This window comes from Acinetobacter higginsii (assembly GCF_000369525.1).
GTDB classification, from domain to species: domain Bacteria; phylum Pseudomonadota; class Gammaproteobacteria; order Pseudomonadales; family Moraxellaceae; genus Acinetobacter; species Acinetobacter higginsii.
In genome coordinates this window covers 960,459-1,075,801 of record NZ_KB850072.1, presented here as the reverse complement: position 1 = coordinate 1,075,801, position 115,343 = coordinate 960,459, and the positions used below count along the sequence as shown (strand labels likewise).

General features: G+C 41.5%; 106 protein-coding genes, 1 pseudogene and 1 riboswitch (2 of these 108 cut by a window edge). Of the genes and pseudogenes, 38 read left to right on the top strand and 69 right to left on the bottom strand.

The genetic code is table 11. The features are described 5' to 3' along the window. The 9 genes in view from pcaF to paaA are tightly spaced (at most 33 nt apart) and all read right to left on the bottom strand, a layout consistent with a single transcriptional unit that may run on beyond the window. Nucleotides 1–451 carry the start of a 3-oxoadipyl-CoA thiolase gene (gene pcaF, locus F902_RS11025; protein ID WP_005203442.1) on the bottom strand. It extends 761 nt beyond the left edge of the window, so 451 of the gene's 1,212 nt are visible here — the first part of the coding sequence; the start codon lies at nt 449–451; the stop codon falls past the left edge of the window. A gap of 12 nt (nt 452–463) precedes the next feature. Further along, entirely contained in the window at nt 464–2,002 is a 1,539-nt protein-coding gene (locus F902_RS11020) for a 3-hydroxyacyl-CoA dehydrogenase (protein ID WP_005203440.1), read from the bottom strand. A 2-nt stretch (nt 2,003–2,004) separates the two neighbouring features. Continuing rightward, the gene (paaG, locus tag F902_RS11015; protein ID WP_005203438.1) at nt 2,005–2,796 is read right to left on the bottom strand and encodes a 2-(1,2-epoxy-1,2-dihydrophenyl)acetyl-CoA isomerase PaaG; all 792 of its coding nucleotides are present in this window, start codon (nt 2,794–2,796) and stop codon (nt 2,005–2,007) included. Then, on the bottom strand, nt 2,796–3,569 hold the full coding sequence (locus F902_RS11010; RefSeq protein WP_005203436.1) for an enoyl-CoA hydratase-related protein: 774 nt from the start codon (nt 3,567–3,569) through the stop codon (nt 2,796–2,798). Before F902_RS11010 ends, paaG begins: the two co-directional genes overlap by 1 nt. 13 nt (nt 3,570–3,582) lie before the next feature. Next, nucleotides 3,583–4,644: a 1,2-phenylacetyl-CoA epoxidase subunit PaaE gene (paaE, locus tag F902_RS11005; RefSeq protein ID WP_005203434.1), complete on the bottom strand. Its 1,062-nt coding sequence runs from the start codon at nt 4,642–4,644 to the stop codon at nt 3,583–3,585. Between the two features lie 23 nt (nt 4,645–4,667). Continuing rightward, nucleotides 4,668–5,168 (bottom strand): 1,2-phenylacetyl-CoA epoxidase subunit PaaD, encoded by a 501-nt coding sequence (gene paaD / locus F902_RS11000; RefSeq protein WP_005203432.1) that lies wholly within the window; start codon nt 5,166–5,168, stop codon nt 4,668–4,670. Nucleotides 5,169–5,184: 16 nt separating this feature from the next. Next, the gene (gene paaC / locus F902_RS10995; RefSeq protein WP_005203431.1) at nt 5,185–5,940 is read right to left on the bottom strand and encodes a 1,2-phenylacetyl-CoA epoxidase subunit PaaC; all 756 of its coding nucleotides are present in this window, start codon (nt 5,938–5,940) and stop codon (nt 5,185–5,187) included. 12 nt (nt 5,941–5,952) lie between these two features. Then, the gene (gene paaB / locus F902_RS10990) at nt 5,953–6,243 is read right to left on the bottom strand and encodes a 1,2-phenylacetyl-CoA epoxidase subunit PaaB (protein ID WP_005203429.1); all 291 of its coding nucleotides are present in this window, start codon (nt 6,241–6,243) and stop codon (nt 5,953–5,955) included. 33 nt (nt 6,244–6,276) lie between these two features. Next, the gene (gene paaA, locus F902_RS10985; protein ID WP_005203427.1) at nt 6,277–7,215 is read right to left on the bottom strand and encodes a 1,2-phenylacetyl-CoA epoxidase subunit PaaA; all 939 of its coding nucleotides are present in this window, start codon (nt 7,213–7,215) and stop codon (nt 6,277–6,279) included. A gap of 266 nt (nt 7,216–7,481) precedes the next feature. On the opposite strand from paaA, the gene paaZ reads away from it, so the two are divergent. The 4 genes from paaZ to F902_RS10965 all read left to right on the top strand — a co-directional run bounded on the left by paaZ (nt 7,482) and on the right by F902_RS10965 (nt 12,722). Beyond that, a complete protein-coding gene (gene paaZ, locus F902_RS10980; RefSeq protein ID WP_005203426.1) occupies nt 7,482–9,584 on the top strand; it encodes a phenylacetic acid degradation bifunctional protein PaaZ in 2,103 nt (700 codons plus the stop codon). A gap of 75 nt (nt 9,585–9,659) precedes the next feature. Further along, nucleotides 9,660–9,950, top strand: coding sequence for a DUF1330 domain-containing protein (locus tag F902_RS10975; protein WP_005203424.1), 291 nt, complete (start codon nt 9,660–9,662; stop codon nt 9,948–9,950). A 270-nt stretch (nt 9,951–10,220) separates the two neighbouring features. Then, nucleotides 10,221–11,507 carry an acyl-CoA dehydrogenase family protein gene (locus F902_RS10970; RefSeq protein WP_171061128.1) on the top strand — a complete coding sequence of 429 codons (1,287 nt, stop codon included), beginning with the start codon at nt 10,221–10,223 and terminating at the stop codon, nt 11,505–11,507. A 15-nt stretch (nt 11,508–11,522) separates the two neighbouring features. Next, nucleotides 11,523–12,722, top strand: a complete 1,200-nt coding sequence (locus F902_RS10965) for an acyl-CoA dehydrogenase family protein (RefSeq protein ID WP_005203420.1) — start codon at nt 11,523–11,525, stop codon at nt 12,720–12,722. 94 nt (nt 12,723–12,816) lie between these two features. Here F902_RS10965 and dsbG read toward each other — a convergent pair whose 3' ends face one another. The 3 genes from dsbG to dsbD are packed head-to-tail and all read right to left on the bottom strand — an operon-like array spanning nt 12,817 to nt 16,345. Beyond that, entirely contained in the window at nt 12,817–13,563 is a 747-nt protein-coding gene (gene dsbG, locus F902_RS10960; protein ID WP_005203418.1) for a thiol:disulfide interchange protein DsbG, read from the bottom strand. Beyond that, on the bottom strand, nt 13,560–14,408 hold the full coding sequence (locus F902_RS10955) for a TlpA disulfide reductase family protein (protein WP_005203416.1): 849 nt from the start codon (nt 14,406–14,408) through the stop codon (nt 13,560–13,562). The genes dsbG and F902_RS10955 overlap by 4 nt, the downstream gene beginning before the upstream one ends. Continuing rightward, on the bottom strand, nt 14,408–16,345 hold the full coding sequence (dsbD, locus tag F902_RS10950) for a protein-disulfide reductase DsbD (protein WP_005203408.1): 1,938 nt from the start codon (nt 16,343–16,345) through the stop codon (nt 14,408–14,410). Before dsbD ends, F902_RS10955 begins: the two co-directional genes overlap by 1 nt. Nucleotides 16,346–16,454: 109 nt before the next feature. On the opposite strand from dsbD, the gene F902_RS10945 reads away from it, so the two are divergent. Continuing rightward, complete coding sequence (locus F902_RS10945; protein ID WP_005203406.1) at nt 16,455–17,117, top strand: response regulator transcription factor; 663 nt, start codon at nt 16,455–16,457, stop codon at nt 17,115–17,117. A gap of 5 nt (nt 17,118–17,122) precedes the next feature. Further along, the gene (locus F902_RS10940; RefSeq protein WP_005203403.1) at nt 17,123–18,478 is read left to right on the top strand and encodes a sensor histidine kinase; all 1,356 of its coding nucleotides are present in this window, start codon (nt 17,123–17,125) and stop codon (nt 18,476–18,478) included. Nucleotides 18,479–18,502: 24 nt separating this feature from the next. Here F902_RS10940 and gorA read toward each other — a convergent pair whose 3' ends face one another. Then, nucleotides 18,503–19,855, bottom strand: a complete 1,353-nt coding sequence (gene gorA, locus F902_RS10935) for a glutathione-disulfide reductase (protein WP_005203400.1) — start codon at nt 19,853–19,855, stop codon at nt 18,503–18,505. A 158-nt stretch (nt 19,856–20,013) separates the two neighbouring features. After that, nucleotides 20,014–21,258, bottom strand: a complete 1,245-nt coding sequence (locus F902_RS10930; RefSeq protein WP_005203398.1) for an alkane 1-monooxygenase — start codon at nt 21,256–21,258, stop codon at nt 20,014–20,016. Nucleotides 21,259–21,447: 189 nt separating this feature from the next. On the opposite strand from F902_RS10930, the gene F902_RS10925 reads away from it, so the two are divergent. Beyond that, nucleotides 21,448–22,380 (top strand): AraC family transcriptional regulator, encoded by a 933-nt coding sequence (locus F902_RS10925; RefSeq protein WP_005203396.1) that lies wholly within the window; start codon nt 21,448–21,450, stop codon nt 22,378–22,380. 49 nt (nt 22,381–22,429) lie between these two features. On the opposite strand, the gene lpxA is transcribed toward F902_RS10925, so the two are convergent. The 12 genes from lpxA to rimO form a co-directional block, all read right to left on the bottom strand. After that, nucleotides 22,430–23,218, bottom strand: a complete 789-nt coding sequence (lpxA, locus tag F902_RS10920; RefSeq protein WP_004807397.1) for an acyl-ACP--UDP-N-acetylglucosamine O-acyltransferase — start codon at nt 23,216–23,218, stop codon at nt 22,430–22,432. Continuing rightward, a complete protein-coding gene (gene fabZ, locus F902_RS10915; protein ID WP_005203394.1) occupies nt 23,215–23,700 on the bottom strand; it encodes a 3-hydroxyacyl-ACP dehydratase FabZ in 486 nt (161 codons plus the stop codon). Before fabZ ends, lpxA begins: the two co-directional genes overlap by 4 nt. Nucleotides 23,701–23,706: 6 nt before the next feature. Next, nucleotides 23,707–24,777, bottom strand: a complete 1,071-nt coding sequence (gene lpxD / locus F902_RS10910) for a UDP-3-O-(3-hydroxymyristoyl)glucosamine N-acyltransferase (RefSeq protein ID WP_005203392.1) — start codon at nt 24,775–24,777, stop codon at nt 23,707–23,709. Nucleotides 24,778–24,780: 3 nt separating this feature from the next. Then, on the bottom strand, nt 24,781–25,281 hold the full coding sequence (locus F902_RS10905) for an OmpH/Skp family outer membrane protein (protein WP_004807405.1): 501 nt from the start codon (nt 25,279–25,281) through the stop codon (nt 24,781–24,783). 44 nt (nt 25,282–25,325) lie between these two features. Continuing rightward, on the bottom strand, nt 25,326–27,869 hold the full coding sequence (gene bamA / locus F902_RS10900) for an outer membrane protein assembly factor BamA (protein WP_005203391.1): 2,544 nt from the start codon (nt 27,867–27,869) through the stop codon (nt 25,326–25,328). Between the two features lie 34 nt (nt 27,870–27,903). Next, nucleotides 27,904–29,259 carry an RIP metalloprotease RseP gene (gene rseP / locus F902_RS10895; protein WP_005203389.1) on the bottom strand — a complete coding sequence of 452 codons (1,356 nt, stop codon included), beginning with the start codon at nt 29,257–29,259 and terminating at the stop codon, nt 27,904–27,906. A gap of 5 nt (nt 29,260–29,264) precedes the next feature. Then, nucleotides 29,265–30,461, bottom strand: coding sequence for a 1-deoxy-D-xylulose-5-phosphate reductoisomerase (ispC, locus tag F902_RS10890; protein WP_005203388.1), 1,197 nt, complete (start codon nt 30,459–30,461; stop codon nt 29,265–29,267). Then, entirely contained in the window at nt 30,462–31,286 is an 825-nt protein-coding gene (locus F902_RS10885; RefSeq protein WP_004807412.1) for a phosphatidate cytidylyltransferase, read from the bottom strand. Nucleotides 31,287–31,288: 2 nt separating this feature from the next. Then, a complete protein-coding gene (uppS, locus tag F902_RS10880; protein WP_004807414.1) occupies nt 31,289–32,038 on the bottom strand; it encodes a polyprenyl diphosphate synthase in 750 nt (249 codons plus the stop codon). 7 nt (nt 32,039–32,045) lie between these two features. After that, nucleotides 32,046–32,600 carry a ribosome recycling factor gene (gene frr / locus F902_RS10875; RefSeq protein ID WP_004807417.1) on the bottom strand — a complete coding sequence of 185 codons (555 nt, stop codon included), beginning with the start codon at nt 32,598–32,600 and terminating at the stop codon, nt 32,046–32,048. 76 nt (nt 32,601–32,676) lie between these two features. Next, on the bottom strand, nt 32,677–33,405 hold the full coding sequence (gene pyrH, locus F902_RS10870) for a UMP kinase (protein ID WP_004807419.1): 729 nt from the start codon (nt 33,403–33,405) through the stop codon (nt 32,677–32,679). Nucleotides 33,406–33,457: 52 nt separating this feature from the next. Continuing rightward, complete coding sequence (gene rimO, locus F902_RS10865; RefSeq protein ID WP_004807421.1) at nt 33,458–34,801, bottom strand: 30S ribosomal protein S12 methylthiotransferase RimO; 1,344 nt, start codon at nt 34,799–34,801, stop codon at nt 33,458–33,460. A gap of 328 nt (nt 34,802–35,129) precedes the next feature. Here rimO and glnL point away from each other — a divergent pair, with 328 nt between their 5' ends. From glnL to F902_RS10840, 5 genes are all read left to right on the top strand, one after another. Beyond that, entirely contained in the window at nt 35,130–36,239 is a 1,110-nt protein-coding gene (gene glnL / locus F902_RS10860; RefSeq protein ID WP_004807423.1) for a nitrogen regulation protein NR(II), read from the top strand. Beyond that, nucleotides 36,226–37,719, top strand: coding sequence for a nitrogen regulation protein NR(I) (glnG, locus tag F902_RS10855; RefSeq protein WP_005203385.1), 1,494 nt, complete (start codon nt 36,226–36,228; stop codon nt 37,717–37,719). Before glnL ends, glnG begins: the two co-directional genes overlap by 14 nt. A 144-nt stretch (nt 37,720–37,863) precedes the next feature. Next, the gene (locus F902_RS10850; protein ID WP_005203383.1) at nt 37,864–38,505 is read left to right on the top strand and encodes a TetR/AcrR family transcriptional regulator; all 642 of its coding nucleotides are present in this window, start codon (nt 37,864–37,866) and stop codon (nt 38,503–38,505) included. A 111-nt stretch (nt 38,506–38,616) separates the two neighbouring features. Further along, entirely contained in the window at nt 38,617–39,537 is a 921-nt protein-coding gene (gene argF / locus F902_RS10845) for an ornithine carbamoyltransferase (protein WP_004807430.1), read from the top strand. Between the two features lie 143 nt (nt 39,538–39,680). Further along, nucleotides 39,681–40,205, top strand: a complete 525-nt coding sequence (locus tag F902_RS10840) for a protein tyrosine phosphatase family protein (RefSeq protein ID WP_005188959.1) — start codon at nt 39,681–39,683, stop codon at nt 40,203–40,205. On the opposite strand, the gene ispF is transcribed toward F902_RS10840, so the two are convergent. Continuing rightward, a complete protein-coding gene (ispF, locus tag F902_RS10835; RefSeq protein WP_004807433.1) occupies nt 40,193–40,684 on the bottom strand; it encodes a 2-C-methyl-D-erythritol 2,4-cyclodiphosphate synthase in 492 nt (163 codons plus the stop codon). The genes F902_RS10840 and ispF overlap by 13 nt on opposite strands. A gap of 98 nt (nt 40,685–40,782) precedes the next feature. Between ispF and F902_RS10830 the strand changes: the two genes are divergently transcribed. Beyond that, nucleotides 40,783–41,430 (top strand): A1S_1983 family putative colistin resistance protein, encoded by a 648-nt coding sequence (locus F902_RS10830; RefSeq protein WP_005203379.1) that lies wholly within the window; start codon nt 40,783–40,785, stop codon nt 41,428–41,430. A 47-nt stretch (nt 41,431–41,477) separates the two neighbouring features. Here F902_RS10830 and F902_RS10825 read toward each other — a convergent pair whose 3' ends face one another. Both F902_RS10825 and F902_RS10820 read right to left on the bottom strand, forming a co-directional pair. Further along, nucleotides 41,478–42,722 carry a D-amino acid dehydrogenase gene (locus F902_RS10825; protein ID WP_005203377.1) on the bottom strand — a complete coding sequence of 415 codons (1,245 nt, stop codon included), beginning with the start codon at nt 42,720–42,722 and terminating at the stop codon, nt 41,478–41,480. Between the two features lie 179 nt (nt 42,723–42,901). Next, nucleotides 42,902–42,991, bottom strand: a riboswitch (glycine riboswitch). A 136-nt stretch (nt 42,992–43,127) separates the two neighbouring features. Continuing rightward, nucleotides 43,128–43,619 (bottom strand): hypothetical protein, encoded by a 492-nt coding sequence (locus F902_RS10820; RefSeq protein ID WP_004807438.1) that lies wholly within the window; start codon nt 43,617–43,619, stop codon nt 43,128–43,130. 515 nt (nt 43,620–44,134) lie between these two features. Here F902_RS10820 and F902_RS10815 point away from each other — a divergent pair. Further along, nucleotides 44,135–44,788, top strand: a complete 654-nt coding sequence (locus tag F902_RS10815) for a hypothetical protein (RefSeq protein WP_017402319.1) — start codon at nt 44,135–44,137, stop codon at nt 44,786–44,788. A 78-nt stretch (nt 44,789–44,866) separates the two neighbouring features. On the opposite strand, the gene fumC is transcribed toward F902_RS10815, so the two are convergent. Together fumC and F902_RS10805 are read right to left on the bottom strand one after the other, a co-directional pair. Next, entirely contained in the window at nt 44,867–46,261 is a 1,395-nt protein-coding gene (fumC, locus tag F902_RS10810) for a class II fumarate hydratase (protein WP_005203374.1), read from the bottom strand. A 115-nt stretch (nt 46,262–46,376) separates the two neighbouring features. Then, on the bottom strand, nt 46,377–47,384 hold the full coding sequence (locus F902_RS10805; protein ID WP_005203372.1) for an NAD-dependent epimerase/dehydratase family protein: 1,008 nt from the start codon (nt 47,382–47,384) through the stop codon (nt 46,377–46,379). A 67-nt stretch (nt 47,385–47,451) separates the two neighbouring features. Between F902_RS10805 and tusD the strand changes: the two genes are divergently transcribed. Genes tusD through F902_RS10785 form a run of 4 tightly spaced genes read left to right on the top strand, consistent with a single transcriptional unit; the run spans nt 47,452 to nt 48,849 of the window. Next, nucleotides 47,452–47,820, top strand: coding sequence for a sulfurtransferase complex subunit TusD (gene tusD, locus F902_RS10800; RefSeq protein ID WP_005203370.1), 369 nt, complete (start codon nt 47,452–47,454; stop codon nt 47,818–47,820). A gap of 43 nt (nt 47,821–47,863) precedes the next feature. After that, nucleotides 47,864–48,214, top strand: coding sequence for a hypothetical protein (locus F902_RS10795; RefSeq protein WP_004807449.1), 351 nt, complete (start codon nt 47,864–47,866; stop codon nt 48,212–48,214). A gap of 9 nt (nt 48,215–48,223) precedes the next feature. Continuing rightward, nucleotides 48,224–48,499 (top strand): hypothetical protein, encoded by a 276-nt coding sequence (locus F902_RS10790; protein ID WP_004807451.1) that lies wholly within the window; start codon nt 48,224–48,226, stop codon nt 48,497–48,499. Nucleotides 48,500–48,537: 38 nt separating this feature from the next. Further along, nucleotides 48,538–48,849, top strand: a complete 312-nt coding sequence (locus F902_RS10785; RefSeq protein ID WP_005203367.1) for a TusE/DsrC/DsvC family sulfur relay protein — start codon at nt 48,538–48,540, stop codon at nt 48,847–48,849. Between the two features lie 8 nt (nt 48,850–48,857). Here F902_RS10785 and F902_RS10780 read toward each other — a convergent pair whose 3' ends face one another. Beyond that, a complete protein-coding gene (locus tag F902_RS10780) occupies nt 48,858–49,721 on the bottom strand; it encodes a DMT family transporter (RefSeq protein ID WP_004807456.1) in 864 nt (287 codons plus the stop codon). Between the two features lie 125 nt (nt 49,722–49,846). Between F902_RS10780 and F902_RS10775 the strand changes: the two genes are divergently transcribed. Next, nucleotides 49,847–51,244 carry an aminotransferase-like domain-containing protein gene (locus F902_RS10775; RefSeq protein WP_005203365.1) on the top strand — a complete coding sequence of 466 codons (1,398 nt, stop codon included), beginning with the start codon at nt 49,847–49,849 and terminating at the stop codon, nt 51,242–51,244. 1 nt (nt 51,245) lies between these two features. Here the strand turns inward: F902_RS10775 and F902_RS10770 are convergent, their stop codons facing one another. The 9 genes from F902_RS10770 to F902_RS10730 all read right to left on the bottom strand — a co-directional run bounded on the left by F902_RS10770 (nt 51,246) and on the right by F902_RS10730 (nt 60,044). Continuing rightward, complete coding sequence (locus F902_RS10770) at nt 51,246–51,728, bottom strand: winged helix-turn-helix transcriptional regulator (protein WP_005203362.1); 483 nt, start codon at nt 51,726–51,728, stop codon at nt 51,246–51,248. Nucleotides 51,729–51,910: 182 nt separating this feature from the next. Further along, a complete protein-coding gene (locus F902_RS10765) occupies nt 51,911–53,140 on the bottom strand; it encodes a molybdopterin molybdotransferase MoeA (protein WP_005203360.1) in 1,230 nt (409 codons plus the stop codon). After that, complete coding sequence (gene moaCB / locus F902_RS10760) at nt 53,140–54,063, bottom strand: bifunctional molybdenum cofactor biosynthesis protein MoaC/MoaB (RefSeq protein WP_005203359.1); 924 nt, start codon at nt 54,061–54,063, stop codon at nt 53,140–53,142. Before moaCB ends, F902_RS10765 begins: the two co-directional genes overlap by 1 nt. Nucleotides 54,064–54,080: 17 nt before the next feature. Beyond that, nucleotides 54,081–54,620: a molybdenum cofactor biosynthesis protein MoaE gene (locus F902_RS10755; RefSeq protein ID WP_005203357.1), complete on the bottom strand. Its 540-nt coding sequence runs from the start codon at nt 54,618–54,620 to the stop codon at nt 54,081–54,083. Nucleotides 54,621–54,622: 2 nt separating this feature from the next. Next, on the bottom strand, nt 54,623–54,874 hold the full coding sequence (locus F902_RS10750) for a MoaD/ThiS family protein (RefSeq protein ID WP_005203355.1): 252 nt from the start codon (nt 54,872–54,874) through the stop codon (nt 54,623–54,625). A 24-nt stretch (nt 54,875–54,898) separates the two neighbouring features. Then, nucleotides 54,899–55,930: a GTP 3',8-cyclase MoaA gene (gene moaA, locus F902_RS10745; protein ID WP_005203354.1), complete on the bottom strand. Its 1,032-nt coding sequence runs from the start codon at nt 55,928–55,930 to the stop codon at nt 54,899–54,901. A 292-nt stretch (nt 55,931–56,222) separates the two neighbouring features. Next, nucleotides 56,223–58,502, bottom strand: coding sequence for a molybdopterin-dependent oxidoreductase (locus tag F902_RS10740; protein ID WP_005203353.1), 2,280 nt, complete (start codon nt 58,500–58,502; stop codon nt 56,223–56,225). 18 nt (nt 58,503–58,520) lie between these two features. Continuing rightward, complete coding sequence (locus F902_RS10735) at nt 58,521–59,399, bottom strand: MaoC family dehydratase (protein ID WP_005203352.1); 879 nt, start codon at nt 59,397–59,399, stop codon at nt 58,521–58,523. A 189-nt stretch (nt 59,400–59,588) separates the two neighbouring features. After that, complete coding sequence (locus tag F902_RS10730) at nt 59,589–60,044, bottom strand: GNAT family N-acetyltransferase (RefSeq protein WP_005203350.1); 456 nt, start codon at nt 60,042–60,044, stop codon at nt 59,589–59,591. 132 nt (nt 60,045–60,176) lie between these two features. Here F902_RS10730 and dsdA point away from each other — a divergent pair, with 132 nt between their 5' ends. Further along, nucleotides 60,177–61,502 (top strand): D-serine ammonia-lyase, encoded by a 1,326-nt coding sequence (gene dsdA, locus F902_RS10725; RefSeq protein WP_005203348.1) that lies wholly within the window; start codon nt 60,177–60,179, stop codon nt 61,500–61,502. Between the two features lie 74 nt (nt 61,503–61,576). Here the strand turns inward: dsdA and F902_RS10720 are convergent, their stop codons facing one another. Continuing rightward, complete coding sequence (locus F902_RS10720; protein ID WP_005203346.1) at nt 61,577–63,409, bottom strand: DUF1302 domain-containing protein; 1,833 nt, start codon at nt 63,407–63,409, stop codon at nt 61,577–61,579. Between the two features lie 231 nt (nt 63,410–63,640). Further along, the gene (locus F902_RS10715) at nt 63,641–64,234 is read right to left on the bottom strand and encodes an RBBP9/YdeN family alpha/beta hydrolase (protein WP_005203344.1); all 594 of its coding nucleotides are present in this window, start codon (nt 64,232–64,234) and stop codon (nt 63,641–63,643) included. 299 nt (nt 64,235–64,533) lie between these two features. Between F902_RS10715 and F902_RS10710 the strand changes: the two genes are divergently transcribed. Continuing rightward, complete coding sequence (locus tag F902_RS10710; RefSeq protein WP_005203342.1) at nt 64,534–65,550, top strand: AraC family transcriptional regulator; 1,017 nt, start codon at nt 64,534–64,536, stop codon at nt 65,548–65,550. A 73-nt stretch (nt 65,551–65,623) separates the two neighbouring features. Here F902_RS10710 and F902_RS10705 read toward each other — a convergent pair whose 3' ends face one another. The 8 genes from F902_RS10705 to F902_RS10670 form a co-directional block, all read right to left on the bottom strand. Next, the gene (locus tag F902_RS10705) at nt 65,624–66,628 is read right to left on the bottom strand and encodes a YeiH family protein (RefSeq protein WP_005203340.1); all 1,005 of its coding nucleotides are present in this window, start codon (nt 66,626–66,628) and stop codon (nt 65,624–65,626) included. Beyond that, entirely contained in the window at nt 66,621–66,947 is a 327-nt protein-coding gene (locus tag F902_RS10700) for a Rieske (2Fe-2S) protein (protein ID WP_005203339.1), read from the bottom strand. Before F902_RS10700 ends, F902_RS10705 begins: the two co-directional genes overlap by 8 nt. Before the next feature lie 5 nt (nt 66,948–66,952). Further along, nucleotides 66,953–67,600 (bottom strand): DsbA family oxidoreductase, encoded by a 648-nt coding sequence (locus F902_RS10695; RefSeq protein ID WP_005203336.1) that lies wholly within the window; start codon nt 67,598–67,600, stop codon nt 66,953–66,955. After that, nucleotides 67,597–68,937 carry an MFS transporter gene (locus F902_RS10690; RefSeq protein WP_005203334.1) on the bottom strand — a complete coding sequence of 447 codons (1,341 nt, stop codon included), beginning with the start codon at nt 68,935–68,937 and terminating at the stop codon, nt 67,597–67,599. Before F902_RS10690 ends, F902_RS10695 begins: the two co-directional genes overlap by 4 nt. 122 nt (nt 68,938–69,059) lie before the next feature. Beyond that, the gene (locus F902_RS10685; RefSeq protein WP_005203332.1) at nt 69,060–70,112 is read right to left on the bottom strand and encodes a beta-keto acid cleavage family enzyme; all 1,053 of its coding nucleotides are present in this window, start codon (nt 70,110–70,112) and stop codon (nt 69,060–69,062) included. A gap of 60 nt (nt 70,113–70,172) precedes the next feature. Continuing rightward, complete coding sequence (locus tag F902_RS10680; protein ID WP_005203331.1) at nt 70,173–71,021, bottom strand: TauD/TfdA dioxygenase family protein; 849 nt, start codon at nt 71,019–71,021, stop codon at nt 70,173–70,175. 11 nt (nt 71,022–71,032) lie between these two features. Then, entirely contained in the window at nt 71,033–72,019 is a 987-nt protein-coding gene (locus F902_RS10675) for a quinone oxidoreductase family protein (RefSeq protein WP_026057552.1), read from the bottom strand. Nucleotides 72,020–72,182: 163 nt separating this feature from the next. Further along, nucleotides 72,183–73,073 carry a LysR family transcriptional regulator gene (locus tag F902_RS10670; RefSeq protein WP_005203329.1) on the bottom strand — a complete coding sequence of 297 codons (891 nt, stop codon included), beginning with the start codon at nt 73,071–73,073 and terminating at the stop codon, nt 72,183–72,185. 102 nt (nt 73,074–73,175) lie between these two features. Between F902_RS10670 and F902_RS22975 the strand changes: the two genes are divergently transcribed. Then, nucleotides 73,176–73,301, top strand: a complete 126-nt coding sequence (locus tag F902_RS22975) for a hypothetical protein (RefSeq protein WP_017402313.1) — start codon at nt 73,176–73,178, stop codon at nt 73,299–73,301. 19 nt (nt 73,302–73,320) lie between these two features. Continuing rightward, on the top strand, nt 73,321–74,478 hold the full coding sequence (locus F902_RS10665; RefSeq protein ID WP_005203328.1) for a YbfB/YjiJ family MFS transporter: 1,158 nt from the start codon (nt 73,321–73,323) through the stop codon (nt 74,476–74,478). Here the strand turns inward: F902_RS10665 and mobA are convergent. The 5 genes from mobA to F902_RS10640 form a co-directional block, all read right to left on the bottom strand. Further along, nucleotides 74,475–75,101: a molybdenum cofactor guanylyltransferase gene (gene mobA / locus F902_RS10660; RefSeq protein ID WP_005203327.1), complete on the bottom strand. Its 627-nt coding sequence runs from the start codon at nt 75,099–75,101 to the stop codon at nt 74,475–74,477. The two genes, F902_RS10665 and mobA, sit on opposite strands and share 4 nt — an antisense overlap. Further along, nucleotides 75,098–77,878, bottom strand: a complete 2,781-nt coding sequence (locus tag F902_RS10655; RefSeq protein ID WP_005203319.1) for a nitrate reductase — start codon at nt 77,876–77,878, stop codon at nt 75,098–75,100. The genes mobA and F902_RS10655 overlap by 4 nt, the downstream gene beginning before the upstream one ends. 318 nt (nt 77,879–78,196) lie before the next feature. Then, a complete protein-coding gene (gene nirD / locus F902_RS10650) occupies nt 78,197–79,816 on the bottom strand; it encodes a nitrite reductase small subunit NirD (protein WP_005203317.1) in 1,620 nt (539 codons plus the stop codon). A gap of 11 nt (nt 79,817–79,827) precedes the next feature. Further along, complete coding sequence (gene nirB / locus F902_RS10645) at nt 79,828–82,374, bottom strand: nitrite reductase large subunit NirB (protein WP_005203315.1); 2,547 nt, start codon at nt 82,372–82,374, stop codon at nt 79,828–79,830. A gap of 28 nt (nt 82,375–82,402) precedes the next feature. After that, the gene (locus F902_RS10640; protein ID WP_005203313.1) at nt 82,403–83,755 is read right to left on the bottom strand and encodes an MFS transporter; all 1,353 of its coding nucleotides are present in this window, start codon (nt 83,753–83,755) and stop codon (nt 82,403–82,405) included. A gap of 531 nt (nt 83,756–84,286) precedes the next feature. On the opposite strand from F902_RS10640, the gene F902_RS10635 reads away from it, so the two are divergent. From F902_RS10635 to accC, 5 genes are all read left to right on the top strand, one after another. Further along, on the top strand, nt 84,287–84,877 hold the full coding sequence (locus F902_RS10635; protein ID WP_005203312.1) for an ANTAR domain-containing response regulator: 591 nt from the start codon (nt 84,287–84,289) through the stop codon (nt 84,875–84,877). Continuing rightward, complete coding sequence (locus tag F902_RS10630; protein WP_005203311.1) at nt 84,878–85,912, top strand: ABC transporter substrate-binding protein; 1,035 nt, start codon at nt 84,878–84,880, stop codon at nt 85,910–85,912. A gap of 727 nt (nt 85,913–86,639) precedes the next feature. Then, a complete protein-coding gene (gene aroQ / locus F902_RS10625; protein WP_005203310.1) occupies nt 86,640–87,089 on the top strand; it encodes a type II 3-dehydroquinate dehydratase in 450 nt (149 codons plus the stop codon). Nucleotides 87,090–87,115: 26 nt separating this feature from the next. Next, nucleotides 87,116–87,535, top strand: coding sequence for an acetyl-CoA carboxylase biotin carboxyl carrier protein (accB, locus tag F902_RS10620; RefSeq protein WP_005203309.1), 420 nt, complete (start codon nt 87,116–87,118; stop codon nt 87,533–87,535). A gap of 17 nt (nt 87,536–87,552) precedes the next feature. Continuing rightward, nucleotides 87,553–88,917, top strand: a complete 1,365-nt coding sequence (gene accC / locus F902_RS10615; RefSeq protein ID WP_004807534.1) for an acetyl-CoA carboxylase biotin carboxylase subunit — start codon at nt 87,553–87,555, stop codon at nt 88,915–88,917. 50 nt (nt 88,918–88,967) lie between these two features. Here the strand turns inward: accC and F902_RS10610 are convergent, their stop codons facing one another. After that, on the bottom strand, nt 88,968–89,447 hold the full coding sequence (locus tag F902_RS10610) for a hypothetical protein (RefSeq protein WP_004807536.1): 480 nt from the start codon (nt 89,445–89,447) through the stop codon (nt 88,968–88,970). Between the two features lie 204 nt (nt 89,448–89,651). Here F902_RS10610 and F902_RS10605 point away from each other — a divergent pair, with 204 nt between their 5' ends. After that, on the top strand, nt 89,652–91,142 hold the full coding sequence (locus F902_RS10605; protein ID WP_005203306.1) for an amidase: 1,491 nt from the start codon (nt 89,652–89,654) through the stop codon (nt 91,140–91,142). Nucleotide 91,143: 1 nt separating this feature from the next. Here the strand turns inward: F902_RS10605 and F902_RS10600 are convergent, their stop codons facing one another. The 9 genes and pseudogenes from F902_RS10600 to F902_RS10565 all read right to left on the bottom strand — a co-directional run bounded on the left by F902_RS10600 (nt 91,144) and on the right by F902_RS10565 (nt 100,221). Next, nucleotides 91,144–92,313 (bottom strand): MFS transporter, encoded by a 1,170-nt coding sequence (locus F902_RS10600; protein ID WP_017402309.1) that lies wholly within the window; start codon nt 92,311–92,313, stop codon nt 91,144–91,146. A 158-nt stretch (nt 92,314–92,471) separates the two neighbouring features. Next, entirely contained in the window at nt 92,472–93,089 is a 618-nt protein-coding gene (locus tag F902_RS10595) for a MarC family protein (protein WP_005203302.1), read from the bottom strand. A 79-nt stretch (nt 93,090–93,168) separates the two neighbouring features. Continuing rightward, entirely contained in the window at nt 93,169–94,344 is a 1,176-nt protein-coding gene (locus tag F902_RS10590; RefSeq protein ID WP_005203300.1) for a hypothetical protein, read from the bottom strand. Between the two features lie 168 nt (nt 94,345–94,512). Continuing rightward, entirely contained in the window at nt 94,513–94,866 is a 354-nt protein-coding gene (locus F902_RS10585) for a cupin domain-containing protein (protein ID WP_005203299.1), read from the bottom strand. Between the two features lie 11 nt (nt 94,867–94,877). After that, nucleotides 94,878–96,194 carry an NAD(P)/FAD-dependent oxidoreductase gene (locus F902_RS10580; RefSeq protein WP_005203297.1) on the bottom strand — a complete coding sequence of 439 codons (1,317 nt, stop codon included), beginning with the start codon at nt 96,192–96,194 and terminating at the stop codon, nt 94,878–94,880. 17 nt (nt 96,195–96,211) lie between these two features. Further along, nucleotides 96,212–97,420, bottom strand: a complete 1,209-nt coding sequence (locus F902_RS10575; protein ID WP_228129748.1) for an NAD(P)/FAD-dependent oxidoreductase — start codon at nt 97,418–97,420, stop codon at nt 96,212–96,214. Then, nucleotides 97,409–97,570: pseudogene (locus F902_RS22885) on the bottom strand (rubredoxin); the annotation flags it as partial. The pseudogene F902_RS22885 and the gene F902_RS10575, both read right to left, overlap by 12 nt. Nucleotides 97,571–97,598: 28 nt before the next feature. Continuing rightward, nucleotides 97,599–99,029 (bottom strand): aldehyde dehydrogenase family protein, encoded by a 1,431-nt coding sequence (locus F902_RS10570; protein WP_005203284.1) that lies wholly within the window; start codon nt 99,027–99,029, stop codon nt 97,599–97,601. 1 nt (nt 99,030) lies between these two features. Further along, nucleotides 99,031–100,221 carry an aromatic ring-hydroxylating oxygenase subunit alpha gene (locus F902_RS10565; RefSeq protein WP_005203283.1) on the bottom strand — a complete coding sequence of 397 codons (1,191 nt, stop codon included), beginning with the start codon at nt 100,219–100,221 and terminating at the stop codon, nt 99,031–99,033. Nucleotides 100,222–100,744: 523 nt separating this feature from the next. Between F902_RS10565 and F902_RS10560 the strand changes: the two genes are divergently transcribed. Further along, entirely contained in the window at nt 100,745–102,409 is a 1,665-nt protein-coding gene (locus F902_RS10560; protein WP_005203281.1) for a BCCT family transporter, read from the top strand. Between the two features lie 96 nt (nt 102,410–102,505). Here the strand turns inward: F902_RS10560 and F902_RS10555 are convergent, their stop codons facing one another. Together F902_RS10555 and F902_RS10550 are read right to left on the bottom strand one after the other, a co-directional pair. Then, the gene (locus F902_RS10555) at nt 102,506–103,441 is read right to left on the bottom strand and encodes a LysR substrate-binding domain-containing protein (RefSeq protein WP_005203280.1); all 936 of its coding nucleotides are present in this window, start codon (nt 103,439–103,441) and stop codon (nt 102,506–102,508) included. Nucleotides 103,442–103,735: 294 nt separating this feature from the next. Beyond that, a complete protein-coding gene (locus F902_RS10550) occupies nt 103,736–105,124 on the bottom strand; it encodes an amino acid permease (RefSeq protein ID WP_005203279.1) in 1,389 nt (462 codons plus the stop codon). 356 nt (nt 105,125–105,480) lie between these two features. Here F902_RS10550 and fahA point away from each other — a divergent pair, with 356 nt between their 5' ends. The 4 genes from fahA (at nt 105,481) to F902_RS10530 (ending at nt 109,034) form a co-directional block, all read left to right on the top strand. Then, nucleotides 105,481–106,785: a fumarylacetoacetase gene (gene fahA / locus F902_RS10545; protein ID WP_005203278.1), complete on the top strand. Its 1,305-nt coding sequence runs from the start codon at nt 105,481–105,483 to the stop codon at nt 106,783–106,785. After that, nucleotides 106,772–107,404 carry a maleylacetoacetate isomerase gene (gene maiA / locus F902_RS10540; RefSeq protein ID WP_005203277.1) on the top strand — a complete coding sequence of 211 codons (633 nt, stop codon included), beginning with the start codon at nt 106,772–106,774 and terminating at the stop codon, nt 107,402–107,404. Before fahA ends, maiA begins: the two co-directional genes overlap by 14 nt. 19 nt (nt 107,405–107,423) lie before the next feature. Next, entirely contained in the window at nt 107,424–107,972 is a 549-nt protein-coding gene (locus F902_RS10535; protein ID WP_004653219.1) for a VOC family protein, read from the top strand. 282 nt (nt 107,973–108,254) lie between these two features. Next, a complete protein-coding gene (locus F902_RS10530) occupies nt 108,255–109,034 on the top strand; it encodes an IclR family transcriptional regulator (RefSeq protein WP_005203276.1) in 780 nt (259 codons plus the stop codon). 68 nt (nt 109,035–109,102) lie between these two features. Here the strand turns inward: F902_RS10530 and hppD are convergent, their stop codons facing one another. Then, entirely contained in the window at nt 109,103–110,158 is a 1,056-nt protein-coding gene (hppD, locus tag F902_RS10525) for a 4-hydroxyphenylpyruvate dioxygenase (protein WP_004807569.1), read from the bottom strand. 468 nt (nt 110,159–110,626) lie between these two features. Here hppD and F902_RS22795 point away from each other — a divergent pair, with 468 nt between their 5' ends. The 4 genes from F902_RS22795 to F902_RS10505 all read left to right on the top strand — a co-directional run. Next, nucleotides 110,627–110,860 carry a hypothetical protein gene (locus tag F902_RS22795; protein ID WP_004653215.1) on the top strand — a complete coding sequence of 78 codons (234 nt, stop codon included), beginning with the start codon at nt 110,627–110,629 and terminating at the stop codon, nt 110,858–110,860. 442 nt (nt 110,861–111,302) lie between these two features. Beyond that, nucleotides 111,303–112,694 carry a GntP family permease gene (locus F902_RS10515; RefSeq protein ID WP_005203275.1) on the top strand — a complete coding sequence of 464 codons (1,392 nt, stop codon included), beginning with the start codon at nt 111,303–111,305 and terminating at the stop codon, nt 112,692–112,694. A gap of 37 nt (nt 112,695–112,731) precedes the next feature. Beyond that, nucleotides 112,732–113,895, top strand: a complete 1,164-nt coding sequence (locus F902_RS10510) for an iron-containing alcohol dehydrogenase (protein WP_005203274.1) — start codon at nt 112,732–112,734, stop codon at nt 113,893–113,895. A gap of 36 nt (nt 113,896–113,931) precedes the next feature. Beyond that, nucleotides 113,932–115,343 carry the 5' portion of a CoA-acylating methylmalonate-semialdehyde dehydrogenase gene (locus F902_RS10505; protein WP_005203273.1) on the top strand. It continues 85 nt past the right edge of the window, so only the first 1,412 of its 1,497 coding nucleotides appear in the window; its start codon is at nt 113,932–113,934; its stop codon lies beyond the right edge, outside the window.

Below are 115,343 nucleotides of genomic sequence, written 5' to 3'. Positions count from 1 at the left end.
TGACGAAGCGCCAACCAATGGTGGTATCAAATATTTCAGGGCTACGACCAAAAGCCTCGGTTGGCTTGGCTTGAACAAAGGGTGCCCGACTCATTGACTCGACCCCGCCCGCCAATACAAATTGTGACTCGCCAGCCTTAATCGAACGTGCCGCCAATCCGACAGCATCTAAACCAGATGCACAGAGACGGTTCACCGTCATTGCAGGAACTGCCTCAGGTAAACCCGCCAATAAGGTTGCCATACGTGCCACATTACGGTTATCTTCACCCGCTTGATTGGCACAGCCCAAATAGACTTCATCTAAATCTTGCCAAGGTAGATGCGCATGTTTTTCTTTTAAATGTTTGATTGGCAATGCCGCAAGATCATCAGTACGCACCGAACTCAATGACCCTGCATAACGTCCAATTGGGGTACGAATAAAATCACAAATTAAAACGTCTTCCATGATCGCTCCTGCTTATGCACATTCTGTTAAATTTTTTGAATAGTCGGCAATCACACTTTGCTGCTTTGCCATGTATTGTTTGAGATAAAGACTTGCACGATATTTTTCTTCGCCGTAGATGGCATATAAATTGTTTAGCGTTGCCAAGACGTATTCAGCGCCCAATTGCATCATCCATTGATACGGCCCTTTAGGATAATTGACACCATATCTCATGGCATTATCAATATCTTCCATAGTGGCAATCCCATGCAGACTGGCCTCACAGGCTTCATTGATCAACAAGACAATGGTACGTAAAGTTAACAGTGCAGGATGATCGCTAATCCAAAGTACCTTGATCTGTTGTTGAGCAAAAAATGCATCGATTTTTGCCAGATCATCAGCTTGGCATAACGTGTTATGACTCAGCACCACAGCTTGTGCCTGAGTAAAGTCATGATGCCAATCCATCAATACGGTTTTACGATTTGGATAATCGATATTGGCAGATTCTCCTTGACTTAGACGCAAATCAACATCATCAATTTGGATGATATTGTCATTGCTTGCTAAAGCATGACTTAGGCCCAGACGTTCTAATACATGCGGACATTGAGCCCATGCACCTTTGACTTGAACATCAGCATGAAAAGACGGCTTAGTAATAAACTGAGGCTGAAAAGTCACATACTGATTTTTATCATCATAGCGATAAAAGCCTTGCTTTGATTTACGTCCCCATGTACCCGCATCCACCAATTCTTTCTGAATCAGGCTTGGGCGATAACGCGGCTCATAAAAGAAAGCCTCATAAACACTCTGGGTAACTGAAAAGTTGACATCTTGCCCAATCAAATCGGTTAACTCACACGGTCCCATCGCAAAACCACCACACTGCTTTAAGGCGTAATCCAGTTGCTCATAGGTTGTGACCTGTTCTTGCAAGGCGCGAAAAGCTTCTGCATAAAAAGGACGGGCAATACGATTGACGATAAAGCCTGGAGTAGATTTGGTTAACACAGAAATTTTTTTCCAAGCCAGCATTAAGACTTTTAAGGCCTGACATAAATCAATTGGCGTTTTTAAGCCTTGTACAATCTCCACCAATTTCATCACTGGTGCAGGATTAAAGAAATGCAGTCCAACCACACGCTCAGGATGCGGAATAGCAGATGCAATTGCTGTCACTGAAATAGATGAGGTATTGGTGGCTAAAATAGTTTGGTCGTTACAAATCGTCGCCAACTGCTTAAACAAAGCCTGTTTCACTTCCAACTTTTCAACTACCGCTTCTATGACTAAATCAACATTTGCCAATGCCTCGATTTGATCAGCAATCCTCAAACGTGAAAGTGCTTGCTGTGCCTGCTCATAGGTCATCTTGCCTTTTTCTGTCAACTTCGCGAAGGTCTGATGCAATCCATCAACCGCCTGCTGGGTCTTTTCACGGTCAAGATCGTAGAGAAAAGTCGAATGACCATTGATCATTGCCAATTGGGCAATCCCAATTCCCATGGTGCCCGAGCCAATCACGGCAATTTGGGCATGGGATAAATCGAAACTGATCATGCTTAACGCCCCTGAAAATTTGGCTCACGCTTATTCATAAAGGCTTGGACGCCTTCACGATAATCTTCCGAACGCCCAGCAATACGCTGAAAATCTCGTTCCAAGTGCATCTGTTCGTCAAAACTATGGTTACTGGATTGATGCATGGCTTTTTTGATCAGCGACAGGCCAAAAGTCGGTTGCTTGGCGAGTCGTTCAGCCAGTTCTGTGACCTTAGTTTTCAATTCGCTATCTTCAGCTACATCCCAGATCATGCCCCATTCTTTCGCTGTTTCAGCAGGCAATTTATCACCCAGCAACGCCAGCCCCATGGCACGCGCATGGCCTACAGCACGCGGCAAGAACCAAGTTCCACCTGAGTCAGGTACTAAGCCTAAACGACAGAAGGCCTGTACAAAGTTGGCAGATTTAGCTGCAATCACCAGATCACAGGCCAAGGCAATATTGGCACCTGCGCCTGCAGCTACTCCGTTCACCGCACAAATCACAGGCTTCGGCATATTCACAATAGTTCTAATCAACGGGTTATAGTAAGTTTCGATCGAGTAACCCAAATCAGGTGCTGCAGCATTTGGATCAACCACACGATCGCCAAGATCTTGACCAGCACAGAAACCACGGCCTTCGCCACTGATCACGATACAACGAACCTCTTGTTTTTTAGCCCATAGATTCAGAACTTCGGCCACCTCACGGTGCATCTCGACGTTAAAGCTATTCAATGCTTGGGGACGATTAAAGGTTAAATAACCCACCGCATTTTTTTCTTCCACGATAATATTTTTATAGTCCATTACTCACCTCTAAAGATTGGTTTTCTTTTTTCAAAGAATGCATGAATGCCTTCGTTTCGATCTTTGGTTGCTGCCAACCAGACAAAATTTTGTCGTTCTGATTTCAGTCCTTGACTCAATGTGGTTTCATGAATACTTTTAATTGATTGCTTGATCACCCGAATTGCCAAAGGCGCTTGTTTGGCAATGTTGCTTGCCAATTGAATCGCATATTCCACGGTCAGTGCTGTTGGCACCACTTCACTACAAATCCCATGTTGCTGTGCTTGCTTGGCTGAGATCATTTCCCCTGTCATCGCCCAGCGCATGGTCAATTGCTGCCCCACCAGACGTGCTAAACGTTGAGTACCACCTGCACCGGGTAACATGCCTAGGCCAATCTCAGGCAAGGCAAATTTGGCATTGTCACCACAAATCACCATATCCGAATGCAACACCAGCTCAAAGCCCGCACCCAAGGCATAACCATTCACAGCAGCGATGATGGGTTTAGTAAAACTGTCAATCTTCTGCCATAGCGTTGGACGGATATCGAGCTGTAAAGCTACGGCATCCATTTCTGCCAATTCGTTCAGATCTGCACCCGCAGCAAAGCAATTGCGATTGCCCGTCAGTACAACCACTTTCACCTCAGGATTCTGTTCTGCTTGTTCCAATAGCTCACATAGACCCTGTAAAGTGGCATTATTCAACGCATTGCGTTTTTCTGGACGGTTTAAGCTGAGCAGCATGACCCCATCTATTGGCGTTTCAACCTGAATCAAGGTTTGCATGACGATCTCACCTCTACTCATCAAAGCTCAAACGTACATTTGCGCCTTTCGGTAAAGTCTGGCAGCTCAGCACATAGCCTTTTTCGACTTCATCATCTTCAAGGCTATAGTTCAGGAACATATCCACCTCACCTGAAAGCACCTTGCAGCGACAGGTGGCGCAGACCCCACCCTTACAGGCATAGGGCAAATCCGCACCTGCACGTAATGCGGCATCTAGGATACTTTCATCGTCTTGAGACACTGACACGATCAACTCTCGCCCATCGAGTACAATGTTGACTTTTTCTTCTTTACGGTTGGCATCAACTTCCGCAGAACGTTTGCGGACATGCCCTGTATTAAAACGTTCCGTGTGAATCTTCTCTTTAGTCACACCATACACAGGAAACAGGCGTTCAACCGTGTCCATCATTTCGTCGGGGCCGCAGGCAAATACATGATCAAAGTTGGGTTCTAATACCTCATATTCAAATAACTGCTTGAGCTTGTCTTCATCAATCCGGCCATTCAGTAACTCACTGTCATTGAATTCACGTGAGAAAATATTAATCAGCTGAAAGCGTTCTTTAAACTGGTCTTTTAAATCCATAATCTGCTCGGCAAACATGGTTTGTTTCCAAGAACGATTGCCATACAGCAAAGTAAAGTTTGCCGAGTTTTGCTCAAATAACACCTGTTTGATGATGGAAAGAATCGGGGTAATACCACTTCCAGCGGCAATCCCTAAATAAGCTTGCCCACCTGTTCTGGCTGCTTTCTGAAAAAATACGCCTTGTGGTGGCATCACTTCCAGTACATCACCCACTTTTAAATGTTCATTGGCCCAATGGGAAAACTGGCCCTGATCAATCTTTTTCACCGCAATACTGATATCTTCTTTTGGCGCATAACTACAGATTGAGTAGCAACGGCGAATTTCCCCGGCTTCGGTTAAATGGCGAATCGTCAGATGCTGGCCTGGTTGAAATTGGAACTGTTCTTGCTGTTCTGGGACCAGATCAAAAGCAATACAGATCGCCTGATCGGTCTGAGGTGTAATTGTTTTTACTTTTAATGGAATAAATTGGCTCATGGCTGATTTCCTTATCCAAGGCTTTAAATACATTTAAAATAATCAAAGGGTTCAAGGCAGTCCCGACATTTGTACAGTGCTTTGCAGGCAGTTGAACTAAACTCGGTCAACAATCGAGTGTCGCGGCTTTTACAGTGCGGACACACCACACCATCGCTCAGATGCACATGCGTTCCGCATAGCTGTGCAGTCCCTTCTGGTGGTGCAATCCCATAGGCTTGCAGCTTCTGCTTACCTGCATCCGACATCCAGTCCGTGGTCCATGCATCTGATAAATCAATCATGACTCTTGCAGGGATCAAATCCTCCGCTGCCAATGCTTCGACGATCTGTGCTTTTAATAAGTCAGTGGCTGGACAACCGCTATAGGTCGGGGTCAATCGAACAATAATTTCTTGTTGTTCATTCAACTCCACACCACGAATCATGCCCAGATCTACAACGGACAGTACTGGAATTTCTGGGTCACTGACGTTTTGTAAAACATCCCAGCATTGGTCAATACAATGGCGAATCATTTGCATGGCGATACTCCTTGTGTTACCAAGTCATCTCAGGATAACTACGTTGAATCGATTGCATTTCAGCCAACAAATATCCTAGGTGTTCAGTATGTAAGCCTTGTTTGGCCCCACGGCGGTAAGCACCGTTCACAGGAATACTCAGTTCAAAGCGCTTCAATTCCGCGGTAACGGTTTGCTCCCATTGCGCTTTTTCAGTAGAAAAATCAGCAATGATGCCTAGCTCAACCAGTGTCTGTTCTTCCGCAGTCAATTCGAACAGTTCAGCGCTAAAACGCCATAAATTGTCTAATGCCTGTTGCACACGTTGATGTGCTTCTGCGGTACTGAGACTCAGACGCTCCATCCAGCTGGTGGAGAAACGAATATGGTACTTGGCTTCTTTTAAAGATTTCACCGCCAATGCAGCGACTTCTGGCGTTGCGGATTGAGTTAAAGCGGTTAATAACAACACATGGTAATGATCCATCAACCACTGACGCACGATGGTCTGTGCAAAATCACCATTCGGTTGTTCACATAGCAATAAATTGAAAAACTCACGTTCATTGCGGAAATAGGCCAGTTGATCTTCATCACGTTTTTCAGCTTCGTATTGTCCTGCCAAAGTCAGAAAATTTCGGGATTGCCCCAGTAAATCCAGACCAATATTGGCCAAAGCAATATCAATTTCCAGCTCTGGCGCATGACCGCACCATTCAGCCAAACGTTGCGCCAATACCAGTTGGCTATCACCGATATGTAATAAGAATTTAGACAAAGCGATATTATTCATTTGCATACTCCCTTACATGTGCTCAATGCCATCAGGAATATGATAGAAGGTCGGATGACGATAGACTTTGTCCAATGCAGGTTCAAAAAACTCCGATTTTTCATCAGGCTGTGATGATTTGATCAGTTCTGAACGCACCACCCAAATGCTGATGCCTTCATTACGGCGGGTATAGACATCACGTGCATGTTGCAGTGCAATTTCGTCATCTGGTGCTCTTAAACTGCCAACATGGCGGTGACTTAAACCTTGTTTACTGCGCACAAACACTTCATAAAGCGACCAGTTGTTATTATTTTCCATTACGTTATCCTCAAATTTTTCCCTAAATTTTGCTTAAGCAACTTTGCCGACTTGGGCTTGCTGCTTTTTGGCATACACCACAGCAGCATCACGTACCCACTTGCCATTTTCCCAAGCCTTACGACGTGCTTCGATCCGTTCATGATTACAAGGCCCACGACCCGCAATCACCTCATTGAATTCCTGCCAGTCAATCTCGCCATAGCTGTAATGGCCAGTTGCTTCATTCCACTGCAAATCAGCATCTGGCACAGTTAAACCAAGCTGCAACACTTGTGGCACAGTGTTATCGACAAACTTCTGGCGCAATTCATCATTACTAAAGCGTTTGATTCCCCATGCCATGCTTTGTGCACTATTAGGAGAATGATCATCACTTGGGCCAAACATCATCAATGCAGGCCACCAGAAACGATTCACCGCATCCTGTGCCATTTGTTTTTGTTCGGGTGAACCAGCAGCCAATGCCATCATGGCTTCAAAACCTTGACGTTGATGGAAACTTTCTTCTTTGCAAATCCGCACCATGGCACGCGCATAAGGACCATAAGAGGTACGGCATAAAGCCACCTGATTCACAATCGCAGCACCATCCACCAGCCAACCAATCGCCGCGACATCGGCCCAACTCATGGTTGGATAATTGAAAATCGATGAGTATTTCATTTTTCCATCAATCAATTTTTCCATCATCTCATCACGGTCCGCACCCAAGGTTTCTGCGGCACTGTAGAGGTAAAGTCCATGCCCTGCCTCATCCTGAACTTTTGCCAATAACACGGCTTTACGTTTCAAGGTCGGTGCACGGGTAATCCAGTTACCTTCTGGGAGCATACCGACAATTTCTGAATGACCGTGTTGTCCAATCTGACGAATCAAGGTTTTGCGATATGCTTCTGGCATTTCATCTTTGGCTTCAATGGTGATGTCATTGGCGATATTGTGCTCAAATTTCTGATACTTATTTTCCATTTGTAGATTCCCTTGAGAATTCCATCCATGAATCTATTTTTCGATACACAAAAAATAAAGTCAATCAATATTTTTGTATCAAATCAAAATCAACTACCAAATTCAGATTAAGAAATTGTTTTAATTGCATTTAATAAAGTTATTAAAAATTAATTTGGATTTTTAAAACAAATTAAGATTGACTTTTAGCTCAATCAGGATGAAATTATGAATCATATTTTAAATATTTTTATAATTGATGTATCACATAAAAATGGAGTTTGATCATGCTTGAACAAGCACAGCAAGAAGAAATCGCCAAGGACAATGAAGACCAAGGTTCGAGTCAGCAACTGCTACAGCTAGCATCCTATGTCTATGCAACGTGGCACTCAAGCCATCAAGATCGACGTACGGTTGTACATGCCATTACTGGCGAGCCAATCTATAGTGTCAGCAGTCACGGCATCGACATGCAGCAAGTGGTCAAATATTCCAAGCAGAATGGTACCGAGCTGGCAAACTGGACTTTTCATCAACGAGCCAATGCCTTAAAACAAATCGCACAGCATTTACTTGAGCACAAAGAAGATTTTTATCAGCTTGCCTATGCAACGGGTGCAACACGAAAAGATGCATGGATTGATATCGAAGGCGGTATTCAAACCTTATTTGCTTATTCAAGTCTGGTACGCCGTGAACTCAATGATGAAAAAATTATTACGGAAGACAGTTGGATTCAACTTTCAAAAAATGGCACTTTTGGCGCCAAGCATATTCTCAGTCCTAAAGCGGGTGTGGCAGTTCATATCAATGCCTTTAACTTCCCAATTTGGGGTATGCTGGAAAAAATTGCACCGACGTTATTGGCGGGTGTGCCTTGTATCGTCAAGCCAGCCACTGATGGCGCTCAACTAACTCAAGCCGTGGTTGCAGCCATTATCTCGACTGGAATCCTACCCAAAGGTTCTCTACAACTGATTTGCGGACAAATTGACGATTTGTTTGATTACTTGGGACCTCAAGACTGCGTGACCTTTACTGGCTCTGCCTATACTGGGCAAAAGCTTCGCAACCATCCCCATCTGAACAAATATTCAATTCCATTTAGTATGGAAGCTGATTCAGTAAACAGTGCGATCCTCAGCCCTGAAGCAGATGAAGCCACGATTGATCTGTTTGTACGTGAAGTGTTTCGTGAAATGACCACCAAAGCAGGACAAAAATGTACCGCGATTCGTCGTGCCTTTGTACCACAAGCACTTCTTGAACAAGTTCAGCAAAAACTGAGTGCTAAACTGGCAAAAGTTGTGGTTGGTGATCCACAAAAACAAGACACCACCATGGGTGCACTCGCCAGTCCAAAACAAAAACTGGATGTAGCGGCTAAAGTTGCTGAACTGGCGAAAGAAGCCAAAATTGTATTTGGTGACGAGACAACGTTTAAAATCAATGCTGAGCATCCTGATAAAGGTGCATTCTTCCCACCGACCTTGTTACTGTGTGAGCAACCACTACAGGCAAACTTGGTACATACCACTGAAGCTTTTGGCCCTGTGTGTACTTTGATGCCGTATCAATCAATCGACCAACTTGCCGATCTTGTGGCTCGTGGTGAAGGTAGTCTGGTTGCCTCTGTGGTAAAGAATGGGGATGAGAATATCGAACTAATCATTCAAAAAATTGCGCCATGGCATGGTCGTGTTCATATTCTGGATGAAGAATCAGCCAAAGAAAGTACAGGTCATGGTTCACCACTGCCTCATCTCGTTCACGGCGGCCCAGGCCGTGCTGGTGGCGGTGAAGAACTGGGGGGCATTCGCGCAGTCAAACACTATATGCAGCGTACTGCGATTCAAGGTTCACCGAACAGCCTCACTCAAGTGACACATTCATGGACCGCGGGTGCAAACATCAAGCAAGACCGCGTCCATCCTTTCAAAAAGGATTTTGATGAACTGGTCATTGGTGAGCGTTTATTGACCGCACGTCGTACCGTGACTGAAGCCGATATCGTCAATTTTGCCTGTCTCAGTGGCGACTATTTTTATGCGCATACCGATAAAATCGCTGCAGCGGATTCTTTCTTCGGGGAGCGTGTGGCGCATGGTTATTTCATCGTTTCAGCAGCAGCAGGTTTATTTGTCGATGCTGCTCAAGGCCCTGTGATTGCCAACTATGGCATGGATAATTTACGTTTTGTTGAGCCTGTGAAAATTGGTGATTCGATTCGTGTTGAACTCACCTGCAAACAGAAAACCCCTAAACCGCAAAAAGATCCATCTCAACCTGAACATGGTGTGGTGGTTTGGGATATCAAAGTCAAAAATCAGCGTGATGAACTGGTCGCAACTTATGATATTTTAACTTTGGTTGCCCGCGCAGCTTAATACATGAGCGTTGATGGATATGGCATCGTATCCATCAACAAATCAAAACTTAGCCTCTATCAATCAGGAAAGCCAATGAGTGCCTATATCATTCTGATTCGTAAAGAACTCAAAAATAAAGATGAGATGAAAACCTATACATCTTTAGCACGCCAAGCGAGCCAAGGTTTTGCAGCTGAACCGATTGTGTTTTATGGTCAATCGATTGCATTCGAAAATATCGAAAGCGACGGCGTTGCCATCATTAAATTCAGCAGTATGCAGGAAGCACAGAATTGGTATCACAGCGATGCCTATCAACAGGCCAAAAAACACCGAGATTTGGCAGGCGAATATATGGTGATTTTGACAGAAGGTTTAGACTAATCCCATAACTAAATAAATCACAGATTCAACAGACTGAATGACAAAGCGATTCTAACGAAACCAAGCCTCTGTCATTTTGGTCAATTTTTTTTAAAATTATTTTTTTGATATTTTTTTTAAATCATAAAAAACAATACAATACAAAATAAAAACCTGCTTATTTACCCTTTATCTTTCTCTAGTCAGCATGTCAAACAAGACATAGTCTTTTGATCAGGAGCATGTCAGCATAAATTTACAACCATCCTCCAGGATAAAATCATGTCGAATATGATGAATAAGGCTCAAGGTTTTGGGCTATCTTTGATCACTAAACTCGCAGGAAGCGAAATGCTTGATCAACTCAAATTAAGAAAATTTGTAGAAAAATCATTATATCAAGGTTCAAAAACGGGCTTTAAAGTACTCAATAAAACACAAAAAGCATTTAAGCCACAACCGCTCGATAAACAACGCCTCCCAAATCAGACCAACAAAAATCTGTTTGATCTCAGTCTGACTGAAGAACAGCAAATGACCGTTGATGCCATGTCACAATTTGCTGAAGAAGTCCTGTACACATTGGCACATGATGCAGATCATCATGCACAATTCCCCGAACAACTGTGGCAACATTTGGTTGATTTGGGGCTCAACTATTATGCTTTGCCAGAGGCATTGGGTGGTGTGGCAGCAGAACAAAATATTGTGAGTAATATTCTGATTGCAGAAAGCTTGGCTAAAGGTGATTTCAGTCTGACTGCAGGTTTACTCAGTACCTTCAGTGTTATCAATGCAATGACCCGTTGGGGCTCAACACAAGTTCAATCGATGTACTTACCTGTATTTGCAGAAGATACGGATGTTACGGCGACTTTTGCCTTTCAGGAAGCAACAGCTGCTTTTAACCCATACCAGTTAAAAACCACGGCAACTGAAGCCAATGGGCAGTTCTATATCACGGGTGAAAAAAGCTTAGTGCTTTTAGGTGATATTGCCGATGTGTTCTTGGTCAGTGCCGAGCTCAACGGTCAACCTGATATTTTCGTGGTGCAATCCAATGAAACGATTGCCATCAAAGCCAACCCTGCAATGGGCCTAAAAGCTGCTGAAACAGCGACCCTTCAATTTAATCAAACGCCAGCCTTACGCTTAGGGGATGCTGATTTTGATTACACTGCTTTTGTTGATCTTGGCAATTTGATGTGGTGTGCTATGGCGATTGGGACTTGTGAAGCAATCAAAGCCTACTGTATCAAATATGCCAATGAACGTACTGCCTTCGGTGAGCCAATCTCGCATCGTCAAAGCGTCGCTTTTATGATTGCTGATATGGCGATTGAAATCGATGCCATGCGTATGCTGGTTTTAAATGCTGCGAGTTTGGCAGAAGCTGGCAAACCATTCCATCGTGAAGCCTATCTTGCTCGCCTGCTCTGTGCTGAAAAATCAATGAAAATGGGTACCGATGGTGTTCAGATTCTCGGTGGTCATGGCTTTACCAAAGAGCATCCTGTTGAGCGTTGGTATCGTGATCTTCGTGCAACGGCAATCTTTCATTCTGGCTTACATGCTTAATTTTGGAGAACAATAATGAATTTACAAAATCCGAAAAAATTCAAAATGCTGGTTGATCAAGCACACGAAACGGCGCTCAATGTGCTACGTCCAATTTCACGTAAATACGATAAAGCTGAACATGCCTATCCCAAAGAACTGGATATGCTGGCGGCTTTATTGGACGGTATGAATGAAAGTGGTGAAGGTGTTGGTGCAGCCAATGCCAGTAAACGTGGCACTGCCAATCTTGATAGCATTGTCAATGGCGGTAATATGTCTGCTGCGCTAGGTATCATTGAAATGTGTTATGGCGATACAGGCTTGCTCCTTAGCATGCCACGCCAAGGACTAGGCAACTCTGCGATTGCTGCGGTTGCCAATGACGAACAGCTAGAACGTTTCAAAGGCACTTGGGCTGCGATGGCGATTACCGAGCCGGGTTGTGGCTCGGATTCGGCCGCGATTCGCACCACGGCGACCAAAGATGGCGATGATTATATTCTGAATGGCGAGAAAATCTTTGTTACTTCAGGTGAGCGTGCTGATTCGGTTGTGGTCTGGGCAACCTTGGATAAAAAATTAGGTCGCGCTGCAATCAAGTCTTTTGTAGTACCAAAAGGTACTACAGGCATGAAAGTTGAACGTCTTGAGCATAAACTGGGGATTAAAGCCTCAGATACAGCGGTCATCAGCTTTATCGACTGTCGTGTACCTGCTGCCAATTTATTGGGCAACCCAGAAATTGATGTGGCTAAAGGTTTCGCAGGTGTAATGGAAACCTTTGACAATACCCGTCCACTGGTCGCTGCAATGGCGATTGGGTGCGCTAAAGCATCGCTAGAACGCATCAAGGAAATATTTAAAGATCAGCTTGATCCAGACTACTTAACACCCTACTTACAGACCTCAAACCTAGCGGCACAAATCTATCGTATGGAAGCTGAGTGGGAAGCTGCACGATTATTGATGATTAAAGCAACCTGGATGGCAGACAATAAAAAGCCGAACTCGAAAGAAGCATCCATTGCCAAAGCCAAAGCAGGCCGTGTGGGGAATGAGATTACACTCAAATGTGTCGAGTTAGCAGCAAGTGTCGGCTATGGCGAAGATGAGTTATTGGAAAAATGGGCGCGTGATTCAAAAATTCTGGATATTTTTGAAGGTACACAACAAATTCAACAATTGATCATTGCCCGCCGTGAATTGGGCAAATCATCAAGTGAATTGAAATAATTTTGAATCGGCAATAAGCTAAAAAGGACGTTTTCATAACGTCCTTTTTGTTTGATTCATCCCGATATGAATCCGTATTTCCATTCACAAGTTTTTATTCAAAAACACTTTTTAGATCCTTGGGTAGACCTTGTGCCGTTTCTAATCCGCCCTGAGCATTCTTCCAGACCAAAGCCGGTGTTGCATAAAAGCCATATTTATTCATCATCTCTTCATTAGCTTCCAGTTTTTCTGCTAGATGCGTCGGAATCGGTTTTAATTCTTTCAATTTTTGTTTCCCTTTGGCCGCATTAAATGCTTCAAAAACCTGTTGTGGATTTGAAGCAGCCAGTAGTGTTGCGGCCTGTCCTCGACTTTCAGAACGAATCACACCGACTTGGATGTGACGCAATTGCACTTTACCTGCTTTCACATAAGGACGGGCCTTTTCCCAAAAAGCATGACAATACGGACAATTTGGATCGGAGAAGACATAAATAATCCGAGGTGCTTTGACATTGCCATCCTGAATCCAAGCCGATTTTTCCAGACTTTTCCAAACATCATCCAAAACAGATTGCTTCACATGCTTATTCAGCGCATCAACAGTTAAGTTATCACCTTTGGCATTATGCAGATCCCCAACAATATAATATTTATTGTCATTTGAGATGAAAACCGTCATTGGATTTTGCTGCATATGCCCAGCCCAACCTGTCATTTGCGCAGGTGCCTCAATTTGCTTTACAAAACTAAAACCTTCCTTTTCCAGTTTTTGCTTAATGCTTGGAACTGCGGCAATAAGCGATGTTGAAGACATTGCAAATGCCGTCACAGCGAACAGTTTAAGATATGAATTCATTGAGAGACTCCCTCATTAAGTTGAGTGATTTTTTGTAGATATTGTTTCAGCATTGCAGGCGTAAGTTCACCTAGATGACGTGCCACCAACTGTCCTTGTGCATTAAAAAACAAAGTGCTTGGCAGTCCAAACATATTCATCTGCTCCGCCATTTCTCCATGCGGATCGGATAACACATGCTGAAACTGGAATTGATGCTGGCGCAAATAATTGTGAATCACATCAGGCGTTTCACCCTGATTCAGCATGACAAATTGAACATTGGGATAATCGTGTTGAGCCTGATACAACACAGGCATTTCACGGTGACAAGGTGGACACCAACTGGCCCATAGATTAATGACCGTCGGTTGCCCTATAAATTGAGTTAAAGATTGGGCTTGCTGATTAAGATCAGAAAAAGTGAGTTCTGGATATTGTTGTTCAGCCTGAAATCTATTGTGTATACCTAGGCCACCCAATAGCACCGCAAAGAAGATGACCAAGCTCCCCGCAATGACGGCATAGTTTAAAAAACGATTTTTCCAAATAAACCACACACTCGCAGCAATCAAGCCACTATAGAGATGAAAGCCTTTATCCTGAACCTTTAAAATATCAATCGGATGAGCGAAATAAATATCTGCATGTATCACGACAAAACCGAATCGTGCAACAAGCAGTCCGATCAAAATCGCCGTCCAGAGCGAATCCTTATAAACCTGCCAAAGCGCGGTTGACCAGAGAAAGCGACGACTTAAATACAGACCAAATAGCTGTACGCTGCATAGTCCGGCCAGAATAATCAATAATGACCACGGCAAGATAAAGATCCAGAGGTGTAAGGCTTCTGAGGAAATAAACATCATTTCTCCCCAGACATCGACTGAATATTTTGAACCAACTGCTTTGCGCTATAAGTCCCCGTCAAACGTAAGTCACGAATTTCCTGATGATTTGGATCGAGAAATAAAACGGTAGGAGGTCCTAAAATTTGCCAGTTCTTCAGAATGATGTCTTGAGAAGCCTCATAATGAGTTAAATCAAGCTTAATACGGACCATATGTTCAATTGCCGCTTGTACTTCTGGTGATGGTAAGACATCACGCTCAATCGGTTGGCAAGCCACACACCAATCGGCATACACATCAATCAATACTGCTTGATTCTGATGTTGTGCCAGTGCCTGTTCAAATTCATGTTGATTTCGAACTACAGTCCATGTGTGTAAGGAGGATACCCGTTGCTGCTGAAAAGCAGAGGCTGCCAACTGTATTTGCCATATACTGCTGGCTGTGAGCAACCCAACAAGACCAAGCAATATCAAGCGATAAGAAAGCTTTTGTACATAACGCAACACCACGATCAGATAAGCTGCCATTGCAATCAAAACCAGTGCAAGAATGGAATAATACAAGGCACTTGCGAATAATGGTCGAGCAAAATATACCGCTAAGGCTAACATAACAAAACCAAAGCTGAACTTGAGACGCTCCATCCATAATCCTGGTTTCGGTAGGTATTTCGCCCCAAAAACACTGGCAATAAAAATTGGAATGCCAATGCCCAAGCCCATCAGGAATAAGTAAAGCCCACTTAACATGCCATGTTCAAGCTGTGAAACATAGAGTAAAGCACCCGCAAGTGGTGCACTCATACAAGGACCTACGATTAAAGCGGATAATGCCCCCATGATCGCCGCACTGAATAGCGTACCGCCCTTTTGCCCTTGTTGGATTCGATCTAAACGTTGCAATACCGATTGTGGCAGAGACAGCTGATACAAGCCGAATAAATTGAGTGCAAATGCAATAAACATCAGTACAAATAAGCCAATCACCACTGGGTTTTGAAACCAACGCTGAACATTAAAACCAATTTGTGATACCACAAATCCCATCACGGCATAGACCAAAGCCATACTGGTGACAAAAGTCAGCGCAATCAGTGCTGCCTTACGCCTCTTGTTCTGTTGTACCAAGATACTGGACAGGATTGGAATCAAGGGTAAAGAACAGGGTAAAAATGCCAATAAAACCCCAAACCCTAAGAACGCAATAAGATTAAGCCAAACCGTTTGACTGGAAAGAAGGCTAAGAAAAAATTGATCATTGTTCCAAGCTTGCTTGAATGTTTTACTGGCCACCTGCTGCTGGCCACCTGATTCAGTAGCTGCCGTTGTACTCTGCGTTACCGAATCTTGTTGAATATTCGCTGTGTCCGTAGAATCATTGATCTGTTGAGTAGGTTCACTGGGTTTAATAGCTTCAGCCTGTGTAGCTACACTCGGAGCCGTATTTAAGTCTTGGCGATTCAACGGTTCCGAAGTATCAGCCGTTTTTTGTGGCTCTTGAACTAAAAGTGCCAATTTCGTTTGTGCTGATGCGAATTTTTGTTGGGGCAATAAACCTGTTGCATCGGTTTGAATCGTTGTTTTTTGTACGGGATAACAGAGTCCATCATCCGCACAACCCTGCCATTGTACACTGTATAACTGATTCGGCTGCACCTCGAATTGAGCTGTGACTTGATTATAATGTACATCGGTCTTACCAAAGGTTGGATCATCCTTTTCCTGCCCTTTCGGTAATTTTAAGTCAATATTTTTACCATTCACACTCAGCTTAAACTGGTCATGATATAAATAATAATTGGGGACGATGTCCCAATTGAGTTCAGCCTTTTCTTTGGAAATTGAACTGGCTTGGAACTTAAAAGCTTGGTCAGGATGTAAAAAATCATTCCCAGCCCACGCTGCTGTATTTAATCCAAGGACCATACCGATTAAGAGTTGAAATCGCATACCATCTGATCTAAAGCATTAACATGATGGCATTATCAAACAAGCAAAATTAAGAGAACATTAAGGCGCTTTTTTATTTGTAGAATAGGGACTCTATTGAGGAAAAGCCATGTTTGTCGTACTCGTTGAAGATGATCCCTATATCGCTGAAAGTATTATCGCTGCCTTGGATTATCTCAGTATTTCAGTTGAGCATGTAAATACAGCCAAAGCTGCCGATTATTTTATCCGTAACAGCGCTGTGGATTTATGTTTGCTAGATCTCGGCTTACCTGATCAAGATGGATTAGAGTTGTTACAGACATGGCGCAACGATGAACTGCATGTGCCCGTACTGGTACTGACCGCACGTAACCAAACCCAGCAATGTGTCGAAGCGTTAAATGTGGGGGCCGACGATTACCTGACCAAGCCCTTTGATTTAAGTATATTGATTGCCCGAATTCACGCCTTAACAAGACGAAATAGAGGTTACTCCTCCAATACGATTCAAATTGGTGAGCTACAAATTCACCCAGATATGCAGCAAGCCTATTATCAGGGACAGCTCTTAACGCTTTCACGTCGTGAATATAGCTTGCTTGAATCGTTTATGCTTTATCCGAATCAAATCCTTAAAAACGAAGACTTAATTGATAAAGTGTATGGTTTTCAGGAAAGTATCGAGAGTAATGCGATTAATGTGCATATCTATCATCTTCGACAAAAAATCCACCCAGATATTATTCAAACAATTCGTGGTGTGGGCTATATGCTAAAAGTAGCCGAGTAAAAGAGATGAAAAGTTATAGTTTAAAATGGCGCTTGGTGACCACAATTTCCATTGTGTTTATCTTACTTTGGTCATTGGTCTTTTACTGGCTCTATGTCGATTTAGAAAAACGCTTGCAATCTACCTTAGATCAGCGTCTTTCCGCATCCGCTCAAATGGTTGCTCATTTGATTCAGCAACTTCCTGTGAATGAAATTATCGACACATTAAACTCGGCACAACAAAAGCATGACAGTCAAAATCTACTGGTTTGTGAAGTTTCCTTTTTGAACTCTGGTTCTGGAACTGATCCACAAGTGATTGTCAGAACCCAAGGCTCACCCAAACTTTCAACACGACATGTTGGTTTTAGTACATGGCAAGAAAATAATATGGAGTGGCGCAGTTATGTATTGCAAAAAGGACATATACAAGTAGTTACTGCCGAGAAATTACTGCTTCGCTATTCCTTACTCAAGCAGATTTTACAGTCGGTACTGATTCCTCTAATTCTGACCTTAATTTTATGTATCTTATTAATTTTATGGATTGTTCGTGTTGAATTTCAACCTCTTGACCAAATTGCCCAGCGTGTCAAACAAAGGAAACAGCATTTTTCCACTGCGACAACAGAGCTGCTTGAGCTCAAAGCTCAAAATATTCCTCAAGAAATCCAGCCATTTGTTGATAGCCTAGTTGAACTGGTGCAGAACCTGCACCAGAGTTTAGAAAATGAAAAGAGCTTTAGTGCCTTCGCTGCACATGAGCTACGCAGCCCACTAACTGCAATTAAAACCCATGTACAATTAAGCAAACTGATGTTAGCACAAGCTCAAATAGAGCCTGAGAAGTTACTCAATAATCTAGAAAAAGCAGAAATAAGTATTCAGCGCTACCAGCAATTACTTGAACAGCTTTTATTACTCAGTAAAACCGAGATTCAGTTGACACCACTATCAGACCAAACAGATGTCGGCCCTTGTTTAAAACACGTCATCACTGAGCTTGAAAAAAAATATACGGATCTACCACAACAATTGGATGTTAACTGGACCAGCCTATCCGCTATGGCACTCCCCCATGCTACGCTCAGTATTGTACTGAAAAACTTGATTGAGAATGCATACCTACATGCGCAGCCCTCCATACACATTTACATGGAACAGGACGATTTAATTGTGAGCGATCATGGTAAGGGATTAAGCGATGCGGAGTTAAATCTACTGACCCAAAGATTTTGGCGTAAATCCGCACGGAATGATGGACACGGGCTCGGTTTAGCCTTAGTTAGTCAATTACTTGAGAAATATGGCTATCGCATTTGCTTTAGCCATCATCTCCCAAGTGGTCTTAAAGTCCTTATTTCATCTGTTCAAGGATAGAACCGATAAGATCGTGATCAGCCCCTATCGCATGGTGACAAACTCTTCTGCCGAGGTAGGATGGATCGCAACCGTATTATCAAAGTCTTTCTTGGTTGCTCCCATTTTTAAAGCCACCGCAAAGCCTTGTAAAATTTCATCCATCCCAAAACCAATCCCATGAATCCCAACAATTTTTTCATTCTCGCCAACACAAACCAATTTCATTTTGGTCGGTTGGCGATGTTGAGTAATGGCACTGTACATGGCAGTAAAGGATGAATTATAGACCTTAACCTCTTTTTGACCATATTGCTCAATGGCTTCTTGCTCTGTAATCCCCACTGTTCCAATTGGTGGATGGCTAAAGACCACAGTTGGAATATTGTCGTAATCTAAATGTTCATCAGATTTATGATTAAAGAGTCGTTCAGACAATCTGCGCCCAGCAGCTACAGCAACTGGTGTAAGCTCCATTTTCCCAATAATATCGCCAACTGCATAAATGCCTTGTTGTGAAGTATTCTGGAATTTATCGACCTGAATATAGCCCCGTTCATCTAGTTGGACATTGGCTTTCTCCAGATTCAAACTCGCAGTATTTGGCTCTCGACCGGTGGCCCAGATCAGACAATCAACCGTGTGGCGTTCACCATTCTCCAAATGGAGTACTACGGAACCATCTGCATTTTTTGTAACTTTTTGCGGTACGGCTTGAGTATGTACAGTAATACCATCGGTTTGCATCACCTCAACCAAAGTTTCACTTAAAAATGAATCAAAGCGACGCACAGGTAAATCCTTACGAATAAATAATCCAACCTGAGAGCCTAAAGCATTCAGTACACCCGCCAATTCAACCGCAATATAACCTGAACCAATCACTGCGGTGTTTTTTGGTAAAGCACTTAATTCAAAGAAGCCATTCGAATCTATGCCATATTCCACCCCATCTATTTTAGGTAATGAGGGCTGTGTCCCTGTTGCAATCAGGATATGATCTGCTGTAAAGCGATCACCATTAACCTCAATGGTATTTTTATCAATGAAATAAGCCGCCCCTTGAATAAGATCAACATTATTCTTGCTTAGGCTATTTTGATAAGATTGATGAATGCGATCAATATAAGCCTGCCGATTCTTAATTAAAACCTGCCAATCAAATGCTTCGACTTTAGTATTAAAACCATAATCAGGACCATATTTTTGAATCGATTCAGCAACATGCGCTGCATACCACATCACTTTTTTAGGAACACAACCAACATTGACGCAAGTCCCGCCTATTTCAGATTTTTCAATCAAGGCACATTTTTTTCCATACATCGCAGCACGATTGACTGATGCAATCCCGCCACTACCGCCACCAATCGCAATATAATCATAATGTTTTGTCATCATCGCCTCATAAAATCAATTGCAAGATTCTTGTTTGTTCTAACGTATAGATATACAGCAACAAAGTATAAAAGCCGTTGTTTTTTAATTTTTTTATACAAGAAAATAAAAAGGCACTGATGAGTCATCATCAGTGCCCTGCTTTGGGAAAGCTTAGATTATTCAGCAGTCACAGCATCAATCTTAACCTGTTCTAAAGACTGATCAACCACCCCAAATTTCTTAAACAATTTTGCACGACGTTTTGGATAAATATTGGCTTTATTCAAATCACCTTTGTAGTGATCAAATACACGCTTGTCCATCATTTTCGACCATAGTGGTGGAATCAATGCGGGTAATAGCATACTTGCATAACCGCTTGGCAATTCAGGCGCTTCATCAAAATGACGTAATGCTTGGAAAGGACGTGTCGGATAAGCATGATGATCTGAGTGACGTTGCAATTGATACAAGAATAAGTTGGTCACAATATTATTATTGTTCCAGCTATGTTCTGGCATGGTACGCTCATACTTACCATTCTTGTCTTTTTGACGTTTTAAACCATAGTGTTCAATATAGTTAATAATCTCAAACAAGCTAATGCCATAGAATGCCTGAGTCGCTAAATATGGAATAACGCCTTTACCAAACAAACCGACCATCGATGCATGAAAAGCAGCACTCATGCCCCAACCTTGTAAAAGTTCATTTTCAGTTGACCAGAATTCTTTACCTTTACGTTTTAAACGGTTGGTTTCAATCTCAATTGCAGATTTAAAAGAACCAATCACGGTACGTGGCCAGAACTCGTAGAATGTTTCACCCATTTGTGAAGATGCTGGATCTTCAGGTGTTGCAGCACGTTTATGGTGGCCATAAGGATGTTCAATTCGGAAATGGTTATAACCCGTTGGCACAAGCGCTAAATGCGACAGAATGTGGTCAATACGATCATGTTTATGACTCAACTCATGTGCAGTATTAATCGCAATCCCGTTGATGGCACCCATTGAAATCCCTAGAAAAATCTTATCAATGAATGATGTTTCTTTACGACTGGTTAAGTAACATGCATATACATTGGCTGCATATTGTAGGGGAATAAAGCTTTTCACCAAGCGAGAGTAATACGGATCTTTTTCAAGCAGTTTAATATCTTCATCTGTTGGATTATTAGCATCTTTACCAATAATAGTATCAATCGTTGGAATGATGATATGTAAAACGATTGGTCCACCTAAAGCAAAAATTTTCTTAAATGGACGTGGTGCAAATTGATAACCTGCTAAAATACCAATTCCGATTGCAGGTAAAGCCGGGCTAATGGCCCATAAATAACGTTTACGATCTAACTGAGTTTTTGACTTTGGAATGCTTACTGGCGTAAGTTCTTGCTCAACATTTACTGGCGCATTCATCATCGAATCCATGTCTTTGTATATATAAGTATATTTTGAGGAATTATGAAATTCATGACAGTTGCAAGCGTCCAAAAAAGCTATGTCAAAGTCTTTGGCATCATCCACCCTGTTTTTGTCCTATAAACACATATTGAGTTATTGGCGCAGCTCTCTATAATTTAAATGAATACATCGTTAAAAAATCATATGGATGCTTTAAGTAAAATATTTGCTGATATTCATTTAAATCACACTGAATATATCTACTTGAAAACTCAAGGAGAATGGAATTTTATCTGCCAAGATCAAACCGCCTTAATTGTTCATATTGTTTTAGTTGGTTCTGTCTTTATTCAAATTGACGCACAAAATAGTTTAACTGCACATGCGGGTGAAATTGTGGTGATCCCGTCAGGAAAAGCACATACAGGCGCAGATAATACGATTACTAAACTGGTCGATGCCGTTGATATTTCAAAGCTGTTCGATGGCCATAAAGAAGATGCTATCGAATTCGGTACTCAGTCATCTGAGAAAAATCTAATTTTGACCGTGCGTTGCCAGATTGATACGATTATGGCTCGTCCGTTTATTCAGGCTCTACCTCCAATCATCCATCTCCAGCATGGCGATACCAATGCACCTGAATGGCTGCAAATCGGCTTACACTTTCTGGCCTTAGAAACGCAGAATATTCAGGCAGGCCGCGATATTATTATCGATCATCTCGTGAATATCTTACTCATTAAATGTATTCGCGATCATATTCAACAAATCTCAAGTCAACATGGTTGGCTCAGCGCTTTAAATCATCCCGAACTGAGCAATAGCTTAGCTGCAATTCACAATCATCCTGAAGATGCTTGGACCGTTGAATCATTGGCAGAACAATGCTGCATGTCACGCTCGAAATTTGCCAGTCTATTTCACGAAGTGATTGGCGAATCGCCCCTCGCTTATTTACAGCAACATCGCATGCGCTTAGCAAGCCAATATTTGCGTAAAAGTAATTTTTCAGTCCAACAAATCGCCAATAAAGTTGGCTACTCTTCAGAAACTGCGTTTAGTCAGGCATTTAAGCGAACCTTTGAACACTCTCCGAAGCAATATCGTCAGCAGTTTGTTGAGCAAGAAAGTTAAAGTTATAAAAAAAGACACCGCGGTGTCTTTTTTCTTTTCTGCTCAGTGATTAACGCACAATACCGCGTGTTGATTGCTCTAACGAATCAATAAACAACTGTGCTTCAGGCGTTTTAACTAGAATTTCATTACGAATCTTTTCAATTGCCTGCTCTGTCGTTAAACCTGATTTATAGATCAGCTTATAGGCTTCTCTTAAACCTTGAATGGTATCTCTAGACCAGCCCTTACGACGCATTCCTTCGATATTCATACCAAAGGCACGTGCTGGATTACCAGAAGCCATGATATAAGCAGGTACATCTTTAAGAATTAAAGCAGCACCGCCGATCATGCTATAAGAGTCAATCTTACAGAATTGATGAATGCCAGCATTACCGCCAACAATCACATGATCACCAACATGAACATGCCCAGCAATACCCACATTATTGGCAAAAATATTATGATTGCCAATGACACAGTCATGCGCAATATGTGTATTCACCATTAATAGGTTATGGCTACCAATCTTAGTCAAGCTATGATCCTGAACTGTACCTCTATGCAAAGTACAATGTTCACGAATCGAATTATGATCACCTATCTCTAACCATGTTTCTTCGCCTTGATATTTCAGATCTTGGCAAATTTCCCCAATGCTTGAGAATTGGAAAATATCGTTATTTTTACCAATTCTGGTAAAACCACCAATAACAACATGTGAATGTAATTTTGTACCAGAGTCAATACTTACATTTGGACCTACAATACAATATGGACCAATTTGTACATCAGAAGCGATTTCTGCAGACGGGTCAATAATTGCTGTAGGATGTATTAAATTTTGACTACTCATGTCTGCTCTATTTTCTGGTGGGAAATAATAATCTCTGCTGTCGCGGCAACCTTACCATCGACACTAGCGGTACAATTGTACTTGTAAATACCGCGTTTTTGCATCACAAGTTCAGATTTTAAGATAAGCTGGTCACCTGCAACAACTTGTTTTTTAAACCTGATTTTTTCAGCACCCGCAAACAGGAACAATGAACCTGCTTTCGGCTTTTGATTTGTAAGTACAAAACCTAATATACCAGAGACTTGTGCCAAAGCTTCAATAATCAGCACGCCTGGCATAATTGGGTAAGTTGGGAAATGCCCTTGCAAAAACTCTTCGTTAATCGAGACGTTTTTATAACCGACAATACTATTCTCAGTTACTTCAGTAACACGATCAACAAGTAAAAAAGGATAACGATGCGGTAAATATTCACGAATGGTAAGAATATCCATAGGTAATTCAGGCATTGTGAATGCTGGTAATGTAGGCTCAGTCATAATAAATTATTTACGTAACTTAAGGGTTGATTCAAGGGACTCTAATTGAGCTTGCATATGATCAAGCCTTTTGGCGATTTGGGTCAATGGCACATCTGCTAATTGTCTTAAGCGCACAATCGTCTTTTTCCAGTGACTATTTTCAAAAAGTCCCATGCCAGAAGAATATGTTCCAGCTTCAGAAATATTTTTTGTGACCATTGACATTGCTGTAAGTGTCACGTTATCTGTAATTTCAAGGTGTCCAACCACACCTGAAGCACCGCCCATGATACAGTTTTTGCCAATTTTCGCGCTTCCTGCAATTCCGCAATTCGCGGCAATCGCAGTATTCTCTCCAATTTGAACATTGTGAGCAATTTGCACAAGGTTATCAATAATGACACCATCTTCTAAAATTGTGTCATCGAGTGCACCACGATCAATACTACAATTTGAACCAATACGAACATCATTTCCAATACGCACTGAACCAAGTTGAGCGATGCGATGCCACTTCCCTTGATAAGGAGCAAAACCAAAACCTTCAGTGCCGATGACCGTATTGGCATGAATACGAACACGGTCTTTTAATTTTGCAGCACCTGTTATGGTAACATGCGCATCAATAAAGCAATCTTTACCAACTTCGACTTCATCATCAAGAAAAGCGTGAGCTTGAATAATGGTATTATTACCCACGACACAGTTTTCACCGATCACAACATAGTGCCCTATATAGGCATCATCAGCGATAATTGCAGATGGATGAATTCGAGCAGTACTCTCGATACCGCATTGAGTTATCTTTTTTTCAAATAAATGTGTAAGTGTGGCAAATGCCAAATAAGGATTATCAACAACAATAAAATTTTGTTTGTTTACAAGCTGCTGTTTAAGTGCTGCGGTAACAATATATACACCAGCGTGACTTGCTTCAGCTGCCGCCAAATATTTTTCACCATTTACAAAGCAAATATGCTGTTTTTCTGCGTGTTCTAAACTTGCCAAATTAGAAATTTGGAAATTCTTCTCACCAAAATGCTCACCTTTGACAAGGTGAGCAACTTCTTCTAAACGATAAGTACGTCTATTCATTGATTATTTAATAGCATTGACCTTTTGGATCATTTTATCAGTTAAATCATACTGTGCGTCAGAGGCAATCGTAGAATTTTTATTTAAAATAAAGTCTAAATTACTTTCTTTACGCAATTGTTCAGCAGCTTGCTTCACACGTGACTCAAAAGTTGTATTCATCGCCTGTAAGCTTGACTGAACTTTAGTCTGTAAGCCCTGTTGAGTCGAATTAAATTCACTTAACTTTGCCTGATATTGAGCAGTAAGTTTCTGAATATCAGCCTGATTCATTTTTTGACCATCAGTCTGTGCTTTTTGCTGCAAAGATTCTAATTCTTTACCCAATTGCTCCAATCGAGTCGAAGTTGGTTTAACTGACTGGGTGAGGCTCGCATTTTGTTGTTTTAGATAAGTACTGCTTTCAACAACTTTCGCTAAATCAACCACACCAAGTCCTGCAGCATTTACAGACGCAGAAACCGTAAATCCCAAACCTAACATGAGCATTGTTAATGTTTTCATTATGACATCCTTTATATATATTACAGCGCTAAACGAGGTCGACCTTAGAAGGTACGACCGATTTCGAATTGGATAGATTTTGTATCATCGCCTTTTTTATCATTCAGTGGGAATGCATAACTGAGTGACAGTGGACCAATCATGGTAATCCATGTGAAACCAACACCAACACTATAGCGCATATTGCCAAAATCTAACTTATTGTTATCTTTGCAATATTGTTTGATATCAACTTCTTTACCATCAATCGTGACATTACCTCTTGGCACATCACATTGTGTATCAAAGACTTGAGCACCTTCAGCAAAAAGAACTGGGCGAACTTGACGCGTCCAATCCCCTTTAAATGGTAAAGGAAGCGCAAGTTCTGTACCAAATTGAACTAAAGCATTACCGCCAACTTCTTCTGGATCAAGGTCATTTTGCTTAGTTTCTTGGAAAATTACACTTGGGTATTTAGGACCTAACGAGCTATTATCGTAACCACGCACAGAACCATAACCGCCTGCATAGAAGTTTTTATAGAATGGCAGATCGTTACCATAACCTAATTTACCATAACCACGAAGTACAAATCCGCCCCAGAGCGATTTAAACGCTTGCGCATCATAAGTCATTTTTTGATAATCAACATCACTGCCTGGTAAACCAATTTCTAAACCGACACGATGAGACATACCTGAAGTTGGGAAGATTGGTCGGTTTAAGGTGTTATATGACCAGCCCAAATTTAGGTTATAGGTAAGGAAGGTGCCTTCAAATTGATTGCCATAATTATAAATTTGATCTGATGGACACGGTTCATAATCAGTAATAATCTGTTTTGACGGATCATTCGGATCTGGCCCCATAATTGGTACACGATCAACTCTACAATAATCCCCAGAACGTCCAGTCTCTTTACCACCATTCGCTAATAAATAATCACGGATATAGGTCGAAACGCTCGGACCAGTACGTACTTTAGTTTGATCAATACCTAAAGAGGCACTTAAGCTTTGGTTTTCATCGATTGGATAACCGAAACTTACACTACCACCAATACTATCGGTGACGTAGTTGTTAACGTTATAGTCTTTATTCAGCTTGGTTTTACGGTAATAAACGTTATAACCACGGCTGACACCATCAATGGTGAAATACGGGTCAGTTACGCTTAAGTTATAGTAATCTTGTGTTTCAGAACGTGACAAATCGACCGCAACACGATTACCTGTACCCATAAAGTTGGTTTGACTTAAACCAGCTTGGAAAGTTACACCACCATTCTGAGAGTAACCTACTGCAAGCGTAGTAGTACCAGAATGTTGCTCTTCAACATTGACATTTAAGTCAACTTCGTCTGTAGAGTTCGGAACACGAACAGGTTTCACATCAACAGTTTTAAAGAAACCTGTACGCTCTAAACGCACTTTAGATAAGTCAATTTTCTCATTACTTGCCAATGCACCTTCCATTTGGCGCATTTCACGACGCAATACTTCATCCGCAGTTTTACTGTTACCTGTGAAGTTAATACGACGTACTGTTACTTGTTGACCAGGATTGATGTAGTAATTTAAACCAACAATACCTGTTTGGTTATTAATATCAGGTACGACATTCACTTCAGCATAGTAATAGCCAGCATTACCATACTTACGCAATAACAGCTGTTTAACCGCATTTACTCTTTCTTGTGAATATGTTTCGCCATCTTTATATAATTTTAGCGCTTGTAACTCTTCCGGTTTATAAAGTGCATCACCTAAGAATTTCGTTTCACCAAATTTAAACTGACTACCTTCATCTACTGAAACTTCAATGAAGATGTGCTTTTTATCTTCACTAATATTCAATTGCGAATTGATGATATTAAAGTTGATATAACCTTTGTTTAAATAGAGTGCACGTAAAGCTTCTAAACTAGCCGCCATTTTCTCACGTGCATAACGGTCGTTACGCGTAACAATCGATGCCCAACCACTTTCTTTGACTGCAAAAGCTTGCTTGATATCACTATCACTAAAGACAGTATTCCCAATAATATTAATATCAAATACTTTAGCTGCAGTACCTTCATTAAAGTTAAGCTTTAATTCAACACGGTTATTTGGACGTGCAACAGTTTCAACCGTTACATCCGCATCATAACGACCTTGCTGGGTATATTGTTGCTCAAGCTCAGTTTCAATGGTCTGCAATGCAGACTTCTTAAACACTTCACCTTCAGCAATACCCATCTTCTTTAAGCCTTGTTCTAAAGCTTCTTTCGGAATAAGTTTATTGCCTTTAAATTCCAATTTAGAAATAACTGGACGTTCGACAACTTTAAAAACTAAAACATCATTTTCTTTATAAGTTTTAATATCGTCAAATAAACCTGAGGCATATAAAGTGCGGATTGACTCAGCAATCATTGGATCACTTACTCTATCGCCACTATTTATTGGTAACATAGAATAGATACTTGCAGGTGTTAAACGCACTAAGCCATCAATTCGTATATCTCGTGCAAGAAACTCATCTGCTGCGTATGCTTGTTGTACCACTGCCATCGCACTAACCAGTGCCAAAGGCATTAATAAATGTGTGTGACGCATGCCCATATATTTTCCAGTAAGTTAAATTCCATTTGCGTTGTTATAAACGCATGAAGTCGTTAAATAAAGCCAAAAGCATCATGCTACCGAGCAGTACCATACCAACTTTTAGACCAAACATCTGTATTTGTTCAGAAACAGGTTTACCACGAATTGCTTCGATAAAGTAATAAACTAAATGACCACCATCCAACATAGGAATCGGCAATAAGTTTAGAATCCCCAAACTTACACTCATCAAAGCCATGAATGAAATAAAGGTTTGCCACCCCATTTCCGCACTTTGACCAGCAACTTTGGCAATTGTGATTGGACCAGATAAATTATCTAAACCAATTAAGCCTCGCACCATTTTAATGATGGAGTTGAAAATCATGCCTGAAAGTTGTGTTGTCTTTTCAAAAGCTACCACAAGCGCTTCAACAGGCGAATATTGAATAGTTTGCTTATAATCATTTGGAATCGTGATTTTGCCAGCATCACTTTTCACGCCGAGCATCCCAGTCGTATTACCCATATTATCGCGTTGCCCTTGAGGCATCACTTGTAGATGGACCAATTGACCTTGACGTAGTACATCAATATTCAAAAGCTTTTCTGGTGATTTTTGAACCACATCAACCACATCAAACCAATCTTTCATTGCAACATTATCAATTGCAACAATCTGATCTCCAACCTTCATTCCTTGACGGATTGCCGCGCCATCCGCACTCAGTTCTTTGACTGTTGCAGGGATTACAGGGCGATAAGGTAAGAAGCCAAGTACATCTAATGGCGATTGGCTCTGATCTTTCAAAAATTCTTTAATCGGTAAACTAAATTGCTTCTCGGTTCCAGCACGATCAACAATGATTGAAACCTGCCCAGTTTCACCTACACGGTTGACCAAAGCATAATTCAACTTTTCCCATGTCGATGTTGTCTGACCATCAACCATCAACACTTTATCGCCTACATGGAGATCAACTTGTGCCGCAGGCGTATTTGGTATGACTTTACCAATACGGGTATTCAGCTGTTCTTGCGCTGGCAAGAATAAAATCCAAAACAGGAATACTGCAAAAATCAGATTAATTAACGGGCCAGCAGCAACAATCGCAATCCGTTTCCACGGAGATTGACGGTTAAACGCATAAGGTAAATCTTGTTCAGCAACATTCCCTTCACGCTCATCCAGCATTTTGACATAACCACCAAGTGGTAATGCTGAAAGTTGATATTGGATGCCTGATTTTTTAGATTGCCATTTCAACAAAGTTGGGCCAAAACCAATGGAATAGACCAGAACCTTAACACCCAGTTTGCGCGCGACCCAATAATGACCAAATTCGTGAATTGCGATCAGAGGACCAAGCAATAAAATCGCTGCAACAATCATAAATAGTGCATTCATACGATTTAGCCTCCTATACCCACAATATACTTTTCTGCAATTCGTCTTGCGATCATATCAGTCTGTAAAATGATGTCTATGTTTTCTGCTTTAGCATTTTGTACAGTTTGCAAAGTATTTTCGACTACTTCAGCAATCTGAGTAAATCTAATTCTTTGTTGCAAAAATGCTGCAACTGCAATTTCATTTGCGGCATTTAAAATCGTTGGTGCTAAACCGCCTGCGCGCATCGCTTGACGTGCTAAATCCAATGCTGGAAATTTAACAAGATCAGGTGATTGAAAATTTAATTGAGCTGTCTCAAATAAATTTAATGCAGGAACGTGTGTTGCCAAACGTTTTGGCCACGCCAATGCATGTGCAATCGGTGTGCACATATCAGGATTACCCATTTGTGCCAAAGTTGATCCATCCACATATTGCACCATGGAGTGAATAATACTTTGTGGATGAACAACAACTGTAACAAAATGTTCTGATATTGAAAACAAATGACAAGCTTCGATCAATTCTAAGCCTTTATTCATTAAAGTTGCAGAATCTACGGAGATTTTTTGCCCCATAGACCAGTTCGGATGCTTACATGCTTGTTGCGGCGTTACGTCTTTTAATTGCTCTAAGGTGTGATTCAGGAAAGGACCACCAGATGCAGTCAATAAAATTTGCGAGACACCTAATTGTGGCTGACCCGTTCTTTCTGCATTTAGATAATTATGTGGTAAAGACTGGAAAATTGCATTGTGCTCAGAGTCTACAGGCAATAATAGCGCATTATTCTCTTTTGCCGCCTGCATCATAATGTCGCCAGACATTACCAATGATTCTTTATTCGCGAGTAGAACACGCTTACCTGCTTTTACTGCAGCAAGTGTTGGCAGCAGACCAGCAGCACCGACAATCGCTGCCATCACTATATCAACATCAGCATGTTCAGCGATTGTGATCAAGCCTGCTTCATCAGTTAAAATTTCAATCTGTTTTAGATTTTCTTGATTGAAACGTTGTTGCAACTCCAATACTTTCTCATTTGGCACAACAACAATTTTCGGATGATATTTTTTACAAATTTCTAAAAGTTCATCTAAACGACTATATGCAGAGACTGCAAATACAGTGTATTGATCTGGGTGTTGTTCCAATACTTTTAAAGTACTTTGTCCAATTGAACCCGTAACACCCAATATACAAACAGCTTGAGTCATTTAAAGATCTACACCAATAAGTTTTAATATATACATACCTGTCGCAAAAATCGGTGCGGCGGCAAGTAAAGAATCGATACGATCCAATACACCACCATGCCCTGGAAGAACACGACCTGAATCCTTAATTCCCGCACGACGCTTAATCATAGATTCAAATAAGTCACCCAACACCGAAGCAAACACGGTAATAATTGAAAGGACCAAGAATAAGATCAGTTGTATAACACTTAAATTTAGATAGAAATACTGTACAACCAACATAATGATAATGGTTGTTGCAATACCACCATACAAACCTTCCACAGATTTGTTTGGGCTCACAAAGGGTGCAAGTTTTTTCTTACCGAATTTACGCCCAACAAAGTAGGCACCACTATCCGCTCCCCATACCAAAAGGAACAAATACATCAGCCACCACGGTGAACTATGCCACACACCATAAAGGGCGGTCACTGCAGCAGAAATAAGAATAAATCCAACAATATGTAATGATACATTGTACCAACTATCAGATTGTGGGAAATTCTTAACCCAATAGATACTACCCAACCAAGTGAGAATGGATGCAGCCCAAAGTAAAAGTGCTACATCATCAAAAAATAATGCCAGTGTTGATATTAGTGCAACACATCCCCCATATACCCAAGCCTTAGGTTTTGACACAGGCGTTGTAGTTCTAGGCATAAGCTTAAACCACTCATAACCTGCAACCCCCGCGGCTAAAATCATAAGCACAAACATTGGATAATGTGATTGCGTTGCAAACATGCAACTTAAAACAACAGCAACTAACACCAATGCGGTAATAATCCGCTCTAACATTATTAATTCTCTATTTTCGCTTGTTGAATCTGTTCTGAGGTTTTACCAAAGCGTCTTTCACGTCCTGAAAAAACACGAAATGCGCGATCCAACTCTTCTATGGTAAATTCTGGCCACAAGGTATCAGTAAAATACAACTCCGCATACGCAGCTTGCCACAATAAGAAGTTAGATAAACGGTAATCTCCACCTGTACGAATTAACAAATCCACAGCAGGAAGATCATTTAGACTGACATATTTATCAAATAAATCAACATTTATCTGATCTGCTTGAAGTTTTCCAGCAAGTACTTCTTGCGCAATCACTTTTGCTGCATGTGCCATATCCCACATACCACCATAACTAATGGCAATGGTAAGCGTCATTGAATCAAAAGCTGCGGTTTTCTGCTCTGCATATTGCATTAAATCACGCAACTCATTTGACAACCGAGAACGGTCTCCAATGAAGCGTAGCGCAATATTGAACCTTTCCATACGCGGTAATTGCTCATGAATTGTTTCTTCTAACAACTTCATTAACAAATCAACTTCGTACTGTGGTCGATTCCAGTTTTCGCTTGAAAATGCAAAAACTGTTAATGCACGAACACCTTCTTTTTTGCAATGTTCAACAATAGGATCCAAGACATTTTTGCCTTCACGATGCCCATCACCTTTTTGCATTTGCTTTTTTTTGGCAAAACGATTGTTGCCATCCATAATGATGGCAACATGTTGAGGAAGAAGCGGTTCTTCTTGCAAGGTCATAATAATATTAGACCTTCATCAATTCTGCTTCTTTCGCTGCAAGACGCTTATCAACCTCTGCAACATATTTATCAGTCATTTTCTGAATCTCATCTGACGCACGGCGATCATCATCTTCAGAAATTTCTTTTTCTTTCAACAATGCTTTGATATCACCTAACACATCACGACGAATATTACGAATCGCAACTTTGGCATTTTCAGCTTCGCTACGCGCAACTTTTTGCATGTCACGACGAGTTTCTTCAGTTAACGCAGCCATTGGTACACGGATTGCGTCAGCAGTAATTGGGTTCAATCCTAAACCTGCTTCACGAATCGCTTTATCAATCGCAGCAACCATCGAACGTTCAAATGGTTGTACCAATAGTGTACGCGAATCCTCAAGCCCAACGTTTGCCACTTGATTCAATGGAACATCAGAGCCATAGTAAGAAACCATCACACCATTTAAAATAGATGGGTGCGCACGACCTGTACGAACTTTAGCAAAGCCTAACTCTAACGAGTCAAGCGACTTCTGCATACGCTGTTCGCCATCTTGTTTGAGATCGTTAATCATATGATCTTCCTTACTTATTCATAGGTATTACAAAATATTTAGACATTAGTATAAAGAGCTTTATAGCTCACGTACATTAGTTCGTTACGTGAGTACCCTCTTTTTCGCCCATTACAACAGAAAGCAATGCACCAGATTTGTTCATATCAAAAACTTGCAATGGCACATTATGGTCACGGCATAAACAAATTGCCGTAAGATCCATTACACCAAGCTTCTCATCAAGAACCTGATCAAAAGTTAGATGATCATATTTAACCGCATCATCGTATTTACTTGGATCTTTGTTATAAACACCATCAACCTTAGTTGCTTTCAAGATCAAGTTTGCTTCAATCTCGATACCGCGCAAGCACGCAGCAGTATCCGTAGTAAAGAATGGATTACCTGTACCAGCAACAAATACGCATACTTCATTTTGGCTTAAATGACGAATCGCATCACGGCTTGAATATGGTTCCACCACGGTACCAATCGACAATGCTGACATAAGACGTGTTTTGATATTGCGGCGTACCAATGCATCGCGAAGTGCCAAACCGTTCATCACAGTTGCCAACATGCCCATCTGGTCACCAGTAACACGACCAACCAAGCCGTCTTTCTGTAATTGGCTACCACGGTATAAATTACCACCACCAACAACAATACCAACCTGAACACCTAAACCAACCAAGTGAGCGATTGAAAGTGACATTTGATCTAATACTTGGGCATCAATACCCATATCTTTATTACCAGCTAAAGCTTCACCCGAAAGCTTTAGCAAAATTCGTGCATAACGTGGATTTTTAGAAGCTGACATACCTATACTCCAAACCGACCAATCTCAAAACTTTCTTAAATTTAATTCAACATCAAGCAGATTTAATCTGAATTAACTTTGCATACAAATCATATTCATCTGCATCGGTAATCTCGACTTCTAGCAAATCGCCAGCTTTAATCACACTCTTATCAATATCTTCAACAAAAACATTGCCATCAATTTCTGGTGCATCCGCATATGAGCGTGCCACAGCAACTGGGAATTCGTCTTCTAGACCATCCACCAATACAGTCATAGTTTGACCAATACGTTTTTGCAGTTTTGCAGCAGAAATCTCTTGCTGGACTTCCATAAAACGCTCATAGCGATTTTGTTTAATTTCTTCTGGCACATGATCAGGTAGATCATTTGCTGTCGCACCTTCAACTGGTGAATAGGTAAAACAACCAACGCGATCGAGCTGAGCTTCTTTCAGCCACTCCAACAACATTTGGAAATCGTCTTCAGTTTCACCAGGGAAACCAACAACAAAAGTTGAACGAATCACCAATTCAGGGCATTTTTCACGCCACAATTTAAGACGTTCTAAAGTATTTTCACTATGGGCTGGTCGCTTCATCAATTTTAAGATGCGCGGACTGGCATGCTGAAAAGGAATATCTAAATAAGGCAGAATTTTACCTTGTGCCATCAAATCAATGGCAGCATCTACATGCGGATATGGGTAAACGTAATGCAAACGAACCCAAATCCCAAGCTGACCAAGCGCTTCACACATGTCATAGAATTTGGTTTTTACTGGCTGACCATTCCAAAAATCTAGCTTGTACTTGGTATCAACACCATATGCAGACGTATCTTGAGAAATCACAAGGACTTCTTTTACACCGGCGCGTTTAAGTGCAGCTGCTTCATCCAACACTTTCCCTACAGGACGAGACACGAGGTCGCCACGCATGCTCGGGATAATGCAGAATGTACAACGGTGGTTACAACCTTCCGAGATTTTTAAATAAGCATAATGCTTCGGTGTTAAACGAACACCTTGCTCAGGAACTAAATCAATAAATGGATTGTGCTTTGGAGGAGCTGGCACATACTCATGCACTGCTTCCATTACATCTTGATAAGCTGCCGCACCTGTTACTTTAAGCACATTTGGGTGCATTTGGCGAATTTTGTCTTCGTCTTTACCTAAACAACCGGTGACAATCACTCGACCGTTTTCGCTCATGGCTTCGCCAATGGCATCTAAAGACTCTTGCACTGCAGATTCAATAAAACCACAGGTGTTAACAACAACCAAATCCGCACCGTCATAATCTGATGCAACCTGATAACCTTCAGTCTTTAACTGAGTTAAAATTCGTTCAGAATCTACCAATGCCTTAGGACAACCTAAAGATACAAAACCGACTTTGGGGGTCTTCATGAATCTGCGCTCCACTTGAATCGGCGTATTGTATGACTTTTCTTTGCTTCCGCATAGCTGCAAAGCCATCTCTTTGTGTAATGCACCAAAATACGACCAAATTTTTAAACAAAATTCAACAACGCACCAATTTGGAACATAATAAAATATTGAAATAAGCAGATGTATGTGAAAAATACCGTATAAATCGATTCTTTCAGATTTAAGTGATTGAAATTTAGTTAATACAAAGTTGGCTTGTATTTTGCATAAAGTACATTTTAGAAGTTAATGGCTATTCATTAAAATTTATATTTATTGCGCCATTTTAAAACAGGATGATTCACAAATGGATCAACAGAACACTATCGACTATCGACTCTTAGTAGATAATCTGAGCACTGCCATTTTATTGGTCGATAGTAAGCTTAATATTTTTTATTTAAATTCTGCTTGCGAAGCATTATTTGATATCAGCTTGCTCCGCGCCTCGGGTCAACCCGTATTAAATTTACTGCATGCGCATGATGATTCATTTAATACACATGAAGCATTATTAAACACTTTAGAAAGTGGGCAACACTATACCCGTCGTGAAGCCGTGATCAATGTGAATTTTAAACCGATTCATGTCGATTACACTGCATCACAACTCAATGCAGGCAAAAGCTATCATCCACTCCTGTTAATTGAACTCAATCCGATTGACCGTATGTTGAAAATTTCGAAAGAAGAAAACCTCGTTCAACAACATCAAGTGGCTCGACAGTTAGTTCGCGGGGTAGCACATGAAATTAAAAATCCACTAGCAGGTATTCGTGGCGCAACACAACTACTGGCACGTAGTTTGGGTGATGATAACTATCGTGAATTTACTGATATTATTATTAGTGAAGTCGATCGGCTCACTAATTTGGCGGATACTATGCTTGGCTCACGTCAGTTACCAAGTTATGAACATGTCAATGTACATGAACCTTTAGAGCGCGTTCGCTCACTTATTGCAAATCAAACCAAGAAAAAAATTAAGATCACACGCGACTATGACTTGTCCTTGCCTGATGTCATGGCCGATCGAGACCAACTGATTCAGGTCATGCTCAATATCAGTGTCAATGCCGTACAGGCCATGACCGAAAATAAAGATTTTTTTACCGACTCAGAACCAGAGCTGGTTTTAAGAACCCGAATACAACGCCTTGTCACCATTAATGGTGTGCTGAATCGCTCAACGGTTCGCATTGACATTGAAGACAATGGCCCTGGTGTTCCTGAAAGTATCTTGGAGTCCGTTTTCTATCCGCTAGTCACTGGTCGTGCCAAAGGTACTGGGCTTGGTCTCAGTATTGCTCAAAATATTATGCATCAACATAACGGAATGATTGAGTGTCAATCAGTTCCAGGAAAAACCGTATTTAGCCTATATCTACCTTGGGAGTTAAACCATGTCACGAAATAAAATTTGGGTAATAGATGACGATCGTGCCATGCGCTGGGTACTGGAAAAAACCTTTAAAGAAGAGGGTTTTGATGTCACCAACTTTGAAGAGGCACAAACTGCACTTGAGCGTCTACATGATGATGCACCCGATGTGATTTTAACCGATATCCGTATGCCAGGGATTGATGGTTTAACCTTCTTATCTAAAGTTAAAAATACGCATCCAGATCTACCTGTCATCATCATGACAGCACACTCTGATTTAGAGTCAGCTGTGTCGAGTTATCAAACTGGTGCTTTTGAGTATTTACCGAAACCCTTCGATATAGATGAAGCATTGGCTTTGGTTAATCGTGCGATTTTGCATATCAATAAATTGCAACAACAAGAAGCAACCAAAACCGCTTCACCTTTGCAATCGACCGAAATTATTGGTGAATCACCTGCAATGCAGGAAGTATTCCGTGCAATTGGTCGCTTATCACAATCCCACATTACCGTATTGATTAATGGTGAGTCTGGTACAGGTAAAGAGTTGGTTGCCCATGCACTGCATAAACACTCACCTCGTCGCGCCAAACCTTTTATCGCACTAAACATGGCGGCCATTCCAAAAGACTTGATTGAAACCGAGTTATTTGGTCATGAAAAAGGCGCATTTACAGGTGCAAACACACAGCATCAAGGTCGTTTTGAACAAGCCAATGGTGGTACTTTATTTCTTGATGAAATCGGCGACATGCCGTTTGAAACGCAAACACGTTTGCTTCGAGTTTTAGCAGATGGAGAGTTCTACCGCGTGGGTGGTCATATCCCAGTTAAGGTGGATGTACGTATCGTGGCTGCAACCCACCAAGATTTGGAAAAACTGGTGAATGAAGGACGTTTCCGTGAAGACTTATATCATCGTCTAAACGTCATTCGTATTCATATTCCAAAGCTTTCTCATCGTAGCGAAGACATTCCGATGTTAGCACAACACTTCTTGGCACGTGCGGGCAAAGAGCTTGGAGTCAGTCCTAAAATTTTACGTACAGAAACTACGGATTATATGCAACAACTGCCTTGGCCAGGCAACGTGCGTCAGTTGGAAAATACTTGTCGCTGGTTAACGGTCATGATCACCGGACGTGAAGTCTATCCGGAAGATCTGCCTGCTGAGCTTAAACAAGCGTCTATGCATAAAAACAATGATGCTCAAGCTGCATCCAATACCAGCCCTGCTTTGGTTGAACGCATTGCCGTTCATCATTGGGATGAATTATTGGCACAATGGGCAATCCAAAAGCTTAAAAATGGTGAAATGAAGCTTTTAGACATCGCAACACCGATGTTTGAGCGCACGCTGATTAATGCCGCGCTACAACAAACGCGTGGACGTAAACGCCATGCCGCTGAGCTTTTAGGTTGGGGTCGTAATACCCTTACCCGCAAACTCAAAGAGCTCGGTATGGATTCTACAGATGACGATGACGACGAAGAAATCCGTTCTGCATAATTGAAAGACGATGAAAAAGCGAGTACAGGTTACTCGCTTTTTTATTTGGATTGAGAAATTTTGAAACACTCATCAATTCCATAACCATACAATGGATATGGTTTTTGTTATACTAGAATCAACCCAACCATCCCAAAGTAGATAATGTCTGATATTTGCTATCCAAGCTGTGCTAAACCTCAAACTCGCCGCGGAGAAGAACGTCGTCTCGCACTATTATTGTGCGCAACCGATTTATTCCTAGAAAAAGGTTATGAGGCAGTCTCTTTGGATGATATCGTCAACCATGCAGGTGGTTCAAAAACATCTATTTATAAATACTTTGGCAATAAAGAAGGCCTATTTACTGCAATTTGTGATTATCGCAGAGAAGTTTTCTTTAAAGGCGTTTGTTTTCCTTATACACCTGAAAAACCTGATTTAAGAAGCTACCTCACACAAACCCTTCAACGTTTTTATCACCACATTATTCAACCTGAAAATATCGCTTTCATGCGGATGTTTACAGAGCAAACTCAAAAAGATGCACAGCTCGCTCATTATTTCTATGATCAATGTGCACTCAATATTCAAAATACCATTGCTTTTGCACTAGAGTATGCCCATAACAGCGGCGAGATTTATTGTACGAAACCAAAATTTTCTTCGACCATGTATTTTGGCATTTTACGCGATGTCGAGTGGCGCAACTTAATGGGTTTAGACGTACCAGCCGATGATGAAGAAACCATTGATTATATTAACTATGCTGTAGATTTGTTTTTAAAAGCCCACCAAAAGGTCTAATTCTTTTGCTTTTTTTTGCGCGTATAGTATAGTATTCAATTCCTTTTTTTCTACACCCATTAATCATCACTTAATTATTGTTTTTATTCAATAATTATTGGGGGAGCAAATATGGCGCTTCGGCATTTTCTTACTTTACGAGACCTATCCTCTTTAGAATTGCAGCGTATTTTAGATCGCGCACAAGAACTTAAACGCATGCAACATAGCAATACGGTCTATCAACCTTTTGCTGGTAAAGTTTTGGGAATGATTTTCGAGAAATCGAGCACACGTACGCGTATTTCTTTTGAAGCAGGTATTTGCCAATTTGGTGGTAACGCAATTTTTCTTTCACCACGCGACACGCAATTAGGGCGTGGTGAACCGATTGAAGATTCTGCTCGTGTCATTTCGAGCATGCTGGATATCGTGATGATCCGTACTTTCGGTCACGATATTGTAGAGCGTTTTGCATCTTACTCGACCGTACCTGTCATTAATGGTCTGACGGATGATCACCACCCTTGCCAGTTACTTGCTGATTTGCAAACCTTCCAAGAACACCGTGGCAGCATTGAAGGTAAAACCGTAGCGTGGATTGGTGATGGCAACAATATGTGTAACTCATATATTGAAGCGGCCCATATGATGGGCTTTAAGCTTAAAATCGCATCACCTGAAGGTTATGAACCACAAGCAAGATTCCTCACCGAGTTTGCTGATTGCGTAGAAGTCTTTAATAAGGCTGAAGATGCAGCTGTCAATGCAGATCTTATCGTAACTGATGTTTGGGCTAGCATGGGTCAGGAAGAAGAACAGAAGTTACGTGAAAAAGCATTCTCAGATTTCCAAGTCAATGAAAAACTTATGGACTTGGCACACCCTGATTGCTTATTCATGCACTGCTTGCCCGCACACCGTGGTGAAGAAATTTCTGAACACATGTTAGACCACAAAAATGCTGTGGTTTGGGATGAAGCAGAAAACCGTTTGCATGCACAAAAAGCATTGATGGAATTCTTACTGAATGAGAATCTGAAAAAAGACTAAGTTAAAAAAACAGCATCATTCGATGCTGTTTTTATTTGTGCGTTCTAAATTGAACACTGAAATAAAAACACTTATAGTAAGACAAGCCCATTAGATTAAGTTTCTCATGATATGAGAACTTCACTCAATACACAGCGGACGTTATGACTTCACTTGAACAAGCCCTATCTCAAATACCGAGCTTTTCTTTGGTACATGAACATCTGTTTAGCTCTGCTCAACCAACTGCTGAGCAACTGCAACAGATCAAAGAATATGGTTGCAGTACTGTCATTAATCTTGCGACCAGCAAATCAGATAACCATCTATCTGAGCAAGATCAAATTTGTTTAGACTTGGGTTTAAACTACATTCATATTCCAATTGGCTGGGATGTGCCCTGCTCTGAACAATGTCTTTTTGTTTTGGATCTCATTGATCATCTGGTGCAAAACGAGATCATTTGGTTACATTGCGACGACAATATGCGTGTCAGTAGTCTGATGTATCTTTATCGCCAATTCTATATGAATATCGACCTGCCCACCGCCCAAGAACTTTTACACCAAATTTGGGAACCGAACGAAACTTGGACAGGCTTAATTCATAGCATTACTTTACAACTGCAAGGCCGTAAAGCAACACAAGAACTAGAACAATCATTAATTAACAGCAATCACTTTGCTTGATGCGAAATTAACACCGTTGCCGTTGCCAAGATCCCTTCTTGGCGACCAGTAAATCCCAATTTCTCAGTTGTTGTGGCTTTAATACTGATTTGAGTCACATCAACATCTAACACATCTGCAATGCTTTGGCGCATCTCTAGATTATGCTTCGCTAATTTAGGACGTTCGCAAGCAACCGTGATGTCTGCATTATTAAGCTGATAACCACGATCCAAAATCAATTGATAAACATGTTTGAGTAACAAGCGACTATCTGCACCTTTATATTCAGGGTCTGTATCTGGAAAATGCTGACCAATATCACCGAGTGCCAACGCGCCCAACAAGGCATCACTCAGCGCATGTAATACCACATCCCCATCCGAATGTGCCTTTAAACCATGCGTATGTGGAATTTGAACACCTGCCAAAGTAACAAAATCACCTTCTTCGAACGCATGTACATCCATCCCTTGTCCAATCCGAATTTGAGCAACCATATGATTTTCCTTTTACAATATACCGAACAAATCTTGTATTCAGGCTTTCTATTTCGCTATAGTACGTTGAGCAAATTAGACTGAAAGTATAAGTGATTATGCTGTTTAACACTGTAAGAAATCAATTAAAGAAATCTGGCTACATCATCACATTGAGTTGTTTTTGCTCAACATTTGCCTATGCGGAATCAATTGACTGTACGAGCAAGGATTTGGAAGCGCAAAAAATCTGCGCTAAGCAATATAAAGAGCAGCGTCTGAAGCTCAATGCCAAGTTTTTAACCGCTTATTTGGTGACCGATGCTCCATTACAGTTATTACATGACACCCAAGCCTTGTGGCTGAATCAAGTACAGCAGTGCAAAAGCAAAAGCTGTTATCAGCAGCAATTTGATGCACGTTTGGATGATTTGAATTTTTATACCTCAATGAACCAAACCTTGACACAGCATTATTTGAAATATGAACACGGTAAACTAGCAGCTCAACCGGTGCATTTACAGATCCATCAGTTGGATAAGGATAAACTCAAAATAGAAGGCACGGCATACCGCAATCCCAATAATCGTCTAGAAACTCAAACCTTGTCTTTATTGGCATATAGTACGCCTGAACAAAAAGGCCAAATCATTGATAATGAAAAAAAATGCCAGTATCAGTTTGATTTTCAAAAAGCCTTATTGATTATTAAATCTACGCAGAAAGATTGCGGCAGATTTACAGGGATCTACCGCCTGTACGATTAGTGGTCTTAACATTTAAAAGCCGATGTTTTCACATCGGCTTTTTTGCTTCAGTTTGGGAATTTTTCTGCAATTTCTTGGCTAATCAATACCGCTGTTGCCGCAGATAAAGTCCAGCCCAAATGTCCATGTCCAGTGTTATAAAACACTCGAGGTTGCTTACCCTGTTTTACCACAGGCAGCATATTCGGCATCATTGGACGCAAACCTGCCCATGGCACAACATGCTCAGTCGAAATATCAAAGTTTTGGTTGACCCAATTAATTAAAGGCTGAATACGATCTGCACGAATATCTCGGTTATATCCATTAAACTCAGCTGTACCCGCGATACGTAAACGATCAGCACCGAGGCGAGACGTCACAATCTTGGCACTTTCATCAAGTAAGCTCACCCACGGCGCATTTTTTACACTACGCTCATCTTTCAGCTGCACTGTAATTGAATAGCCTTTGACAGGATAAACATTCACACTATCACCGAGCATATCGGCTAATTGGTAACTTCCTACACCACCACAGACCAAAACTAAATCGGCAATAATTTCAGTGATTCCATCCGAGCTTGGATTAACATTTTCGGAACTGTTTTTGCAGTGGACAACCGCTTTGTCTTGCGTAAATTTGACATCAATAACATCTAAGCCAAAACAATATTTCACACCATTTTGCTGAGTTTTTTCAGCCAAGCCAACAGAGAATTTATGAATATCTCCTGTTGCATCCCCAGCCGTGTAATATCCCCCAAAATAATCACCTGTTAGCGTAGGTTCAATGGCTCTCATTTCGTCAGGTGTAATCGCATTTCGTTCAAGTTTTCCTTCAACCAACACATCATTGACCTTTTTGGCAATCTCATAGTCTTCCTTGGTATGATACATATGTAAAATGCCACGCTTTTCCAAGTCAAACGAAATACTTTCTTTTTCTGCAATCTCAAACAAGCGTTGTCTTGCCAAAAGTGCCAAACGCACGGTCTCAATGGTATTGGCTTTATAATTTTTAATATGTGTTAAGAATTCGATCAACCAGCGATATTTGTGTGCGCTAAAGGATGGATTGAGCAATAAAGGTGCATCCTTTTTACTCATCCATTTAATACCTTTAAGTACGGTTGCCTTTTGATTCCAAACCTCGGCGTTACAGGCAGACAACTGTCCGCCATTGGCAAAAGACGTTTCCATGGCTGGAAAGAGATGACGATCGATCACCGTCACTTCATAACCTAATTTATTTAATTCATAAGCAGAAGTTACACCCGTAATCCCCGCACCAATGACAACAACATGTGGCATAGCAAACTCCTAGAAATGCATAACATTTCTTAATGCATAGCCCCATCTGTCATGGTACCTGAGAGTTTTGGCAGATGATTACCAATTAATCATTAAGCCTTCCCCTTCGGTGAGTGTTTATCATAGAAGAAAAAAGTTGTTAATTTCTACAAGTTGAGCACTGCTCTCCAGATTGTATTTCTATTATTACAGTCCTTCTGCCTGAGAGTTTCCGGGGTCGTTGCTCCTTCGGCGAGTTCATTGAAGAACTTCTCTCCCGCAATAATATTTATATCCTTATAAGCAATATATATGCCGCCTAAAAATACCGACACTAAATTCTTGTAATTGTTTGTAGGCGAAGAAGTGTTCTATTTCAAGTTACTTAAGCCATAAAAAAGCAGACTCTAAGTCTGCTTTCAAATATTAAAATTTACATTGCAAAATTTGTTCTGGGAACTGACCTTTCCAGAGTTCGCGTAACGTTGGTAAATAGAATTTCTCCCCAATCATGACTAGTTCAGCATCAATCAGCGCATGAATTTCATGCATCAACACATAATCCAAAGCAATGAGTGATAATTGCGGCTGACTTTGGGTTATTTGCTTACGTCTAACTTGCGCTTTTTTTACCAGTTCATTGGCAAAGTTTTTGTCTTTATAGGTGGTGATCGCACTTAAACGTAGCTCGATAATGCCCCAGCCTTCCAATAATTTTTTAAAAGTCTCAAAGTCTTTTGATGTTGCTTCCCATGTCACATTGTCTAAATTACTGTCTTCAGGTAGTACGGGCAATAATAAATCTGCAGTGCTAGGAAAGATTTTCTTTAAATTCAACAGAAACTTAACAGGATTTTCATTCGGAAGATCAGAAAATTGGATGTTGGTTTGGGTATCTGTTAAATAGATAGAGAGCATCAAAAAAAAATCCTAAGGTAAAATACTGTTTTATATAAAGTTAATTTCAGCTCTGCACAGTTTTGGCAAAACAAAAAAGATAAAAACAGAAGGAGATGATCATTCTAACAATTATGACAATTTATTCAATGTTAGTTTCGCTCTAAAGACTTTCCTCTACACATTAAGTAGCTCCTACAAAATCATAATCTCAAGCATAAAACATAGTCAAAGAGAGATCTTTGACCTTAACCAACTGCCTACCACATCATGGAGAATAATTATTTACATCATCATCGTGTAGCAGATACATAAAAGTTTGCTATCCGTTCTCTACCTTTGGAATAATAGAACTGACCATGCAGGTCAGTTCAAAATTACTCATTTCACAGCTTTTTGAAGATAAAAAAACATGTGAAATATCTATTAATTCAATAGGCTTTAAAACAACGGACATCATTTACTGATTACCTTATGTCCGTTCTGAATAGGCTTTGTAGGAGTTAATCAAAGTGATTAAGATCAAAGAATTGATAATGTCTGAACGTATAGTCTTAGATAAATCAAAACTATTAGATACATTAGACAGCACATCCATTTCATTAAAAAATAAACTTGTATTTCTACCTTTTATCGCCCATTTCGTTATGAATTTTGGTGACTTTAATAAATATGTATTGCCATTTAAAGCGCCAACAAATGAATTGGAAAATCTCGTAAACATACATGCAGCAGAAGATGCCGAACATTGGATTTGGTATTTGCATGATTTAGAAAAACTAAGCTATGATCTTCCTGAAAAATTTACGACAACTTTAAAAAAATTATGGTCAAAAGAAAATGAAGAAAACCAAATCCTTTTTTTCGAGTTAGTCCATTTAGTTCACAACCAACCAGCCAATATTCGACTTGCAATTATCGAAGCAATCGAGATTACAGGTCATATCATCTTTTCAAAATTGAGAGATATCACCCAACATTCTAATTACCAGTTAAGTTATTGTGGAGACATCCATTATCATAAAGAAACAGGTCATACCATTGGAGCTGAAGAAAAAATTATAGATCAGCTAACCTTCTCAACATATGAAAGTGAAATTGCAACTCAATCCATAAAACAAGTCTTTAAAGCATTTAGTCGCTGGTATCAGTATTTGGATTTCCTTATTTATACACATCATAGAGCCTGACCAACTATAGTACTTGATATCTCTATTTTATAAAGAAATCCCTCTATTAAAGAGGGATTTCTTATTCAGGAATCAAGCTTACTTACTATTCGGTGACACCATATTTTCAGGTTTCACCACCTCATCAAATTGTTCAGCAGTCACTAAACCAAGTTCAACCGCGACTTGCTTTAAGGTTTTATTTTCCTTATAAGCCGTTTTCGCAACTTTGGCAGAGTTTTCATAGCCAATCACAGGATTCAATGCAGTGACCAACATCAATGAGTTATGCAAGAAGTAATCAATTTTCTCACGATTTGGCTCAATGCCTACCGCACAATGATCGTTAAAGCTATTGCAAGCATCACCCAACAACTGAATCGATTGCAGTAAGTTATAAGCAATCACGGGCATAAATACATTGAGCTCAAAGTTACCTGAAGCACCCGCTATATTAATTGTGGTGTCATTCCCTAAAACTTGAGCAACAACCATGGTCATCGCTTCGCTTTGAGTCGGATTAACTTTACCTGGCATGATGCTTGAACCAGGTTCATTTTCCGGAATACGTATTTCACCGAATCCACAGCGTGGACCACTTGCCAACCAACGAATATCGTTGGCAATTTTATTTAAGCTTGCAGCAAGTGTTTTTAATGCGCCTGATGTAAACACAGCAGCATCCCGACCAGCCAATGCTTCAAATTTATTCGGTGCAGTCACGAATGGCAGACCTGTTAATTCAGCTAATTGCTCCGCTGCTTTAACCGCATAATCTGGATGTGCATTTAATCCAGTACCAACCGCTGTCCCACCCAAAGGCAATTCATATAAACCAGACAGTGCTTGCTGTAAACGCTTCAAGCCATGCTCTAATTGTGAAACATAACCACTAAATTCTTGGCCCAAAGTCAAAGGTGTCGCATCTTGTAAATGGGTACGGCCAATTTTGACAATATCATCAAATTCTTCTGACTTACGCTGTAATGTATCTTTTAGCTTCGCAACGGCTGGAATGAGTAATTCATTAATTTGAATACTTGCAGCCACATGGATTGCAGTTGGGAATGAGTCATTGGTTGATTGTGCGCGATTGACATGATCATTCGGATGAACTGGTTTTTGTGCACCCAATACTTGACCTAATTTCTGATTGGCAATATTGGCAATCACTTCATTACAGTTCATATTGCTTTGCGTACCTGAACCAGTTTGCCAAACCACCAATGGAAATTGTGCATCCCATTGTCCAGCAATTACCTCTTCAGCAGCACCAACGATATATTGGCTTAAATCTTCAGGAAGTTGTTTTAATTCAGCATTAGTAATGGCAGCAGCTTTTTTCACCAAACCCATTGCTCGAATCATGGCACGTGGCAAGCGTTCTTGACCAATCTTAAAGTTTTGTAAACTTCGTTGCGTTTGCGCACCCCATAAGGCTTCATTCGGGACCTCAATGTCACCCATTGTGTCGTGTTCAATTCGCATTTGCATAAACAACCTCTACTCTATTTGGTTAAAGTTCTCACGGGCTGAAGCAAAGTGATGCTTTGGCTAGTTGCCGTTATCCTAATCAAAGCAGATAAAATTGTAAATAAGAATCATTATCCTAATTGCCTTTTAAGGTATTCAGATAAAAGCGCCATTCATCTTCAATCATCTGTGCTAAAGGTCGTTTTGGTGACCAGTTAAGAATCTTCCCTGCCTTATCAATTATTGCACCTAATTGTGCAATCTCATCATGCTGAAATACTGCGGGCTGAACATGCACTTTCGCCTGAGTCACTTTCTCAATTTCATTTAATAAGTTTTGAATTGAGGTCAGTTGTGAATGTGCGATGTTGAATGACTCCATAGAGTTGTTCTGCGTACTTAACCAATTTAGAGTCATTAAAATGGCATCACATGCATCTAAAACATGCAGAAAGCTTCTCTCAACAGTTCCATCAGTAGTTGCGGCCTGATTCTGCAATTCAATACATTCACGCTGCATAGCAGCAACTTGTAAAGCTAATGGCACGATATTCTTAGGCAACTGAGTGACAAACTCACCTAACACACCATGCTCAAATGCACCAACAATATTGGACAACCTCAGATTTACAATCCTCCACTCGGGATCGACACGATAAGTATCTGCAATAATATCTTCAACCATTTGCTGAGATCGAACATAAGGGTTCGAATATTTATAATTAAATTCAGTCTCTTCCTTAAGCTCAGTACTTGATTGCCCATAAACCGCCAGACTGGACAAATTGATTAACTGTCTCACCCCCATGCGTTGCATGGCTCTTAACAGGCTCATAATGCTGCTAACATTGTCATTATAATATTCAAGAGGTTTTAAAGTGGATTCTTCTAATGATTTAAAACTGGCAGTATGAATCACAGTGTCGATGGAATATTGTTCAAAAACTTTATTAAGTGCAGGTGTATTTCGAACATCAAGTTTCGCAAATGGAATATACATTCCTGAGATATATTCTAAACGTTCTAAAGTTTGTAAGGTCGAATTGGCTAAATTATCCACAATGACGATTTCTTGCCCGTGAGCCAAAAGGCTCAAAGCAATATGTGAACCAATAAAGCCTAAACCACCTGTCAGCAAAATCATTGTATACTTACCTTCCTTTATATCTGTCCATCATTTTTTTGCCAATTATGACCATAGTGAATATTCCATGAGCACACTATTGCTAATTACTTCCTCTCCTACGTCGATTATGGCTTGGCATGCTTTTGGTCTAGCTCAAGCGCTTCAAAATAAGGATGAAGAAGTTCGTGTCTTCTTTTACCAAGATGGTGTTCAGGTTGCGAATGACTTACAGTGGTTTCCCGATGATCAACGCAACTTAAAACAAGAATGGCAAAAGCTTGGCATCCGACTCCCTGTCTGTGTCAGTGCTGCCCTTGCTCGGGGTATCACTGATGCGGACAATGCAAAACGTCATTCACTTCAACATCACAACTTAGCCAATGGCTTTGAACTTGTAGGCCTCGGAGAACTTGCTGACGCAGTACAAAGCTGTTCTCGTTTAATTCAATTTTAATTAAAGTTCTTTACTAGCGTGTTGCTTTGAAAAGGTAAATTGTGTGAAATCTGTACTCGTCATTCTAACTCAACCTAACTTAACAAGTTTGCAAATCAATGAAAGCTTGTCCGCTACTATGGTTTTAGCAACCTTTGGTATTTCTGTCAAAGTATTATTAAAATGTGCAGCAATTAACTTATTGGATAATAAATTAGAATTTGATCAACTTTTACACGAGTTTAAAATTGCATCTAACTTGGTTGAAAGTTTTGAGTTCTATGATTTAACCCCAATTTTAATTGAGTCAAAAAATCAAGAACTTAACGCTGTTAAAAATACAGAACAGGAAATTGAATTTGTTGATCTCTGTCCTGAATTTATTCAATCATTTGATCATATAATGTACTGGTAAGGCCACTCCATGCAAGCAACAACACTGTTCCTCATGCAATCTAATGCTGATCAAATTTGGTCGGATTTAATTAAAATGGCACAATCTGATGACTATATTGTGATTATGGGTAATGCAGCAATTCAAATACCTAGCGCGATTACAGCAACTTATTACAACATTTATTGTTTAACAAACGAGCACAATTTACTTGATGATGAAATTAAATCTCGGATTCAAGCAATCGATTATGCACAATTTGCGGATTTGACTCTAAAATTCAAACGTTGCGTTTCTTTGAAATAAGACATCTTCAATTCATTTTAAATTTGTTAGGCTATTTTATGCAGTTAGAGTTAGACCAAGACGGCCATTTAGTTGATTACACCATTTGGAATCAAGACGTTGCACAAGAATTAGCGAAGTCTCTAGATTTACAGTTAACAGATTGGCATTTTGAAATTCTGCATGCTGTCCGCCAGTTTTACCAACAGTTTGGACATTCACCAGCAACACGCCCATTGATTAAGTTTTTAATGAAAACCGTTAGCCCTGAAATTGATAATGCAACATTGCAGCAGAAATTTAATACAGGTTTAGTCGCTCGACATTTAAGTCGTTTAGCTGGCGTACCTAAACCTGCAAATTGTTTATAATTTTTTATTTACGCAAATTTCTTGGCACAAGCAACACAGGCAATTACTGCAATCGTGACGCCAAACATGGCAGGACTTACTTGTTCATGTAATAAGACTGCGGCAATCGCCAAACCAAAGATCGGTTGCAACAGCTGGAGTTGCCCAACAGTTGCAATCCCACCTTGTGCCAAGCCCTTATACCAAAAGAAAAAACCAATCAGCATACTAAATAAAGACACATAGGCCAGACCAAGTTTTGCCGATGTTGAAATTTGATCAAAGCTCATAGGCATATAGAGATATGAAATGAGCAGCATGATCGGCAATGTAATAATCAATGCCCAGCAAATCACCTGCCACCCTCCCAAATGTTTAGAGAGTTTTCCGCCTTCGGCATAACCAAAACCACAGAATATAATTGCCAATAACATGAAAATATCACCATAGTTAAAGGCCCAACTCCCTGTTTGGACTAACATATACCCAAAAACCAGTGAAGCACCTAAAACTGCGAATAACCAAAATACGAAATTCGGTCTTTCTCCACCTCGTAGCACACCAAAAATAGCAGTCGCTAAAGGCAATAAGCCTACAAAGACAATGGTGTGCGCAGCACTGACATATTGAAGTGCCAATGCTGTAAATAACGGAAAGCCAACTACAACCCCAATCGCAACATAAAATAATGGCAACCAATCTTTTCGTGTTGGTAATTGCTGACGTGATAATAAAAGCAAGGCCAAACCAAGAAGCCCCGCGATTGCGGCACGAGCAGCAGTTAAAAAGGTAGGGCTAAAATCCATAACCGCAACGCGTGTGGCTGGTAGTGAACCGGCAAAAATAATCACACCGATTAGACCATTCATCCAACCACTACTGAAAGTTTTCATTTAAATTCTCCAAATCTATATGAAGAATTTAAACTGTGCTATGGTTTAAGCACCATACACAGTACAGTACAATTTCAAATAACTGTATTGGCTTACTAACCCATACAGTTTAAAGATAGATCGAGATGAAAAGTACAAAAATTGATTTCGTGATCCAGCACATTCAGGAACAAATCAAGACCCGTTCATTGCTGCCAGGTTCACGTCTACCTTCAGTTCGCGCTTTAGCTGGCTTGCTGCATTTATCTGTTTCAACCATTGTTGAAGCTTATGAACGTCTTGCCTCTCAAGGGATTATTGAAGCCAAAACAGGATCGGGCTTTTTTGTTGCAGGACCACTTGCACCTTTGTCTATCTCTGAAATCCATCCAAAGATTGATCGCAGTATTGATCCACTCTGGATTTCTAGACAGGCATTAGAAGCAAAGCCAGATGTTTTAAAACCAGGATGTGGTTGGTTACCTGATGACTGGATGCCACACGAGAATATCCGCAAAGCCATTCGCAAGGTATCTAAAGCTCCTGCTAGCATTTTGACTGATTACTCAACACCTTTAGGCCTAGCACCTTTACGAGAATTACTTTCAAGAAGAATCTTGAGCAAAGGCATTGAAGCGCGTCCAAATCAGATCTTATTGACAGATTCAGGTACGCAGGCAATCGATTTAATTTGTCGTTATTTTCTCAAGCCGAATGATGTGGTTCTGGTTGATGATCCTTGTTATTTCAACTTTCATGCCCTACTCAAAGTTCATCAGGTTCAAATCATCGGTGTGCCTTATACGCCGACTGGACCTGATCTTGAAGCATTTTCGCAGGCAATCGAAAACTACAATCCACGCCTCTACATTACCAACTCAGGCATTCACAACCCGACTGGTGCTGTGTTAACGGCATCAACGGCTTATCAGGTGTTAAAACTGGTTGAGCAATCTAATTTGATTGTCATTGAAGATGATATCTTTGCAGATTTAGAATTGCATAGTGCCCCTCGTCTCACAGCTTTGGATGGCTTATCTCGTGTCATTCACATCGGCAGTTTTTCAAAAACTTTATCTGGCTCAGTCCGTACAGGATATATTGCAACCAAAACAGAATGGATTGAAGATTTAACTGATATCAAAATCGCGACTTGCTTTGGAGGGAGTAATTTATCTTCAGAAATTTTGTATGCTGCATTAACTGATGGAAATTATCGTAAATATCTAGAAGAATTAAAGGTCCGTTTGTCTAAAGCAATGGATGCAACAATCAAACAACTTGAGAAACAGGGAATCAAAATATGGGTGAAACCCACTGCTGGGATATTTGTATGGTGTGAATTACCACACCACTTCGATACAGCACGTATTGCACAGCGCTGCTTAGACAATGGCGTGATTTTGGCTCCAGGAAATGCATTTAGCCAGAGCCAAAATTTCAAAAACTTTATTCGTTTTAATGTGGCGCAATCACTGCAACCCAAAGTTTTTGAGGTTCTATCTCATGCCATTCAACAAGAGACAGAACGACAAAATTTATAAATCAAGCACTTTGCTTTTTTTGCTCGATAAAAGCGAAATAACCAGGCCCAGCCGCGACACGAACATCTTTGGCTTGAATCGGCTCATCACATTCAGAACACACCACTTTGGGGTTGATTTTTCTGCCACAGGTTTTATGGGTAAATTCAACAGGTTTACCCAGTCCCATATCCATCCATTTATCGGCCCACTGCACCATCGAGAGAATGATTGGATAGAGATCTAAACCCTTGTCTGTCAATTGATATTCAAAACGCTCTTGACGATCAACATACGGCACTTTAGTCAAAATCCCATGCTCAACCAAACGCTTTAAACGCTCTGAAAGGACATGACGTGTCAGTCCTAAACTACGCTGAAAATCATCAAAACGGCGTATACCCATAAATGCGTTACGTAAGATGAGCATTGTCCAACGATCACCCAATACTGAAAGCGTCCTCGCCACTGAACATGGCTGGTCGCCAATTTCGTCCCATTTCATTATTATCACCTAATCATTTTTTTAAAGTTTTATTTAAAAAGACATCTATGTCTTGAACCGTCATGTTTAGAACCTAAACAATATAAAATATACACTAAACTACCTTATCCATCAGATGCAATATTGGCACTTGGCTAAAAATACCAATATTCAGTCATTTTACATAAATTCATCAAAACAATTTAGTTGTAAATGAATAGCCCAGAAAGGATTTGTCCTGCACCCAATTTCGTATTGGCTGGGATAAGTACCAGACTATTTGCTTGCATTAAGTTGCTCAGCATATGCGATTGCTGCTTCGCCAAGCTTTTAAACTTGAGCTGCCCTTGATCAAAATAAGCCTGCATTCTTAAAAAACGTTCACGTGCATCCGATTTTAAATCATGGGTCAGTACGCCACTCAACCACTGCAAAGGTTGGCGTTGGTTCTGAAAGGCATCAAGCAAAGCTTTGCCATACACCTGCATACACACATACACGGCAGCAGGATTGCCAGGTAAACCTAACAAATAGCAACGATGATCTTGCTGTGTGTATTCGGCAAAGAATAATGGCTTGCCTGGTTTTTGTTTTACCTTCCAAAAGATTTGCTCAAAACCTGTTTCAAACGCGCATGGGCGAACAAAATCATAATCGCCAACGGAAACACCGCCCGTGGTAATGATCAGATTATATTGTTGTTTTAAGCGCTCAAAACACTGTGTCACTTCTGCCGCTTCATCTACAATATGTAAGATTTCTGCATCTATCCCATAGTCTTGCAACCAAGCTTTCAGTAATGGGCCATTGGCATCAAAAACTTTCCCTGCCTGCAAGTCCTCAGGGGTTTCAGCAACTTCATCCCCTGTAATGACCACAACCACTTTAGGTGATTGAAAAACATCAATGCTGTGTACACCCGCCATACTTAGTGCTGCCAGTGCACCAATATTGATTCGTTGTCCAACATCCGCCAATTGCTGACCCCGTTGCACTTCTTCACCGACAAAACGAATATCCGCTTGAGGCTGAATGTGCTCAGTCAAGCGAATGCTTTGATTGGCTTCAACGACGACAATTTCTTGTCGAGCAACATGCGTTGTGCCCTCAGGTATTTTTCCACCTGTAAAAATACGAATCGCTTGCCCATCTTCAAGCTGATACTCAGATTCACTACCTGCTTTAATTTCACCAATCACGTCAAAGACTAAATCTTGCAGATGATCCGCAGCACTATTCAATGCATAACCATCGACGGCACTTTGTGAGAAACTCGGTAGATCGACATTTGAACAGACAGCTTTGGCTAAATAGCGATTCATACTATCGGCTAAAGCCAATGTCTCAACTTTTAAAGCTTTCGGTTGGGTTTGCACCAACGCTAATGCCTCATCAATACTGATCAAACCCTTTTCAGCACCACATCCTGACATTATTCATAACCTCCCGGATGTGGTAAGTCCCGACATACATCAAAAATATGGACGAGGGCTGGTAAAATGGCAGCCATCGATTCGCTCGCACCACCACGACTTCCCGGTAAAGTCACCACTAATGAGCGGTCAATAAAACCAGCAATGCCACGTGACATGGCTGCATATGGCGTGCGTTTTTGTCCAAATGAACGCGCCGCTTCCATTAAGCCGTCGAGTTTGCGTTCTAATAGTGGTTCTAGGGTATCCACAGTGATATCACGCTTACCAATACCTGTCCCACCCACCGTCATAATGCATGCATAAGATTTAGTCAGTTCTAGGACTAAATCTTTCAACTGATCAGCTTCATCTGGCAAAATCTGATAATGAATCGGATCAAAGCCTGCTTCAGTCAAAGTCTCAACCACGGACTTACCTGCGGTATCGGGTTTACGACCCGCTGCAACTGTATCTGACAGTACAATTACAGCCGCTGAAACAGGTTGGCGTAAAGTACGTTTAAAGTGTGATTTTCCACCCTTTTTCTTCAGCAATTTACACTGATCTAAACATAGCTCTTCTGGCTCACAGTGCGGTTTTAACATGTCATATAAGGTTAAGCCCGCTAAGCTCGCAGCAGTTAGAGCTTCCATTTCCACACCTGTTGGGCCAATGGTTTCAACTGTGGTCAGAATCACCACATGGTCATCATGCAGGTCATAATCAACATCGGCACGATAAATCGGTAATGGATGACAGAGTGGAATCAGCTCGTCCGTACGTTTAGCTGCCAAAATACCTGCGATACGTGCAGTTTTTAAAGCATCACCTTTTTCGGTATTACCATCTCGTAACAACTGAATGCAATGTGCTGGTGCATGTAAAATCGCTTGCGCTTCTGCAACACGATAACTCTCGGGTTTCATCCCAACATTTTTCATTTTAACTTCCTGACGCTTTATTCGTGTGTATGCTCATGGCTACAATTTTCATGGTGATGCTCGGGTAAATCTCTCTTTAATAAAGGGGGACTGAGAGGGATTTTCGCTTGAACATTATCGGTTTGATCTTTACGAATACAACAGCCTTCTACATATTGACTGGTGCCATCCATAAAAAACTCTTCTTTCCAGATCGGCACTTCATGTTTGACCCTTTCTACGGCCTCTTCACAGGCTTGAAAGGCTTCACGGCGATGTGCTGCATAGGCAATCGCGATAATCGCGGTTTCACTGACATCCAAGTAACCGATCCGATGCATGACACGTACATAAGAAACCTGATATTTATCTTTGATTTCCTGTTCAATTGCGCGAATCATCTTTTCTGCGACAGGCGTATAAGAGGTATATTTCAGTGCTTTAACCGCTTTTCCTTCGTGGTGATTACGCACAGTTCCAATAAAAATATCAATCCCACCGCATTCAGGAAAGGATTGAATCGGATCAAAGTGATCGAGGCTTAAAGCCTGATCTTGGACGCGGGCAAATTCACGCATATTTATCCTCCCGCCACTGGCGACAACAAAACTAAAGTACAGGATGTATCTAATGCGGTTTGACGTGTCACGATATCCTCACCAATCGCACAGGCGCATTTTTCCATCGCGGAGTTAGCATCTGGATAAAGATTGATAATATGTGACAGTACATCTTTGACCATTTGATCTTTTGCAAACTCAAATGCCAGCGCCTTGGGTAATAACCGTTCAATTGCGCCAAAGGCTTCTATTTTTATCTCAATAGTTTGCATATTTTCTCCAAACAACTTCCCTCACTAACCACCAAGCATATGCATACTAATTTTACGTGCTTGCTGATGTTGTATTGCATGATAACCCTGCGCCTTATTCCAAATATAAGGCTTAATTTTTTGATCAAGTTGATGAAATGCCAACGGCTTCAGTTCAGCTTTTTGTTTGATTGCCTGTTGCAGATCAGGTTTTATATTTAGACCTTGTCTTGCAAATAAACAATTATATAACTCACCTTGGGCCGTCAGTCGAATTCGATCACAGTCCCCACAAAATGAATGGGTAATGGTTGAAATAATACCGAGTTTATATTGGCCATCAAGCTGATAGAGGCGTGCAGGTTCATGCTGTTGTTCTAAGACCTGAATGTCATAATGCGCTGAGAGCTGCTTTAAGATTTCCGCTTCACTGACCACGGCTTGATCTGTCCAGTGCTGATCACCATCCAGCGGCATAAACTCGATAAAACGCAACGGAATATTATGCTGTTTGGCCCATTTCACCATCGGCACAATTTGGTCATCATTCTGACCTTGTATCAGTACACAATTAATTTTGAACGGCAGACCAACTTTTGTTGCGGCTTCAATACCAGCAAATACAGGCGCAAGTTCTTTTTTAGTCAGTTGTTTAAATTGAAGCGGATCAAGACTATCCAGACTAATATTCAGATCATCTAGACCCGCCTGCTTCAATGGCTCTGCATACTTCGCCAAATAATGACCATTGGTTGTGATTGAAATACGTTTTAGCCCCAAAGCCCTTAAACTTTGCAAATCACGGATAAAATGCACCACACCTTGACGCATCAAAGGTTCACCACCGGTGATACGGATATTTTGAATGCCCTGTCCAACCATATATTGACAGAAAATAAACAGTGCCTCGAAACTGAGTAGATCTTGTTTTTTCATCCATTCAGGATGTTCAGGCATACAGTAAATGCATTTGAAATTGCAACGGTCTGTCACGGAAATCCGTAACTTGCGCTTAATACGACCATACTGATCTTGTAAGATCGGTATACTCGTGTCATCTATTTCATGCTTCATCATATGCACTCATATTGTGAATCTTTTAACTGGGTTTAGCACAAGTTCTGTGCGTCCTTGTTTTACTCATCACAGTGAATTGTTTTTATTACAGCAATAATTATTCCAGTTTTACCCTATCAGCATTGCCGATGTTGCTTATTCATTCAAAAGAACAACTCTTTCAATCTATAAACAAAAATAGGTTTTGTCCTGAGTATTTTTGTTCAAATTACTTTGCACCATCCCATGGCATGTTTTATTTCATATGCAATAAGATGGTGCAAATATCTGATTAAATCAACTCACCGATCGTCTAAGTACTTAAGCGTTCCAATCGAACGGGGACATATTTATGATATGGCGTCTTTGACAGAGGATCACAATGCTGGGTTGAGGTTAGACGATTCAATTGCGGCCCTATTGGCTCGCCACCGCGATAACGTAAGCCATAACCATGTGGTAAAGACACCACGCCCTTGCGCATTCCTTCATCGAGTTCAACTGTGACCTGAATCTTGCCATGCTCAGAAATACATTGCAGCGCATGACCTGTTTCAACGCCAAAACTCAATGCATCTTCAGGATTCATTCTCAAGCGACCTTCAGCATCAACTTTACGCCATGCAGGATCACGATAAATTTGATTGGCGTTATAACTACGGCGCTCGCCTGCAAGCAAAATAAAGGGATAGGCATCGGTTAAGGTCAAAGACTGTTGTTTTAACTGTGCTAACTCGATAAACATCTCAGGAATTGCCAATCGAATTTTTTTGTCTTTATAAGCAATCAAACTCCACACATCAGCATAGTCATGTTGAGACAACACTACACCCGACCGTTGCTGCAAAATGGTCTGGAATAATTTAACGCCTAGGTTCAAACGATTGCCCACATAACCTGCTTGTTTAACTGCTTTATAGTGCTGAGCCGCATATTGCATACACAATGGAAGTAATAAGGCTGTAGAGGCTGCATCGTTTGCTAAAGTCTTACCCAAGGTACGATATACAATCGATGCCGCAAATGGAATCTGCTTCTTATTTTTCGCAAAGTTTGCACCAAGTGCAGCAAAATAAGCAAGATACGCGGTATTGGCCGAATCTTTTTCTGCAATTTTACTTAGGATAGGAAACTGTTTCGGCATCACTTGCATAGCTTCCAGCAAGCGCGTATAGATCTCGGCTTCAGGTAAACTATTGCCTTGGGCTTTAAAAAGTGGATGGCGTAAGTGAAAGCCATTTTTAGGAAATTCCAAATTAAACCCTGTAAATTCCCACTTTTCAAATTGGCTATGTGCAGGTAACACATAATGTGCCATTCGTGCTGTTTCAGTCATTGCCACATCGACCACCACCAATAACTCAAGCGACTGGAATGCTTGCTCATATGCAGCGGTATCTGGATAAGTAAGCAAAGGATTACAACTGTCGACAAACACCGCACGAACCCGTTTCTCACCTGCTTTTAAGATTTCATCGGGCAAGATATTCGGAGGAAAGAAGCCTGAAATCGGGAACATTTTATGAAAAACCGTACGGCGATACTTTGGGTTGCGCTCATCAGTGTTGGTCAAAATTGGAATAAACATGGTATGTAGATTATTAGCACCTTGTTTACCAAAATTTCCTGTGAGTAAATATAAAAGCTTTTCCAAATAACCATTTAAAGTGGTATTCAAGGTGTGTTGAATACCAAGGTCAATCCGGACACAAGCACGTTGTGCTTGAGCGAAATCACGGACAATCTGGTAAATCAGTTCGACTGAAACATCGGCTTTCTGAATATATTCTTCGATTGGAACCGCTAAAAAGGCTTGTTTAACCTGATCAAAGCCATGGGTATGCTGCTGAATAAACTGCTGATCATATAGCCCTTCTTTCAGCATGATTGCGATCATAGCCGACATCAGATAAGCATCGGTACCTGGCTTTAATTGCACATGAATATCGGCTTGTTTAGCCGTTTCCGTCACCCGTGGGTCAAATACCACCATGGTGCGGTTTGGATCTTTTTTGATATGTTTTAAGGTGTCTCTGGCATTTGGAATGCCATGCGCTTGAAAAGGATTGGTTCCGATAAACAGCACATAATCTGCATATTCCACATCTTCAGTAGTATGACAGGATTGACTACCAAATAAACGGCCATTCACCCAGAAATCACCTGTTTTTTCCTGCGCCAAAGAGTTGTAGGCATAGAAACTTTTCATGGCATAGAGCAACTGACGACCATAAGCAGCGCCTAAATGATTGCCCTGACCACCACCACCTACCGATGCAAAGGCTGTTCCACCATGGGTATTTCGAATCTGTACAAGCTGCTCTGCAATTTCCTGAATGGCTTGTTCCCAGCTGATCTCTTGATAGGAACCATCTGCCTGACGTTTTAGCGGTGAAGTTAAACGATCAGCATGTTGTTGGTAATGCTGTAAACGTGCGGCTTTTTGACAGATATAGCCTTGCGAAAAAGGATGCTGATCATCGCCTTTAATCTTCTTAAACTGGTTATTTTCAATCTCTACACTGAGTCCGCAATTACGTGAACATAGAATACAAGCGGTTACATCCTGTTTGATTGCTGTGGCAGTCGTCATTTTTGTCACCTTATTATTTTATGAATATTGACCCATTAAACAGATCTGTCCTGCCGAACCGACAACACGGACATACTTTTGCATCTGCTCAGAACTAATTTCCACTCGGTTATGTTCTGAAGGAAGTTTGACGGGTTTTAGGAAGCGGACATCGATTTGCTGAATTGGTTCTGGCAGTAATTCAAAACTACGTGCGAATACGCCAAAGCCATGCAGCACTTTTTGACCAAAGTTTGACAGTTTGGCTAATGGTGTAATCCAATGAATCGGATTAAAGTCACCTGTGAGTAAGGCAAATTTCAAACCATCATCTGAACGAGTCGACCATTCGCCTAATGTGTGCCAAAGCTTCGTGTCACTCGTTTCAGAGCGTTTGATTTTTTCAAAATGAGGCAGAATAAAAGCCATATGTAGCTGCGCTTCTACCAGTTCAGGTTCGGCAATTGTACCTGTGGTAATTTGAACTGAAATACGCGCTAAACCATTACGTTCATCTACATTGGCGATCTTGGCTTGGATGAGCAGCTTTTGATCTCTTGGAAGCTTACCATGAACCTTGAGACTTATGCCTTGATTGATGACTTGACTCAATGGATAGTTGGTTTGTAACAGCAAACGTGTTGCAAACGACAGTCCCCATTGCGACACCATATGCGGTGGAATTGAAGTTTGATATTTACTCGGCTCAGCACCACTCCAACTTACATAGTGGTCTATCAATTCAAGGCTTGGTGGGTCAATCACCTCATTAATCGATGCTAATGACTGCCAATCGACCTGTTGCGTGTGCTTATGCTTTTTGAGACTACGCAAACCAATTTTCCCAAGCCCTGTTAAAGTTGCCTGATGTTCAAATAAAAATTGCAATGGAATCTGTTGGTAACGAATCGCAAACATATGAAACTCCTGTTCCTTTTATTTTTCTCAGTTTTCAAACCATAATTGGGTTAATTCTAGTCCTGATTAGACAAGCCGGATATGGTTAAAAATCAATTAAGTTCCAAAATAGAACTCATTTAAATAAAGGTCAAGCACATTGGTCAGAAATTAATAATAAATAATCGTTCGATACTACAATTTATTTTCCTAAACATTGATATGGAGTAGCATCTCATAAGCCACTGTTTTTTCATTTTCAATTATATTTTTATTTACTTTAAATTCATGTTTTTTATAAAAATTTACTGCCGTTAAAGTAGATTCCAAACATATCATATGAATATTATTCTTTTTGCAATATTCAATCAGATGCTTCAGAAGCTTTTCACCAACGCCCTGATTTTGGAACACTGGCAATATATAATTTAGAAATAAGTTCCCATGCCTAGACATACATATAAATCCAACCACTTTTCCTGAAAAACAGTATAAAAAACAAATATTATTTTTAATCCATTCGCTTACATTCTCTTCTGTTTTATTTTCTAACCAATCATGAATAATCGTGGTATCACCCTCATGATCAAGCGTGCACGATAAAATACTTTCTTTTATAACATTAAGAACTTCAAGTGAATGTTCAGCTTTAGCAGGTATAATCACTATTCACCCTCTTACTATCCTATCTATAATAAGATTTATGACTTTGACGAAATACACGAACAATACAACACCAAAAGTAAAGTTTTCTAGGCTGTACAAACCAACCTCAATTTAAACTTTTTGAGCACCTGTATGCAATCAGATCAAATCCAAAACCTTGTTACACACTATCCTATTGTTAAAGACCTGATTGAACTTAAAGAGACAATCTGGTTTAACCCGTCATTCACCACGCTTGAGCAAGGCTTGCCTTATGTTGGGTTGACGCAAGCCGATATTGATGATGCTCGCGACCGTTTACAGCGTTTTGCACCCTACCTCATGGCTGTTTTTCCAGAAACCCTTGCAGCTCAAGGCATCATTGAGTCTGATCTGATCGATATCCCCAATATGCAGCAATCACTTGAAACGCACTTCGAGCAAAAAATTGCAGGCAAACTATGGTTGAAAAAAGATAGTCATCTCCCTATTTCGGGATCGATTAAGGCACGAGGTGGTATCTATGAGGTACTTTATCGAGCCGAGCAGCTTGCGCTACAAGCCAATTTGCTCGCTCTTGACGATGATTATGCCAAACTGAATAGCCCAGAATTTAGAGCGTTTTTTAGCCAATACAGTATTGCAGTCGGCTCTACAGGCAATCTTGGCCTCTCGATTGGCATCATGAGTGCAAAGTTAGGCTTTGATGTGACCGTGCATATGTCAGCCGATGCACGACAATGGAAGAAAGACAAGTTGCGTGCTCATGGTGTAACCGTGATTGAGTACGAACAAGACTATGGTGTTGCAGTAGAAGCAGGCCGAAAAGCAGCATTAGAAAATCCAAATTGTTTTTTTATTGATGATGAAAATTCCAAAACATTATTCTTAGGTTATGCCGTTGCAGGTGAACGTTTAAAGAAACAGTTAGATCAACAGCGTATTGTTGTGGATCAAGCACATCCTTTATTTGTTTATTTGCCTTGTGGTGTCGGTGGCGGGCCTGGTGGCGTTGCATTTGGTCTAAAAATGGCATTTGGCGATCATGTACATTGTATCTTTGCCGAACCCACTCATTCCCCATGTATGTTACTTGGCGTATCAACAGGTTTACATGATGAAATTTCAGTTCAGGATATTGGCATTGACAATATTACGGCGGCAGATGGTCTCGCTGTAGGACGTGCTTCGGGCTTTGTTGGTCGTGCCATGCAACGATTATTAGATGGTTTTTATACATTGGATGACCCAACCATGTATCGCTTGCTCGGAATGCTCAACCAGTCTGAAAATCTGAAACTTGAGCCTTCTGCACTCGCAGGTATGCTGGGGCCAGTTTTAGTTAGCAAACATCAAGATTACAAGGATCTACATCAATTTACTGAACAGCAGTTACAGCAAGCGAATCATATTGTGTGGGGAACAGGTGGCGGGATGGTTCCCGCAGAAGAAATGCAAAATTATCTAGCACAAGCTTAAAGCCCTTTACTTAGGCTCAAACGGCGCGACAAAAGCCACGCTGTTTGAATACTTATATGATTTACTTAAACGAGTTAAAAACTATATTTAAAGGCAAGTGATATAAAGTCTCTGTCATCAATGGTACTAAAGTCATTTGAACCAAAAAAGTTTTGATACACAACTTCTGCTGAATATTTTTGTTGAAAGTTAGCAAATACTGCGGCAGCCAGACTTATTTGCCCTTGCTGAAAATTTTGGCTATATCCAGATATATCATGGCGGAAAGTTAAACTGGGTGTAATCACCGTTGCTGGTAAAAGACCTTGATAACTTAGAGCAGCACGTAGCCGATAACCATATGACCATTCACTAAAAAAACCGTCTTTATTGCAATAACGCTCATTCAAACGATCAACAGCAGCATTCGGAAGATTTGCTGTACCATATGGCGTACACTTAAACTCACCTGTTTCTGAATCGTAAGCGCCAGTTGATAATTCACTGCGACCAAAAACCCCAACTCGGCCAAAGCGATGATTGCCAATATTGGCGATATGATTCACAGCGAATTCTGCCCCCCAAGACAAACGATCTGCTTTTAAAATGCCTGCAATGCTATCAGTGGCGCCAATGGAGAATTGTGTGACTGGCAAACGGACATATCCTTGCAGATACTCGCCAAACTCAGCAGCAACACCTGCAGGTTTAAGTGGTGTTTCTTTTGAGAGCACCTGCGCATAGACAATATCTGTTCCATTCAGCTGTAAGGGTTGATTGGGTTTATAGCTCAACTCACTGAATAGCTGGGTTGTGCCTACCTTTCCACTCAGGCTTAGACCATAGATCTTGATATTTTCAGGATAAATTGAGAAAAAACGTGCTGTTTTAAAGTTTTCAACGCCCGCAGCAGTCACGGCGATACCATCAAAGTTTGCATTTCGATTATGATAGTTGGCAAAATAAAAACCCAATTCAGCTTGATTCAGGCTCGATAAGTTTCGTTTCAGTGCAACACCATATTGCCCACTGTCTTTTGCATAATGACTGGCTGAACGAGGGATATAAGTTTGCGCCTTGTCAGCAGTTTCAGTTAACTTATCACCCGGTGTCACCGTTAACATAATCGGTCCACAATTTTCGGGGACAAAATCTGAAATTGCAAAAAACGTCCCACAGCCATCTACCACCGACGGTCTAAACTTGAATTGATAGAAGCCTTCTAGTTTTAAGTTTGGTTGAATCGCGGCTTCAAAAGACAACATCTCAACTGGAATTATCCGTTCTTTGGCTTCGCTAGCAGGTCGATTGATGGCAGCAAAATCAAAGGCGCTGACCGAGTTGAGACCATTTTGGAAAAATTGGGATTTCCCCCAATTCAAGCGATGTTTACCCAATTTCAGGTTGAGAGACTGCTTGGAATCAAATTCGATATTTTTCCAGAGATAGGCATCCCATAACTCAATTCCTTTAAACTTCACTAAGTTTGGCCATTTAGAATCATCGAAAGGTTTTAAATCACCTTGCCCAGTTTCATAGGCATGGTCATACCAGTATTTGGCGCTCAATACCGCACCTTGCTGTACCCCGTTTAAACGAAATTCGGTTAAACCTTTAACGATTTGAGAAATGGTATCACCACGATTGAAGTTGGCACGTCCATCATCACCGTTAATATCTACACTCAAGCCATTTTTACCCATATGATTGGCATCGGGTTTATATAACAATGCGGCTGATGGCGCTTGGGTACTCCAGCTGGCCCCCAGAGCAATTGTCGTATTGCTTTCTAAACCCCAATCTTCATTGATTTGATAATTGGATGCAGAAGCATCTGAAAGTGAGCACAGCAATCCCAACAGCAGCGTTGTTTGAGCTAAAATAGCAGTGGTTATTTGTTCATTTGAATCTTTAACATGATAAACCATACCATCTCCATATCGATATGATGTATGAATAATTAACACCTGACCCATTCAGCAAAATGCAATCATTTTCAGGTCGTTCTATTTTTGTTTTAAGCAACTGGGCTCAAACCCTGCCTTTCGATGGGTCTTTATGCTTCAAGGCATGCTTTACTTAAATGCGAAATCAAAGAAATCTAGCCAAACATGGCTCGGCATAAGACAATGTTTTAGGTTGGTTTGTAGCAAGATTAATTATGCAATCAGGCTCGGTTGATCGACCTTGCAATCCAATTGCTGAATCAATTGTTCTGCCTGAGGCCACGGACCAAACCCAGATACAGGATTGAGATGCCCGACAGCACCTAGATTAATCAATACACTGCCCCATGTTTTCGCCATTGCCGCCACGGCATTAAAATGCGCTAGTGGATCATTGACACTAGCAGCCACAATACTTGGAAATGGCAGCACTTGATTAGGCAATGGCGACCATCCTGCTTGTCTGAGCATTTTGGGTGAAGGATAATGTTCTGGCCAAACGTCATTCAAGTCAGGTGGTGTCACCAACAATGCCCCTTGAATAGCGTGTTGATATCGCGTGGCCCAATGTATCGCCATCAGTACCCCTGCGCTATGCGCCACCAGAATCACTGGACCTTGTATTTTTTCCAGTTCAGCCTGTATCGCAGCAACACGTTTTGCACAGTTGAGCTTATCTTCTTGCAAAGGTGGTACTGAACGGACCTTGGCTAAGCGTGTTTCTAAAATGGTTTGCCAATGCGAAGCCACATGGTCACGCAAACCTGGGATAATTAAAACTGTCGCCTCAGTTTGTATTTTTTCCATCTTTACACCAATCAACCCTTGCTTTGATAAAAATAACGGGGACGCATCACGTCATATTCAACATAGAGGGTCAATAGAGCGACGGATATACATGGCACGACAGGCACTTTTCATTTGATGACAGCGCGCTTCAAACGATCTCATATATATCAATATGCTTAGCAGAAAAAGTCGCTTCAAAAACAATAATCATCATGCCAACATCAATTTATATAAGCCTTAGTACTTTTCCAAACAGCATATTTTAGTTATAAATACAGCATAACTAGGAAGGTTATTTTAAAAATCGGGAGATCAGCATGGTGCCACTCGCCCATACTGCTGTGCTTAAAAATTATTTAGCTGTCAGCCAGCAATTAGACCTGAATCCATACCAACTGTTGTCCGATGCAGGCATCTATCCTGCACAGCTACAAGATAGTGCACAGCGTATTCCCGTAGACAAAGCGGTGACGCTACTGGAACAATCAGCACAGTTAAGTGGTTGTGAATACTTTGGTTTGCATATGGCAGAACAACGTCAACTCGCAGATTTTGGTGAGCTGAGTTTATTATTGAGTTATCAACATACCTTGCGTGATGGCTTATACACCCTTGTGCAGTATCGAAATCTAATCAATAACGCATTGGAAATGTATATTGAAGAAGTCGGTCATACCGTCATTATTCGAGTCGAGGTAATTACTGCAGCAACAGAATACAGTCGCCAAGCCATCGAGCTTGCTTTAGGCATTACCCACCGCTTCTGTGCTGCTTTTTTGCAGAAATGGCACCCTTTGAGTATTCATTTTACCCACGATGCCCCACATGATACGGCGATGCATCAACGTATGTTTGGTTGTTCGCTAGAGTTTGGCAGCGAATTTAACGGCATTGTCTGCAATGCAACAGAATTAGATAAAACCAATCCACATGCCAATACCACGATGCTGGCACATGCCAAACGTTTTCTTGAAACGGATCTATTGCATCGGGAAAGAGAATCTTCAATTATTTTTGATATTCGTAAAAGTATTCATCTGCTGTTACCGATGGGACGGGCCACAATTGATCAAGTCGCCCATACTCATGGTATCAACGTCCGTACCCTACAGCGCCGACTGGAAGCTGCGCATACCAACTTTAGTGTGTTGATCAACGATGTGCGCCGCAATCTCGTTTTTCGCTATCTAAAAAACCTGAATTACTCTCTAGGACAGGTCTCGGATATTTTAGGTTATTCAATGCCAAGTTCTTTTACCCGTTGGTTTAGCAGTGAATTTGGTATGTCGCCCACCACTTGGCGGAATAATAACAAGACAGTTATAAAGTCCTAAACACAAGGTTTAGAGATCAAAGCCGACTACTTGTCTTTGATCTCGACAGCATATGATGATGAGGTATTGCTCTCTAAAACATCCAATGCATTAACAGTAAAACCAATACCACCAAAAAAATGGTTTCACCCAACATCAGTAAAATCGGCTTGATTCCAACAGAAGCCAGTTCCTTCAGTTGTGTTTTCATGCCTAAGGCACTAATTGCAATCACTAAACACCATTTCGATAATTCATTCACCCCTTGCTGTAGCATGCTTGGAACCCAACCCGTGCTATTGATACAGGCAAGAACTAAAAAACCAACGGCAAACCAAGGCAATAAAGGTGGATGTTTGCCTGTAGCGTCTCCACCTTGCATACGCGTGATCATTGCCGCACAAATAATGACAGGCAATAACATGGCAACCCGCATCAATTTAACTACGGTTGCAGTATCACCTGTTTCTGGCGACATGCTATAACCCGCGCCTACAACTTGTGCGACGTCATGGATAGTTGCCCCTAAAAACACACCTGCCTGCTGTGGCGATAGTTCTAACCATCGTGCAATCATCGGATAAACAATCATAGCCAAAGTGGACAATGCAGAAACACCAATGACAGTGAATAAAGTGGCTTTTTCTTTTTGAGGATGTTGAGGAAATGCAGCGGAAAGCGCTAAGGCTGCTGATGCACCACAAATTGCAGTTGCACCGCCGGTCAACATCCCGAAAAGTTTTTTAAAACCCAGAATTTTAGCCGTGATTACTGAAACTGAAATTGTCACGATCACCAATGTGATCACCAGTACAATCGGTTGCCAGCCCAACGCGGTAATTTGTCCTAGCGTAATCCGCATCCCCAACAAGGCAATCCCGATGCGTAACACTGTTCGTGCCGTAAATTCGATGCCTGCTTTACATTGACTTTCACTAGAAAGAAAGTTCAAACCCATTCCCAACAGCAAAGCAAATAACATCACAGGTGCACCATAATGCTCTGAAAGAAAACAGGTTGCTGCTGCAACAACGGTACTGACAATAAGGCCTGGCATCAACTCACGGGTACGCAGACGAAAATCCATGAATTTAGTCATTGTTTTCTCCTGTATCTATCAGGATAAATAGCTGCGCTGCATCGACTTCAACCGGATAGGTCGCCACTTTTAAATGCTTTGAATTCAACATATATCCCGTCGCCAGATCAAAAACCAAACCATGGGCACAACAACGAATCGCTTGTCCTTCTAATTTGCCGCTAAATAAAGATGCACCTTGATGCGGACAGCGATCTTCAATCGCATAAAACTGTGTACCAATATGAAACAGTGCAATATTTTTCCCCTCAATTTGGAGAAAAGCTCTCGCACCTGATACTGGGATTTTTTCTTGTGGAACCTGAAAACGAATAGTCATTGTCCTTATCCTTGTACCACCAAGGCTTCTAACATAGCTTGATAGAGCACATCGACTGAATGCGCACCAGCCAAGGTCAGGTAACCATCAAAAATAAAATAGGGTACGCCGTTTGCCCCTGTATAAGTCGACTGAAAAGACGGATTGACTTCCGACCATCCACGGCCCTGTTCATTCACCGAGTAACCACATTGCTTGAGAATCCTTTGCAACACAGCACTATCTCCCAAGTTTTCACCTGCTTCAAAATAGGCAGCAAAAAGCTGTTCCAATAAATGCTCTGCTTGCTGCGCTGTTCCCAGTTTTAAAACGCTTTGAAACAGATGATGCGCTTGAGCCGTATTTGGCATCCATTTGATTTTTTCAAAATGCAGCTCGACACTAACTGTCTTGGCTGCCTGACGCACTTGGGTTTGGCGTTGTTTTACAGCGTCTAAACTGCCCAATCGTTTTTGATAGAACTGTTTGAAATCGACACCTGCTATCGGAATCTCAGGAAGTAGCTGCATACCATGCCAATGTACAATGACCTCAATCTCTGGATCACTTTGCTTTAATTGCACAATTGCAGCCTGTAACTGACGTTTGCCAATCAAGCACCACGGACAAATAAAATCAAAAAAGACATCGATATTTAATTCACGCATCATCATTTTTCTTCCGCACCACATGAACGAGTACTGTCTAGATTGGGTAAAACGGCTTGCTCAGTCAGTCGTGCAATATCTTGGTGGTAGTAATTTTTGGCATAGAGAAACACGGCTGCTGCGACCATACTGACCAAAGGCATTAATTGAAAGGCATGATCTAAACCAATCACATCAGAGAGCTTGCCGATGACGAGAGGGCCAAGTGCCAATCCCAACAAATTATTGGCTAAGGTTAAGGTCGCGAAAGCTGTACTGTGTACGCTGTTATGGGTGAGATTGGCCACCATTGCACTGGATGGGCCATTGGTTCCCAGCGCAATAAACATCCCCATGCATATCAGCAACAATTGGGATTTTCCTGCAGGCATTGCAAACGCAATCGAAAGTAGTACGCAACTCCCGATACAGTAGCCAATTGCTAAACTCACCTTACGATCTGGGCAGTTTTGACCAAAGCGATCACTAAGCATGCCACATAGAATGCTCCCGACCGCACTACACAGTACAATCACGGCGGCTAGCACACCTGCAGAATCAGTATTCATGCCGTAATAACGATTTAAATAACTCGGCATCCACACAATGACGGTGCCGCCAACAAACAGTTGAAAGCCACTACCGATATAGGTTGCGATCACTGATCGACTTGAATAAATCGTGCTTAAACATTGTTTGCTCTGTTGCTGTTTCTGAGTGTTGTGGGATGTTTTGCTGCTTAGATTGACTCTTTTTTCTTTCACCACCATGGGATAGAGCAAAGCCAAGATCAAACCAAACAATGCCATACCACCAAATGCCCAACGCCAGCCAAAATGCTCTGCCATCACACCGCCCAGTGCCATCCCGAGAAATGAGCCGAATACCCCACCTGCCATAAATGCACTGGCCAGCGTAGCTCGCATTTCGCGTGGAAAAATCGCCACTACCACTGCAATGCCAACACTGCCATAAGCAGCCTCACCCACACCGACCATAAAACGGGCCACAAACATTTGCTGATAGTTTTCAGCAACAGCACAACCCAAAGTCGCCAGACTCCATAGCACCGCCATAATGACCAAGCTTTTCACGCGTCCAAAACGGTCCGCCAGTAAGGATAAGGGCAAAGTTAAGATCCCGACCATCAACGCGACAATACCGCTCAATAAGCCAAGCTGACTGTCGGTCAAGGCCCATTCAGTTTTAATCAATGGAAATACCGCATTTAGCACTTGCCGAGACATATAGTCTGAAATCAACAAGCCAAATGTCAGTGCAAATACCAGCCATGCATAACGGCGCGGGACATTCATTGAGGTATCAACATGATCCGTATCCACGGTATATGGATGAGCACCCATAGGGACCTCCTTGTTGTATTGTTATCATTTCTATTTTTTGATTGCAGTACGTGGCTAGCCACTTGAATACCTTTGCTGCGTACTGCATTTTATTGTGACGTTCAATCCATTGCTGCTCAGACTTAATGGCGCTGAGGTACGCCTTTTTGTTTTGCTTGACGATTTGGTGACATACCATTGGCCTGCAAAGTTTCTTCAATACTTTGATATTGCACACCAATCCGATAGATTTCTCGTGCCTCTGGGCCTGTTGCCACTTCACGACCTAATTCATGTGCAATACGTACAGTTTGCTGAATTTGCTGTACAGATGAGAAGCGCTGACCACGATGATCGATAATGGTATCTTCATTACCAACCCGTGCATGAAAACCCATCGCCATCGACATGGTATTGAATGGCAATACATTTTTAAGCAATGATTCCGAAGTCAGGGTGCAACCATCTGGTACACGGTGAATAAAATTAAAGAAGTTAAATGGATTGGGTCCATCGAATCCGCCGCCAATTCCAATCCAAGTCAAATTCAATGGCCCCATGTATAAGCCTTTACGTACCATCCGTTCTAGGGTCTCTAGGCCATGCATTCCAGTCAGTTGAAAATGCGGCTGAATATTATTTTGGCAAAGGCGTTTTAAATGCTCTGCGACCCATGCTGGCCCTGCTGGCACAGTCATTTCAGCATAAGCTTCCTGAATTGCAGGATGTGCCAAAGATGTGCCTTCCAAATATTCTGGATAGAGCAACTCCATAATATTCATTTGTGTGGTGTTAATTGCGACCGTAACCTGATCAGGTTTTGGTGTTAATTCAGCCAGCATATGACGGGTATCATCACTCAGCCACAAAGCCGCTTCACCTTCGCTCTCAGGTGCAAAGGAGATTGAGCCACCCACTTGAATAATCATATCGGGTACGGCTTCACGCACCCCAGCAATCAGTTCATTAAACTTGGACAAGCGTTTAGAACCTTTGCCGTCCAGTTCACGCACATGCAAATGCAGTACAGTTGCACCTGCCTCATAGCATTCCACTGCTTTCTGAATCTGCTCATCCATGGTCACTGGGATGTCTTCGGGAAAGTCCTCTGGCATCCACTCAGGTCCATACGGCGCAACGGTAATGACCACTTTTTCCATATTTTCTGGGTGCAAAGAATCGTCAAAGAATTGCATGTGCATCTCCTGTTTATAATTTATAAAACGGTATTGAATTAAAAAGCTTGGATTTGGAATTTAATAGGTTGCATCACCGACAATGCCTGCCCGCTCCATTTTCCGGTGGCATGGCGGGTAATCCATCACGGCATAATGTTGGGTACTTCGATTATCCCAAATAGCGATGCTATTCGGCTCCCAACTCCAGCGCACCTGATATTCAGGAATCGCCGCTTGGGTGATTAAGTAACGCAGTAGATCTCCTGCACCTGGATTAGCATCCTGCCCAAACCGTACGCGGTCTTTGGTGTGGTAATTACTAAAATGGGTGGTGAATGCATTGACGTAGAGAATCTGCTCACCTGTCTCTGGATGTGTTCGTACCACAGGATGCTCAGCATCTGGAAACTGTGCCTTCAATGCCAAACGTTTTTCGATAGGCATGGCAGCCCCAAAACTGGCTTCGATACTGTGATAGGCACGTAAAGGCGCAATCTTTTCCTTGATATCTTCAGGCAAATTTTCATAGGCCATGACCATATTGGTCCACATGGTATCGCCGCCAACAGGTGGACATTCCACACAACGCAGTACACAGCCCATCGGTGGAATTTTGCGCCAGCTGGCATCGCTATGCCATGCATTTTCATATCGGTCAATCGGGCTGTCAGGATGTTTATAAATTTGTACCAAACCTGGATGATCTGGATGACTCCCCACCGCAGGATGATCCTCCAACGGCCCAAAGCGTTCGGCAAAAGCCACATGTTCAGCCCGCGTCATCTGCTGATTACGCAAGAACACCACGCGGTGCTTAAGCAATTGCGTCCGAATTTCCGCGAATAGCCCATCATCATGAATCGCATCGGATAAGTGGACACCACGCAGTTCTGCGCCAATATTGCAAGTTAGCTGTTCAATTTGCATCAGAAATCCCTTCAAATTACAAAAATGGATGAACCTATGGTTTTACGTGCTTCCAGATCACGATGTGCTTGTACGGCATCTTCAAGTGCATAGCGATGATTGATCTCGATCTTGATGCGTCCACTGCTGACATGATCAAACAGTTCCTTGGCTAAGGCTCTTTTTTCTTCTGGATCGGCAATATAATCGGCCAAAGCTGGACGGGTGATAAACAACGAACCTTTCATTGCCAATAACACAGGGTTAAAGTCAGGAATTGGCCCTGATGCGGTACCTACACAAACCAATAGGCCACGGCGTTTGAGTGAGTCTAATGAGGCCATAAAGGTATTTTTGCCCACACTATCAAAGACCACATTGACCCCAATGCCATCGGTCAACTCACGCACCCGTTCTGCCACATTCTCATGGCTATAATTAATCACATGATCACAGCCATAGGCACGTGCTACCGCTTCTTTTTCATCCGTCGAGGTGGTCCCAATCACGGTTAGCCCCAACAGTTTGGCCCATTGCGATACAATCAGCCCCACACCACCTGCGGCTGCATGTAATAAAATGCAATCGCCTGATTTAAAGTCATAGATACGACGCATCAGATACGCTGCAGTTAAACCACGCATGGTCATTGCAGCCGCAGTTTCACAGGAAATATCGTCAGGGAGTTTGATTAATGCATCTGCGGCAATAAGGCGTTCGGTGCTATAAGCGCCAAGCGTATTCAGAAATCCTGTATAGGTGACGCGATCACCCACCACAAAATCGGTTACGCCATCACCCACCGCTTCGATAATGCCAGAGGCTTCGACACCCATACCATTTGGTAAGGGAATCGGATAAGTCCCATCGCGGAAATAGGTATCAGCATAATTGAGGCCCACCGCTACATGGCGTAGACGTACTTGACCAACCGCAGGTGCGCCGACTTCGATGTCCTCATAGCGCATCACCTCTGGAGTCCCTGTTCCGTAGAACCGTATCGCTTTATTCAACGTCATTTTCCTGCCCATCTTGTATTTTTATTAAGTGCCGAAGCCATATGACTAAAAAATACAATACTCAGGAGAATGTCGACTTTACTTAACACGACACGGACATCACCTTTGGCGACAAATACACAATCGACATGATTGTTTTATAGGACGGCACAAAGCTTAGGGGTTATTTCTCAAGCTGCTGATTCATGCCTTTCACATGCTCAACAAAATGATGCATATTGGTTGCCCATGTGCTCATATCACGATGTGCAATCAGGTAGGTATTGATCTGCGCTGTAGCCGAGTCAATGGGATGAATCTTCACACTTTGGGCAAAATGAGATTGCTGTACATAGCTGATCGGTAAAATTGCAAGGCCAACATCTAGACTGACACAGCTGATAATACCATCTAGGCTGCCCATTTCAATCACGTTGGCTGCAGGTAAATGATGGGAAAATAAGAACTGATCAATCGCTTTGCGGTAACTACAGCCTTGTTTAAAGGCTATAAATTTCTTTTGAATCAGATCGTCATTTGTAAGTCGTTCAGACACATGCTTTGAAGAAATAAGCACCAATTGCTCAGTCCAGACATGTAAATTGAACATCCCATCAATCGGTGCATGATGTGCTACAAATGCACAATCCAGCTTAGATGCATGGACCAAATCAATTAGATCTCGTGTGGGTGCGGTCGATAAGGCAAAAGGAAAATCTGGGCTGTGCTGTTGTAAATCGCGGATCAACACTGGCAGTCGAACCGCAGCCGTGGTTTCCATACTCCCAATCGCTAAAGGAAAATTGGCTGTCAGCTGACTATGGGAAAACGTGTCCAATAGCTCTTTTTGTAGATGCAGCATTTTTTCAGCATAACCATACAGTTGTACCCCAGCTCTGGTCGGTTGAATTGGGTTCTGCCGATGTAGCAACTCGACATTCAACTCTGTTTCCAGTTTTTTGATATGACTGGTGACATTGGATTGTACCGTATAGAGCGTTTTTGCTGCCTCTGAAAAACTGCCTAACTTCACCACCATCATAAAAATTTCTAAAGATTTAATCTGCATTGCCATCACTATTAGAGATAGTTAGTATCAATTCAAATCATTTTACATGATTAATAGCGCTTGTTTAAATAGCTATTCATTTCTCAACACCTAAAGATGGTTCAAACAATGTCTGGTACTAAGCTGTTATTTTTAATCAGTATTTTAAGTTGCTTCAGCTATGCACTCTATGTATTTGACTATAAATTTCTTGCCAAAGCACAACCTCTTGCGCATATGAGTCATAGCGACTAATTGTTGGAGTGAACAGGCTATGACTGAGCCAGCAAAAAACAGCAACCGTGCCCTGCAATCTGCGATCAGTGCAGCCTTGATTATGGCAATTGGTATGGGTTTCGGGCGCTTTGCGTTTACTGCGGTCTACCCGCATATGATTGATGAAGGCATCATCAATCTACAGCATGCCAGTTTGGCTGCTTCTGCAAACTATGCGGGCTATCTGTTGGGTGCTTTATTTGCGATCAAGATGAAACCACAGCAGAGTTATCTCGGTAGTATTGTTGCTACTGTGGGTAGCGTCCTTTGTCTGATCCTACTCAGCTGTATTGACACGATTGGCCTGATCATCTTGATTCGTGGTTTGGCTGGGGTTTTTAGTGCTTTCGCCATGGTGTCCGCCTCATTATGGTTGCTCGAACAGCAGAAACAAACACAACAAGCCCCCATCTTGTATGCAGGCGTTGGTCTCGGGATTGCACTCTCTGCCGAGCTGTTGGTTTTCGGCACACATCTCGGTTGGCATAGCAAAATACTGTGGTTATTGCTCGGTCTATCCAGTCTGGTCCTTGGTTGCATCGCGATGTTTGGTTTATCACAGGCTCAACCGAATACGGTTTCAACTCAGCAGATAGTGAGCACAAATCGCAAAACACCCCATGCCTACGCTCTGATTATGATTTATGCCTTGGCGGGTTTTGGCTACATCATTACCGCAACCTATTTACCTTTATTGGTGAAACAGGCCTTACCGAATATTGATGCGGCACAGATCTGGGCAATCTTTGGTTTAGGTGCGATTCCTTCGTGTTTTTTCTGGCATCGTATCCACCATAACTTCGGCACACAAGTCGCCTTATCCTCTAATTTAGGATTACAGGCTTTTGGTGTTGTATTGCCGATCATATTACCCACCGCTTTGGGTTATCTGTTAAGTGCATTACTGGTGGGAGCAACCTTTATGGGAACGGTGACCATTGCCATGCCTGTGGCACAGGATATCACTCGCCAAGCACAAAATAATTTAATTGCCTTAATGACCGTCGTCTATGGCTTGGGTCAGATCATAGGCCCAATCGTAGTGAATGCCCTATTCACGATCTATCATACGCTCAATAGCTCACTGATTACCGCGGCTGCGGCACTATTAATTGCAGCAGTAATTAGTCTGAAATCAGCTGAGGCGATCCATTAACCAGAAATAGATTGCTTAAAAACCTTCATCTGCTTGTATTGTTGCAGTTCATCGAATGAATTAATGCTATGACAAAATAGGCCTTGCTTTTGAAATGCCACCACCTGTGCATCCAATTGTTTAAAACAATCTCGTAGACTCAGTTTATTCTCAGCAATCGCTTGTCCCAACACCGATATACTTTCTCGCTTAAGTAAACAAAATGGATATAAAGCATCTCCATTGATATTGACATAAGCCACTTGTGCCTGCGGCTGCTTTTGCAAAGCACGATGCAGTTTGAGCACAACCTGATTGGGAATATAAGTCACATCACAGGGAATGAATAAAGCATAGTTGGCTTGCAAATGTGACCATGCACTTTTCATCCCCATCAAGGGCCCGAGAAAACCGTGCTGATCATCTGTATAGCATTCAATACTGGGTTCAATCTGTTTATATATCGAGTTATCACGGTGGCTATTCACCCAAATATGTTGAACCTGAGTCTTAAAACTTTCACAAATTTTTGACAGTTGAATCTGATCATCAAACTGTTGTAGCAGTTTGTTAGTCCCGTTCATACGACGCGCTTGCCCTCCCGCCAAGATCACTAGATCTGTAGCGGGATATTCTGTATTCATGCTTCTGCCTCCAATTGACAGGTTTTAATCAAGCCGCGTATCTCAGGTAAACAAGAACCACAATTTCCACCTGCTTTTAAACATGCCGTGACTTGTTTTTCATGGGTGATGTTTTGCATTTTGATGGCTTCGATAATCTTATTTTTACCCACTTTAAAACAACTACAAACCAATGGTCCATCGTTATTTGAAGCAGACATTGGCATCCCTGCCAGCAAAGCTTTACGATGCAAGGCACTCAAACGTTCACGTTTAAATAGACTCGCCACCCAATCCCGATTTGGCAATAGATCGACAGGCGCAATATATAAACTGGCAATCAAAACACCGTCTTTTAAAATCACGCTATGGCTGAGCTGCGATGAAATATCCTCCAGACTTAACCATTCATAGGTTTCATCCACAAAAGGCAGGAAGCTTTTCAGATTCTTTTGGGTCTCATCAATACTGTGACGATCAGCAATTTCATAACGGATGGCTTTCGCTGTTTTGATCTTGGTCCACCATGCACAACGTTGTAAAGATGCTTTAATCTGATGTTCAAAGCCTTCACGGACATAGAGTACCCCTTGCCATGTGGTATGGAATGGCTGAATGGCTACAGGGGTATGCTTAAACTCTGGCTCACCTGAGATCGCATCCACCACAGGATTGACCACTTTACCAATCCGTGCATCAGAAGCGACTTGCTCAGTCCAGTGAATCGGGGCGAAGATTTGGCCACGACGCACACCTTGTGCCAGCGTCACACGCAATACACAACGCCCCCATTGTGAGCGGACTTCCACCAAAGCTTTATCACGGATACCAAATTTTAATGCATCATTCGGATGAATCTCGCAAAATGGTTCAGCACGATGCGTGGTGAGGTTTGCCGATAAACCGGTACGGGTCATAGTATGCCATTGGTCACGGATACGTCCCGTATTCAACACCAATGGATAATCTTCTGAGATGGCATGCACTGGATCAATGGCGACAGTAGGAATCAGTTTGGCTTTTTTGTTTTTATGACTAAAACTACCACGATCAAACAATTGCTCCACGACGATGCTTTGCCCTTTCTCCCAGACTGGCCATTGAGTTGGGCGTAAATGGTTATATTCATCCAGACTTAAATTCATTAAGCCTTTTAAATTGAAATAACGGAAGTTTTCGACCTGATCACGTTGGTCAACACTGGCATTTTGATAGGCCGATAAAGCCGCGTGTTCATTAAAAATGTCACAGGCATTGCTAAACTCAAAACCATGGAAACCCAGTTTTTTTGCAACCTCTGCCACCGCCCACCAATCCGCTTTGGCTTGCTTTGGTGGATTTAAAAAGGCACGTTGCCGTGAAATACGGCGTTCAGAATTGGTGACCGTACCATCTTTCTCTCCCCAACCTAATGCAGGCAACAACACATCTGCATAGGCTGTGGTATCAGTATCCGCACAAATATCAGAAACCACCACAAATTCACATTTTTCCAAGGCGCGTTTGACTTGATCTGCATCGGGCAAACTCACTACAGGATTGGTTGCCATAATCCAGATGGCTTTGATTTTGCCGCTTTCCACCGCTTGGAATAAATCAACTGCTTTTAAACCTGCTTGCTTGGCAATCACAGGACTATTCCAAAAGCTTTGCACCAGATGTTGATGTGACGGATTATCTAAATCCAGATGTGCTGCCAACATATTGGCCAATCCACCTACCTCACGACCGCCCATTGCATTGGGTTGACCCGTCATTGAAAATGGTGCTGCACCTAATTTGCCAATTTTTCCAGTGAGTAAATGACAGTTAATAATGCTATTGGCTTTATTCACACCTTGAGAAGACTGATTAACCCCCATCGAAAACAAGGTAATCACCTTTTCTGTTTGGGCAAACTTATCAAAAAACAGCTGTAATTTTTCTGCAGAAATTCCTGTACGTTTCACCAAAGCATTAAAATCTTGCTCGCTTTCACTCGCTGCTAGAAGTGCTGCTAAACCTTCGGTATAGGTCTCCACAAAATGATGGTCGATATAATCATGATGGTAGAGATGCTGAAATAGACCATTAAATAAAGCTACATCCTGACCAGGTAAGATCGGCAAATGTAAATCTGCTTGCTCGCAGGTACTGGTAAAACGAGGATCGACCACCACTACAAATAAATCTGGATTCTTGCTCTTGGCTTGCATGATACGTTGATACAATACGGGATGACACCATGCCGTATTAGAACCAACCAGAACCACCATATCGGTATGTTCAAAGTCTTCATAGCTAGCAGGTACGATATCTTCACCGAAGGCGCGTTTATGCGCTGCAACTGCAGACGACATACATAGGCGTGAATTGGTATCAATATTCGCTGTGCCCAAATAGCCTTTCACAAACTTATTCACCACATAATAGTCTTCAGTCAGCAACTGTCCTGAGACATAAAATGCAACGCTGTCTGCTCCATATTGATCAATACACGCTTGAAACTGATTTGCAATTTTCTCAATCGCCTGATCCCATGTCGTGACTTGACGATGATTTTTACGACCAAACATAGGCTGTAAGACGCGGGTTTCCAAGCCTAGCGTATCGGCTAAATTACTGCCTTTAATACAGAGTCGTCCAAAGTTTGAAGGATGCTCTAGATCTCCTGCAACTTGTACTGTCGTGCCATGCGTTTTATGTTGGACACTGACATCCACGCCACAGCCCACGCCACAATAGGGACATGTTGTTTTTGTAATAATTGTTTCTGCTTGATCGGAGCGACTGTGTTCTAAATTTTGAATACTGTTCATGACTGCCCCTTTTACCTAGTTAATCCGCTGAACTTTACACTCAACTAAAAAATCATTCTGAGTTCTTCTCCAGTTTCAGCTTATGGACAAACCTTCTAAAACTAGATTTTCTCATCACACACTATCGTGACAGGCGGTATGGATGCCGCCTTGTTGAGCTGCGGTAGCAAGGATGTACCGTCAGCTTAACAAAGGATTTTTGTTACTTTTCATCCTTGAAAAGTAAGGCAATGCCTTTACAACAATTATCTGCTCATACAGCATATATGCGGCAATGCCATTCATCCTTAACCTATTCTTCTCGAATGGGGTAAGCTTTCACCCTGCCTTTTTCATTGCAAAATCCTTACCAAATAACAGCTTATTTCTAAAAGTAGAAACAGGCGTTTGATCTGCAATCAACTCGGCATACCACATCCCATCTTCGGTATCACCAAACAGAACTGCACCAATCACTTTGTCTTTTTGGATAATGATACGTTTATAAATTTGACGCTTGTCATCATTGAGGATGATGTCTTCATAATCTTCTTTCGGTTCAAAGTTCCCAGCAGAGAACACATCCACACCGCTGACTTTTAACTGTGTTGGTACGGTCGGTGATTTAAAGGTTAAGCTGCCATGTTCAGCCAAATGCGTTGCACAGATGAAGGCTTGTCCCCAAAGTGGTTCAACTAGACCAAAGGTTTGATTACGATGTTCAATGCATTCACCCACAGCATAGATACTTGGATCAAAGGTTTGCATGGTGTCATTCACCAAAATGCCTCGATTACAACGCAGTCCTGCACTTTGAGCCAAGGCAATATTCGGGCGAATCCCAACCGCAAAAATCACTAAATCTGCGTCCAGTACCGTTCCATCTTTAAGACGGACTTGACTGACATGACCATCCTCACCGATCAATGCCTCGGTATTGGCCTCGGTAATGATATTGATACCCTTTTGCTCAATACTATGGCGCAACATGCGGCTGGCACGGCCATCCAACTGACGTTCCATAATTCGATCCATCAGGTGCAGAACTGTTACATTCATACCACGTTGTTTCAAGCCATACGCTGCTTCCAGACCCAGCAAACCACCACCAATCACCACCGCATTCTTTTTGGTTTCGCAATATTTGATCATGGTGTTGACATCATAAATATCACGGAAGCTAATCACGCCTTTTAGATCTACACCTTGCACAGGTGGAACAAATGGTGATGAACCAGTGGCAATAATCAAACGATCATAACCAACACTTTCGCCTTTCTCGGTATGTACCACTTTGCGGGTACGATCAATCTTGATCGCAGGGTCATCGGCAATAAATTGAATCCCTTTGTCGCTGTACCATGCATGTGGATGCAGCATGATTTCATCAATGGTTTTTTCACCAGAAAGTACTGGCGACAACATAATACGGTTGTAATTACCCCAAGGCTCCTCACCAATCACCGTCACATCATAACGATCTGGGGCCATATCCAATAAGTCCTCAAGACAACGCATACCCGCCAAACCATTGCCAATTAACACCAGTTTCAGCTTTTCTTGAGCAGCGCCATTGTTGGTAATATAAGTCTTTTGCGGAACAGACCCGACCCACACCCGACCATTTTCAATTTTGGTTGGAAAAACCAAGAGCTTTTGATCTTTATCTTCCAGACAACGCCCCGTCGCTAAGCTAAAATGTTGTTTATAAATCGGCGATGCAATCACGCGTTCACCTTGTAAATCGCCAATGATGCCGCGACACATCACATTGGCTTGGCTAAATGGATCTTTATTGCTAAGCGCATAAATCCGCTTTTCGTGACCAACACGAAACAGTGCAACGGATTGACCTTCGATCAGTGCGCCCACACCCGTATTTGGTGTGATGTCATCCAACGCACACACCTCGACCCATTGATTTTCTGGCAGCATATCGATGTTCTTTAAACTGGTCATTTGAGTTCTCCTTATGCTTCAACCATTGGGATACGATCGACTGAGCGTTCAGCGTCATTCAAAGGGCGAATCTGATCGCGCACTTGGGTAAATTGAATATGTGGGTCAGCTTGCTGTTCTGCACTGGCATTGATATAGGTTTGGAAACGTTTACGAATCTCAGGATCTTCAACCGCAGTACGCCATTCATCTTGATAAGTCCCAATCACATGACTCATACGACTTTCGAGTTCTTCGGCAAGTCCTAGCGAATCATCGACAATCACTGATTTGAGATAATCCAAACCGCCTTCCATATTGTCACGCCATACGCTGGTACGTTGTAAACGATCTGCAGTTTGGATATAGAACATAAAGAAACGGTCGATATAACGAATCAAGGTTTCGGTATCAAGGTCAGAAGCCAATAACTCTGCATGACGTGGTTTCATGCCACCATTACCACAGACATACATGTTCCAACCTTTCTCTGTTGCAATCACCCCGACATCTTTACCTTGCGCTTCGGCGCATTCACGGGTACAACCTGAAACCGCCATTTTCAATTTATGTGGCGAACGTAGGCCCTTATAGCGGTTCTCAAGTTCAATCGCCAAGCCCACAGAATCATCCACCCCGTAACGGCACCATGTACTACCGACACAGGATTTCACGGTACGTAATGATTTACCGTAAGCATGACCTGATTCAAAACCCGCTGCATTGAGTTCTTCCCAGATAAACGGGAGTTGATGAATTTGCGCACCAAATAAGTCGACACGTTGTCCACCGGTAATTTTGGTATACAAGTTATATTTTTTGGCAATTTGACCGACAGCAATTAAGCCATCTGGTGTGACTTCACCACCTGCCATACGTGGCACAACTGAGTAAGAACCATCTTTTTGAATGTTGCCTAGGTAGTAATCGTTACTGTCTTGTAGACCTGCATGGCTTGGTTCAAGTACGAAATCATTCCAACACGATGCCAAAATATTGGCCGCCATTGGCTTACAAATATCACAGCCTAGACCATGACCGTGTTGCTGAATCAAATCATCAAAGGTCTTGATTTCATTGACACGAACCAAGTGATAAATTTCTTGGCGTGAGTACGGGAAGTGCTCACACACATGGTTATTGACCGTTACGCCTTGGCGTTGTAGCTCAGACTTCAGCACTTGCGTGACTAAAGGTGCACAACCACCACAGGCTGTCGCCGCTTTAGTACATTTTTTCAAAGCACCGAGTGAGGTTGAACCATCACAAATTGCTTGGCAAATATCGGCTTTGGACACGTTATTACACGAACAAATGGTTGCGCTATCTGGCAATAAATCGACACCACTACCGCCTGCTTTCGCGCCTGAATCGGCAAAACCTGGCATGATCAAACTTTCAGGTGTTTCTGGTAGTGCCAGACCATTTAGCATCATTTGTAGTAGGTCATTGTATTCTTTGGCATCACCAACCAAGACCGCACCAAGCAACTTGGTTTTATCTGCATCGACCACGATCTTTTTATAAACCAAGCTATCTTCATCAGCATAAAAATAGCTGAGTGAGTTTGGTGTCATCCCATGTGCATCACCAACAGATGCAACGTCAACGCCCATCAACTTCAACTTGGTACTCATATCTGCACCCGCGAAACAATGCGTTTCTTCGGCTAAGATATGTTTTGCGGCAATACGCGCCATGTCATAGCCGGGTGCGACTAAGCCATAAATTTTATTATCCCACAGCGCACATTCACCAATTGCATAGATATGCTCATCTGAGGTTTGGCAATAATCATTTATTTTAATCCCGCCACGCTCACCCAATGCTAAACCACTCATGCGCGCTAATTCATCACGTGGGCGAATCCCCGCTGAGAATAAAATGATGTCTGCCTCCAGCTCACTGCCATCCGCAAACTTCATGATGTGTGTCGTGCTATCACCCGCTTCAATACATTGCGTGGCTTTTTGGGTATGGACTTTTACCCCAAGATTTTCAATTTTACGGCGTAATACTTTGCCACCGAGATCATCAATTTGTACTGCCATCAAACGCGGAGCAAACTCCACCACATGGGTTTCCAGATTTAAATCTCGCAATGCCTTGGCAGCTTCCAGCCCCAATAAACCACCACCAATCACTACACCGGTTTTGGCATTTAAGCTTGCGGCACGAATGGCATCTAAATCTTCAATAGTACGATAGACAAAACAGTTTTCACGATTATTGCCTGAGATTGGTGGAACAAAGGCATATGAACCTGTTGCTAAGACCAATTTGTCATAATGAATCGCATCACCGAAATTTGTGGTCACGGTTTGCTCAGCTGCATTAATTTCTACCGCTTTGGTATTCAGCCTTAAATCAATACCGTGCGCGTCTGCAAAATCAAAGCGAGCCAGTGATAAGTCTTTTGCTGTTTTACCAGAGAAATATTCAGTCAAATGTACGCGGTCATAGGCAATACGTGGTTCTTCAGCAAGAATAGTAATTTCTAATTCATCATCAGCTTTCTCTAAGATGGCTTCGATGAATTTATGCCCCACCATACCGTGACCAATCATCACTAATTTCATTGTGTTTTTCCTCAAATCGAATCTTTGATTAAGCTGCGCTACTTTGTTCTGAGCGACGTTCCAACATGGCTTGTTCGAACAGCTGTTGTTCTTTTTGTTTATGCTCTACCGAGAATCGGATCAGCATCACCGAGCTTGCAGCAATCACCACCAAGCCACCTAAAACCATTAAACAAGTTTGAAAATCGACCATTCCTTTCAACAAGAATCCTGCTGCGACTGCACCGACATTGCCGCCTGCACCAATAATGCCTGCCACCCCACCGAGTGCTTCACGATCAATAAATGGAACCAAGGCATAAGTTGCACCACATGCCATATGGGTAAACAGCGCAAAGATGGTCATACTGAGGATTGCAAAAACTGCACTATTCATATGCGCGAATAGCATCAGGAACAACCCTTCACCCAAGATCAACAGAAACAAGATCTTAGTGCGGCCATCCAAACCTTTTTTCAGCGCGACTTTGTCTGAAACAATCCCACCAAGGGCACGGGCAAACAGTGCCAGCAAACCAAAAACCCCTGCAGCCAGTCCCGCTTCTTTTAAGCCAAAGTTGAAGTGTTCGACGTAATACATCGCAATGATGTTGTGCATGAAGATTTCAATGCCGAAACATGCCGCATAAGAGCAGAATAGAATCCAGACCCGATAGTTACGCGCTGCGTACATTAGGATTGCCAAGCCACCTTTTTTATCGCTTCCAACTATGATGCCTTGTGCACGAAGTTCTTTAAAATCGCCTTGTGGGCAATCTTGAGTCAGCTTCCAATAAAGCACACCTACGATCAGCATCATCACACCAGGTACAAGCAATGCAATTCTCCAACCCATGGCTTGTTCTACACCGAACATCACCAAGGCAGACAATAGTAAAGGCATCAAGGCTTGTGTCGCACCACCACCTGCATTCCCCCAGCCAGCTGACGCGGCATTTGCAGTGCCTACAACATTTGGCGCAAACATAATGCTGGTATGGTATTGAGTAATCACAAAGCTGGCGCCAATTGCACCAATCAATAAGCGAAAAAATAGGAAGGATTCATAACTATTTGCTGCAGCAACACCAAATACAGGAATGCTACCCAGCAATAACAATGCAGTATAAGTTTTACGTGGGCCGTATTTGTCACACAGTGGGCCAACGATTAATCGAACCACAATCGTGATTGCAACAGCAGCAATATTAATATTGGCGATCTGATCTTTGGTGAGATGGAACTCGCCTGCGATCACTGGCATTAACGGTGCACAGGCAAACCAAGCAAAGAAACAAACGAAGAAAGCAAGCCAACTCATGTGGAATGCCCGCATCGCAGGTGCGGAAAAGTTGAATAACTTAATTGATGTGGCTTTTTTCGCCGATAAATCTAAAGACATTGCCATCTCCCATACTGAACGTATCATGTGTTGTTCATACAGCACGCTGTATCAACAAACCGATCAGATCGGACATCGTTGGCCGTCTTACAATTTTGCAAGTCATCTTTGACTTAAGGAATAGTTAGCAAATGCTGTGCCAAGTCTTAATTAAGACAAATAGAATAAAATATTAACCACTGTTTTATATCGTTTTTATTTAAAAAAAGCTCATCCAATACGATGATCAAGCAAGTTTTATATGGTGCATTCTTGGTAATGACCCGTTTTAAAGCAGAATTCGCACTGCTTCAAAACAACTCCTTTTACGCACCCAAAAAGTGCATCTTTCGTTCTAGTGGATATAATTCAAATTTTTCATTTCTTCTACTTGGTCACAGCGATACAATAAAGCGCATAAACAATACGCCCCATGGAGCGATTGCACCGAATAAGAAATCAAAATAGCTTCACTGGCACTAATTTTGCTTCAAAAACAATACGCACAGCACCTTATATCTGTGCACAACCCCACCGTTTGACCTAAATACTATGCCGAAACTCAAGATCGCACTTATTGATGACGACCAGGCTCGGGCTGAATACATAAAAACCTGTTTGATTGAACATGACTTTGATGTAGTGGCTTGTTTTACTCTCGATCATCTCAATATTTTTAAACTCGAACATCTTCAAGCCGATGTCATTCTGCTTGATATGGATCATCCACATCGCGATGTGATTGAAAGTTGTGTCTGCAACTTTGATCTGCCTACAGTCTTATTTACCAAGAACACCGATAAAGACACTATCAAACAAGCCATCGATGCAGGGATTACCGCCTATATCGTCGATGGTATAGACCCAAGCCGCTTACACACCATTTTAGATATTTCGATTGAGCAGTATAAAAAGCATAAAAAACTGGAATGTGACCTGAAAGATGCCAAGACCAAACTTGCAGATCGTAAAGACGTCGAAAAGGCCAAAGTGTTGCTGATGCAACTGCATGGCTTAACTGAAGACACCGCGTTTCAATTACTCAGAAAAAATGCCATGAGCCACCGCATGACTATTGGAGAAATGGCACGCCGTTTACTGGATGCCCAACAACTTTTAAATAATCAACTAAAGGATGAATAGATGAGCCATTTAGTCGAATTAGCAAAAGTAGAAAAAACCGAATTACAACTGGGCTATATTCCCTTACTTGATTGTGTCGCATTACTCTGGGCAAAGCAGCGTGGTTTTTTTGAAGAAGTCGGTTTAAATGTCAATTTAGTCAAGGAAGCTTCTTGGGCCAGTTTACGTGATCGTTTAGCTTTTGGCTTACTCGATGCAGCACATTGCCTATCTGCCATGCTCCCAGCAGCAGCGGTCGGAACCGATCAAATTGGGATTCCACTACAAACCCCGCTCGTGCTGAGTGAAAATCGAGCATTTATTAGCTTAAGCCAAAAGCTCTGTTATGCACTAAATATTCAGAAACAAGATACTGCAGAAAGTTCAGCCAAGAAACTGACGGATTATATGCGCCAAGATCAAAACGTCTCTTTGGCACATGTATTCCAACACTCGATTCATCACTATTGCTTAAGAGAATGGCTCGCTTTGGCCGACCCTCAACTAGCGCAAACCATTCAAATGAAAACCTTACCACCACCTTATATGGTTGAAGCGATCAGTAATCATTTAATAGATGGGTTTTGTGTCGGTGAACCTTGGAATACTCAAGCTGAGTTACAAGGTCTAAGCCAAATTGTCTGTTCAAGTCAGCACATTATCCCGAATGTTGCCGACAAAGTCTTAGCAGTCACACAAGAATGGGCGCAACAACATCCACACAGCTTGATTGCCTTAACCACTGCTATTCTCAAAGCGCAACAAGAATTACGTCAACTCGAAGATTTTGCACCGGTATGGCAACTTCTGATTGAGTTTGATGTGATTCAATTCCATTGCTCGCCAGACGTTCATGTTGAAAAGTACTTTACCATCCAGAATATCATTCGTAACTTTGTACAAAACAGTGCTGAGCCAAAAGCCCAAGACTTTGAATGGCTATTTCAACAAATGCATAAATGGAATGCTGTAGAACTTGAACGAGACACTTATATGACTCAAGCTCAGAATTGCCTATTGCTTGAAACCTATAAAGCTGCTGCGAATCCCACATAAAATAAAGGACAAAAAAAAGCTGTCTTGATATTTAAAGACAGCTTTTGAAAGACCCAAAAGGGATTACACCAATCACAAGTAATCCCTTAAGTAATCACTATCATATTGAAAGCAGAGATATCTTTTTCGGACATTTTTATGTCATTAACTGCCATCTAGAATGCGAATTTTTATCATTTCTGCCAACTGATTAAGCGACAACAGTGTTCAATCTCTAATCATCTTGCATTGCAGTCATCAAGCGCTTCACAATGTCACGCAATCAACAAGTAGCATCAGAAAAGGTTCAATATTCATATTTTAGCAACTACAGGTTTACTATCCTCATAAATAATAATTTAAACACATAAAAACAATATGTTAGCATAAAACCTTCATCCTATTGGATCACATAAAAATACACTTTACCCAATTCTTTTCTAAGGATTTAAGTCGCACTAAGATACCAAAATATAAATAGCTTGACTGCTGAGTTACACAAATCCCATGAACGAAATGAGGTAATTCAGTTTAGAATGTTTAAAAATAAAATTACGCTAAATTTTGTCATATTTTAACATTGCCAATTCCTTGCAAAGTTTTCATTATATGCACCATGCTTGGCATGCAAATTTCTTCATCGATTAAAACAAATTATAAAAAAATTGCAGAATTTTGTGCCATAATAAGCAAACTTTGCAGACATCTTGCAAAAAACTTTTGCAGATTTAGAATTGGAGCAGGCTGAATGAGCTCAACCATTTTGGTAATTCATGGACCGAATTTGAACTTGCTAGGAAAACGCGAACCAGAGGTATATGGTTATCTCACGTTAGATGATGTTAACCAGCAACTCACCGCTCAAGCCCAACATGCATCACTTACACTAGATACTTTTCAAAGCAATTGGGAAGGTGCGATTGTCGATCGTATCCATCAAGCACAAATCGAGGGTGTGAAATTTATCATTATTAACCCTGCTGCCTTGACCCACACCTCAGTTGCTTTACGCGATGCCTTACTTGGCGTTGCGATCCCATTTATTGAGGTTCATTTGTCAAATGTTCACGCCCGTGAATCATTCCGTCATCACTCATATTTATCAGATAAAGCCATTGGCGTAATTTGTGGCTTAGGTGCAAAGGGTTATTCCTTTGCTCTCGATTACGCTATCGAAAAAATTCAATCTTCTAACTAATTTAGACTTTTTAGGAATGCTCACTCATGGATATCCGTAAAATCAAGAAGCTCATCGACTTGATGATTGAATCTGACTTACAAGCGATTGAAGTTAAGGAAGGCGACCAATCCATCTCATTAACTCGCCCTACTCCTGTTTATGCCGCGGCTGCTGTAGCTGCAGCTCCAACAGTTACTGCTCCAGCACCAGCAGCAAAAACACCACGTGGTGCAGTTGAATCATCACCAATGGTTGGTGTGTTCTATGCAGCACCAAGTCCAGGTGAAGCACCATTTGTAAATGTAGGTCAAACAGTATCTGCGGGTGAAACATTAGGGATCATTGAAGCAATGAAAATCATGAACCCAATTGAAGCAACAAAAAGCGGCGTAATTGAAGAAATTCTAGTGAAAAATGGTGAAGTGATCCAATTCGGTCAACCACTTTTTCGCTACCGTGCTTAATCAGTTTGGGGATTCCTATGTTGCAAAAAGTATTAATTGCAAACCGTGGCGAAATCGCTTTACGAATTACTCGGGCTTGTAAAACTCTTGGCATTAAAACAGTTGGTATCTATTCAGATGCCGATAAAGATTTAATGCACTTACGCTTCGTTGATGAAGCAGTGTGTATCGGACCGGGTGCAAGTAGTGAAAGCTATTTAAATATTCCTGCAATTATTACTGCTGCAGAAATCACAGGTGCGGATGCAATCCATCCTGGTTATGGTTTTTTATCCGAGAATGCGGAATTTGCTGAAATCGTTGAAAGTTCTGGCTTTATTTTCATTGGCCCTCGCCCTGAACATATTCGCCTGATGGGGAATAAAGTATCAGCGATTATTGCCATGAAAAAATCAGGCGTACCAACGGTACCGGGCTGTGACCATGCAGTAACGATTAATAATGCGCTTGCTGAAGCAAAAGAAATCGGCTTCCCATTGATCGTGAAAGCGGCTTCTGGTGGCGGCGGTCGTGGTATGCGTATCGTAGAACGTGTCGACACACTGCTTGAATCGGTTCAAGCGGCGCAACGTGATGCTGAAATGTGGTTCGGTGACGATACGGTTTATATGGAACGTTTCTTACAGAAACCGCGTCATGTCGAAGTACAGGTTCTCGGTGATGGTAATGGTCATGCGATTCACCTCTATGATCGTGACTGTTCTTTACAACGTCGTCATCAAAAAGTATTAGAAGAAGCACCTGCACCAAACCTACCAGAACAAGCACGTGCCGATATTTTAGAAGCGTGTGTGAATGCATGTAAGTTGATGCAGTATCGTGGTGCAGGTACATTTGAGTTCTTATTTGAAGATGGTGAATTCTTCTTCATCGAAATGAATACCCGTGTTCAAGTTGAACATCCTGTGACTGAAATGGTGACTGGGGTTGATATCATTGAACAACAACTTCGTATTGCAGCTGGTTTAGGTCTTGAACTTGAACAAGAGCAAATCGAAGTTAAAGGTCATGCGATTGAATGTCGTATCAATGCTGAAGATCCAACCACGTTCCTACCGTCTCCAGGTAAAATTGAAAGTTTCTATGCACCAGGTGGTGCTGGTATCCGTTTGGATTCACACATCTATCAGGGCTATAACATCCCGCCTTACTATGACTCAATGATTGCAAAATTGATTTCTCATGGTAAAGACCGTGAAACATCATTAGCTCGCATGCGCCAAGCATTAGATGAAATGATTTTGACAGGAATTAAAACCAATATTCCTTTGCATAAAGATTTGATCTTACAAGACAAAAATTTCTGTGAACAGGCAATGGATATTCATTATCTTGAAAAACATTTGCTAAAACAGCTTGAACCAAAAGCTGAAAAAGCCTAAATAAAAAAGCCTCTTACTCAAGAGGCTTTTTTATGTCTAACACAATCTTATTAAGGTAAAACACGACGCAAGGTCGCAAAACATTTATCGCCTTTTTCACTGGCACAAAAATCGATAGTTGAATCATTGGCCCATTTTACAAAGTATTGGGAAACTTCACCCGTTTGATCTTGCTTTTGACCTGAACAGTCCATTTCATTATTGTCATATTTGATTTGCAGAACTAATGCGGGCAAGCGCTCTTTATGATCTTCTGATGGCTGATAATCATATAAGCCATACGACCATTCTTGACCACTTTTAATCACCACATCACTGGCACCACGGAAGTTATAGTATTCGACACACTTCTTATTGTTTGGAATTTCCATTCCCCACAGCCCCATAATCTCAGGGCGAGTTGTGACCCGAATCGCATTGGCTTTGGCTATTTGTTGAGGGGTTACTGTTGCTTTGTCATTTACGACCGTCTCTGCCATAGTCCATGTTGAGCAAGCCCATAATAATCCAATAATATAAATATTTTTCATAGATTTAATTAAGTCGTCATCTTAACGGTGCATAGGCTTAAATTAGCATATTTTTTGATAAAAGCATGCATTCATAACCATATAAACACAATATTTTTACCATGTAATTTAATTGCTTGTTTTGACACTTTTTCAGGTATGCTATTTTTCAAATTGTATTTAACTTTTTACTTTATAAAGATTTTCGCTTTAGGGATAAAAGCCATGAAATTTTCAGAATACGTACAGTACGATGGTTTGGGGTTAGCCGAGTTAGTCAAAAACAAAGAAGTTCAGCCGTCAGAGCTGCTCGAAATCGCATTAGAACGAAGCAATCAAGTCAATCCTAAACTGAATGCCATCATTATCCCAATGTATGAACAAGCCAAACAACGCGCTCAACACGCTTTATCAGGTCCATTCTCAGGTGTTCCATTTTTAGTCAAAGATCTATTTCAAGAATACCAAGGTGTGCCAACCTCTTATGGCAGTCAAGCATTAAAAAAAATCAATTACACACCAGACTTTAATGCAGAAATTGTCAATCGCTGGGAACAAACTGGTATTGTCACTTTTGGACGAACGAATACGCCTGAATTTGGCATTAAAGGAATTACAGAACCAGAGGCTTGGGGTTCATGCCACAATCCATGGAATTTAAAACATAATACGGGTGGCTCTTCAGGCGGTTCTGCTTCGGCCGTTGCAGCGGGGTTAGTACCGATTGCGGGTGCCGGTGATGGCGGTGGATCAATTCGTATCCCTGCTTCGTATTGCGGTCTATTTGGACTTAAACCCAGTCGTGGACGTACGCCATGGGGGCCACAATTCAGCGAAGCTATGCACGGCGCTGCCATGCAGCATGTAATCAGCAAAACTGTGCGGGATAGCGCGGCAATGCTTGATGCGGTGCAAGGCCCTGAACAAACTTCATTATTTCGAATTGAAGCCCCTAAACAAAACTACTTAGATATCATTCGACAAAGCCCCAAAAAACTCCGCATTGCGTTTAGCACCCAGTCACCGATTGGTAGCAAGATTTCTAAAGATGCAATCCAAGCGGTGCAACAAACCGCTAAACTGTTGGAATCATTAGGTCATATTGTGGTTGAAGACCGACCTAAAATTGATGGCCTCGAACTGGCAAAAGATTTTGTCACCACATGGTTCAGTCAGTTCTCCTATATGCAGGCACAAATCAAACAAATGGCAGGTGCTACCGATCGTGATTTTGAACTGGATTCGATTGCTTTAGCCGCCTTTGGTGCGAAGACTACGGCGACAGAATATATTCACACGCTCAATAATTGGGGACTGTACAGCACCCAGATGAATATTTTCTTTGAAAGATATGACTTATACCTCACCCCAACCACAGCCTCAGTCGCGCCTAAAAATGGTGAGGTTGCTACACCTGCTTGGCAGAAGCCAATCCTAAAAGGCTTGCTAAAACTAGGAAAAGCCCACTATTTAGCACAGGGTAAATTGGTTGAAAAAATGGTACAGGACAATTTAAGTTGGGTACCATTTACCCAGCTCGCCAATGTAACAGGCCTACCTGCAATGTCAGTCCCTTTGTATTGGAATAAATACGGTATGCCACTGGGTAGCCAGTTTATCGCGCCTTTTGGATGTGAAGACCGCTTGTTGCAACTTGCTGCTCAACTGGAACAAGCACAACCATGGTTGCCGCAATATAAACACATCCAAATCTAGTCTAGGTTTTGGCTGCTGTTTCCACTTGATTCGGCAGCCATAGCACCAGTAATAAACCAAACAAAACCACCACACTGGCACAGTAGAAAATGGTCACACCTGAAAATATTTGCCAGTAATGCCCTGCCAATAAACTTCCAGATGCCACCCCTAAGCCCCACATCGTGCTATACAACGCCTGTCCTCGGCCTTGTTGCTCTGGTGTAAAGTTTTGAAAAATTACTTTCATGGCAATCAGGTGGAACAGGCCAAAACTAAAGGCATGTAAGCATTGAGCAAGCAACTGTCCAATATAATTGGTTTCTAAGATACCAACCAAGAACCAACGTAAACTGGTCAAAACTAAGCAAATCACCACCAGTGTCCGCCATGAAAAGCGAGTGAAGAATAGCTTTTGTGCCACCGCAAACATCACAATTTCAGCAATCACCCCCATCGCCCATAAGCTGCCAATTTGTGTGGTGCTAAAACCAATCTCTTTGAGGAAGTTACTATAGAAGCTATAAAACGGTGCCAATGAAAACAGCAAAATAAATTCAATACTAAAAAATGCAGCAACGATGGGCCGTTTTAAAATCGGGAGTAGCGGTTCAAGCGTTTTCTGAGAGCTTGGTGCATGTTCAGGTTCTTTAATACTAAATGACCAGAGAAAAGCCAGAAATGAAACAAAGAGCAATAAAATAGGCAGCATTGAAATCGGAATAACCTCCAACAAAGCCCCAATTACAAATACACCGACAATAAAACCAACAGATCCCCATTTACGCACTTTGCCATAGAGTTCCGCACGCTTTTCACCTAGCCAAAATAAAGTCACGCCCTCAAATTGCGCCAAGATAGCATTTTGGAAGAAGCTAAAAATCAACATCAGTAAAGCCACCGATTGGAAGCTATTCGGAATTACGAAGATGGCGAACCAGATACAAGCTTCCATCCATGTCGCAATTCGAACCAAAAGCATTCGTTTACCTGATTTATCGGCAATCCAACCCCAAATCAGCGGTGCAAAAAAACGCGTGATAATGGCAATCGAAGAAAGAATACCGATCTCTTGATAATTGAACCCCTGATCTTGTAGATACAGGTTCCAATACGGCATGAAAGTTCCGACTATGGCATAGTAGAAGAAGTAGAAACCTGCGAGTCTGGTATTGATGGTCAGTGGTTGCATTTATCTTGGATCATTAGACCTATATAAAGAGTTCCACTCTAACAGAGTGATCAGCTAATTTATTTTTAGTATCCAATTATATATACAAATCATTGGCTTTAAATCCTCTATAAACCGATAATTAGCCTGCACTTCCAAATGCGCTTGCTGCATTTACACTAAGCAGTTTTCATCACCAATCTGGTAACCCCATTCACAATCATATCAATTGCAATTGTGCCAATAAGTAATGCCGCCAACCGGCCAACAATATCGAAATAGCGATCAATATATTTGGCATGCTTATAGCGCAAATGATCATGCGAGAGTTTCATCACAATTAATACACTACATGTTAAAAATAGCGTACATGCGATCACGATTGCTGCCTCAGCAATTGACATACTCATGCCAGTTACAACAGCAGCACTGATTGTTCCAGGCCCAATCATAAAAGGCATAGCCACTGTACCTGCTAAATGTTCTGGAGCACCTCGCATTTCACCAATCGTATCTGCCCCCTGGAAAACATAGCGATAGCCAATGACCAAAAAAATAAGGCCACCAAATATCTGGAACGATTCAAACCGTACATTTAAGTACTTACTAAAAATTGCTTCGCCTCCCCAAGCAAAAAGTAAAAACACAACATAAGCAATCAGCCCACCTTGTATCAGCGCACGATTAAATATTCTGGTCTCTGTATGTCGAATTAACCCGATCATATAGACACTCATCAGAAATGGATTCAACAATGAGAAAAATAAGAGAAATGTGCTCAAATAAGAAGAAGTCATCGCCCCACACTCCAATGCGTCTTCAATACGTTAATCAACTTTCTACAAAAGATTGAGTTCATACGTTTTTTGCAAATGATTAAAAATTATAAACAAACATGACATTCAACAACTTGTTCCATTGACCATCATCACCGCTGGCCAAAGAATTTATGCTTCCTCCAATAAATGGGTCATTTTTACTGGTGATATATTCTGAATAAAGCGAGATCTGCTTATAGTTCCAAGCTGCGCCGATGATATTACGTTGAGAGTTTTTATAATTCTGCTCATCTTTATTCAATCCACTTAAGACCACATAAGGCGTGACATTCAGGCCATTTATGACATCTTTAAAGCTATAGTTCATATCGACGGAATAAAAAGTGCCGCTATTTGCAATGTTGTAAGCAGTATCAAATGATCCAAATGTGGAGTAATTTAAAATTGGATCTTTATTGTCTATTTTGATCTGTCCTGCCGTCAGGGTTATGGCTAAGTTTTTATAATTAAGAGTATTAAATAATGACCAAGCTTTGCGATTGCCCTCTTTATGATTTTGTTGATTCTCAATGATTGAATACCAGTAACTTCCGCCAACAGCCATATCTAAGTCATCATTATTGAAAAAGCTAAGCTCTTGTTTGGCTCTCATCACGAACATATTTTTTTCTTTTAAGCTCGTCATGGTTGGATCATTTGTTTTCACTGTATTAGCAGAATAACGAGCCGTATCATTATCTGCTGTACCTGTGTAATGACCGCCATCTCTGGCAAAGTAGGCCAAATCAATTTTGGTGGCCGAAGGTAATTCAGTATGATAATTAATCCCTAGATTGAGTACATCTTGGAGCCCCATTGTATAATTGAGACCTGCATAAAAACTGCTATCCCAAAAACGGCTAGGACCAAAAGGTACAGGCTGTAAGCCAAGCGTTATGTGATCTGTATGATTTAAACGATAGCCTGCATATGCAGAAACTAAAGTTGAAAAATCGCATAAATCAGACCATTGATAACAGCGCCACTGTATATTTCCAAATACATTCGGTGACTCATATCCAATATTCACAATAGCGGCATCAAACTGAATACTATTATCTGAATCAGTATTTTGACCGTAGTCCTTATAGTTGTATTTGGCACGCAATGCACCAGAAACAGTGACAGCTCCTGTATCCATTTTTGGATCACCGAAAGTAATACCCGCACATACAGGAAAAGCGATCCCAACTGCCAAGAATCCCATACTTAGCTTGATATTTATCTTATGCACTGATATCTCCTTGTATCGATATTAGAGAGAAATCCATTCCAATTTCTTTCTTGATTTTTAATAAAAGCATCTTATTCTGATCAAAAAATAGTCCTTTTAAATTAAGCACTCAGGATTGATTTAAAACTTGTAATGACCTGATCTAAAAGGGTTGATATATTTTAAACTTCAAATTAAACCATGTATTTCTTTCCAATTACCTGGATGAACCACGTAACCAAATACAGCATGTCCCGCGTAAATTAGCTCGGTTCCTTCAGGTATCCACAGCATCTGTCCTGGCCGAACTTCGTACTTCTGCCCATTTGCAGTAAGTTCAAAACAACCTTCAATGACAAAAATGACTTCATCATAAAGTAATTTCCAACTCACTTCCGCACCTTCCCAACGTGCAAAACCAATACCCATATTTGGAGAAACATCAGCTCCTAATGCTCTGGCAACATAAGCAGTACCTTGAGGTGTTTCACCACGGAGATTGAAAACTAATTGTTTACTATCAACTAAACGAACTTCATTCATAATTTTTTACCTTATAATTCACTACGGCTACGCCATTTTTCAAATCGAATACGCGTCTTCACGCCTAGACCTAAAAACGGTTCTGGCGGATTTAAACTTGGCATACCCGTCACGTACTGGATATCACGTAAAGCCTGAGAATCAGTTCCCACAACTAGATCGGCTAATAATGTTCCCGAAATTGTTCCCCAAGCTGCTCCAACACCATTGTCACAAGCACTTGCATAAACACCCTCTTCTAATTCACCAAAAAAATTGGTGAAATTACGAGAAATCGCGTAAACACCACCCCATGTATGTGTAAATGGCACATCAGCTAACTCTGGATAACGTGCTAAAAAGGCTTTGCGATGATCAGCTTGTATCCAATGACGATTATCATCACTCACATTGGCACCATATTTCGGTACATGTTTATAAGTATTACGGATCAAGATACGACGATCTGCTGTCATCCGTAATGTTGTTCCAGCATGATCTGCTGGTGTTAATCCCCAATTCAACTCACCCAGAAAAATAGTCATTTCTTGGTCTGTCAGTGGACGTGTCCAACTCGCAAAGGTCATGACGGGTAATAAGCGATTTTTCAAATAGCCAAATTCACGCGTGAAAATACTGGTTGCTAGAAGTACTTTAGGCGTGGTGATTAGGCCATGATCACCTTCTAAGACCCATTGATTATTGTTTCTTTGCAGATTTCGAATCGGTGATTGCTCTAATAACTCAACATTTTCTGGTAAATGATCACCCATCCCCCTTACCAAAGCTGCTGGTTGCATTAAGTAAGAACCAGGGGTAAAAATTGCACGGCTATAAAAATCTGTCCCGAGTACTTTTTTCAGCTCGGCCTTTTCGATCCAACGATATGGTTCACCTAAATCTTTCATCAAATGTTCAAAATGATTGAGATGAGCTTCACCTCTTTCACCTACAGCGCCTTGGTATTTACCAACTGCCGACCACTGACAATCAATATGATGGCGCTCGACTAAACCTTGTAATTGTGCAATTGCAGATCGATTTAGACTTAACAACTTTTGCTTATGCGAAGGATCTGGATGTGATAATGCAAATTTATGCGGTAAATCAATCACAAAGCCAGAGTTACGTCCAGATGCACCTTCAGCCACACGTTGTGCATCCACTAGAATAATACGGGCATTTGGCTTGAGTTCTGCCAATCTACGAGCTGCGGCTAATCCGGCGAAACCCGCTCCAATAATGGCGTAGTCTGCTTTTTGTGAACCTATTAACTTTTTAGCAGGACCTGCTGGAGGTAATGCCGCATACCAACCACAGGTACGATCATCATTTGGTAAAGCAATCATTTTGTTATTCCTTTAACTTAAACTGTGGATGAACACGAATCTAGTTTCTCTAGCCATTCACTACGATGATGTCGTAATTGACGACCGAGTAAGGCAAAGCCTGTTAACCGGCCTTGTTCATTGTAGAAACCAGCAGCAAACTCTCCGTCATGTTGTTCCACTCTCCACTCACCTGTCCCTATTGCAGGTAAAACAGAGAGCGGCAAAATTGGTGTTTTTACTAAAACAGGTGTTGATTTCAAATCCGCAGCAGTTGACTGACCTAAAAGATTATTCACTAAAGCAGGTAATGCTTGAGTGATTGGATTGATATAAGGCGCCCACTGACCATTCACTTCCGCACAATCTCCCAAAGCAAAAATCGTAGGATCGCTACTGCGGTGATCTAGTCCCGTACAGATTCCGCGTGCTGTTTCTAGGCCAGCGGCTTGAGCAAGTGCAATATTTGGTCTTAAACCGACTGCACTTAATACCAAGTCAGTTTCAACGGATTGACCATCCTGAAGAGTTAATTGGTAATGACCGTTTGCAGATTGAATAGAACGGATACTATTTTGTAATTTCCACTCTACGCCTAACGCACTTAGCGCATTTTGTAGTGCATGACCTAAAGGTTCTGGAATAAGACGTTCCATCGCCCATTTACCTAGCCCAACAACGGTAACTTTGACACCATGTGCAGCTAAATCATTAGCGAACTCACAACCAATCAGACCATCCCCCAGAATTGTGACATGCTGTTTATTTGATAATCGCTGACGAAAACGGCGATAATCTGCGAGATCATTTACGCTTAAAGTTGCCGCTGTAGAATCCCCATCAATCGGAATGACGACTGGAGTTGCCCCAGTCGCAAGTACGAGTCTGCCGTAAGGATAATCACCAATTGTGGTTTGAAGCTTTTTATTAGCACGATCAATATGAGTCACTTTGGTATGAGGATAAACACGGATATTTAAGCGTTGTTCCCAACTAAGAGCGGTCTCACGGACTAAACTATCGCCATCTTTACCTAATGCCAAAGCATTCGATAAAGCAGGTTTGCTATATAAAGCCCCATCATCAGCAGTAAATACGGTAATAGACAAGTCTGCAGATTGGGCACGTAAAGTCGAAGCCACTTGATAACCCGCATGGCCACTACCAATAATCACCACGGGTTCAATCACTGCAGTTGCTGCTACTTGAGGAATTTCCTCACTTTCAACATCAGTAATATCAAGCATTTCAAAATCAGCTTTACCCACCTGACACTCTGGACACATCCAGTCATCTGGGATATCTTCCCATTTTGTTCCTGGCGCTATCCCGTCATCAGGCCAGCCTTTCGCTTCATCATAGATCCAGCCACAGACAATACATAACCACTTTCTCATCTTGTCTATTTCCTTATTTTCTTAAACATTACACGCTATGTTTCAAACGAATACCGATGTTACGAGTCTGAACATAACTGTAGATGGCTTCCTGCCCTTTTTCACGACCAAAACCTGATAAGCCCACGCCACCAAACGGTGTTTCAATACCACCTGCAAACCATTCATTAATAAAGACCTGACCTGCAATAAGACGATTTGCAACTCGGAGTGTTTGATTTAGATTTTCACCAAACACACCAGCGACAAGACCGAAGTCCGTGCCATTAGCAATCGCAACGGCTTGGTCTTCATCATCAAAAGGCATGATCACCATTACAGGACCAAACACTTCTTCCTGAGCAATCGACATATCTGCTTTTGCTTCAATAATCGTAGGTAAGACAAAATAGCCGTCTAGATCTGCAGCTTGACCACCCGTTAAGATTTTTGCACCTTCTTCACGAGCCTTATCAATCATGCTAAGAATCTGTTGCTGCTGATCTTTAGAAACAACTGGTGTAAGTTCCGCATTACTTTCACCAATGCCTATTGTTAGGTTTTCTGCCAGATGAATAACGGCTGCCTTAACTTCTTCATAGCGACTACGCTGTACTAATAACCGTGACATTGCTGAGCAGACTTGCCCAGAGTTATAAAAAATTCCGACTTTAACGCTACGTAGTAACTGCTCTAGATCAACATCTGAAAAAGCGATAGCCGCTGACTTACCACCTAACTCCATTACAGAAGGTGTTGCACGTTCAGCCGCATCTTTCAAAATGCGTTGGCCTGTTACAACGGAACCTGTGAATACAATCTGATTAGTCTCTTGATGTTTAACCAGATGGGTGCCAACTTCTGACCCTTTACCACACAGTAAGTTCACTGCACCTTGTGGAAAACCAGCTTGCTCAATGGCTTTGATGAGTAAAACCATTCCTAACGGCGAAACTTCAGGTGACTTAATCACCACCGCATTGCCAGCTGCTAAAGCTGGTGCAAGTGAACGTGCACAGATCGAAACAGGAAAGTTCCAAGGTACGATCTGAACCGATACACCCATTGGAATATACGAAGTGAAATCAATATAATCTTTACCTAAAGGGACTGAGATTCCTTCAATTTTATCTGCCATACCTGCGTAGTATTCGAAATAGCGAGCAGCTTCATCGAATTCTTCACGTGCCGTATCAATATTTTTACCGTTTTCACGACAAAGAATGAGAGCGCCCTCTTCTGCAATTTCACGAATGGCTGCTGCTGCTTTTAACATCCAAGTTGTACGTTGTGCAGGACGTACATCAATGAGTGCACCACTGTTTACACAACCTCTAGCCGCAGCCATTGCTGCATCTGCGTCTTCGATACTTGCACGTGCTACGGTTGCAAAAACATGAGCTGTAGCAGGGTTGATCACCTCAAATTGGTGTGCAGCATCTCGCCACTGACCATTCACATAGTTCAGGTAATGTTGCATGTTATGCCTCCAACGCAGCTTTAGCCTGAGTCGCTAACCACTTCTGGAAAAAGTGTGTTGGCAAATCCATTTCAGGAGAAAAAACACCTCCACCAAAACCTGGTGAATGACGACCTTTCTGCATATTTTCGACAGCAAAAACATCTTCAGCAAAAACGACCTTCCATGATTCTAATGTTGCTTCACGGCATGCATCATATTTGGCATTTAGAGACTCATCGCTGACGTAATATAGGCGAAGCCTTTCTATGGTCTGTTCTGGCGCAATTGGATCAATCATCATGGCAAATGCATGATCAGCTTGAATACCTAACAATACGTTTGGAAATACAGCAACATATTCTGCATGGCGTAATTGATCATCAGGCCAACTTGGGAATTTTGGTAAATGGGTGCCTGCTGTCGCTGAGAGGTTGTATTTATAACTACCCTGACCTGCAAAGCGATCTTCGAACATAATGTTGTAATGATCTTCAAGTTTGGAGTAAGTATTTAGTGCTGGATGTACCCAAGGCAAATGATAGGCTTCACAATAATTTTCAACGGTAAGCTTCCAATTGCTTTTTACTGGAAGTTCAAAATGTGACCCCACATTGCTACTGCGGATGAGCTCTAAACCATTTTCACCTAAGAAAGGTTTCCAACGCTCCACCAAAGGTGCAATATGCGATTCAAATGTTGCGGCATCGCCAGAAATATTGACGAATACCATATCCATCCAAATTGCTGAGCGAAGTGCTTTTAAACTATGTTTTTCACACTTAAACCGTTCATCTTTATGCTGGCCAATTCCACCGACATGCGGAGTACCTTTCAAATTACCATTCAGGTCATAGCTCCATGAATGGTATGGACAACGAATAACCCCTTCAATCGTACCTTCATCATGTACCAGTTGCATGCCACGATGGCTGCATACATTATGAAATACTTGAACTAAGCCATCACGGTTACGCATCATGACCAATGGCATACCCATAAAACTCACTGGCTTTACATAACTATTTTTAGGTAAATCTGAAGCAAAACCCACACACACCCATGTTTTACTTAAAATATTGTCACGTTCAAAATTAAAATATTCATTGCTGGTATAAGCCAAATTTGGCATGCCATTTGATTCAGTAATTGGATTTAAAACATTATCAACTTGCTGAACCGTAATTAATTGTTGGCTAACTCGACTATTCATCTGATGATCTCCCTTATATTTAAACGAATGCAGAACTCCCTGCGCTGAGATGATTTGCACACTCTGCTATTTCTTTCGAGATTGTGTTAAATATCGGGTTGTCCCACAAACGACTTTTTAGCTTGGTATCTATGAGTTTTAATCATGCTCTTCAGATTTATTTTTTATGACCAAATTAAATATTAAAAAATAGAGTTCTTTGAAAAATCGAAGAATGATCCATCATTAATAAAAATTGTTGCTGAGAGTTCCTTATTAGGATGAGGGGGATTCTTCATATAAATTCTCTCCCACTTGCGCGTAACGATGCTCATCCTTTTAAAAGGAAAAGGGCCTTTCGTTGCGAATTCACTACAGCCCAAAAAAGACTTATGCAAGAGCGCTAATCATCTCCCATGATTAAAACTCACGGATGAATGAGAATAAATCAGTTGAGTGTTCTTCCTCCTCATTACTACTCTGTATTATTCGCATCTGATAGCTAATAGTTTTTAGCTATTTGCAACGCATCCAAGGAGGAGTTATGCGTACAACAACAGGGGCCACTGATTCTCATTCAGTCGTTTCAATAATTTCAAAAGTATTTGTAGTTGCATTCGTTATATTTTGTGCTGTTTTCGCAGATTCCGCGGGAAAAATATTCGCCGATCTATCCAGTGTTTTATTACACAATATGAAGTGGTTTATTTTGTCTTCTGTATCGGCAATGTGCTTTTTCCTGCTGTATGTGATGTGTAGCAGATACGGCTTACTTAAAATCGGGAAAGATACAGATAAACCTGAATATAGCTATTTTGCATGGATCTCCATGCTATTTTCTTGTGCTATGGGGGTTGGTTTGGTGTTCTGGGGTGTCGCAGAACCGATGAACCATTATGCAAGCAACCCATTCACCAAAGGCTTAACCGATGAAGCAGCCAGCATGGCAATGCAAATTTCCTATTTTCATTGGGGTTTACACGCCTGGTCCATTTATTGTTTAGCCGCTTTAGCCATTGCCTACTTTTCATTTCGCAAAGGCTTGCCCTTTTCATTACGTTCAGTTTTGCATCCCATCATTGGTGATCGTATTTATGGTCCAATCGGGCATATCGTTGACATACTTGTGATTATTATTACAACCTTCGGCATTTCTCAAACGCTCGCCATTGGTGTATTACAGATTAATGCGGGCTTGCATAAAGTTTTTGATATAGAAGTCAGCGTTACTGTTCAATTTATTCTCATGATTTCATTGTCGAGTATTGCAACCTTCTCGGTTGTGCGTGGTATTGGCACAGGTATGCGCCGTCTTTCAGAAGTTAATATTATCTTATCCATCCTACTCATTTTGATTCTGATGTTTATCGGCCCTGCACGCTATATCACCAATTCATATATCGAAGGCATCGGTAACTATACATCGCACTTTATTGGGATGAGTTTATGGAGTGATGCCCAAAAAGATTCAGAATGGCAAAATTGGTGGACCGCGTTCTACTGGTTATGGTGGCCGACATGGGCGCCGTTTGTAGGGATGTTTATTGCCAAAATTTCTAAAGGACGTACCATTCGCCAACTCATTTCAGGTGTGCTAATTGTTCCAACTTTAGTGACTTTCTTTTGGTTTGCAGTATTTGGTGGTTCAGCCCTCAAAATTGAACAAGATGCCCGTAAAAGTTTTGAACAACAAACCGCATTGATTGAAAATCAAATCGTGCCATCTGCGGATACGATTGCATCTCAAACATCAACAGTCACACCTGCTGCTGTTGAATTTAAGGGTGGACCCATTGTAAAAGCAACTCAACAAGATAATACGCTGGCTGTATTTGAATTATTTAATGCCATAGATAGTGGATTATTCGGATCAATCCTCAGTATGGCGACCTGTTTGTTACTGATTACCTATCTCGTTACTTCACAAGATGCGGGTACCCATGTACTGTGTTTTCTAGATACGCGTTCCGAAAAGGATACACCTATTCGTATTCGAATCATTTGGTGTCTATTCGTTACCGCAATTAGTTTAGGTTTACTCTATGCTGGTGGCCTAAAAACAATTCAAGCCGCTGTTATTCTGTTTGGCTTTCCAATTATCGTTTTCCTCACCATTTCAATGTTTGCCTTAATGAAGGCATTTAAACAGGAAGATATTGCTAATATTGGTGTTGTGCCAAAGCATCCAGCAAGTGAAACCAAAATTTAACTTTCTGGAATCTACATATAAAAAAGAGAACCCTTTTTAAGCGGTTCTCTTTTTTATAGCATAAGCTGGAAAAGCTGTTTTCGCTTAAATATATTGCTAGTCCATTAACAGCTCATTCAAACCTTTCTGCCCAACTTGCCCTGGCAACTGCTCTAAAAGCCAATGACGGAACTGTTTGACTGTAGAAGGAATAACCCCTCGATCAGTAGGTTCTAACATACAGAAATTCGCTTGGGTGCGTAATACGGTTTCAACAGGACGAACCAATGCCCCACTTTCTAAATAATCATCGACTAGAGAACCCCATGCCAAAGCTACACCCTGCCCATTAACAGCAGCCTGAATGAGTAATGGGTAATTATTAATATTGACTCTGCTTTTGGGCTTGAACATCGGATATCCCACCAAAGCAAACCATTCAGCCCAATTTACCCAATCCTTTTGCGATTCATCCAAAGACAATAAACTCTTTCCAAAGATATTTTCAGGGCTTTTATCCTGAAATTGAGCAAGATAAGCAGGACTACAAACAGGAAAAACTTCTTCAGGGAATAAAGGCGTAACTTTCATCTCGATTGGTGGTACTTTGCAATAAAATAAAGCTAGGTCACAATCCATTTTATGCAGGTCAAGAATATTCTCAGTGGTTAATATTCTTAAATCAATACCTTCATTTTGTTGAAAACTCGCAACTTTGGGTAATAACCACAAGGCTGCCATAGCATTGGTTGTAACAACAGTCACCTGATGCTCACCCTGCCATTTTTTAATTTCGGCTGTTGCCTGAGACACATCCTGTAAAGCACTGTATATCGTTTGATAATATTGTAAGCCTGTGGGCGTTAAAACAAGATTGCGATTGGCACGGACAAATAACTCCTTCCCTAGATATTCTTCGAGTTGCCTAATCTGACGACTTATTGCACCTTGAGTCACATTCAGTTCATTCGCAGCCTGCGTAAAACTCAGATGGCGTGCTGCTGCCTCAAATACAATCAAACTGTTCATGGGTGGCAATGGTTTAATTCTCATGGACGCTCCTTATTTGTCCTCTATGTCGATGTCGAACACCTGTGTTAACCAGCTTGTTCAAGTAAAGGTGGTTAAAGGTTCAAACGGACTTCCTTGTGATGTCACTCAATTAACTTATTATCTAAGTCATAAATTATTTCATTTTTTTAATTTCGATAAAGTCTCATAAATCACAATCGATAAAAAGTGAGAAAAACAAATAGATGCATGAGTTTTTCTCATTCAAAATAATTTTCCCAACATAAAAACAAAAAGGGCTGAATTTTCAGCCCTTTTTAACAATCAATTTACAACTTACGCATCCGTATTCAACGCCACACTCGGCTGAGCATTTCTCAACTTACGTTGCTTTACATAATACGCCAGCATCAAACACAGAATCCATGCGGGAATCATCATGACCGCGATCCGCATATCTGCAGTCATTGACATCACCACAAGAATACTAAGCATAAAAATAATGCATAGATAATTACTGAATGGATAAGCAATACTTGGGAATTTGGTGGTTAGCCCTTGTGCTTGCATGGCCTTACGGAACTTTAAATGCGTCCATGAAATCACCACCCAGTTAATCACAATCGCTGCAACCACCAGCATCATTAACAAACCAAATGCTTTCTCAGGAAATGCATAGTTCAACAACACACACAGTACAGTGACAAATGCAGATACATAAACAGCATTGGTCGGAATACCACGTTTATTGATTTTCTTAAGGAACTTAGGTGCATTACCTTGTTGAGCCAAGCCCAATAACATACGGCTACTGCAATAGCTGGTTCCGTTATAAACAGATACAGCCGCAGTTAAGATCACAAAGTTCAACATTGTTGCCACACCTTGGCTATCCAATGATGCAAAGACCATCACGAATGGGCTACCACCTTGCGCCATTTGGTTCCAAGGGAACAGTGCGAATAAGATGAAAAGCGTTGCAATATAGAAAATCAAAATACGATAGATAATTTGATTCACTGCTTTCGGCAAAGTTTTATCAGGATCACGTGCTTCTGCCGCAGTAATACCAAATAACTCGATGCCACCAAAAGCAAAGATGATCACCGCCATGGCCATCACTAGACCTTCTACACCAAATGGAAAGAATCCACCCAATGCCCAAAGGTTACTGATACCAGCCTGTGGCCCTGCTGTTCCTGTTGCAAGTAAATACGAACCAAAACCAATCATGGCCAAGATTGCTAAAATTTTGATGATAGAGAACCAAAACTCCATTTCACCAAAAAATTTGACATGCAAAAGGTTGATACCGTTAATTAAGATAAAAAAGGCCAATGCCGAAACCCATGTCGGGATTTCAGGCCACCAATATTGAATGTATAACCCAATCGCTGTGAGCTCAGCCATACAGACCAGCACATTGAGTACCCAGTAGTTCCAGCCAGACATAAAGCCTGCGAAAGAACCCCAGTATTTGTACGCAAAATGACTAAATGAACCACTGACTGGCTCTTGTACCACCATTTCACCTAGCTGTCGCATCATTAAAAATGCAATAAGCCCTGCAATCGCATAACCCAGAATGACCGATGGGCCCGCCAGCTTAATCGATTGTGAGATACCTAGAAACAAACCTGTGCCAATCGCACCACCTAGCGCAATAAGCTGAATATGCCGATTGCTTAAACCTGGGTTCAGGTTTCCTTGCTCCTGTTTTGACATATGATTATTCTCATCCGTGTCGCGTAATTTTTCTGTCTAAAATTACGTATATCATAAGTTAATCACAAATGCCTATATCTAACTCGAAAAATAATTAATTCACTTTTCGAATAACCGCGCATATAAACAGAAAATTCAATAAATAACAAATATTATGAATAATGTAATTAAATTATGTATTGCGTAATTAATTATTTTCAGTATGATAGAAATTAAGACGCAGGGATTTTTGCTCTAAGCAAACTAGAATTGGCAGATAAAAACTTAAATATCAATTTATCTTTCAATTACTTAATCAAAATACTCCCTAACAAACTAGATTAGACCAACAGAATTAAAGACAAGGAAAGCGAATCATGGCCCATCATTTAACTTCTTTTCTTGAGATTGATGCCCAATCAGATTTCACAATACATAATTTGCCATACGGTATTTTTAGCGAGACCGCACAAGCTGAAAAGCGCGTTGGCGTTGCAATTGGTGAATGGGTGCTTGACCTTGCCGCATTAGAGCAAAAAGGCTTATTACAGCTCACGACAGCAAACTGCTTTAATCAGCCGACACTGAATAAATTCATCGAAACAGGCAAACAAAATTGGCATACGGTTCGCAGCACTTTACAAAGCTTATTGTCTGCGGAAAATCCAACCTTACGTGATGATGCAGATTTACGTCAGCAAGTGTTGTTTAAACAAGAAGATGTGGTTTTACATTTACCGATTCATGTTCCTGGCTATACCGACTTCTATTCATCAAAAGAACATGCCACCAATGTCGGCACCATGTTTAGAGATCCTAAAAATGCGTTATTGCCGAACTGGAGCGAACTGCCTGTCGGCTATAACGGTCGTGCCAGTTCTGTGATTGTTAGTGGTAAAGACATTGTGCGCCCTTCAGGCCAAATCAAATTACCAAATGAAGAACGCCCAGTGTTCTCGGCGACACGTAAACTCGACTTTGAATTAGAAACCGCTTTTATCGTGGGTAAAGCAACTGAATTGGGTGAGCCGATTGCAATTGAAAACGCATGGGAACATATCTTCGGCATGGTGTTGCTGAATGATTGGTCAGCACGTGATATTCAACAATGGGAATATGTCCCTTTAGGCCCTTTCAATGCCAAAACCTTTGCCAGTGCCATCTCACCTTGGGTGGTGACCATGGAAGCGCTTGAGCCATTTAAAGTCAAAGGTCCAGAGCAACAGCCACAACCATTGGGCTATTTACAAGAAAACACCGCAAATAGCTATGACATTCACCTTAGTGTTGAAGTGCAAACACCTCAATCAAAACAAGCCGATGTGATTTGCCAAACCAACTTTAAATATATGTATTGGTCAATGTCACAGCAACTGACTCACCACACCATTGCAGGCTGTAATGTACAAGTCGGCGATTTAATGGGTTCAGGCACAATTTCAGGCCCAACTGAAGATTCTTATGGCAGCTTACTGGAACTGACTTGGAATACCACCAAACCGCTCAACCTTTCCAACGGCGAAAAGCGTGGCTTCTTGGAAGATGGTGACCGTGTCGTGATGAAAGGCTACTGTGAAAAAGATGGAATTCGCGTAGGCTTTGGCGAAGTTGCCAATACCATTTTACCAGCACGTCACTTTCGTTTTAATCAACAAAAGGACGAGCGTTATGAAACTGTATAGTTACTTTCGTAGCTCTGCGGCTTATCGGGTACGTATCGCGCTTAACCTGAAAGCATTGCCCTATGAAACTGAAGCAGTGCATCTTGTTAAAAATGAGCAGCAACTGGCAAGTTATCGTGCCCTCAATCCAAGTCAGTTGGTGCCGACACTACTTGACCAAGATCAGGCCTTTACTCAGTCGCTCAGCATTTTGGAATATCTGGAAGAACGTTATCCAGCCAAAGCGCTGTTACCCAAAGATCTGATTGAACGTGCCAAAGTCCGTGCCTTTGCACAAAGCATTGCCTGTGATATTCATCCGATCAATAACCTGAGAGTGTTGAAGTACCTGCAAAACGATCTTGCGATCAGTAATGAGCAAAAAACACAGTGGTACCGACATTGGATTTTAGAAGGCTTTCACAGCTTAGAAATGCAATTACAGCATTCCAATGGGCAATTCTGTTTTGGCTCACAGCCGACTTTTGCCGACTGCTGTTTGATTCCTCAAGTCTACAACGCCAAGCGCTTTAAAATTGATTTAAGTGCTTTTCCCAAGATTGAGTCGATCTACCAACATTGCTTAACCCTTCCTGCATTCTTGAATGCGACCCCAGAACAACAACCAGATTGGGAATAGAGATAAAAGGAGTTTTATCATGAGCTTTGCAATTAAAAAAATTCACCATGTGGCTTATCGCTGTAAAGATGCGAAAGAAACCGTCGAATGGTACAAAAAAATGCTGCATATGGATTTCATTCTGGCCTTTGCAGAAGACCATGTGCCATCCACCAAAGCCTTTGATCCGTACATGCATTTGTTTTTAGATGCAGGCCAAGGCAATGTATTGGCATTTTTTGAACTACCGACTCAACCAGATATGGGCCGTGATGAAAACACACCACAATGGGTACAACATATTGCTTTTGAAGTGGAAGATTTAGATGCACTGATGGCAGCAAAAGCACATCTCGAAGCCAATGACGTGAAGGTATTAGGGGTGACCAACCATGGTATCTTCCATTCGATTTACTTCTTCGATCCAAATGGTCATCGTCTGGAACTGACCTATAATGACGTCCATGCCGATGCCAAGATTGCACGCATTACCGAAGAAATGAAATTAGAAATGCTGGATGAGTGGAGTCGTACCAAACGTGCACCACACCATACTCATTTCTTACACGAAGATGAACTCGGTGCATAAATCCAGTTCCATGAATTTGGCATTAGCATTGTAAAATGTTAATGCCTTTTTTATGGTCTAAATTTAAAGCATTTTGTATGTTTTTAAGGCATAGTAGGCTCAGCAAAATAGCGTGCAATCTCTCTAAAAACAATTGTATGCTTATGCAATTCACCGATTTGATTCATTTAAAAAGATGATTTCTATTTTGCCAACTGCTCAGGCATTATGTGCTGGATGTAAATTGTCCATGATTGACAGCAACAAACACGGCGTGAAAGCACGCAGCTTAAGGGTTATTGAATGATTGAAGAAAAGTTATCTGGTGGGGTTCAATCACTTGAGGTCGGCTTAGCCGTACTGAATGCCCTTTTAGAGCATAACAAACCCATTATATTAAAAGACCTATCCAGCAAACTGGATATGCACCCTGCCAAGGTACACCGTTATCTGGTCAGTCTGATTCGCATGAATTACGCCAAGCAGCTCACCGATGGTCAGTATGCCTTAGGCGATCAAGCATGGCGTTTAGGCTTGAACTGTATCCAGCATACCGATGTATTACAGCTGGTTCAGCACCTGATTTATGAATTACAAAACAAGATTGGCTGTGGTATTCAAATCAGTAAATGGTCGCCTAAAGGGCCTTTAGTGGTGCAATCGATTGAATCTAACCATCCTATTTCAATCGTGACCAAGGTTGGTTCGATCATGCCATTGGTCAATTCAGCAGCGGGTCGTGTGTTCGCTTCTTATATGCCTGAAGCCGTGATTAAGCCACTCATGCAAACGGAATGGGAAAAAGCGGCGCATAACCATTACCCAATTAAACCGACCGATTGGGATGAGTTCTTAGTATTAAAAGAAAATGTTCTGCAACATGGCATGTCGATTGCTCAGGGTGATCTTTTGGTCGGGATTAATGCAGTGGGTCTACCGATCTTTAATGCACATCATTCAATGGAGTTTTGTATTGTGGCATTGGACAGTGAAATGTTTTTCTCGGTTCATGAAGGCAGCGAGAACTTAGAACTGTTTAAACGTGAAGTTGCAGCAATCAATCAATATATTCAAACCCGTTAATTTTTCATCCATATAAAAAAGCCAAGAAGCAAACTTCTTGGCTTTTTTGTTTCAAGCTTTGAGCTGAATTATTTTGCTTCTAGTACACCACGGCGGATCTGGTCACGTTCGATGGATTCAAACAATGCCTTGAAGTTGCCTTCACCAAAGCCATCATCATCTTTACGTTGAATAAATTCAAAGAACACAGGCCCAAGCATGTTTTGCGAGAAAATCTGCAACAACAGTTTTTTCTGACCATCTTTGGTATTGCCATCTAACAAGATACCGCGTTTTTGCAGTTCTTCCGTTGGCTCGCCATGATTAGGTAAACGCTCTTTCAACATTTCATAGTAGGTTTCAGGTGGTGCGGTCATAAACTGCATGCCGATCCCTTTTAGCTTGTCCCATGTTGAAAGCAGGTCATCGGTAATAAACGCGATATGCTGAATACCTTCACCATTGAAATCTGCCAAGAACTCTGCAATTTGACCGTTGCCCTTGTCTGAATCTTCATTCAGTGGAATACGAATCATGCCATCTGGCGCAGTCAAGGCTTTAGAGGTTAAACCTGTATATTCACCTTTGATGTCAAAGTAGCGGATTTCTTGGAAGTTAAAGATTTTTTCGTAGAAGTTCGCCCAATACTCCATACGTCCTTTATAGACGTTATGGGTTAAATGGTCGATTTCGTTCAGGCCTGCACCTTTTGGATTTCTGTCCGCATCATCAAAGAAAATAAAGTCATTTTCATAAATATCACGATCCACAAGGAAAATTGGCATGCCACCAATCCCTTTGATCGCAGGGATATTTAATTCCATTGGCCCAGCTTGTGAATACATCGGCTCTGCACCAAGCTCCACGGCTTTGCTAAATGCTTTGGCTGCATCACGGGTTCTAAAACCCATTGCACAGGCTGAAGGACCATGTTCTTTAAAGAAGAATGAAGCATAAGATTCAGGCTGGTAGTTCAAGATAATGTTGATATTACCCTGACGCCATAAATAAACTTTTTTAGACTTATGCTTTGCGACTTTAGAAAAACCGATGGTCTCAAAGATCTGATCTAATCCGTTTTCCGTCGAAACAAATTCAATAAAAGCAAAACCACATAGTTCTAATGGGTTATCTAAAATGTCCATCTAGTTTCCCTTATTTAGATAAATTCATCCGTTTAATGCTCTGTATAGGTCTTATTCTTCAATTGCTTAATCGCTATCTAAAAGCATCAACCTATACATGCGTTATCAGAAAAGGCGACCGGTGTTTTTATAAGTATGTAAAAGCATCCGTGTTAAAGCCCTTTCCGTCCATAAGTCAGCCAAATGAAGAAATCATGATTCTTGATCTTGGCTCTCAGCTATAAATTCATGCTACAAGAAAGTCTAAATTTATGCAATACATAATTGAATTATGTTATGTGTAATTTTATTACTATTTGGCTCTGCCAATAAAGGTCGCTATTAAAGAATAATTGGCGATATCTCTAAATCAGACTATGGTCTCAAGCTGATAGGAATAAATGTATTGTGAGTAGACTGCCTGTCTTATTTCCTTAACAAAGTTCGATTAGCTTAAACCTATGAGCTACGTAGGCGAATGAGATAGACATGACGCAAACTTCGATTTTAGAACAGTTAACTCAACTCATTGAAAGCTATAGTCATGAGCATAGTGGTAGACCACAAAAGATCTTAATTGGTTATAAGGCCTATTATGACTTGATGGGAAATTCGAGTTTTGCCACTGAGGTCACTGACTCGGCTTTGAACCCGAATAAAAGAAAGTATAAAAAGATTAAAATAAAAGTCACCAAAGATGACTATCAGCTTGAGCTAGAGTAATTTTTTTGCCTTGAGAAATACCTTTTCCTACATTCTTTCATAAAGCATAACACCCCACCAAAACAACAATTAAAAGTTGTGGGGTGAATAATAAATATTGAATTAGATCATATCAGCACGAAGGTCTTGATCACTCTCTTTTACTCTTAGTTTTAAAACACGGTTCCTTAAAAATTTGCTTATCGGACTTTGTTTTTAATGTCTTTTTTCAGAAAAAAACCGCATGCAGTCTAAAATTCACCAAAGAAACATGATCCGTTCATTTTAATCTTTTTCTAAGTTTGCTATTCATCATCTCCCGAAAGTTATTTTTATAGAACCGACCAACCTTCCAATTACTTCAGACTAATTTCGACGCTTGACTTCAGTTAGATTAAATTATATACATTAATAATGATACGTTTCGTATCATTATACAAAACTACAAAAACAGGTGTATAAAATGGTAGGACTAATTGGAATAGTCTTGTCCTTAATATTGTTGATGTATTTAGCATATAAAGGATTTAGCGTAATCGTACTTGCGCCCTTACTGGCATTATTTGCTGTCGCATGGAGCGGTCTCAGCGACCAACTACTTGGGTTTTATTCCCAAGTGTTTATGACAGGTTTAGGCGGTTATATCATCAAATACTTCCCTCTATTTTTACTAGGTGCGGTATTTGGAAAATTAATGGAAGATTCTGGCTCTGCACAAACCATTGCCAATTTCTTTGTTGAAAAGCTTGGTCATCATAGAGCGATGCTTTCGATCGTGCTGTCTTGTGCAATTTTAACCTATGGAGGCGTTTCACTTTTTGTTGTCGGTTTTGCAGTTTTTCCGATTGCTTCGGCATTATTTAAAGAACTCGGCATTCCTAAACGCCTGATCCCCGCAGCGATTATGCTAGGTGCACTCACCTTTACCATGACCGCATTACCAGGCACACCCGCAATTCAGAATGCAATTCCAATGCCTTTTTTTGATACTGATCTCTATGCTGCACCTGGTTTAGGTGTTTTAGCATCTATCTTTATCTTGATCACAGGCATGTGGTGGCTCAATCGGCGAGTTAAAAAAGCGGATTTAAGTCTCGAAGGATATGGCAACCATCTCGAAAGTCATCTTGAACAAAATCCAACGAGTGCAAAACCAAGTCTTATGGTCGCGTTTATTCCAATTTTCATAGTGATTGTGAGCAACTTAGTCCTCACTAAACTGATCTTACCTTCACTGGATACCGCCTATTTAGCAACGGATCAATTTGGGAATACCTCACTTAATTCAGTGATTGGATTATGGGCAATCATATGCGCCTTGGTTTTGGCTTGTTTAAGTATCATTGTTCTCAACTGGAAGTCTATTGTTGATATCAAAAACTCAATTCAACAAGGTGTTTCCTCATCTTTTTTACCTATTTTTAATACCGCCTCAGAAGTCGGTTATGGCTCAGTGATTGCGTCTTTGACAGGCTTTATTATTTTACGAGACTTTCTTGTCGGCATTGCTCCCAACAACCCACTCATTTCAGAAGCAATCGTGATCAATGTATTAGCAGGTATCACGGGTTCTGCTTCGGGTGGTTTGAGTATTGCGCTGAATACAATGGGAGAAACCTATAAGGATTTGGCCTTCCAACATGGCATTTCATTGGAACTGATGCATCGAGTTGCCTCTATGGCTTCCGGTGCACTGGATTCACTTCCTCACAATGGTGCTGTGATTACCATCATTACCCTGTGTGGTTTAACCCATAAACAATCTTATTACGACATGTTCATTGTCGCCGTCATCATTCCATTGATTGCGCTAAGTGGCGTGATCACATTGGGAACAATATTCGGTTCATTTTAAAAACAATCAATTTTGACTTTAATACGGAGAATTAAAAATGTCATTTTCAACACACCTTCCAAGGATTATGGAAATTGGAAAAAATGCGAGAGCTAAGCTTCCAATGATTCTAGAAAGCTTAGGCGCAAGCAAGCCACTGATTATTACCGATAAAATGATGGTTTCACTTGGGTATATCAAGAAAATTCAAGACCTGTTAAAAGCAGCACATATAGACAGTGACTATTTTGATGAAACCATTCCAGAGCCGACCTCTAGCTCCATAGAAGCAGGTGTGAAATATATTCAGGCACAGCAGTATGATGCGATTATTGCGATTGGTGGTGGCAGCCCAATCGATAGTGCCAAAGCGATTAGTATTTTAAGCAAACACGGCGGTGACATCTCTGATTATAAATTCCCTAGACAAGTCAATGAGCTAGGTCTGCCCATCATTGCCATTCCAACCACCGCAGGAACAGGCTCCGAATGCACGCGTTTTACCATTATTACCAATGATAAAACCAGTGAGAAAATGCTGTGTGCTGGGCTCGGTTTTCTACCAATCGCGGCGATTATCGACTACGAACTCACCCTATCTCTGCCTCCACGTACCACCGCAGATACAGGTATTGATGCACTTACCCATGCCATCGAAGCTTATGTCAGCAAGAAAGCCAGCCCATATAGCGATGCACAAGCGCTTGCAGCGATGAAACTGATTGGTCCAAATTTACAGATCGTTTATCACCAACCCAACAATGAACGAGCACGTGAAAAAATGATGCTTGGCTCTACTTTGGCAGGTATCGCTTTTTCAAACGCCTCTGTTGCACTGGTGCATGGTATGAGCCGACCCATTGGTGCTTTCTTTCATGTTCCGCATGGCTTATCTAATGCAATGCTGCTTCCTCTTATCACAGAGTTTTCTATTCAGGCAGCACCAGAACGCTATGCCGATTGTGCCAAGGCAATAGGTTGTGCACATGCAGATGATCCGATTGAGGTCTCCAATCAAAAGCTCATCAAAACCTTAATCGCGATTAATCAAGATTTGAAAGTCCCCACATTAGCTGAGTTCGGGGTCGACAAACCATATTTTGATGAGGTCGTTCAGACCATGGCTGAGCAAGCACTGGCCTCGGGTTCACCATCCAATAACCCTATCGTGCCGACGCTTGAGCAAATGGTCAGCTTGTATCAACAACTTTGGTCAGCATAAAAATCTTTCATTTTTTATAACAGAGGATAAATTCACATGGAACTCATTGGACATTTTATTCAGGGTGCAATCAATACAGCACATACACGTACGCAAGCCGTCTATAACCCTTCATTAGGCATACAAACAAAAGAAGTCGCACTTGCCAGCAAAGCAACCGTGGAGGAAGCGATTGCAGCGGCAGAAGCGGCTTTCCCAGAGTGGCGCAATACCCCAGTGATCAAACGGGCTCGCGTCATGTTTAAATTTAAGGAATTGCTGGAAAACAATGCTGAAAAAATCTGCCAACTGATTGGTGAAGAGCATGGCAAAATTGGACATGATGCCACAGGAGAATTACAACGTGGCATCGAAAATGTTGAGTATGCTTGTAGTGCCCCCGAATTTTTAAAAGGTGAATTTAGTAAGAATGTCGGACCTGCAATCGACTCATGGAGCGAGTTTCAACCTTTAGGGGTTGTTGCAGGGATTACCCCATTTAACTTTCCAGTTATGGTTCCATTGTGGATGTTCCCAATGGCCATTGTGTGTGGAAATACTTTCGTGCTTAAACCTTCCGAGCGTGATCCATCCTCCACTTTATTTATCGCTCAACTGCTTAAAGAAGCAGGGCTTCCTGATGGTGTATTAAATGTTGTGAATGGAGATAAAGAAGCAGTCGATACCCTACTACATGATCCGCGTGTTCAAGCGGTTAGTTTTGTCGGTTCTACACCGATTGCAGAATATATCTATAAAACCGCGACTGCGGCAGGTAAACGCTGTCAGGCACTGGGGGGCGCAAAAAACCATGCCATTGTCATGCCCGATGCAGATTTAGATAATGTAGTCAGCTCTTTATTAGGTGCAGCATTTGGTTCATCTGGCGAACGCTGCATGGCACTTTCAGTCGCAGTCGCGGTAGGTGATGACATTGCCGATCAAATGATTGCAAAATTATCCAAAGAAATCGATTTACTCAAATATGGTCCATATTCCAATAAAGACAATGATTTTGGTCCAGTGATTACGGCGCAACATAAAGCCAAAGTAGTCAACTATATTGATAGTGCAGAACAACAAGGCGCCAGCGTGATTGTCGATGGTCGAAATGCAGCGCCTGAAGGCTATGAAAATGGTTTTTATGTTGGTGCAACGCTAATTGATCAAGTAACACCAAATATGACCAGCTATAAAGAAGAGATCTTTGGTCCCGTACTGCAAGTCATCCGTGTAAAAACCATGCAGGAGGCAATGGACCTGATCGACAATCATGAATATGGAAACGGCACCTGTATTTATACCCGTGATGGAGAAGCCGCACGCTATTTTAGCGATAATATTAAAGTGGGAATGGTCGGCATTAATATCCCACTTCCAGTGCCTGTGGCTTATCATAGTTTTGGCGGTTGGAAGCGTTCGCTGTTTGGTGATTTACATGCCTACGGACCAGATGGTGCTCGTTTCTA

Bases quoted from the DNA above. Each gene is read 5' to 3' on its own strand.
- F902_RS11020 (WP_005203440.1), bottom strand. From the start codon at position 2,002: ATGATCAGTTTCGATTTATCCCATGCCCAAATTGCCGTGATTGGCTCG.
- paaG (WP_005203438.1), bottom strand. From the start codon at position 2,796: ATGGACTATAAAAATATTATCGTGGAAGAAAAAAATGCGGTGGGTTAT.
- F902_RS11010 (WP_005203436.1), bottom strand. From the start codon at position 3,569: ATGCAAACCTTGATTCAGGTTGAAACGCCAATAGATGGGGTCATGCTG.
- paaE (WP_005203434.1), bottom strand. From the start codon at position 4,644: ATGAGCCAATTTATTCCATTAAAAGTAAAAACAATTACACCTCAGACC.
- paaD (WP_005203432.1), bottom strand. From the start codon at position 5,168: ATGCAAATGATTCGCCATTGTATTGACCAATGCTGGGATGTTTTACAA.
- paaC (WP_005203431.1), bottom strand. From the start codon at position 5,940: ATGAATAATATCGCTTTGTCTAAATTCTTATTACATATCGGTGATAGC.
- paaB (WP_005203429.1), bottom strand. From the start codon at position 6,243: ATGGAAAATAATAACAACTGGTCGCTTTATGAAGTGTTTGTGCGCAGT.
- paaA (WP_005203427.1), bottom strand. From the start codon at position 7,215: ATGGAAAATAAGTATCAGAAATTTGAGCACAATATCGCCAATGACATC.
- paaZ (WP_005203426.1), top strand. From the start codon at position 7,482: ATGCTTGAACAAGCACAGCAAGAAGAAATCGCCAAGGACAATGAAGAC.
- F902_RS10975 (WP_005203424.1), top strand. From the start codon at position 9,660: ATGAGTGCCTATATCATTCTGATTCGTAAAGAACTCAAAAATAAAGAT.
- F902_RS10970 (WP_171061128.1), top strand. From the start codon at position 10,221: ATGATGAATAAGGCTCAAGGTTTTGGGCTATCTTTGATCACTAAACTC.
- F902_RS10965 (WP_005203420.1), top strand. From the start codon at position 11,523: ATGAATTTACAAAATCCGAAAAAATTCAAAATGCTGGTTGATCAAGCA.
- dsbG (WP_005203418.1), bottom strand. From the start codon at position 13,563: ATGAATTCATATCTTAAACTGTTCGCTGTGACGGCATTTGCAATGTCT.
- F902_RS10955 (WP_005203416.1), bottom strand. From the start codon at position 14,408: ATGTTTATTTCCTCAGAAGCCTTACACCTCTGGATCTTTATCTTGCCG.
- dsbD (WP_005203408.1), bottom strand. From the start codon at position 16,345: ATGCGATTTCAACTCTTAATCGGTATGGTCCTTGGATTAAATACAGCA.
- F902_RS10945 (WP_005203406.1), top strand. From the start codon at position 16,455: ATGTTTGTCGTACTCGTTGAAGATGATCCCTATATCGCTGAAAGTATT.
- F902_RS10940 (WP_005203403.1), top strand. From the start codon at position 17,123: ATGAAAAGTTATAGTTTAAAATGGCGCTTGGTGACCACAATTTCCATT.
- gorA (WP_005203400.1), bottom strand. From the start codon at position 19,855: ATGACAAAACATTATGATTATATTGCGATTGGTGGCGGTAGTGGCGGG.
- F902_RS10930 (WP_005203398.1), bottom strand. From the start codon at position 21,258: ATGAATGCGCCAGTAAATGTTGAGCAAGAACTTACGCCAGTAAGCATT.
- F902_RS10925 (WP_005203396.1), top strand. From the start codon at position 21,448: ATGGATGCTTTAAGTAAAATATTTGCTGATATTCATTTAAATCACACT.
- lpxA (WP_004807397.1), bottom strand. From the start codon at position 23,218: ATGAGTAGTCAAAATTTAATACATCCTACAGCAATTATTGACCCGTCT.
- fabZ (WP_005203394.1), bottom strand. From the start codon at position 23,700: ATGACTGAGCCTACATTACCAGCATTCACAATGCCTGAATTACCTATG.
- lpxD (WP_005203392.1), bottom strand. From the start codon at position 24,777: ATGAATAGACGTACTTATCGTTTAGAAGAAGTTGCTCACCTTGTCAAA.
- F902_RS10905 (WP_004807405.1), bottom strand. From the start codon at position 25,281: ATGAAAACATTAACAATGCTCATGTTAGGTTTGGGATTTACGGTTTCT.
- bamA (WP_005203391.1), bottom strand. From the start codon at position 27,869: ATGGGCATGCGTCACACACATTTATTAATGCCTTTGGCACTGGTTAGT.
- rseP (WP_005203389.1), bottom strand. From the start codon at position 29,259: ATGAATGCACTATTTATGATTGTTGCAGCGATTTTATTGCTTGGTCCT.
- ispC (WP_005203388.1), bottom strand. From the start codon at position 30,461: ATGACTCAAGCTGTTTGTATATTGGGTGTTACGGGTTCAATTGGACAA.
- F902_RS10885 (WP_004807412.1), bottom strand. From the start codon at position 31,286: ATGTTAGAGCGGATTATTACCGCATTGGTGTTAGTTGCTGTTGTTTTA.
- uppS (WP_004807414.1), bottom strand. From the start codon at position 32,038: ATGACCTTGCAAGAAGAACCGCTTCTTCCTCAACATGTTGCCATCATT.
- frr (WP_004807417.1), bottom strand. From the start codon at position 32,600: ATGATTAACGATCTCAAACAAGATGGCGAACAGCGTATGCAGAAGTCG.
- pyrH (WP_004807419.1), bottom strand. From the start codon at position 33,405: ATGTCAGCTTCTAAAAATCCACGTTATGCACGAATTTTGCTAAAGCTT.
- rimO (WP_004807421.1), bottom strand. From the start codon at position 34,801: ATGAAGACCCCCAAAGTCGGTTTTGTATCTTTAGGTTGTCCTAAGGCA.
- glnL (WP_004807423.1), top strand. From the start codon at position 35,130: ATGGATCAACAGAACACTATCGACTATCGACTCTTAGTAGATAATCTG.
- glnG (WP_005203385.1), top strand. From the start codon at position 36,226: ATGTCACGAAATAAAATTTGGGTAATAGATGACGATCGTGCCATGCGC.
- F902_RS10850 (WP_005203383.1), top strand. From the start codon at position 37,864: ATGTCTGATATTTGCTATCCAAGCTGTGCTAAACCTCAAACTCGCCGC.
- argF (WP_004807430.1), top strand. From the start codon at position 38,617: ATGGCGCTTCGGCATTTTCTTACTTTACGAGACCTATCCTCTTTAGAA.
- F902_RS10840 (WP_005188959.1), top strand. From the start codon at position 39,681: ATGACTTCACTTGAACAAGCCCTATCTCAAATACCGAGCTTTTCTTTG.
- ispF (WP_004807433.1), bottom strand. From the start codon at position 40,684: ATGGTTGCTCAAATTCGGATTGGACAAGGGATGGATGTACATGCGTTC.
- F902_RS10830 (WP_005203379.1), top strand. From the start codon at position 40,783: ATGCTGTTTAACACTGTAAGAAATCAATTAAAGAAATCTGGCTACATC.
- F902_RS10825 (WP_005203377.1), bottom strand. From the start codon at position 42,722: ATGCCACATGTTGTTGTCATTGGTGCGGGGATTACGGGTGTAACTTCT.
- F902_RS10820 (WP_004807438.1), bottom strand. From the start codon at position 43,619: ATGCTCTCTATCTATTTAACAGATACCCAAACCAACATCCAATTTTCT.
- F902_RS10815 (WP_017402319.1), top strand. From the start codon at position 44,135: ATGTCTGAACGTATAGTCTTAGATAAATCAAAACTATTAGATACATTA.
- fumC (WP_005203374.1), bottom strand. From the start codon at position 46,261: ATGCAAATGCGAATTGAACACGACACAATGGGTGACATTGAGGTCCCG.
- F902_RS10805 (WP_005203372.1), bottom strand. From the start codon at position 47,384: ATGATTTTGCTGACAGGTGGTTTAGGCTTTATTGGTTCACATATTGCT.
- tusD (WP_005203370.1), top strand. From the start codon at position 47,452: ATGAGCACACTATTGCTAATTACTTCCTCTCCTACGTCGATTATGGCT.
- F902_RS10790 (WP_004807451.1), top strand. From the start codon at position 48,224: ATGCAAGCAACAACACTGTTCCTCATGCAATCTAATGCTGATCAAATT.
- F902_RS10785 (WP_005203367.1), top strand. From the start codon at position 48,538: ATGCAGTTAGAGTTAGACCAAGACGGCCATTTAGTTGATTACACCATT.
- F902_RS10780 (WP_004807456.1), bottom strand. From the start codon at position 49,721: ATGAAAACTTTCAGTAGTGGTTGGATGAATGGTCTAATCGGTGTGATT.
- F902_RS10775 (WP_005203365.1), top strand. From the start codon at position 49,847: ATGAAAAGTACAAAAATTGATTTCGTGATCCAGCACATTCAGGAACAA.
- F902_RS10770 (WP_005203362.1), bottom strand. From the start codon at position 51,728: ATGAAATGGGACGAAATTGGCGACCAGCCATGTTCAGTGGCGAGGACG.
- F902_RS10765 (WP_005203360.1), bottom strand. From the start codon at position 53,140: ATGTCAGGATGTGGTGCTGAAAAGGGTTTGATCAGTATTGATGAGGCA.
- moaCB (WP_005203359.1), bottom strand. From the start codon at position 54,063: ATGAAAAATGTTGGGATGAAACCCGAGAGTTATCGTGTTGCAGAAGCG.
- F902_RS10755 (WP_005203357.1), bottom strand. From the start codon at position 54,620: ATGCGTGAATTTGCCCGCGTCCAAGATCAGGCTTTAAGCCTCGATCAC.
- F902_RS10750 (WP_005203355.1), bottom strand. From the start codon at position 54,874: ATGCAAACTATTGAGATAAAAATAGAAGCCTTTGGCGCAATTGAACGG.
- moaA (WP_005203354.1), bottom strand. From the start codon at position 55,930: ATGATGAAGCATGAAATAGATGACACGAGTATACCGATCTTACAAGAT.
- F902_RS10740 (WP_005203353.1), bottom strand. From the start codon at position 58,502: ATGACGACTGCCACAGCAATCAAACAGGATGTAACCGCTTGTATTCTA.
- F902_RS10735 (WP_005203352.1), bottom strand. From the start codon at position 59,399: ATGTTTGCGATTCGTTACCAACAGATTCCATTGCAATTTTTATTTGAA.
- dsdA (WP_005203348.1), top strand. From the start codon at position 60,177: ATGCAATCAGATCAAATCCAAAACCTTGTTACACACTATCCTATTGTT.
- F902_RS10720 (WP_005203346.1), bottom strand. From the start codon at position 63,409: ATGGTTTATCATGTTAAAGATTCAAATGAACAAATAACCACTGCTATT.
- F902_RS10715 (WP_005203344.1), bottom strand. From the start codon at position 64,234: ATGGAAAAAATACAAACTGAGGCGACAGTTTTAATTATCCCAGGTTTG.
- F902_RS10710 (WP_005203342.1), top strand. From the start codon at position 64,534: ATGGTGCCACTCGCCCATACTGCTGTGCTTAAAAATTATTTAGCTGTC.
- F902_RS10705 (WP_005203340.1), bottom strand. From the start codon at position 66,628: ATGACTAAATTCATGGATTTTCGTCTGCGTACCCGTGAGTTGATGCCA.
- F902_RS10700 (WP_005203339.1), bottom strand. From the start codon at position 66,947: ATGACTATTCGTTTTCAGGTTCCACAAGAAAAAATCCCAGTATCAGGT.
- F902_RS10695 (WP_005203336.1), bottom strand. From the start codon at position 67,600: ATGATGATGCGTGAATTAAATATCGATGTCTTTTTTGATTTTATTTGT.
- F902_RS10690 (WP_005203334.1), bottom strand. From the start codon at position 68,937: ATGGGTGCTCATCCATATACCGTGGATACGGATCATGTTGATACCTCA.
- F902_RS10685 (WP_005203332.1), bottom strand. From the start codon at position 70,112: ATGCAATTCTTTGACGATTCTTTGCACCCAGAAAATATGGAAAAAGTG.
- F902_RS10680 (WP_005203331.1), bottom strand. From the start codon at position 71,021: ATGCAAATTGAACAGCTAACTTGCAATATTGGCGCAGAACTGCGTGGT.
- F902_RS10675 (WP_026057552.1), bottom strand. From the start codon at position 72,019: ATGACGTTGAATAAAGCGATACGGTTCTACGGAACAGGGACTCCAGAG.
- F902_RS10670 (WP_005203329.1), bottom strand. From the start codon at position 73,073: ATGGCAATGCAGATTAAATCTTTAGAAATTTTTATGATGGTGGTGAAG.
- F902_RS22975 (WP_017402313.1), top strand. From the start codon at position 73,176: ATGTCTGGTACTAAGCTGTTATTTTTAATCAGTATTTTAAGTTGCTTC.
- F902_RS10665 (WP_005203328.1), top strand. From the start codon at position 73,321: ATGACTGAGCCAGCAAAAAACAGCAACCGTGCCCTGCAATCTGCGATC.
- mobA (WP_005203327.1), bottom strand. From the start codon at position 75,101: ATGAATACAGAATATCCCGCTACAGATCTAGTGATCTTGGCGGGAGGG.
- F902_RS10655 (WP_005203319.1), bottom strand. From the start codon at position 77,878: ATGAACAGTATTCAAAATTTAGAACACAGTCGCTCCGATCAAGCAGAA.
- nirD (WP_005203317.1), bottom strand. From the start codon at position 79,816: ATGACCAGTTTAAAGAACATCGATATGCTGCCAGAAAATCAATGGGTC.
- nirB (WP_005203315.1), bottom strand. From the start codon at position 82,374: ATGAAATTAGTGATGATTGGTCACGGTATGGTGGGGCATAAATTCATC.
- F902_RS10640 (WP_005203313.1), bottom strand. From the start codon at position 83,755: ATGTCTTTAGATTTATCGGCGAAAAAAGCCACATCAATTAAGTTATTC.
- F902_RS10635 (WP_005203312.1), top strand. From the start codon at position 84,287: ATGCCGAAACTCAAGATCGCACTTATTGATGACGACCAGGCTCGGGCT.
- F902_RS10630 (WP_005203311.1), top strand. From the start codon at position 84,878: ATGAGCCATTTAGTCGAATTAGCAAAAGTAGAAAAAACCGAATTACAA.
- aroQ (WP_005203310.1), top strand. From the start codon at position 86,640: ATGAGCTCAACCATTTTGGTAATTCATGGACCGAATTTGAACTTGCTA.
- accB (WP_005203309.1), top strand. From the start codon at position 87,116: ATGGATATCCGTAAAATCAAGAAGCTCATCGACTTGATGATTGAATCT.
- accC (WP_004807534.1), top strand. From the start codon at position 87,553: ATGTTGCAAAAAGTATTAATTGCAAACCGTGGCGAAATCGCTTTACGA.
- F902_RS10610 (WP_004807536.1), bottom strand. From the start codon at position 89,447: ATGAAAAATATTTATATTATTGGATTATTATGGGCTTGCTCAACATGG.
- F902_RS10605 (WP_005203306.1), top strand. From the start codon at position 89,652: ATGAAATTTTCAGAATACGTACAGTACGATGGTTTGGGGTTAGCCGAG.
- F902_RS10600 (WP_017402309.1), bottom strand. From the start codon at position 92,313: ATGCAACCACTGACCATCAATACCAGACTCGCAGGTTTCTACTTCTTC.
- F902_RS10595 (WP_005203302.1), bottom strand. From the start codon at position 93,089: ATGACTTCTTCTTATTTGAGCACATTTCTCTTATTTTTCTCATTGTTG.
- F902_RS10585 (WP_005203299.1), bottom strand. From the start codon at position 94,866: ATGAATGAAGTTCGTTTAGTTGATAGTAAACAATTAGTTTTCAATCTC.
- F902_RS10580 (WP_005203297.1), bottom strand. From the start codon at position 96,194: ATGATTGCTTTACCAAATGATGATCGTACCTGTGGTTGGTATGCGGCA.
- F902_RS10575 (WP_228129748.1), bottom strand. From the start codon at position 97,420: ATGCTTGATATTACTGATGTTGAAAGTGAGGAAATTCCTCAAGTAGCA.
- F902_RS10570 (WP_005203284.1), bottom strand. From the start codon at position 99,029: ATGCAACATTACCTGAACTATGTGAATGGTCAGTGGCGAGATGCTGCA.
- F902_RS10565 (WP_005203283.1), bottom strand. From the start codon at position 100,221: ATGAATAGTCGAGTTAGCCAACAATTAATTACGGTTCAGCAAGTTGAT.
- F902_RS10560 (WP_005203281.1), top strand. From the start codon at position 100,745: ATGCGTACAACAACAGGGGCCACTGATTCTCATTCAGTCGTTTCAATA.
- F902_RS10555 (WP_005203280.1), bottom strand. From the start codon at position 103,441: ATGAGAATTAAACCATTGCCACCCATGAACAGTTTGATTGTATTTGAG.
- F902_RS10550 (WP_005203279.1), bottom strand. From the start codon at position 105,124: ATGTCAAAACAGGAGCAAGGAAACCTGAACCCAGGTTTAAGCAATCGG.
- fahA (WP_005203278.1), top strand. From the start codon at position 105,481: ATGGCCCATCATTTAACTTCTTTTCTTGAGATTGATGCCCAATCAGAT.
- maiA (WP_005203277.1), top strand. From the start codon at position 106,772: ATGAAACTGTATAGTTACTTTCGTAGCTCTGCGGCTTATCGGGTACGT.
- F902_RS10535 (WP_004653219.1), top strand. From the start codon at position 107,424: ATGAGCTTTGCAATTAAAAAAATTCACCATGTGGCTTATCGCTGTAAA.
- F902_RS10530 (WP_005203276.1), top strand. From the start codon at position 108,255: ATGATTGAAGAAAAGTTATCTGGTGGGGTTCAATCACTTGAGGTCGGC.
- hppD (WP_004807569.1), bottom strand. From the start codon at position 110,158: ATGGACATTTTAGATAACCCATTAGAACTATGTGGTTTTGCTTTTATT.
- F902_RS22795 (WP_004653215.1), top strand. From the start codon at position 110,627: ATGACGCAAACTTCGATTTTAGAACAGTTAACTCAACTCATTGAAAGC.
- F902_RS10515 (WP_005203275.1), top strand. From the start codon at position 111,303: ATGGTAGGACTAATTGGAATAGTCTTGTCCTTAATATTGTTGATGTAT.
- F902_RS10510 (WP_005203274.1), top strand. From the start codon at position 112,732: ATGTCATTTTCAACACACCTTCCAAGGATTATGGAAATTGGAAAAAAT.